The following is a 112,660-nucleotide window of genomic DNA, read 5'->3' as shown; positions in this document are numbered from 1 at the left end:
TAGTCGGCAAGTGCGAATGTGATTGCGCCATGAACTGTATTGTGGGTATTCAACATATGCTCCTTTACGTCTATCTCTGCTGTTGCAGTACCTTCCCCAAGCTCCACCAGTTCGATGCCGAGGAATTGTGCGTAAGGCTCTGCTTTCATCGTTTCGAAAATTTCGTTATAAAACTGCTTATGTACCTCGCGATCATCGATATGCTTTTTCATGTACATCCCCCTCCTATATTTGTTACTACTAATCATATAGAAAGATAGAGTGTATTGAAAAGAATAATAACTTGGAGAACCAGTCACAATGCTTGTCTGTATTCATTTTCCTCTAGTAAAATATAAAAATAGGACATCTTGGAAAAGGAGGGGAGATCTGTGAAAGAAACCCTTGAGAACATCAGCTTTTTTATCATCGGTCTTTTTATCTTGACACTTGGGATCAGTGCCACCATCGTTTCGGGATTGGGAGCTTCTCCATTAGATGCATTGAATGTGGGATTAACTCATCATTTCGGTTTGACGGTAGGAAGCTGGGAAGTTATCGGAGGAATCATCCTCGTATTCCTCAATGCTATGATCCAGAAAGCGAAACCGTCTTATTTTGCGATTGTCACGGCCATGATAACAGGAATCTTCATCGATTTTTGGTTATTTACGCTTTGGAGTGTTTGGGAGCCAAGCGGATTTATGCTGAAAGCTATCGTTCTTGGATCAGGTCTCTTGATGCTTGGATTAGGAATCTCAATCTATCTGCATTCGAACTTAGCTTTAATTCCTGTTGACGGTACGATGATCGCCCTTCATAAACGTTATGGTTTCCGTTTGGCAGTAGCTAAAACAATTGCAGGATCATTCATTCTTATGCTTGCATTGATCGCAGGTGGACCAGTCGGTATTGGAACATTGATTGTCGTTGCAAGTGTGGGGCCAGTCATCGGATTCTTCCACAAATACATTAATTCGTTAAAACGGAAAATCGATGGTCGGCTGTATAAATGTCCTTCCAACTGAATCGTTAATACTTTCTTAAGATTTTCGTTAGTGTTTTCTAAGGATTGTTTTCTATGATGGAATCAATCCTATAGGAAGAGGTGGAAGTATATGAAGAAAATCATTGTCGGTGTTGTGATTGCAGGAATCTTAGGAATCGCCTGGTGGTTGGGCTCGCCTCTGTTTTTGGACAAAGAAGTCAATGAGGCTGCACCGACTTCTGGAAAAGAATCAATGGAAGATAATGACATGCACACTGAAGAAACGAACGAAAACATGGACGACAAAGAGATGGATGAAAAGTCTTCAGGAAACATGGGCGGTGATGAAGATAAGGAAATGATGGACAAGATGATGATGTACAGCGGTTCCTTTGAAGATGCGGATGATAAGCATATGGCAAGCGGAATGGTGAAAACTGCAGATGCAGAGGACGGCTTATATTTACGATTCGAAGACTTCGAAGTCACGAACGGACCAGATTTATACGTATATCTAACAAAAGAAGGACAAAACACAAAAGAGGGAATCGAGCTTGGGAATTTGAAAGGGAATAAAGGAAATCAAAACTATAAGGTCCCTGAAGGTACGGATTTAAGTATGTATAACAAGGTCGTCATCTGGTGCAAGTCATTCGATGAAGATTTCGGATACGCTATGTTGATGGGGAAATAAACGGGATCAAGAATAGGAGCAGTACCCATGGCAAAAATTCTGGTCGTTGACGATGAGAAAAATATTTTGGACGTATCGAAGCGCTATTTGGAACGTGACGGTTACACAGTCCTCACAGCGGAAGATGGAATTGAAGCGCTGAGGAAGTGGCGTACTGAACAACCAGACCTCATCGTCCTTGATTTAATGATGCCTGAAAAAGATGGCTGGAAGGTCTGTGAAGAAATCCGTATGGATGATGACGTTCCCATCATCATGCTGACGGCACGTGGAGAGGAAATGGACCGCATTCTTGGCTTGACAATCGGGGCGGACGATTATATGACGAAACCTTTCAGCCCAAAAGAGCTCGTACTACGAATCAAATCGATTTTCCATCGGATGAAAATTGGAGAAAATCGCAGCCAATCGGATAACCCCAAGAGCCTGATGTATGGAAGCTTGCAGATTGAACCGTCAAAACGACTGGTATTGGTAAATGGAGAGGAAATTAACCTCACCGTAAAAGAGTTTGAGCTGCTCTGGATGCTTTCAAGCCATCCAAACCAGGTATTTTCTAGAACCCAGATATTGAATAAAATTTGGGAAATCGATTTCTACGGGGATACCACAACCGTAACCGTCCATATCCGACGAATCCGTGAAAAAATAGAACCGAAACCTTCTGAACCCACATACATCAAAACCGTATGGGGAATTGGATACAAATTTGAAGGGACCGAAAAGCAATGAAGCTGCGTACACAACTGTTACTAGTGAGCAGCATCAGTATTGGAATAATCCTTTTGTTTCTGATCTTCAGTTATATGAGGATGTTCCTGTCGAATGAAACGGTATATATTTTAACGGCGGTGACAGTGGTATCTGGAATCATTTCGCTTATTGCGCATTCAATTCTCACTCGTCCGATTCAAACCTCCCTTTTGAAAATCACTGCTAAGACAAAGGAAATAGCAAAAGGGAATTTCAAAGGGGAAGTGCCTGTCACCGGTCCATATGAATTCCAACAGCTAGCGTCCAATATCAATACGATGAATGAGCAGCTAGAAGAAAGTTTTACGAGGTTGAAGCAAGCAGAAGCATCGAGACGAGAACTCGTGGCTAATATTTCACACGATTTACGAACACCGCTAGCCTCCATCCAATCGTTTGTCGAGGCTTTGCAAGATGGGGTAGTAGATGAGACAGATACGTATGAACGTTATTTGGAAACGATCAAGCTTGAAACAAACCGGATCAGTTATTTGATAAATGATCTGTTCCAATTGTCCGAGCTCGATTCTGGTTCCGAAATGTTCGAGCCTGAACCATACCATATCGACAGTTTGATCGTGGAAACCCTCCAACACCTCGGTATCCAATTGGAAGAAAAGCAGATTGAAGTAGAGGTATCACTGTCAGAAAAACTGCCAGCTGTTGCTGTCATGCCTAAAAAAATTAAGCGTGTTTTCGTCAATCTCCTTCAAAATGCCATCCGTTTTTCGAAAAACCAGAGCAAAATTGCGATCCAGACAAGCTGTCAAAACGATAGTTATCTAATGATAAAAATATCTGATGAAGGTCAAGGGGTTGCCAAAGAAAATCAATACCACATTTTCGATCGGTTCTTCCGAGTTGAAAAATCAAGAAACCCTTTACACGGGGGCGCAGGATTGGGTCTTTCAATCGCGATGTCGATCGTGAAAATGCATGGCGGTGAAATCGGGGTCGAAAGTGAAATCAATCATGGAAGCACGTTCTGGTTCACACTCCCGGTTTATGAAACTGACCAAGAATAGGGGTGGAGTCCATTGTGGAAGAAGTTGAAGAAGCTACACACTTACAATGGCTGGATCATAGTTTTTTTGATGGTAAGCGGTATTTTATTGTTCCTTCCTTCAATGAGGGGATTTCTAGCACCAGTCCGTGTCATTCTTAAACAAGTCCATATCGGTGTCGGCATTGCCTCGATGGTGGTGTTAATCCTCTATTTTCCTTATTTGAAAAAGCATTTTATTAGTCGAAAGCAGACTGGGAAAAGGTTGAACCTGATTACGATATTGACGTTCATTATCATCTGGTCGGTCACTGGATTGGCACTTACCTTTGAAAAATCGATTTCAGAAACCACAGCGGAATTTTCGTTATTCATCCATGATTTGTTTACTTGGATCGGTCTCCCAGTAATACTCTATCATTCGCTTACAAGGCTTCGTTGGGTCCAGAAGCAGCGAGACCCTATCGTACAATTGGATAATGAGGACGGGAAACCGAAAATCCCTCTTTCTAGAAGAGGGTTCATTCAAATGGTTGCAGGGACAGCTTTTGTCGTGTTCATCGGGCCTTCCTTTTTCAAATGGTTGAAGCAAGTGATGGATGATGGGGGGCAGTCGTTGAAAAATGTCATTTCCAACGATAAGAATCAGATGATACCTCCACCAACCCCCTTTACCTGCTTCCAATCCTCCTAAAGGTGGAGGTTATGAAGGAAGATTCCGGGTTTATACCGTCACTGAGATTCCGAAGTATAATAATGATAATTGGTCATTTACAATTGATGGTTTGGTCGATGAACCGGTCGAGTACAAATGGAAAGACTTTGTTAAAATGAAGCGGAAAGTACAGGTCAGCGATTTCCATTGTGTCACTGGATGGTCAGTTCGGAAGGTCACATACGAAGGAATACCGTTGAAAGATCTTTTAAAAAAGGCGGTAGTCAGGAAAGAAGCGAAATATGTAAAGTTCTACTCAGGGGATGGGGTATACACAGATGCACTTACGTTGGATCAGTCCCAAATGGATGATGTCATGGTAGCTATGCTGATGGACGGGGAACTGATCCCATCTGATTATGGTGGTCCAGTTCGCCTGATAGTTCCGAGAATGTATGCTTATAAAGCGGTTAAATGGCTTGTGCGGGTCGAGTTGACCGATAGTCCGCATTTGGGCTACTGGCAGGTCCGTGGTTATGACACTGACGCATGGGTAAGGAAGTAGATTGAATAAGGGTCATTTGAAAGAGTATCACAAAAGTCTAAACAATACACTTTGCGGGCACAGAAGACATTATTTGTAATGGAATACAATCGGATTCGTTTTTATTTTGTCATTCATTCAGATTTCTCACCTAATTTATTGGTTAACATATTCATATTCCTGATCAATTCCTCCAACTCCATTTTAATTTCCCATAGTGCGCTATCATCCGAACTATAATCCGGTACATAGCTCGTATTATTCGAGTTTGAGTTCGCATTTGTACAAGAACCAAGCAATACACAAATCCCAAGAAAAATAATCGCGCTCCTCAATCTTTCTATATCAAACATCATTTATATCTCCTTCCTCGCAACCATATTTTACCATTAAAAGAAGTGTCTGAATAGATATCCTGCTCATAAAAGAAGGAGAAAACACCTCCATCACGAAATTTTAAACAGAACATATTTTCGTTAGAAGGAGGAGCATTTGATGAAATACTTGGATGAAAAATCGTTTGATCGCGCAAAAAAATATCTACTAGATAATGGCCGGGAACTTGAAAAAGCGTTATACCGATATCACTTCGAGAACGGATCGAAAGAAGACGTTTTGAAGGCACTCAAAGGCTATCAAAATGTTGACGGTGGTTTCGGAAACCGGATGGAACCCGATTTTCGATTGGAGATTTCGTCGCCGATGTCGACATCGATAGCCTTTCAAATTTTCAAAGAGTTAGAGGTTCCTGGCGACCATCCTATGGTCAAGGATGCAATGAACTATCTTCTTGAAAACTACGATCAGGAAAAAGGGCGCTGGCATGCGGTACCGCCGGAAGTCAACGATGTACCTCATGCACCGTGGTGGCATTATGATCATGAAAATGAGCGGGTCATGGTGGAAGAGGCATGGGGAAATCCGAATGCAGAACTTACAGGCTATCTATTACGCTATAAAGACTGCTCACCGGAGGAAATACGAGAAAATCTGAAATCACGATCCCTCACGTATTTTATGGAGCTCGATACACTTAGAAGTATGCACGAAACCTTTTGCTACCTAAGGCTTGCTGATGAATTGAGTGCAACCGATCGAGATATGATCATTGAAAAAGTAAGAGAACATATTCCTGAATTAGTCGATCTGAAACGTGAACAATGGTCGAATTACGGTATGCAGCCAGTCCAGTTAGCCGCACGTCCTGATTCACCTTTTTATAAGGATATGAAGGAAGAGGTCGAGGACAATCTTGACTATATCATCGAGCAACAGCAATCTGACGGTACATGGCATCCGAATTGGGAATGGGGACAGTACGAACAGGATTGGTCAAAAGCCAAGGATGAATGGACAGGGATCTTGACCTATGAAAAACTAAAACTCCTAAGAGATTACGGAAGGGTTGAAAAACAAACAGTCCAATCATGACGTTTTCCAAGAGGCTGACTCATAAGTGTCTGAGTCTCTCCGAACTTAACAACACTTTGGGAAAAAGCGTGTTTTTGATAACAAAATGTTGTGTTGGAGGTGTCTGAAACTTGTCTTTTGGGTCAGCCCCTTATACATACGTTTATATGCACCTTAGATTATTAATAATCAAATGGAGGTGTAAGGAATGGATATCTTAGTGATTGGCGGGACGAAGTTTGTTGGAAGGCATATCGTTGAAGCGGCACTGAATAAGGGCAACAATGTGACACTTTTCAACCGGGGTACGAATCGGGAGGTCTTTCCTGAGCTTGAATGGATCCAGGGGGACAGGATGAAGGATAGTCACTTGATCAGTGGCAGGAAATGGGATGCAGTCATCGACACATGCGGCTATCATCCAGAAACGGTGCGAAAATCGGTACAAGCAGTTGTTGATAATACTGAAATCTATACTTTCATCTCGACCGCCTCCGTCTATAAGAATTTCATCAATGAAGATCATGTGGATGAAGAAGCAGCGGTTTTGACATTATCAGCCGAAAAAGTAAAAACAATCAGCGAAATGGATGAGGTAACCGGTGAAACATATGGTCCTTTGAAGTACCACTGTGAACAGGTCGTGTATGAAGAAATGGAAGGACGCGGTCTTGTCATCCGGCCTGGACTGATCGTAGGTCCATATGATCCTACTGACCGATTCACATACTGGACGATGAGATTGGCCGAAAATCGTGAAATTCTCGCACCAGGACGACCTGACCGGAAGATTCAATTCATTGATGTCCGGGACCTTGCGGAATGGACGATCTACATGGTTGAACAGCAGATCGTCGGAACGTATAACGCGGCCGGGCCGGACGTGAAACTGATGATGGAAACTTTTCTTGAAAAAGGCAGACTCCTTTTCAATAACAAAGCGGACATCACCTGGGTATCTGAATCCTTCTTGAAACGCTGTAATGTGGCTCCGTGGGTAGAAATGCCTTTATGGATTCCTGAAACATATCCGATAGCCGAACACCTTCCAGCTCCAAACGGGGATATCGGACTCAACAATTTTAAAGCGATAAAAGAGGGGTTGACCTTCAGACCATTTGAGCAAACGATCAAAGACACACACGATTGGTTCATGGAGGAAAACAGAACGCTGTCAGATGCATGTCTCGATGATTCCAAGGAAAAGACAATCTTGAAAAAATGGATGCAAGCTGCAAGTGTGTGAGAATGATTTTTAATATAAGGCTTTGTTAAACTTCCTAAAAAGAAAGAGGACAGCTTAAGAGTAAGCTGTCCTTTTTGATTTCCTATTCAATTTCTCCATCAACAAATAATTCATAAGGATGAATAGATAGAATATCAAGTATTTTATATAGGATAGGTGCAAGCTCCAGTTATCATGATGGACGATTCCAATCTGTAAAGCAACCCATTCACAAAAAACGATTATAAGTGGCCAACCGACCAGGTATCCAATTTGCATCCACCATATTTTTGCCTTTGGGAAGAATGTTAGGAAAACCAGAGCTGAAATTGGATAAAAGCTAATTCGGATAAGAAAATCAGACCAGTGCACCTCTGGTTTGATGTAATGAAAAAATTTATATTTCCCTTTTAAGATCGCATCCATAACAAGTGCCCAATATAACGTGAATAACACGGTGCCATAAACGTCGATTTTGGTCAGAGAATTTTTGAAAATCCTTTTTGGACTTTCAATAAAATGTCTAATAAAAAAGAAATTCACAAGAAGTACACCGTATAGGATAGGGTATATTGGAACGGAATAAATCGTTTCCCAGCCAGTATAATTGAACATCTGGCTATGGTATGATGCAAACCATTCATAAGCGATTGCAAAAATTGACCAGCCGACTATGTAAATCACTTTTTTTGAAAGTGGTTTTTTAAATGGAAAAAGATTGAGAAATATGATATAGATCGCTGGATAGGTAACGAAAGCAACGAGAAAATCAATGTAATGGACCCCTGGCTTGAAATAGGCATATAATTCATATCTGCCACCAAGTACAGAATCTGCCAATAAAGCAAAGTATAAAGCGAACCAAGAACCTACATACATTTCAATTTTCAACATCCTCTTCGGGATCAGAAATGCTGCAACAGTAAAAATCAAACACGTCAAAAGTAATAAGATCATAATGACTCCATGACTCCATGACTCCAACTTATAGAATTTTACCATTAGTATTATCCAAAAGAATCAGAGATTTAACAATAAGATTGAAAATAGTACAAAGTGGTTATAAAGACCCTATTTAATAAGGCGCATTTGAACACTCATATATTATATTGAAATATGTTAATAAATGGTAATATTGTTAGGGAAAGAGTGTTGTATATGCTGATATTTATATTGTATTTTATCATCTATATCGTTGCCGCATGGAAATGGGGGGATTGGAAGAATTGGAGAGTCTATTATCCCACTATACTTTTCTTTATTGTTGGTGATTTGTTGTATCAGTTTCTATTCCATGACTATTCAAAGTGGGAATATGAATCATTCCATATGGAAAACGCGATGGATTTTACACACACCCATATATCTTTATTCGTTATGGTAATTAAATATCCAGCAACGATCTTGATTTATCTGGGGAATTTCCCAGAAAAGAAAATTAATATTTTCTTCTACATATTGTTGTGGGTATTGATTTATTGCATCAATGAAATGATCACTTTATGGGTAGATGGAATTTCGTTTCATAATAGTTGGCATTATGGATGGTCGATCCTCTTCAACTTCATCATGTTCATCATCCTTTACATTCATCATAGGAACCCCCTTACTGCATGGGGGATATCAATTCTGTTCATCATCATTCTATGGAATCTTCACGAGGTACCGACCGACATATTGAAATGAGAATAGACGTAATAAACTAAGTCATTTTTTTGGGATTTTCACCTTGATTTTGGTAAAATTGTTCAGAACCACACTTCGAGGTGACAGCTATGAACAATGTTTCTAATTACATACAATCACGATTTCCCTTTTTTTATGGATGGATTATTGTTTTCATAGGCGGCATGGGATTGTTCTTCTCCGGACCCGGTCAGACATATGGAGTTTCTGTCTTTATTGATTCATATATAGAAGAATTTGAGTGGAGCCGTTCACTTGTATCGGGTATATATTCTGGGGCTACTCTGTTATCAGGGGCATTACTCTTCCTGATGGGACGCGCTGTCGATCGTTTTGGTCAGCGGCGAATGTCTTTGGTGATTGGAATTATGCTTGCGGTAGCTTGTTTTTGGAACAGCTTCGTGCTGACGCCGGTCATGTTATTTATCGGATTCTTCCTTTTACGATTCTTCGGACAAGGATCGATGACATTGGTCCCGAACACCCTTGTACCCCAATGGTTTATTGAAAAACGAGGAAGGGCACTCAGTTTCATGGCGATCGGTGGATTCCTCAGCTCAGCTTTATTTCCACCAATAAATGCTTGGTTGATTGAAACGTTCAGCTGGGAGGTTGCTTTCCGGATATTGGGGGGAGCGATCCTTCTGATTTTCGTACCGCTTGTCTTCGTATTCATGAAAAATAGACCTGAGGATATAGGATTGAAGCCGGATAATGCTGTAAGAAAAGTAAGGGATGATGGAACAGAAATCGAAGAAGAAAATCCGAATGATGTGTCATGGACACTGAATGAAGCAATGAAGACTCGGCAATTCTGGCTGATCTTGTTCTGTGTCAGTATACCTGCACTGGTTAATACGGGTATTACGTTTCACCTCGTATCTATTTTTACAGAAGGTGGATTGGGCAGAGGAACGGCCGCTTTCATTCTGAGTCTTATGGCGATCATCGGATTTCCGATTACGATGGTTTCTGGATTCATACTAGAAAGAGTGAAGGTGAATGTTGTACTATCACTCAGCTTTCTGGGACAGTTAGCGTTTGTTGCAATGCTTTTATTTACTGAATCCTATTGGATGGCGATTTTATTCGGTGTAATGTGGGGGATTGTAAACGGATTGGAAAGGATTACGCTTTCAATCATTTGGCCGGATTACTTCGGTCGTAAGCATTTGGGAAGTATTAAAGGATTGGCGATGACGACGATGGTGATCGGATCTGCATTCGGTCCACTTCCGTACGGCTTTGCTTATGACTTATTCGGCGGATATACGGAAATCTTGCTCCTGACAATGATCTTTCCGATTCTAGGTTTTATTTTTGCACTTATTTCACCAAAGCCTGTAAAAATTTAAATACATGTAAAAAGAGGATGCTCCTATTTGGAGTCATCCTCTTTTGCATTTAAAGAAAGTATAAAATACTTTCTTCAATATAAGTACAGCTAAGGCTCAGCCTGCGCCAAAGGCTTGGCTATGCCAAGCTTTCTTTAGTTGCGTTTATCAGGACCGTCTCTCTGCCATCAATATGCTCTTATCCTCTTGCTCCCACATCTTTGTGTATGGGCTGAACAGATTTTCCAGTTTATCGACGAGACCGAGGGTCAGGAAGCCATTTCCGACAGCTTTTTTCGAATAATCAAGTGGGGTTGTCCGTTTGACAAGCTGTGCGTACAGTTCCGGCTCAGTCAACTCACGGCCAAATTCCTTAGTTGTAAGGTTGCTCAATAAGGCTAACGCTCCGGACACATGCGGTGTCGACATCGATGTTCCTGATAACCTCGCATATCTATTATCTGGAAATGTCGATAAAATATTGATACCTGGTGCAACCAGGTCAATTTCATCATTCGTGTTCGTAAATCGTGCAATGTTGCGTTGGAAGTCTACCGCTCCTACCTGAATGACTTCATTATAAGCACCCGGATAAGAATATTCGTCAGTATCCTCCTGGTTGTCACCTTCATTACCGGCAGCACAAACGACGCATATCTGGTTGTCGACAGCATCTTTGATTGCCTGGTGTAATTCATCCGTACCTTGTGGACCACCAAGTGACATGGATATGGCTTTCACTTTTCCCCCATCAGGTCCTGTCCAATCAGTCGCATAGCGAATAGCATCCACAATCCACTCCATTCTGCCGCTGCCTTGTTTCGTCAACACTTTTAAAATGAGCAGGCTGCATTCAGGAGCGACACCTGCAATGCTATTATCTTTCCCAATCGCAGCAATGGTGCCAGCAACATGAGTACCGTGTCCATTGTTGTCCAGAAAATTGTCTGGATCACTATTGTAATCTGTCGTGAAGTTGCGGCCGTCAATCACCCGTCCTTCCAAGTCAGGATGGTTGGTCTGGCATCCCGTATCAATAATCGCGACAACATTCCCTTTCCCTTTGTCAGCTCTCTCCCATAATTCGGGTGCTTCAATCATTTCTACACCTTGAGGAATATTCGTCAAATCTTCGATGATTTCTTCTACTTGATAAGGAATCAATCGGACATCAGTCATTTTTCATCCTCCTTTTTAAATAATCATCGAACGCGGGAATAGTATTCTGAATAATCAAAATATAAAGGAAAAACTATAAAATTTCAATAGTGTGAAATACCTGATTATCTGTAAAAAACAAGTTACCGGACTACACAAAACAAGTAAATCGGATGCTCCAGACAAATTCTAATAGTTTCAATTGCCATGAATAATCTACTACTCTTCCAAATATGGTAAAATGTGTAGATGTTGAATTTTTTAGGGGGATTTCAATATGAGGGAAAGGTATTTTTGGATTGCAATCATACTTGCTGTCATTATTTGGACAGGTAATTATACATATCTGCAATCAAAGCAACTGGATGAACCTATTTTTATTAAACACTATTATGAAGTGTCGGTAGAGGATCGAATGCCTTTGGAATTCTATTATCTTACGAATAAAGGTGATCATGGTACGGTAAATAGCATCAGTATAAATGGTATCCATCTTTATACATCACATGATGGGTTCATGTTCAATCAGGAAGGACCTCTAAATAAAGAAGAATATATTCATCATCATTTGCGTTCTTTTAAAGTGGACATGTACGAAGAACAACTTCCAGTCAAAAAAGGAAGCGGAAACCAGTGGACGTTCAGTGAAATTATTCCTTCTTTCAGTGCTCGTGCTGATTTAAATCATGCTGTTGATATCGGGCAAGTTAAGATAAGTGGAGAACCTAACCGTGAGCAACCATTTAAATTTCAAATGAGTGGAAGCAGCAGTGAACATCGCAGTAATTTTGAACTGTCAGCTCAAGAAGGACTACTTATTGAAAAGGTGGAAATCCCTTTACAGGAGGACTATCCGGGTTTACTAGAAGTGAAAATCAATGCTCCGCAAATCGAGCCAGCCCCGGTGAAAAAAGATCTCGATGACAATTATGGGGATTTGAACAGACCGTGGAATAATGTTATAGGCACGGCATTACCCGATATCGAATTTCCAATCAAAATTGCGAAAGGTGATTTGGTCAGTTTTTATGCACAAATTAATGACGATAACACAATGTATTTGAGGTTCAACATCTGGATCAAAGGAAAGTCGTTAGATGGAGAAGCATTTGAGCTTTCACTTCCTATTTGGGATGAACCATATTTAAATCAGGCCGATATTAATGACATCATCACCAACCACCAGGGAGGGAAAGTACGATGAAAGAATCATTCACAAAAATATTTACAGGATTCCTGCTCGTATTTCTCGAAATCCACATCGTCGCTTTCGACATCCTTCCCGATCCATTGGGCTACTTTCTCATTTACCTGGGACTTGAACGGATATCGTCTGAATATAAGGTCGGAAACCTTTCGCGGATTTTTGCGATGATCTTGTTTGCGTTATCGCTGCCAACCGTTTTCATCCAACAGACGAATAACGAGATCACCGGATTGACAGCGAATGACGGGTGGCCGATATACATGAGTGCACTCGGAATAGGGAAATTGATTCTAGTCTTTTATGTGTTCCAGGTCATGCTACAACTGGCACGACACTATGGGGATGAGGCAATTTTTAAAAGGACGCAATTGACATTCAAAGTCTATATCATTGCAATGTTGATCGTGACTAGTGTAGAGCCTTTTCTTATGAATTTAGGCACGAATATCGGGATAGGGATTGGCATTCTTCTGATTGTGGTCAGCTTGATCATGGAAATCGTTTTTCTGGTGTTGCTTCATAAGTTCCGTAAGATAGAACCCGAGGGTCTGGATAGCGAGTCACAGCAAATCGATTTGCAGGTTTGAACGTCGAAGCAAGCATTAGGAAGCTTTCTATGAATTCTTATCGCAGAGACGAAAATGATTTCATTCTTATGTTGACATCCTTGTTCTAGTGAGGAGGCTTACAGGTTGTCCGTAGAAAGTGAGTAAAATAACCCTTGGAAAAATTATGTGCTGATACGCTAAAAAAGTGCCAATCCTTAAATGGGGGCACTTTTCTCACTTCATCACTATTTGACTACTTCACATACTTTACGTCTTTTTCGTGAACAAGGTATGTTCTGAAGTCTCCCTTTATTTCAAGATAACCTGAATCATATCTCCATATCACTAAATACGTCTTGCCCCGATAAACTACTTTATTACCTCTGTCCACAGGTTGATTCCTCCTTCAAAGTGAACGAATCAACTCATTACCGGAATTTCCGTGCTTATGAGCCTCATATCTTTTTTCAACATCATTTGGTTTGCTAGCAGTAAAGATTGGAATGCGTTATTATGATCATTCAGATGTTCATAACAAATCGCTTTTTCAGATAGAACAAGAGCAGACCAAGATTCATTCTTCTGTAATTGGAAAATCGACTCTGATTTTTTGATTTCATTCAATGCTTGTTTATAGTTTCCACGTTTCATCAGTACTTTGGCAAGAACATAGTGGCATTGGCCATGTAAGTGGGATCTCGGTTCGACTAATGCTAATCCGCATTTTGCATAATACTCGGCCTGCTTGATATCCTCGATATGAAGATAGGAGAGGGCAAGCTCGTAGTAATTATTGACGGTGATATACGGAATGTCTGCTTTCAATGCTGCATCCAAACACTCGTGCAGTTCCTTTAATGAGTCTTGTATATCGTTGTGTTTTCGCAAAATGATCCCTAGATTGATTTTGGAACCTAAATACCTTTCTGGATGTGTATTGACATCAAGGTATTCAATCGCCCCTCTTGTCGATACGATTCCTTCAGCGAATTTGTTCATATACAATTCTGCGAGCCCTTTCAGCATATAGAAATGGCCGTTTGAATATGTAACTTCGTTTGCTTCCATGATTCCGATTGCGCGATTGATGACATCAAGTCCTTTTTGGAACTCTTCAACACGGCAATAACAAAGTGCGAGGTTGTAGAGAAGTTTGATTTGAAGAAGGTTGTCTACTTTGGTGTGATAAGATTCGATGAGTACAGCAGCATTGAGTGCAGCTGCAATTCCATCTTTATAATGTCCAAGCTTCCGGTTCGATAGAGTCTTATAATAATAGACTTCTACAATCTCATTTGCATCCGTAGAAGATAAATAGTAAAGGGACTCAGTGAAGTGAACCAGGGCCTTTTCATCTTCATCCAGCTTCTCATATATTTGACCGAGCAGTTTGTGTGCCAGCCATTTTTCTGGAAAGGAAACGTGTTCAATCTTGATCAGTTCTTTCAGACGATTCTCCGCTTCCTTGAATTTTTTAACTTTAAAAAGGGTTGTACAGATATTGAGTGATTTCTTGATATCTTCTGAGGTGGCTGAAGTAATGGATGTGTCTTTGATTTCCCCTAGTAAATCACCAACGGAAACACCTAGTTTGTGGGATAAGTATTCAATCGTCCGGAGGGAGGGGGTGGTCAGATCTCGTTCAATGAGGCTTAACATGGCGCGGCTCAATTGATCCCCAGCTAAATCTCCCTGGGTAAGTCCCAAATCTTTTCTTAACCTTTTAATCCTAAGTCCTACACTACTTTCCAAATATATCGCCTCCCACTATCATTTTACCACAATGTAAATTTATTGAAAGAATTTTTAAATAATTAAATATATTATTCAAAAAAGAATTGACAATTAAAAATATTAAAATTATGATAAAAATGTAAAAATATTCAATTAATGGAGGTCTTTTATGACGAAATGGTTTCAAAATGTAATGTGTTTAGCAAGTACAGTAGTATTTGCGCTATGTGTTCTTGTAGTTGGAGGACAAGATTATGATGATGGCGGAAAAGGTAATCTTCCTAGGGTAGAGTATCCATCAATAGCTGAGTCCGATCCGGTATGGCCAGATGGACCTGTTCCCGAAGGTGAGGATCCGATATGGCCTGACAGTCCAGTACTTGTAGATGCAGATCCCGTTTGGCCTGATTCCCCTGTTATGCCTCTTTAAAGACCACAAAAAACACCCCTTGTAAGGATGTTCTTTGCTTCAGCCTTGAAACGGTTTTTAAACACTTGACTCTTTAGAAACGGGTTCAAGAATCGTTGTTGAGCTGGATTTTTGTTTCCAGAGCCATTTGCCAAGGATTCCCCCGATAATGCCCGTTCCACCGACGGCAAATCCGATTGCTTGGATGACAGCCGAGGGACCGAGCGTTTGAACGAGAATTCCGCCAGTAATCGGTGCGATGATCACAACCGCACTGAACAAGGAGTTCGTAATCCCGAAGACCCGCCCGATCATTTCTTTAGGAGATTCTTTTTGTAAAGCAAAGTTGAATGCGACCATCCAAATGCCATTTCCTAAACCGACAAGCAGTCCGAAAAGGGCGGGAATGAATAACGACATTCCTTCTGCAATGAAACCTACACCCGCAAACCCGAAACCGATCAAGCTCATCCCACCGCCGATCGCCCAACCATACTGGAGATCTTTGAAACGGTTCATCCAGGTGATTGTAAGGATTGACCCTATTCCGGTCATACTCATCAGCATACCGAACACAACTGGATCTTCCATATTGACGGAACGAAGGAGGACTGGAAATTGAAAGTCGACAAGCTGAATCCCCATCATGCCGATCAAGGAGAATAAAATGGAATTGAAAATCACCCGTTGCTTCAATACAAACGCCCATCCTTCTTTCCAGGATTCTTTGAAACTAGGCTTTGCTTCGTCTTCATTTTCAGATGTCGCATCATTTTCTTTGATGTTACGCATGGTCAGGAGAATGAGTCCAGATATGATGCTGCTGAATGCATTGATCAAGATACAAATTTTCGGGGATATGAGAGCGAGAATAACAGCCCCTAACAATGGCCCAACGATTTTCCCAGAATTATTGACGATCTGATTGTAGGAGGTCGCTTTCAAGAGCTGATCCTCATGGACGACGTGCCTTGTCAACGCCTGTGCTGCAGGGGAACTGATCAGACCCATCGTAGACCTTAAAAACAAGAGAGGAAGAATCCAATAGATGTGATCGGCCAAAACGAGGAGTCCTGTCAGAATCGCACTGATGAAATCAGAAGCCATCATCAAGTTGACTTTCCTGTACCTGTCAGCGAGAACACCGGCGAACGATCCAAAAAGGATCCCTGGTAAAGCAAAACATACTGGGATGAGCCCGATCAATACAGGATCTGTGTTCCATCCATAAGCCACCAGGACTGAAATAGCGAGAATATCGAACCAGTCACCGTAGATCGATATGGATGAAGCAAGAAACAATTTAACATACGTTTTATTTTTAAAAAGGGATAATGAGTTCGTCTGTTCCATTGGAAAAATCCTCCCGTCACTAATCTGTTTCAATCATAATGTAAAGGGCCAGGATGCTTAACGAGCGTCAGGATGAACTTTAATCAGTCTGAAGTCGGAGTTTGATTTAATGAAAAGAAAAGGATAAAGGTGGAGTTGACTCGAATCTAATGAACGGGTCAACTTCATTTTTTGTTTAGGCTGTTTACAAAGGATAATTGCTATTGCAAATTTAACCGTTGAAATATTCCTGTTGTAACCAATTCCAACAATACTTACAATGAAGTAACTTTAATCATGATGTATTAGTCGCATTTATCGAATGAATTTTCATGAAGACTTGAGGTTATTGTCACAATTATCCATTATGACTACCTTATACCAGTTTAGAAGGTCGAACACTCTTGAAACAACTAGATGGCAGCTTGATGAAAAAAAGTCACATCGGAGTTGAACCCTATGGCAAGTCAAGTTGTAAGTTTAAGAGTGAAGATTAGAAGTAAACTGGAAACCATCCATCGATTCTGGGAAGAATTAATTAAGCAACATCCTGTTATTTTAAGAGTCTATGCTATTTTCGCCTGGCTTTCACTGAGCGTTTTCATCTTAAGCCTGATTTTTATGGAAGACTCTCGTAGGATGTTCGTCCAGTTTCTCTGGTCCTTTTATGTCATATTGCAATTTTGGTTATTATGCAGAAGTAAAACTCTCACATGGAAAAAGTACACGTACTTCTTTTTAGCCGGAGCATGGTTGATGACGCCGATCAATACCATCATCGTCAGTTCCTTTACCACAGTGTTAGGAGGTAGAGAAGCTGATGTTTGGAGTATGGCGATCTTGACGCCTATTGTAGAAGAGATCGTAAAGCTCATCCCGTTAGGTGCATATCTCTATTTCTCCCGACGCGCGTCATCATTAAGTTTAAGTGATTTTGCGCTTATAGGAGCTGCGACCGGTGCAGGTTTTCAATTTTTGGAGGAAACATTTCGCAGATTTGTTACCGGTGATCATTATGGAGTGACCTTGTTACAGGGAAAAGTCCTTCATTGGGAGTTTTTTACCCTTTTCCCTGGGTATTTTGAGGAGGGGTTCCTGCCTGACAAAATGGCAGCTGGACATTCCGTGCTGACTGCAATGGTTGCACTGGGTATCGGATTAGCCATAAGATACAGGGAGCGATTCAAGCAGTTCACTTATATTTTTCCGGCAATCCTTTTGGTTTGGGCAATCTTTGATCATGCAATCTGGAATTCGTTCTATACCGCTCCTGAATGGCTTACTGTAATCCATGATTTATTAGGTAGCGGATATGCGGCCAAACCATTGTTCTTGATCATACTTGTGATCTCCATCTTTTTAGATTATAAGTCTCTGAATCGTGTCAGTGGAAAACTTCCCATGTTGAATGGAGAACATGTGATCAATCCCTTTTCTGAAATGTGGAACCTGGTAATTTCTATTTCAACTGATCGTAAACGTTTTGGTTATTTTCTAATGTTTTATCGAGAGCGTAGAGAACTTGGTTTTACGTTACTGTATGGAAATTCTGAAGCAGAAAGTCTGGTACCTAGAATACAAAAGAACATCCAGCAATATTATAAGGCTTTGGCCGTGATTGCAGTGACACTTTTTGCAGCACTATTTTTAAAGGAATGGATTGATTCTTACTATACACCCCAAGCCTGTATCGCTTGTCTATTCGACCAGCTGCAAAATTGGTGGGATCGTTTATCCGGCTTGGAGAAAGCGATCATCATAGGAGGAGCATTCGCTTTGACCTTCCCGCTATTAGGTTTTTGGGCATCGGTTGGTGCGGTTACGACAGGGATCGGTGTGGCTGCTGGTGGCCACGGTATAGCGGATATCATCCGGAACCCGAAGAAGTTGCTTACACCTGAAACTGCACTGGCGGTTGGGGTGGCTGCTATATTAAGCCGAATACCTTTTGCAAATGCTTTGAAAAAGCTTGGAGATCCCATTGCTTCAAAGTTGAAAAAATATTGGGATGATCTAATTGGTAAAAAAGGAAAGGATCCTGATCCTCCGGAAAAGCCGGTAGTTCCTAAACCGACAGTAGGGGATTTCACTAACGTAAAAAATATAGAAGATTTTCGTGCAAGATTACCTGATGACGCTAAACAGCTGCCATGGAAAGAAGTTCCGGGTGGTGCTGCAGAAGGCGAAAAGTATAGATGGACCGATCAGAGCGGTAATGTTTGGAATGTCAGAGCCCATGGACCTGATCCGTCAGCACCGGTTGGATCAAATGCTAAAGATAACTGGATTTATCGGATAGAAGTGAAGGCACCATCAGGTAAATGGACGATGGATTCACATGGTAATTTTCATAAAAAGAATGTCTTTAATCCAAATAGTCCACATTATAGCGAAAGTATAGCTAATGATTCGCATATTCCATTCACAGACTGAAAAAATTGTAAAGGATGTTCACAATGGATGTAAGAGAAATTGAACAGATTTTAAAAGGAAAAGACGAACAAGAAAAGATTGAAACGATATCCCACCTGTCTGACGTTTTCGAGTCATATAACAAAAGCATAGAAAACTTCGAGGAGCTGATCGAGGTTTTATTGAACTATGCGCTTGAGGAGCAAAACCTTGAGGTCAAAGAGGAAATGTTCGATGCTTTGGCAAATGCCGTAACCTATCAAAATGTTGAGAGGATGAATTGGGATTCTCTAGAACAACATTTACCTCAGTTACCTTTACCTTGCTTGATCTCAGCAATCAATATTTTAGGTATGACGCATGATCAAAAATACCTGCCGACGATCAAAACGTACACAGAACATGAGAATAGTGCAGTAAAAGGAGAGGCATATCTTGCACTGGAGGAGATGGAACATAACAGAAGGTGAATAATATCAATATGAAAAACAAGGCAAGAAAGGAATGTGTCAGATGACACCCTGGTTCCTTGAATCAATATCCAGGAAAAAATATGCAATTAATACCTTGTTATACGATGCATATCGTTATATGATGTAATTAGTAAATTTTGGAGGTTTACCAATGGATAAGGAATTGATGAAGGGAAGTATCGATATCCTGTTACTATCGTTACTGGTAAACAAGGATTGCTACGGGTATGAAATGACAAAAGAACTGCGGTTGAAAAGCGGTGAAACCTACAACATGAACGAAGGGACCTTATATCCAGCCTTGAAACGTTTAGAGATAAAAGGGTTCATCCACTCGTATTGGAGCCAGAAGCATGAAGGAAATCGCCGAAAATATTACACCCTGACTGATGAAGGACGCAAAGAATTGGAAAAGAAGTTGAGTAATTGGAAGAAAATCAACTTTTTAATCCAGAAATGTTCGGAGGGATACTCATGAACCGAATCGATGCATATGTCGGTGGAATCGTTGACAGGTTGCCGATCACCGCGATTGAAAAAGAAGATTTCAGACAAGAACTCATCGAGCATCTTGAAGCGCATATAGTAGAACTGATGAGCGAAGGGTGGGGGGAGCAAGAAGCTGTAACCCACGCGATCAAATCTTTCGGCGATAAAGAACAACTACATAAAGAAATGCAAAAGGCTCTTTTCCCATATCTTAAATTCGTGCGATGGATTTGGAGTGCTTTTCTGTTGACGGGTTCTTTGGTCTTCATCGGATACACCGTCATGGAATTTTTCTTTCCGGAGTATGACAATGGGGTTTATTTTGAATTGGGCAGTTTCGTCACCATGTTGATGCTGACTGGATTTATCTGCGGCATGATTGAATTCTTTTATGAACTGACCTTATCGGAATACAAGTTAAGGTTGTTGTATAACCCATGGCTGATTTTTGTCGTTCCAGCCATAATTTACGGGGCCATTTTAACCTATACCATCAACCGCAACTTTGAACAATTTTACTTGTCTAAATCAGACGTCATTACAATTGCAGACATGTATATCATTCCTGTCTCTGTTTTCATCTATATTTTTGTACGGCAAATCTTCACATGGCTGTTCATTCCTATGAAAAAAGCATCCATGTGGTGATTAGATCTAGTGGCCAAATTTCAAATAAAGTAGAAAAACAGCGCAAGGGTGTCAGAACATGAATTGTTGCTACTACATTAATTATTACAAAACGGTAAAAGGACTGCCATCAACGGACAGTCCTCATTTCTTTTCATACAGTACATAGCGTGGCGTTTCAGATTCTTCATACTCTATGAATATTTCATCTGTCGTTGGATTCTGGTAAACGCGCCCCCCATCCAAACTCCCATATTCATCGCCTTCCACTGTAAACCCAGTAGGCAAGAATTTGGGCTTAGGGCGTGAAGCTTCCGTTTGGATGAAAAAGTCTGTACTTACATATGTATCGTAATGAAACGTGATCCGTTCAGGGATCTCCGTATCGGATGACAGAAAGATTTCGTCCACATAGTGGAAGAGACCGAAAAGACAGAACACGAAAACAATCAAAAAAGTGATTTTACGAATCACCCAATCCCCCCTAAAAAATTTCCATATTTTTACCATACAAAAATCAACAAATTATTTCAATCATATTTGTACTTTCTTTTAAACAGGAGGGCATTGATGGTCCCACCTATGATCAAAGTCAAGGCGGTCAAATAAAGCCAAATCATGAGGATGATGATGGTTTTCACGTTTCCGTAAATGATCGAATATTGACTATATCGGACATATACCGAAAAGCCCAACGAAATGAGCTGCCAGATGATGGTCGAGAAAATGGCTCCGGGCAATACTTCGATAAACTTCAGTCTTGCTTTTGGAACAAAGTGATAAAGAACATAAAAGAAACCAAATAAAACAAAGCTCCCGACAATCCATTTCAATGGGTTCCAAAAACTGATGATGAATGAAAACAACCAGGCGTCTTCATCGATATAACTTAGTACGAGACGTTCAGCTACAGGAACGAGGACAGAGATGACGACCACACTGATAAAAGCGATCGTCAGTAATAATCCTTCCAACAACTGTATAACGAAAGAGCGTTTGGTCCTTTGTGGATAACTTTCGTTCAAAATCCGAGAAAAAGATTGGATCGCTATGGATGACAACCAAATCGATGAGAGGAATCCTATGGTAAGCAAGTTCTGTTCCTGATTGGCGAAAATCCCATCCAGTGTATGCCTTAGAAAATGAATCGTCTTCTCAGGGGCATAGGGCTCTACAATATCCAGTACGGAACCAGTATCAAGCGGCAGGTGTCCGACTAAAGTGATGACGACAATGAGAAATGGAAAGAGGGACAATAAAAAATAATACGACATTTGCGCTGCAAGGTCGTACATTTTCCGATCTAAGAATTCTCTGTATAGTGATTTTAAAAGCCATTTCATCGTTTTCATCCAGGATCCCTCATTTTCATCACTACAATTGGTATAACCAACCTGCTGAATTTCATTCGATGAAAGAGGATTTAGGCATCGGACAGCTAAGTATAGAGGTATAGGATCATTTGGATAATGGGGAGGATGAATATGAACGAAGAACAGATTTTCGAGCAATTCAGAATGTGGAGAAGTTGGACAGTCGGATCAGTGGAGGGGTTAACAGAAGAATTGATTGATCATATCCCCGAACATCACCGAAACAATATCCGCTGGAATATCGGGCATATATTGGCTGGTTGGGACCACACCGTATCCCAGACACTTGATATAGAGAGAATGCTGCCGCAACAGTACCATGTGATGTTTCCGCGTGAAAGCAGTCCAGTTGATTGGAATGAACAACCGCCATCTTATGAGGAGTTGCTAAAGCGATTGAAAGAACAGCCTGATCAAATGATTGAGGTGTGCAGAGGTAAACTGGATCAGCCGTTAAAGGGTGAGTTCTTTCATATGAAAACATTAGGAGAAATGTTTCTTTTCCATATGAATCATGAAGCGCTGCATATGTCGACGATCAACATCATCAAACGGGCGGCAAAACACCAACTCGTGAAGTGAAAAGGAAAGAGGCTGGGACAAATGAACTTGTTCAATAAAAAACCCGAACAATTTGTCCGGGTTTTTTATTGAGCAATACATGAAGGGTTCCGCTTCGTCAACATTCTTCGCTTTCCGCGGGCACGGCCTCAGCCTCCTCAGAAAGCAAAGACCGCTTTCTTGCGGGGTCTTCGACTCGTGCTGTTCCCGCAGGAGTCTACGGATGTCGCCTACGCTTTTCGTCTTTCATTTTATCCAGTATATATTTTATTGTTCGTCTTTTCTGTTAGCAGTTATAGTTTTGTCCCAGCCTCTGATTGGTTTTATAAAGGAAATGGAGATTAATCTGTTCACTTCAAGATGAGCTAGAAATTTTAACTGGTCGTTCGATATCAAGTGCTGTTGCGATGTGTTCTCCGATCGGAAAACACGCTGTAGCCGCAGGGGACGGAGCATTGCAGACGTGTGTACTCCGTTTACTATGAACAAGAAAGAAATCGTCGACGAGTGATCCGTCTGATTTCAATGCCTGAGCACGGATTCCTGCAGGTGCAGACACGAGATCGTCAGCTTCAATCGAAGGGATCAGACGTTGTAAACTACGCACGAATGCTCCTTTGTTGAAAGATCGGACCATCTCCTCGAGACCTTCCTTCCAATAGCTTGAGGCAAGTTTCCAGAACCCAGGATACATCAATGTCTCGGACAAATCCTTCAATGAGATATCCCGTTTCCTGTAACCCTCCCTTTTAAAACCAAGTACGGCATTCGGTCCAGCTTCAACACCGCCACCGATCATACGTGTGAAATGCACGCCCAAGAATGGAAAATCAGGATTCGGAACCGGATAGATCAAATTCCGAACGAGATATTCTTTTTCAGGCTTCAGTTCAAAATACTCGCCACGGAACGGAACGATCTTCAAGTCAGGGTTCTGACCGCTGCGTTTTGCGATTCGATCGCTTTGTAAGCCACAGCAATTCACTAAATGCTTAGCCCGGAAGGTACGAGAACCTGTTTCCACAATGACCGCATCCCCGCTTTCCTTTATCTGTCTCGCTTCTGTCCCGAGAAGAAGGTCTGCTCCCCGATTTTCCAATACTGTCACGATTGCCGCACAAATTCCCACATAATCAATGATGCCAGCTTGAGGTACTTTGATTGCTTTGATGCCGTTCACATATGGTTCTTCCTCTTTCAATTCTGCTTGATCTAATAGACTGAGGTCCAAGCCGTTTTGCAAGCCTCGTTCGTATAGATTCTGCATGGCAGTCAATTCGTTTTCATCCGTTGCAACAATCACTTTTCCGCATTGTTCATAGGAGATCCCATACTCATCACAGAATGCTTTGAGTTTGCGCCCGCCTTCTTTTGCAAAGCGTGCTTTCAGACTACCTGGTTTGTAATAAATGCCGGAGTGGATGACGCCACTGTTATGCCCGGTCTGATGTTTTGCCCAGCTGTCCTCTTTTTCGAGCACAGCAATTTTCAATGTCGGATTCTGTTCGGTCAGGGCATAGGCAGTAGAAAGCCCGACGATTCCACCGCCGATGATCAGGACATCATACATAATCAATCCTCCGTTTCCTTAAACTTTTTTAAAATACCCCCGTTGACGTAACAGCTCACGATGCAAGTCCGGATGTTTTTCGAAGGCTGCTCTACCATGGAGCCAGAATGTGTTATTCAAGACGACGAGATCGCCTACAGGGAGATTCAGCTCCACGACTGCTGTACTGTTTTCCATCGAGTCAGACATCGATTTCAAATACTCCGCTTGCTCTATTGTATCAGGGTAGGCAAACTGATCGATAAACTGGATGCACGGCTTGCCGTTATGTTCGAAAAAGGTATCATTGTACACCGTTTGACTGACATTTTTGCTTGCAGGAGATTTGTATGGAATCTTCGTTGAAGCAATCGGATGATTGGCGTAATAATCAAGTTCATCCCAGTCATCCAAATGCAAGAGACGGGATTCACCGCCGATGGCATTTTCTTCTGCAAACTTCATCATCAATAGCCAGTCGCAAGGTTCGTTAACGAATGTTCCATCGGTATGGAGGGTGAATAGCCGATATGCCTGGCGGAGGTAGGAGTCACTGTTGTCAGTGTCTTTAACGGTAAAACGGGCGTAATACTTTCCAGACATCGCATCGAAATTCACACCGCCGATCAAATGTGTGATTGCTGTCGAGAATTTTACATAATCTTCATCTGAGGAGGTAAGCTTTCCGATTCCAAGGGTGAATCCGCCGAACTCACGGTCATGAAGCACTTCATTGATTACCTTTGAAAAATCTTCTCCAAGCACCTGTTTCAAATCATTCGCGATCACATAGCGCATGTACGGGATATACTCTAGTTTCTGGGAAATCGTATTGCGATGTTTTTCCAAAAAGGCTGTGCCTGCTTCGTCCTTCAATTCGATATGATAAAGACGCTTAGACTGAGGGTGTTGCACTACGCTGAAATTCTCATAAGACTTCACTAATTCGGTTTTAACCATGCTCATTGTAATTCCTCCTTCAATTTTGCGGCGGTCATCGCCAGAAATTTGGGGTCTCAGCATTAAAAAAAGCCAGCAATATCTCCAAGAGGAAGATATCACTGGCTTTATCTACGTCTGGCTTCCGGAAGAGAAGTCCAATAGATTTTACAGTGTCGTATTCATGTTCATATGTCAGTAATGTCACCGAACGGGAAAGGGATGCCTTTCTCCAGGTGATTTATTCAATATCTTACAACCATATCAGGAGAATGTCAACGAATTATTTGATTTATTTAAATTATGAGACTATTTTACGACATGTGGTGTCTGATACTGTTTGTAAGCATCACGTACTGCAGCCAATAGCGCTGGTTTCGCTTTTCCGTAATAGTGGTTTTCGATTTCTTTTTCAATCAGTTGAAGCCCATCACGTAAGCTGAAACCTTTTAACAAATTACCGAGGTAGGATTGCGCATGATCGGTGGCAAGCGTACAATCCGCCCAAACAATCACACCATACGTATGATCGACCTCAATCGTAACCGTTAATGTTTCGTGCAAATCACTGACCGCCATTCCATTGGGCAAGCGGGCATGTCCTGCGAGCATCTTCGTATTTGGCATTTTCTTCTCCTCCTATTGATTCCGTATTCGATCGATTTCATCGACCAACTCTTTTCCAAGTACCGGTTCTAGGTTGGAATAGATGGGATTGAGTCTTTCCATCCAGGCTATACGTTCATTTTTCGTCAACAGATGTATTTGAATCGATTCATCACGCTTCAGCTGACGAATCTGTCTGTCATTGATTTCAATGGCGTGGCGACTGATCCAAGCAGTCGTTTCACTCATCGCTTCCTTCATTTCTTCGTGGATCTCAGGAGGTAATTCATCCAAAAGATCCTTGTTGATGAGGATGATGTTGCTCATGATCGCGTGATTGCTTACAGTGAGGTAGTCTTGTACTTGATAAAGCTTTCTCGTGTATATATTAGACACCGTGTTTTCTTGTCCTTCTATAAAATTCACTTCAAGATCTCGATAAATCCTGTTAAAGTTCACGACGCTTGTACTAGCGCCTAATAAGTTGAATTGTCCTTTGATGATCGGACTATCCATGATCCCGAAATGCATCCTTTTGAAATCGGATGGGTATTTGACGAGCTTCTTATCGGATGTCACCTGTTTATAGCCTCCGAACCAGAAATCCAGCCCCTTCATATGCTCATCCTCAATATCCTTTAATAGGCGGGAACCAATTTTTCCATCATAGGCTTCTTTTACAAGATCATGAGTTGTAAAAACAAATGGGAGGTCGAGTATTTGGAATCTCGGGTATTCTGCGGTGAGCTCTGAGATGGAGGGTACAATCATCTGGACGTTCCCTTCCCGCAACGCACGCAATTGCTCCTCCTCATTGTAAAGGACAGCATTTGGATAGATTTCTACTTCAACTTGATGGTCGGTCCTTTCCTCAAGACGTTTGGCAAAATATCTTGCAGCCTGTCCTTGAGGGGAGTTTTCCGAATAGATATGACTGAACTTGATTGTGATTCGATCCTTCAAACCGTTCTGTTCATCATCAAATTCCTTTGTACCCGCAGACGTGGAAAAATCGAAGCCGACGAAGACGGCTGTCACGATTCCGACTGTGATCAACAATGCAACCCAAATAACGGTCTTCATCAAGCCTCACCTCCGGGCAATCCTTTTCAATAGTGTATCACAATCGCTTTCTCATGGTACAATATTGATAATTTACAAGGGAGGATGAGGACTGATGTCATTACAACGTTTACCAATTCGTTGGAAGATTACAATTCTATCATTCGGCATCGTCTTATTTTCCCTGCTTATCGGTGGAATCATTTTGACTGGTAACATCTATGAGATGAAAGAACGGGATCTTAGTCATCGGTCTCTATTGACTGCAAGGACGGTCGCGAATTTGCCTGAAGTGCAATCTGGGGTCACCGAGTCGAGAGGGTGGATTGAAATCAACCCGATTGTCGAACGGATCCGCACAATCAATAACGCTGACTATATCGTCGTCCTTGATATGAACCGAATCCGTTATTCCCACCCGAACGAAGACAGGCTTGGCACTGTGTCTGCTGGAAAAGATGAAGGACCTGCATTCGCAGAACATAGCTATACATCCAAAGCCGAGGGGGAACTTGGTACGGCTGTAAGGGCGTTCGTGCCAATCATGAATGAACAAAAGGAGCAGATCGGAACTGTAGTCGTCGGTATCATTCAGCCGACTTTATGGGAAGTCCTTGGCGAGCTGAAACATCAGATGGCTGTCATTGCTGTATTAACCTTAGTGTTCGGTATTATCGGTTCATGGCTGTTGGCAAGACATTTGAAACAGGAGACCTTCCAACTCGAACCCTATGAGATTGTGAGACTTTTAAAAGAACGGACAGCAACGTTGCAGGCGATGAACGAAGGGATTATAGCCATTGATAGAGACGGATGCATTACGGTTTTCAATGATAAAGCGAAAAAGATCCTAAACCTGGATGAAGAGGTGGCTGGGGAGCACATTGATGAAATCATTCCAGAATCCAAGCTGAACGAGGTGTTGTCAGATGGAAAGAGTATGTATAGAGAAGAGATCAGGATCAATGAGAAAATTATCATGAGCAGCCGAGTACCGATTCTGGTTGATGGTGAAATTGTCGGTGCGGTAGAAGTGTTCCAGGATCGGACCGAAGTGACCTCAATGGCGGAAGAGCTTACTGGAGTCAAGGCATTTGTCGATGCTCTCCGCGTACAGAACCATGAGCATATGAATCGTCTCCACACCATTGCTGGGCTCATCCAGTTGAATGAAAAAGAAAAAGCTCTCGACTTCTTGTTTGAAAATCAAGAAGAGCAGCAAACACTAACAAGGTTTTTATCGAAGCAGGTAAAGGATGAAAGTATCGCGGGTCTCTTGCTGAGTAAAATCAGCAGGGCTAAAGAGCTCGATATCGAGTTGACGATCTCTCCGGAAAGCCGTTTGAAATCATTTCCTGGACTTTTAGACAGGCACGATTTCGTATTGGTTTTGGGAAATCTGATCGAAAATGCCTTTGACGCTTTCACTGGGTTTGAACGAGATACGAAACTAGTTGAAGTCCATCTTTCGCAAACCGACGATCAACTGTATTTGTCAGTGGAAGACAACGGGAAAGGAATGACGGACGAGGCCCAGGCGAGCATGTTTACGAAAGGGTATACGACAAAAGGCAACAAGGGATCGGGAATCGGCCTTTACCTCGTCAAAAATGTGATTGAAAAGGGCGAAGGTTCTGCCCGGGTGAAAAGTATCCATGGAGAAGGAACGAGCATTGAACTGATATTTCCGATGAAACCAGGAGGAATTGCACATGAACAAGTATCCGGACATTAACGTTTTGTTGATTGAAGATGATCCTATGGTCCAAGAGGTTAACAAGCAATTCATTGAACGCGTCGATGGGTTCAAGGTGATCGCGACTTCAGGTAATGGAAAAGATGGGTTGGAACTCGCAAAATCATTACAGCCCAATTTAATTGTTCTCGATATTTTCATGCCGGAAAAAGATGGCCTTGATTTGATGAAAGAGCTTCGTGCACAGCAGATGAACATCGATGTCCTTGTCATAACGGCTGCCAATGACAAGGATACGATTCGGACGATGTTGCTGAATGGAGCCATCGACTATATCATCAAGCCCTTCAAATTCACGCGTATCAAGAAGGCACTCGAAAACTACCGTTTGATGCACAGTGAATTGTCTGAAGCCGGAAAGATTGGCCAAGAGGATCTTGATCGGCTGATCCAGATTACAGATAATCTTCCAGTTGAAGGTGTGAAATCGGATGAAGAGTTGCCGAAGGGACTCAATCACCAGACTTTGAAGCAAACTTTGCAGTATTTAAGTAAGCAAGAAACTTCTCTCTCAGCGGAAGAAACAGCAGATGGAGTAGGGATTGCAAGAGTCACAGCCCGGCGATATTTGGATTACTTGGGCAAAACGGGGAAAGTCGAACTTGACGTCCAGTACGGTGGGGTCGGGCGCCCAATCAACCGCTACAAGCTAGTGGAAAAAGTGAGGTACTGAACATGGTGGTTACGTTCAATGAACTATATGAAATGATTAAAACGATCTCCACTCGTTTTCCGCAAGTGGAAGAGCAGGTGGACGGATTCGGCCACACATCTTTCAGAGTAAAGGACAAACCTTTCGTCATCTTAGGGGAAGATAAAGAGCATCCTTCCCTTTCAATCAAAACCCTGAAGTCGACACAGGAATTGCTGATCCAACAGCCTGGATACCGTAAATCAGCATATATTGGGCAACATGGATGGACGACCTTCCCCCTCGAGGAAGTGGATTGGGATGAAGTAGCCGACTATATCCTTGAAGCTTATTATCGAACAGCTCCGAAAAAGTTACATGAACAAGTGCAAATCAATCGAAAATGAGTAGGTCTTTCTAGTATCATAGTGTGAAAGTAAAACGAGGCGGTGGATATTTATGAAATTCGGAACAGTAGGAACGAGCTGGATTACAGAGTCGTTCATCGAAGCGGCTGAAAAAAGCGGGAAAATGACGTTGAATGCCGTGTATTCCCGATCACATGAAAATGCCAGGAAAATGGCTGATACCTATCATGCTCCATATGCTTATGATGACCTTGAGGAGATGGCAGCAAATGAAGAAATCGAAGCTGTCTACATTGCATCTCCAAACTCCCATCACTATGAGCATGCCAAGCTCTTTTTGAAGCACAAAAAGCATGTCATCTGTGAAAAACCGATTTTCTCTAATACGACTGAATTGGAAGTTGCCTATCAAATTGCGGAAGAAAACGGTGTGTTTTTGTTCGAGGCAATGAGAAACATCCATTCACCGAACGCGAAAATCCTGAAGCAGCAGGTAGAGGAGGCTGGAACTCTCCGAAGTGCGATGTTCCATTACCTCCAATACTCGTCACGCTATGATCTGTTTTTAAAAGGGGAAAGACCCAACATCTTTTCACCTGAATTTTCTGGTGGAGTACTCGTTGACCTAGGTGTATATCCGATCAGTCTAGCAGTTTATCTATTCGGTGAACCTGATAACGTTTCTTATCATCCGGTCATGTTGGAAAGCGGTGTTGATGGGAGCGGCACACTTGTCATGGATTATGACGGATTCGTGTGTACAATCCTGTGTTCGAAAATTTCACATTCGTTCATTTCATCGGAAATACACGGAGAAGATGTTTCGCTCGTCCTTGATCATGTAGCGCCAGTCAACAAGATTTCGCTGGTTGATCGGAAAACAAAAGAGAGCGAAAGACTAGGAGAATCCCTTCATGATAATGACATGATCTATGAAATAGTGGAATTCACAAGAATCATTGAAACGAATGATTCTGAAGTATACCGGAAATTGGTTGATCTAAGCCGAGGTGTCTTGAGAATTACGGAAAACGCTAGAAAACAGAACAACATCGTGTTCGGAACGGAAAAATGATCAATCCTATGAAGTTGCTCCGCTTCCGGAGTTGTAGGGATGATTTCGGAGTAGTAGAGATAATTCCGGAGTTGTAGAGATAATTTCAAATTTGTAGCGTTTCGGTCCTGAATTGTAGAGATAATTAAATATTCGGTTATGAAAATAAGGTAGAATTTGTGGTCAAGTCTAAAAAATCGGGTTTTAGATTAAAAAAACCATTTTACGTCTAAAAAACCGTACTGTTATATCCTATATTCTTCAAAAAGGATAGAAAAAAGAGAGGCTGGAACGAAACTATAACTGCCAACAGAAAGACGAACAATAAAAAATAATGGATAAAATGAAAGACGAAAAGCGTAGTCAACATCCGTAGACTCCTGCGGGAACAGCACGAGTCGAAGACCCCGCAAGAAAGCGGTCTTTGCTTTCTGAGGAGGCTGAGGCCGTGCCCGCGGAAAGCGAAGGATGTTGACGAAGCGGAACCTTCATATTGCCCCTAAAGGTGACCCGGACAAATTGTTCGGGTTTTCTATTGAACAAAGTTTATTTGTCCCAACCACTTCATTGTAATATTCTTTTTTCGGGTTGTCCTCTTTTTGAAAAGTACTTATATTGTTTTTCCTTAGCATCTTTCAAGTTCATATATTGGATTTCTTTCAGGGTTCTTTTGTGATTTTCTTGTATCATCGAACAGAGTCCACAAAAGTGTATATTGCATGTAGATGAAACGTTTCAACATCTCAGTTTTCATCCAGCAATAAAGTAAACTTCATTCATTATTGGTATATCAGTATTATCTTTATTTTCGAAAAATTGCTACAAAAGTAATGTTTACGCTTACATACAATGAATGTATAATTTTTATCGAAACGTTTCACCGCCATGAAGTTCGAACACAAGTATTTATTTTAAAAGCTTTTTTCTTAAAGATTGTTGCTTCTGGCCAACCACCTTTTGTGCAAGTTGATTGGAGAGCAAGGTGCGAGACTCCTCGAAAATGAAAATCGCATTTTCTTCGTGCGATGTAACGCTGCCGGAGCTTTTCTTGTCCTGCAGGATCAGCGTGCCTACTACCTGAATAATCTCCTCGCAAGGCATGCGACGAGGAAGCTCGCTTCGACAGGACTTTCTTGTAGACGCAGGAGCACAAATGCTTCCTTGAAAAGGAGACTCCTGAGGTCGCAAAGCGACGAGTGGGCTCACCGCACGCCCCGCGGAAAGCGAGCATCCTGGAGCGGAAATCAACGACTTTTAAAGAAAACTTGGCGAGACCAAGCCTTTTGTAGGTCGAGCCTTAGCTGCCCTTATACTGAAGAAAGTATTTAATACTTTCTTTAAGTGCAAGAGCAACAAAGTTTGCGAAAACAGCTATTTTAAAAGGAGAGTGTGTATGAAGAAACTAATGTCAGTCATCGTAACAACCGTGTTATTAACAAGTTTGTGCATTCCATGGGGTTCACAGACGGAAGCATCTCCAGAGGGCACTGAAGTTGCTCGTGATCAGGAGCTGAAGGCAATCGCCAAACAGACCTATCGTTATTTCGAAGACTTCACAGACAAATCGACAGGATTACCTTATGACGCTGTTCGAGTTGATGGAGAGGTGGATACGAAGGAATACACTTCACCTACAAACATCGGAATGTATTATATGAGCACAATTGCGGCAGATGAACTTGGAATCATTCCTGAAGAAGAAGCGGTTGCGAAAATTGAAAAATCACTCCAAACATTGAAGACTCTTGAAAAATGGAACGGCCTTTATTATAACTGGTATTTCACTGAAGATGGATCGCTAATGAAGGATTGGGGCCAATTCATCTCCACAGTGGATAATGGCTGGCTTTCGGCAGGATTAGTCGCAGTCGGACAAGCCTATCCGGATTTAAATGATCAAACAAGCAAGCTTGTAGCAGAAATGGACTACACGCAATTGTACGACCCTGAAGTCGGACAGATGTGGGGCGGTTATGACGTAGCGACTGGAGAAATGACGGCACATCATTATGGAACGTTCTATACCGAACCGCGTGTTGCAAGTTATGTTGCCATCGGTAAAGGAGATGCACCGAAAACACACTGGTGGAAGATGGAACGGACACCGCCAGCAGAATACGATTGGCAATCGCAAACGCCAGAGGGATATACAGAAACCTATGATGGGGTTGAAGTATTTGAAGGACACTACACTTATAATGGTAAAAAATTCGTTCCGAGCTGGGGCGGAAGCATGTTTGAAGGCTTGATGCCGTCACTCGTTTTAAAAGAAAAAGAGCTCGGAAAAAATGCACTCGGTTTGAACAACCAGCGCCACGTTGACCTCCAAATCGAATACGCGAAAGAGCAAGGCTATGACGTCTGGGGGATGTCCCCAGCTGCTACACCAGATGGTTACTCAGAATTTGCTGCAACACCTTTAGGCGTAATGGGTTATGAAAAAGACCACGTCGTCACTCCGCATGCCACCTTCTTAGGATTGGAATATGCGACAGATGAAGCGATGAAAAACATCCATAAGCTAAAGGATATGGACGCGTACAGTAAATATGGATTCCTTGATTCTGTCAACGCTGAAACAGGAGAAGTTACACAAGCGTACCTTGCACTTGACCAGGGGATGATCATGGTTTCAATTGCCAACTTCCTTAAGGATGGGGTAGTCCGTGACTATTTCCACAGTGATGAAATCGGCAAGAAACCAGAAGACTTGTTGAGTAAAGAAGAGTTTTCAATCAAGTAAATAAGGTTGTAAAAATGGGGCTGACACATTTAAGGTCAGCCCCTTCCTCTTTATTATTCGAAAGTTCCTTTGACGATCGCTTTCTGATCCTCCACCATCATTTTCCCTTTCGCAAAGACCATCCCAATCTCAAGAGTTTCTTTATCGAAAAGGACAAGGTCTGCATCAAAACCAGATTGGATTTTTCCTTTACGATGCAATTTAAGGATGTGTGCAGGGTTTGACGTAATCACCTTAAGAGCAGTTTCTAATGGAATGTCTTCTTTTAAGACCGCCTCTTTTACCGCAGCAAACAAACTGGATACATTACCGACTTTAAGGCCTTTTAGCTCTCCATCCGGACTGAAATCAGGTAAACTCCCTTGAGCATCTGAGGTGAAGGTGATCTGCTCGATCGGCACTCCTGCCTCAAGCATGCGTTTCAGACCGTTGCTGCATCTGACTTCACCTTCTTCAAGAAATTGGGGGATCGTGCTGGTCGTAAAATCCACGTAACCGCCTTTTTTGGCATACTCCATACCGGCCTCAAACAGATGTTTGTTCCGATTGATATGAGTAGGGTAAAACTGCTTAATCGGAAGGTCCGTCGTCTCGATCACTTCTTCAATGATTTTCAGGCAATCATGGCTGTCACCGACATGGACGTTGACGAGTCCTGCTTTCCCAGATAAAATGCCGCCGTTTCGAGCTTGAGACGCGATCCGGGCTAACTCTTCAACGGTCGGTTGTGATGAACGATGGTCTGAAATCGCGATTTCACCGGCCCCGATGATTTTATCGACAAGAATGATGTCGTCTTCGATTTTTCCAGTCAATGTTTTGACAGGAACTTGATAGGACCCGGTCTGTACGTAACAGCTGATTCCTTCTTCTTCAAGGGCCTTTGCCTTCGCAACCAGGCTGGCCATCGTGCGCGTCGTCCCATCCGTCCCGATTACCCCGACCAGTGTTGTTATCCCAGATAGGGTTGCATCAGTCAACATGATTTCAGGGGTCCGTGTTTTATAACTTCCTTCACCACCGCCGCCGATAATATGAACGTGGGAATCGATGAATCCAGGGGCTACAATCTTTCCTTCAGCATCGATTACCTTCGTGTTTTGTGAAAAAAAGCCATCCGGTACTTCAATTTGGTCATTAATAAACCCGATTTTTTCATCCACAATCAAGAGATCTTTTTTTCCTAGATAGTCTGGAGCGTAAACTTCCCCGTTCCTGATCAACGTCAACATCATGCTAGCCCCTTTCTATGTAACGATTTACCATTATTATAGCTTATCAAAAACGAACATGCTTTACTCACGGTCAAAACCCATCTTTAATGAGTTTTTTCCTATTGCTGCAAAAAATAAGAAAATATCTACAAAAATGCTTCCAATCCCGCAGTGACCAAAATGACCAAAATGTCCAATATGTTCTAAATATTCAAAAATGTTTGTGAAAACGCTACCATTAGGACAATGATCTTATGGGAGGGAAAACACTTGAAAAGAAAACTCATATTTACATTCATACTAGCCTTATCCATGTTGATAGCGGCATGCAGCAATGGTTCCGGAGGAGACGGCGGATCCGATGGTGGTTCGGGTGATGCTCAATCAATCGTCTTTGGAACTGGTGGTACTTCTGGTGTCTATTATCCGATCGGCGGAGCCTTGAAGCCGATTTTTGAAGAAAGCGATCATGTGGCCAACGTGACAGTCGAATCGACAGGTGCATCGGTAGCAAACATCCAGAATATCCAGGATGGCCTTAATCAGATGTCAATCGTCATGAGTGATGTAGCTTATGATGCGATCAATGGGAAAGGGCAATTCGATGGAAATAAGGTCGAAATCACTGCAATTGCAGGCATGTACCAGAACGTCGTCCAGGTGGTTGCTCTGAAAGGAAGCAACATTGAATCGATTGAGGACCTTAAAGGTAAAAAGGTCGGAGTTGGACAAGTCGGTTCTGGTGTTGAACAAAGTGCGAAGAAAGTGCTTGAATCCGCCGGGTTGACATATGATGACCTTTCCAAAGTGACACATACAGGTTATGCGGACAGCGTTCAGGAGATGAAGAATGGGAGCCTTGATGCAGCTTTCTTCACATCCGGAGTTCCGAACAGCAACATTACTGATCTCATGCAGCAGACAGACGTGAATTTTGTCGAGATAAAAGACGATCTCGCATCCAAACTTATGGAAAAATATCCGTTCTATAAAGAATATACAATACCCGCTGGTGATGAAGCAGCATATGGTCTGGATAAAGAAGTGACAACAGTCGGAATCCAGAACATGATCATCGTTCCACCGGATTTGAGTGAAGACCTCGTTTATGATTTGACAAAGCGTTATTACGAATATCTCGGTACCGATGGAGTTGCGGTTGGTGCTTTGAAGCAACTAGACCGGGATGAAATTGCGAAAGGGTTGATCGTCGACCTTCACCCTGGAGCGAAGAAGTTCTATGAAGAACAGGGTATCACTGAATAGAACGAGGAAGAAGGGCATCACGGAGGTGCCCTTTTTTTACAATGAGGATTCGATCCTTTCTGATGGCGGTGATTATCATCGGAATCGCCTTGTCATGTACGCCCAAGACATACCTGATCCTCAAAACAGATACCGATATCAAAGCAATACTGCCAGCTGCAGCAGAAAACACGTTTACAATCCAATGGCAGCACTCGGTTGAAAAGGAATTGTGGGAAGAATTTTTCAAAGTTAAAGAAGATGCAATATACATTGAGGGAACTCGATTCAAGACCTTCGGTGCTGGAGTTCCCAGCAGCGCAGGCAATGATACGTATATAAAAGATGGGTGGGTGCATATGGTCGGCATTGATCGTAAAATCGGTGACGAACTTCGGGTGCGTACAGGAAAAACGACTGCACATAAGTTCATCGCTGGTGAACAAAGCATCGATATGGCTGAACCAGGTGCATCCTACATCATCGAAACAAGAACCATGCCGGTTGTCCAAGCATGGTCACAAAAACTTTTACTCGTTCTGAGGTGAGATCATGGCAGAAGAAATGAAAGATGTGGTCGAAAAATACGACCGGGAAAGCAACATCAGGACCTCTATCGTAAAACCGGTGTTATGGTTCATTACAATAGCAGCCGCTGCACTTTCCATTTTCCATTTATACACTTCCTATGCAGGTGCACTTGTTGACGTAAAACAACGCAGCATTCATCTTTACACATTGATGACGATCGGTTTCTTGATCTATCCGATCCTTAAAAAGAAAGGAAAAGGAACCGTTCCTATTTTTGATTACATTACGGCTGGACTCTCTATATTTGTCGGAATCTACATGATCATGACAGCAGAACGGATCATCCAGACCGGGGGTCGGATCAATGATACCGATTTTTATGTCGGAGTATTGGCGCTCATCCTTTTGCTGGAGCTGACACGCCGTGTGACTGGATGGGGGCTCGTCATACTAGGCCTTGGATTCCTTGCTTATGGATTCCACGTCAAGCTGTCGATCTATCCAGTGCTGACCAGTCCTGTCGTTTTGAGTGTGTCCAAACAGATCATCGCTCAACTCGTCTATATTACCGAGGGTGTGTTAGGAACGGCAATCGGCGTTTCGGCTTCTTATATCATTCTTTTCATTTTATTCGGCGCTTTCCTTGGAAAGTCTGGAATGGGTCAGCTGTTCAACGATCTCGCCTTAGCTGTAGCAGGCCATACGAAGGGCGGACCGGCGAAAGTGGCTGTGCTTGCGAGCGGATTTCTTGGCTCAATCAATGGCTCAGCGATTGCGAACGTCGTGACGACCGGAACGTTTACAATCCCGCTCATGAAAAAGATCGGGTATAAAAGAGAGTTTGCTGGAGCTGTGGAAGCAGCAGCCAGTGTCGGTGGACAAATCCTTCCGCCGATCATGGGGGCTGCAGCTTTCATCATGGCTGAAAACCTCAACATCCCTTATACGAAGGTCATCCTGGCTGGGATCATCCCGGCGTTGCTCTATTACATCGGGATTCTGTTGCAAGTCCACTTCCGAGCTTCGAAAAGGGGATTGAAAGGGATTCCGAAGGCAGAACTTCCGCGTGTGAAAGAAGTCATGGTTGAACGTGGACATCTCTTGATTCCGATGTTCATTCTCTTGTACCTGCTATTCTCAGGAAAGACACCATTTTTCGCGGCATTCTGGTCGATCATCGCCACCGTCATCATCGCTGGGTCTTCACGGATGCTTGCGGTCATGTCGGCTGTTTCTCTCGGATTGATCTTCGGCCCAGCGTTATCAGGAGGATCGTTGCGTGGCGACTGGTGGGAACTTGTACTCATCATTGCGATTCCTGCGGCGATCAACGTGTGGCGAAAGTTTTTAAAAATCAAAGCGGACGAAGTGGGGATCAAAGATTGTGTTGAAGCACTTGAAAATGGGGCAAGAACGACAATCCCGGTTGCACTCGCATGTGGTGCTGTCGGAATCGTAGTCGGTATTGCTTCTTTAACTGGTGTAGCACTTGAAATCGCGAACAGCATCGTCAGCATTGGGGCAGCAGTTGACAGTCCGCTTATCCAGTTGCTTATCACGCTCGCTTTGACAATGGTCACTTCGATCATCTTAGGAATGGGATTGCCGAGTATCCCGACGTATATCATCACAAGTACGATGGCAGCACCGATCCTATTGCAATTACCGTTATTCCAGGAATTGACCGGAAACACTGCGAATGCTGTATTCGTTGCGCATATGTTCGTGTTCTATTTCGGGATTTTTGCGAATATCACCCCTCCTGTTGCGCTCGCCGCATTTGCTGGTGCTGGCATCAGTGGAGGAAATCCGAACAAGACAGGTGTACAAGCGATGGTACTTGCGATTGCAGGCTTCATCGTACCGTTCATGTTCGTCTTTTCACCGGAAATGTTGATGATAGAAGCCAATATTACCACTGTTCTACTCATTACAGTCACATCGTTACTCGGAGTATTCCTGTTATCAGTCACAGTAGAGGGATACATCAATGAACGTGTACCCGGATGGCTGCGGATCATTACATGTGTCGGAGCATTGCTGTTGATTTATCCTGGGGTGATCACCGATCTGATTGGGATTGGTACCCTGATTCTACTCATCGTAACTGTCTTTTTGAAAAAAACAACTTCGTCTGAAACGCCGCTTTCAGCAAAATAAACAGGAGGTGGAAAAATGCGTTTGGCAACAATCTTGTTAGGGGATAAAGAAAGGGCTGCTGTCCTCGTAGACGATAAGGTGATCGTACTATCAGACATCAACCGTTACTTGAATCTTGATCATCCTGAAACCTTGTTTGAATTGATTCAGCCTGAAGCACTGGCGACATTCGGAAACTGGTGGGGTTCCGTCGATGTAGAGCGGCTGGCTTCTGATCTCGGTCATCCGATTGAGGGTGTGGAGTTTGGAGCACTTTACCGTCACCCGCGAAAGATCTGGGGAATCGGTCTCAACTATGTCGAACACGCTTCAGATCTTCTTGAAAAAGCGCCTTCGTCAGAGCCGGCCAGTTTTATGAAGCCTGATACGACAATTATCGGTCCTCGAGATCCGATTAAAATTCCGAACCAATCTGAGCGGACGACAGCAGAAGCAGAGTTGGGCCTCATCATCGGTAAAACGTGCAAAGATGTATCCGAGGAGGAGGCGGATTCCTATATCGCCGGCTATACAACCATCATCGATATGACAGCGGAAGATATTTTACAGGTCAACCCGAGGTACTTGACCCGTTCGAAAAGCTTCGATACGTTTTTCAGCTTCGGACCTGAGTTCGTTACCACTGATGAAATTGAGGATCTGTCTGAGTTGGAAGTATCGACGGTGATCAACGGGGAACCCCATCGGAAAAACAAAGTGCACAACATGACGTTCAACCCGCATCATCTTGTCAGTTTCCCATTCGAAAGTGATGACCCTTCTCCCGGGAGATATCATTTTAACCGGAACACCTGGAGCAGTCGTAATCCAGGATGGAGATATCGTTGAATGCCATATCGATGGTTTCCGCCCACTCATCAATCCAGTCAAAGACTTAAAGGGAAGAAAGGAAGAAAGCGAAAATGGATCTACAATTGAAGGGTAAAAGTGTGATCGTAACCGCCGGAAGCAAGGGACTAGGGAAAGCAACGGCGATGGAATATGCTAGAGAAGGGGCGCATGTCCTCATCGCAAGCCGCAATGAAGAACAGCTTCAACTGGCGAAGAAAGAAATTTTCCAGGAGACACGCAATGAAAACGTCGATTATACCATTTGTGACATCACGGATTATGAGCAGATCAAAAATCTAGTCAACACTGCTGTTGAAAAGAATGGGACTGTGGATGTGCTGATCAACAACGCCGGAGGCCCACCGGCAGGACGTTTTGAAGACATGAGGGATGAAGATTGGCAGAAATCGTTCGAGCTCAACCTGTTGAGTTTCATCCGGCTGATCCGTGAAGTGCTTCCGCACATGCAAAAGCAGCATAGCGGACGCATCATCAATTTTGCTTCATCATCAATTAAACAGCCGCTTGATAACTTGATTCTATCGAACACGTTCCGGGCGGGAATCGTCGGCCTTGCGAAGAGTCTTTCACAGGAGCTTGCTGAGCATCAGATCCTCATCAATACGGTGGGACCTGGACGAATCGGTACGGATCGGGTCGCTGAACTTGATGAAATCCGGGCGGGACAGCTTGGGATTCCATACGAAGAGCATGTGGAGAATACGGAAAAGAAAATCCCGCTTCAACGCTATGGGACACCGGAAGAATTTGCGAGAATGGTCGTCTTTCTTGGATCAGGAGCAAACACCTACGTTACAGGACAATCTTTCCTCGTCGACGGCGGCATGGTCAAAGCTTTATAAAAGGATAGAGTGGAGGACAATTTTAATAATTGTCTTCCTTTTTTGTACTTAAAGAAAACAAAAAAATTCAGGATAAGCGCAAATGTTATCTACAAAAATGAAAAGTTACCTACAAAAACAAAAAAGAGCAACCTGCTTAAGGTCACTCAAACAGTCTTCGCTGCCAGCAGATATTCTTTCACGATTTCCGCAAACCGGTCTGCCTCTTCATAATGCGGTGTATGACCACACTCCTCAAAATGAACGATCTTACCGTATTCCGCATCTTGCTTGAAGGCTGCAATATGGTGCGGACATGTTGCGGCATCATGGTCTGCCGTCATCAACATCATCGGCACCTTCACTTCTTTCAACTTCGGTAGAAGAGACTCAAATACTAGACCTTCTTCCATCAACAAAGCCCCATGGCGCTCGGAATTGTCGAAAAAAGTTTCCCACTCATCCTCTGAGTAATACGCATAATAATCAGTCGGACATTCTTTGTACCTGTAGATCTCCATCCGTTTATCACCGAGTTCATCACTTAATTCATGATATCCTAAAGTCAACTCCCGAACGGACACACCACTGTTAATCAGTTCATACGCTTGTTTTTTCAAATCATCCAATCCGTATTTCTCAAAGAGCTTTGCCGTTTTCCGCAACAGCTGTTTCGACGTCAAGCCAAAATCGAATGTCGGACACTCGAAAATCGCTCGATCAATGGATTCCGGATATTGATCACATAAGAAAGGCCAAGAAACCCACCGAAAGAATGCCCCAAAATGGACCAGCGATCGATTCCGAGCTTTTTTCTCAAAGCCTCGCAATCCTCAACCAAATCTTGAAATCCGAATTTCTCATTTTCATTAATCGCTTCAGATCGACCGACGCCTCTTTGGTCAATAGAAACAATATAAAACGAATCTTCCAATCTTTCTTTCTGGTTGAAGGTAAAATCATAACACGTCTCGCCAGGTCCGCCATGCAAATAGAGAAGGGCAGGGTTATCTTCTGAACCATACGTTTCGACATGAAAGTCCTTCCCCCTGACTTTCATCTTTTCTCCTAACATCACAACACCCCAAATATGTAAAATCTCCCAACCTACTTCTCGACAAAAATCTCTGTTCCTCTAATTTTTTCACTATGATTCCTTATATTCAGGACAACAAGGCCGCTCACAAAATAGAGCACTGAGCTCATATAAAAGATGATATTGATGGTCAAGTAGTCTGCGAGATATCCGCCAGCGATGATTGCAAACGCTGAGAAGATCGACGTCCAGAAATGGTAGTTTCCAATCTTTACTCCGCGTTCCGATCCATCAGTGAGCTCCGCAATCATGATTTTCTCTCCGTGTTTTTGGAGTGCGCCGAACATCCCGAGAAAGAGCTGGATGACATATACCTGTCCAATACTGGAGACGTGCGGGAAAAACAAGAGCACGGTGGCCATCCCCCAGGCGTTCACGAGTAAAAACAACCGATGATCGATCCGGGAGGACAATTTGCCGATGACAGGATGAAGAAGAGCGGAGCTTAACCCGAAAAGCCCGTAGGAGAGTCCAAATTGGGCAAAGCTCGATCCTACATTTTTAATGAACAGGATATAGAACGGGAAAATCAGACTGCTCGCAAAAAACACGCTGCTTTGTGAAATGACCAATCCTTTTAATTTTGCTTTATTCATTGTTCATACTCCTCGTAGAAAAAGTTAGTGAACCGTTCATCTGGATCGTACTGTTTTTTCTTCTCAAAAAATTCTTCTGTCCGTGGGTACGCACGCAGCATTTGTTCTTTCGTCGGATAAGGCATGTAAGGCAAATAATAGCTTCCCCCGTGCTCCAACGTCACATCGATCATCTTCTGCACGATTGCTTTCGTTTCCATCTGTCCTTCCTTAGACAATCCCTGGTTGATCAGCAGGACGAGCGCGAACATCTCCTCATCAGAATAAGACAATACCGGTCCTTCATCATGGTTCACGTACCGTACTGTAATGTTCAAAAGGTTGAGCTCTTCCTCTGACAAAACGCTTCGCAAATCACCGGTGTAAGCTGCAAATGCATCGACTGGGACGAAATATTCCTGAAGAACGTCGTTGTCGTTTTCAGCCTCATATTCAAGAAACTTCGATTCGCTACGCATCACGTTGTTTCGTGAAATCAAATCACCATTGGTTTGTAAAAAATAATTCTTCTGTAATTTCCAGAACGTGTTTTTCGCCCAATCGAAATCGCGTGCCATTCCTAAAGCAAATTTGGAAACAGCCGTCAAACGTTCATCTTTCAATTCATTATGATCTAGCAAGGACGCCCCGCCAGATGCACGTTCATAGTTTGTTACGTACATCTCGGTCAAATAGGAATCCGGAGCTCGAAAAAGCCAAAGGTTGGGGTACGCTAGATATGTTTGGCGGTGGCGTAATTTCAGGTGCAATTAAACATAATCATATCGATCAAGCAACCGAGTACATTCATCAAGCCCAAACCCGAATGCGACACTTTCAAAAGGAACTAGCCGATATCAACGACGAAGTTGACATCCATATCGATATTCCAGGTCTATTGAAATTCGCAGATTTCTTCTTCGATGGTCTTATCGCTGACTGGATGGTACAAGGACGAATCGATGACTCCTTGCAACAGACGAAGACCCAGTACCGCAAAATATCCAGTCTGGTATCCGATCTGAAGGAACAAGCTGGACAAAAACGTCGTGAGCTAGAAAGGATTAAAGGAGAGAGAAAGAACCTTATTGAAAGTGTATAAGATTCGGGGCTGGTCCAAAACGAAGTGTCATAAACCTACCTCTCAAAATGTTGGGAACGAGGGCGGGACACAGACAGTCGGGTCAGCCTTATTGTTCTTGAGGAGGATGAAGATTATTAAACAAACGATCTCGTGTATACTCATTCTATTCCTTGTTGCCTGCAGTTCATCAGGTATGATACGTAGCACGGAGCTTGAAGATGCAATTGAAGCTAAAATGGCTGAGGATGCAACGACAGAAATCAACCTAAAAGCATTTACTGACTTCAATTGGGAAAAAGCATACATATTCTATCCGTATAGTTCTGACAACATGATTGAGGAGCAAGTGGGCTTTTCCCTTGATAATGCAAGGAATATCAGTCATCGAGACGATATTAATTTACTCGTGATTGTCACGAAGGATCAAACAGTGTATTATGCGGAAATTTCCCGTCAAAATGGTGACCTGTTAAACGATGAAAAGGACGGGTATACACCTATAAACGCAACAATCAAGATTCAACGAAATGAGGGAGGCTGAACGAATGACTGATATAGAACTTATCCTGGATGCAAAGGCAACCTTGGGTGAAGGACCGTCATGGGACCATGAAAAACAAGTATTATACTGGGTCGATATTTTAGAAAAGCAAATTTTCATTTATGACCCTGAGTCTGATCACAACCGTACAATCCAACTGGATCATATGCCTGGAACGGTGGTGCCGCGTGAAGATGGTGGTCTCGCCGCCGCACTTGATAACGGATTTCATTTTATCGATCTTGATACGGAAAAAACCCGACTCATTCAAGATCCAGAAGAGGATATTCCGACTAACCGTTTCAATGATGGAAAATGTGATCCCGCGGGCAGGTTCTGGGCTGGCACAATTGATGAAAGCCGGGACAAGAATGCTGCCCTATATTGTTTGGATACTGACATGAATGTCAACAAGAAAATCGACCATGTCACCAATTCAAATGGCCTTATCTGGTCATTTGATCATAACTACTTTTACTACATTGATACACCAACTCAGAAAGTCGTCCGCTATGAATATGATTTGAAAACAGGAGATATCAAGAATTCAATGGATATCATTGTAGTACCGGATGATCAGGGCAAACCTGATGGCATGACGATCGACGCAGACGGAATGCTTTGGATAGCGCATTGGGGAGGAGCGAAAGTGTCGAGATGGAACCCGATGACTGGTGAGCAGATACAAGAAGTTACCGTTCCTGCACTCAATGTGACCTCATGTGCATTTGGTGGAAAAGATTTGAACGACCTCTATATCACGACAGCCAGGAAGGGAATGACTGAAGAACAACTTTCAGCTTTTCCAATGGCGGGAGGATTATTTAAAGTCACCTTGGAGGATGTAAAAGGAATCCCCTCTCCAAAGTTCAGGGGTTAACCAAAACGTAAGGATAAAAAGGAATTCCGGACACGATCCCGAAAGTACTCTAGTAAAACAATGAAAGGAGAGCCATTCTTATGGCCGCGATTAGAAGGGCAAAGCCTGAAGAAGCTCAGCTTTTAAGTGATCTTGCTTTACTTTCAAAAGCCCAGTGGGACTATTCGGAAGAGTTCATTCTAACCTGTCGCGATGCACTTACGTTAAGTGAAAAATATATCGAAAAGAACGAAGTATATGTGCTTGAGGACAACAGGAAGGTCCTGGGATTCTTTGCATTTGTCATCAAAAATGGACAGGCTGCCCTGGATTTCATGTATCTTAATCCTGGATTCATAGGTGAAGGTTATGGGAAGCAGCTTTGGTCTCATGTCGTCCACCGAGCTAACGAATTGGACATCAGTAGCTTCACGATTGACAGCGATCCTCATGCAATGGGATTCTACGAAAAAATGGGTGCCGTCAAAATTGGAGAAACACCTTCAACCGTATTTGCGGACAGGAAGCTTCCATTGATGAAGTATGAAGTTTCTTAACACAAAGGTTACAAACATTACAAATCATGAGTACTTTAGTAAATGACTTGCTTATTTATGAACAAACTGCTATTATTAAAAACAGTTATTTTTGTTCGATCATTGGATAGTTAAAAGTGTAACACTTTACGTCTAGTTCTGAGCAAGAATATGAAAAACATTGTGCAATGAGCACTAGGAGGCAACAAACATGGAACATGGTAAAGTAAAATGGTTTAACGCAGAAAAAGGTTTTGGATTCATCGAGCGTGAAGGTGCAGACGACGTATTCGTTCACTTTTCAGCTATCCAAGCAGACGGATTCAAATCTTTAGACGAAGGTCAAGAAGTTACTTTTGAAGTTGAAGAAGGCCAACGTGGACCTCAAGCTTCAAACGTACAAAAAGTCTAAATAAAAAGTTGAACTCAAAACAGATCCTTAACAGGGTCTGTTTTTTTGTATTTTTAAGGATGAATTCACTTAGGAATCGCAAGCCTCTTCATCCGGACCATCCGTTAACGGACACAGGAGACCTTATTTGACTAAAACCATGGGATTTTAACAAACCTAACGGACACCAGGGACCTTATTTCGCAAATATCATGGTAAATCAGCTGTTTTGTTCCTAAATAACGGCTGTGGTGTCCGTTAAAATTTAGAAACACTGATTTTGTTCACAATTAACGGCTCTCATGTCCGTTAACTAAAAACATGGTTCGTCTGGTTCTCAATTCCCCCAGAAGTGTCGCTACTTTCGCTTGAACCCACTATTTTTTCAAAAGTTATGATCATTCATATATCTTAAACACAAATAAAAGGGGCTGACACAATTGTGCCAACCCGATATGTTCAGGAAAAATTAAATGGTGAATTCATTATAGCATAGATAAAAACTGCAGGTCAGAAAAAAATGTTGAAATTCCTGTTAACTTGTCGAACAAGGTAAAAGGGAACACTCAAAAACTTTAATGCTTTATGGTATAATGGAACTGAAGGGGAGTGACCGTTTGAAACATTCAAACAACCTGTTCAAAACTGGAGAAGTTGTCAAAATCCAAAAGACTGGCGAATCCGTGACCATAAGAAAATGGCAATATGTGAAAAACATGAAGAGATTCTCCTATATTGTTGAGGAACATCCAAGCACTTTTTATTTTGAAGAAGAATTCGAAAAAGTAAAAAGCAGTTGTAAATAATCCGCCGGCAGTCACTCTGATTGCCGGTATTTTTTCATTTAAGCAAATTTCGCTTCAATCAAACTCAGCCAAAAATCAACATCATTATTTAATAAAGCTTCATTTAAAAAAAGGATAAGTGCAAACATGGCTCAGCCTTTGCTAAGGATCGCCTTTTCCACGTTTTCTTTAGCAAGCACTTTATTATTAATTGATTGAATTTTCAATTATCATAAAAGGATAATATGATAGGGGGAATACTGGATGAAAACTGTCAATTTTAATCTTCCGACGAAAATCCAGGCTGGTAATGGCGTCTTTTCTGAAACAGGGGCATACCTGCAAGGTACAGTGAAAGGAAAAAGGATCTTCATTGTTACCGATCCTGGTATCGAACAAGTCGGTTTTGTAGCGAAGCTGGAACAAATTTTAAAAATAGAAGGTTTTGAAACCAAGGTCTTCAACCAGGTGAAACCGAACCCGAAAGATGCGGATTGTATCGTTGGCGGAAAAGCGGCACTGGATTTCCGTGCTGATGCAATTTTAGCTATAGGCGGTGGTTCTGTCATCGATTCAGCCAAAGCGATTGCGATTATTAGTAGCCATGGTGGCAGCCCGCAGGATTATGCGGGACGTGATAACGTTCCAGATGGGGTAGCTCCGCTTATCGTCATCCCAACTACTGCTGGAACAGGAGCAGAAGTGACGCGTTCTTCTGTCATAACCGATACGAATCGTAAAATAAAATTCACCATCAAGGCTGTGCAGATCGCACCAATACTGGCGATTGTCGATCCAGAACTTACATATAAGCTCCCGCCACATTTGACAGCTTCGACTGGAATGGATGCTCTCGTTCATGCGATTGAGGCCTATACATGCAAGCTTTCGAATCCGATTGCCGATGGACTTGCCTTGCAAGCAATGAAGCATATCTATCCTTATTTGCGACGAGCTGTGAAAAATGGGGAGGACCAAGAAGCACGGTACAACATGATGATTGGGTCTACAGTTGCAGGCATGGCGTTTTCACATGCGGATGTGGCCTCCGTCCATTGTATGGCTGAAGCAATCGGCGGATTATACGATACGCCGCATGGGGTCGCGAATTCGATGTTCCTCCCTTATATTGTTGAATATAATGCAGAGGCGGAAATCGAGAAACATGCAACGATTGCAAGAACAATCGGTATTGCAAAAGATTCTGATCCGGATCAAGCAGCGGCAAATCTATTGGTGAAGGAAATGAAGAAACTGGCCGAAGATATTTCCATTCCTCCCTTCATGTCACTATCTGAAGTGAAAGAAGAAGATTTCGATTACTTAGCTGAATCAGCATACAACAATGGATCGACCCCGAGCAATGCAAGGGAAATCAACAAAGAAAATTACTTGCAGCTTTTCCAAAAAGCCTATTTGGACAATTAATACGAAAGGGCGTCATCCGACAAGAGATGACGTTCTTTTTATTTCAAAAGGAAAGGAAAATCCTTTCAGAAATCGAATAATTCAAAGGGGCGACGATTTTTTCGAAAAAATTACCATAGTTATGCCGAAATGCTTTCACTCTCTCCGAATTACTATAAGGAGACGAAAAAGCAGAGATTACATCCTGCCTCTTATCATATTTTTCAAATCGTCGATTACGTGTAACTTTTTTAATATCAAAGGGGAGGTTTTTGACTATGGATGGACAAGCTACATCGATAATAAAAATAAAGCGGGGAAGTGAAATCCCATACAGTGACTTGAAAGGCGGACCTAAGCTTACGAAAGGTCATTTTGAGATGAGTTATGAAGGCGATCTTCAAGGTGAAGGTATTTTGGAAGAATTGAAATGTTATTTTACTGAAACATCCGCCACAGTTTATGGACTAGAGCGTTTCACAGGAAGTATCGGGAATCGGATCGGCAGCTTTGTATTAGAACATGATGGTACCTTTGAAGATGGTGTCCTGACTTCTACCCAGAAAGTGATTCCGCAATCAGGAACTGGCGACCTTAAAGGGATCGATGGTGTCATCAATGTTGAATCAACTGAATCGGATGCATTTTCAGTCACCTTCAACTACTCATTTGATGAAGAAATGGCCGTTTTCTTAAGGGAAAAAGAAGAAGAGGAAGATAAATATATCGAAGAAGAAATCAATGTGGCTGATAAATGGATTGATCTATGCAATGAGCAAGATGTCGATGCCCTGTTGGAAATGACTTCTCCGACAATCGAAATATCAGGGCCAAGAGGATCTGGTTATGGAAAAGTACTGTTGGTGGAATGGTTGGAGCGAACAGGTCTGAATCTTGAAACATTATCGATCTATGGAAGAAAAGGTTCTTTAGTTTATGAACAACTTGCGACATGGAAAGGGCAAGAAGGACGAAGTGCCGGTGAGGCGAATGTTGCTTCAGTCATTAAAGTGAAAGATGGTAAAGTAGTATACATTTCCCGCTTTGATGACCTTGAAAAAGCCATGAAAGCATCAGGTCTGCAAGAAACAGATAAAGTTTTATAGGCCTTATATTTTAATAAAAGGACGTGACAAAGTGACTTTGATGAATTCCAAAACGTTATCCATATCGATCGATTGCAGTGTCAATAAAGCTTATGACTTCATTTCGAACCCTGAAAATTTGCCGCAGTGGTCTTTTTTCGAATCTGTGAAAAGAGTGAATGACCAGTGGATTGCTGAGACGAGTGATGGACCGATGAATATCAGGTTTGTCGATCGTAATGAATTCGGTATCGTTGATCACTTTGTTACGCCCTCCCCAGACGAATCGATCAATGTACCGATGCGGATCATACCGAACGGAACAGGGTGTGAAGTGATATTCACCGCCTTCCAGCAACCAATGATGTCGGAGGGGCAATTCAATCAGGATCTCGATCAAGTCCAACAAGATCTTGAGACACTAAAACAATTGCTGGAACAGATGACATAAAGGATGGTGTGTTTTGTCTAGAAAAAAATCAAATTACAGCAGTGGAATAGTGATTGGAACAGTCATAGGTGTCGTAATCGGTGTAATGTTCGATAATATTGCGATTGGTATCGGAATCGGTATAGCGCTTGGACTTGCATTTGAAGCAGCTCAAAAAAAGAAATGACCCACAATTAGAAAAACGGCAGCCAGCTGACTGCCGTTTCATGCTTTGCCAAGTTTTCTTTATTACTTTTTCGGCTGAATGATCTCGTCAATGATCCCGTACTCCTTCGATTCTTCAGCACTTAAGAAATAGTCTCGGTCCGTATCGATCGCGACTTTTTCAACTGGTTGACCGGTACGTTCAGCAATGATGCGATTCATATGTTCGCGTAACTTCAAAATCCTTTTAGCGGAAATTTCGATATCGGTCGCTTGGCCACGCGCACCTCCAAGCGGTTGATGAAGCATGATTTCGCTGTTTGGTAGCGCATACCTTTTTCCTTTCGTCCCTGCTAATAAGAGCATTGCGCCGAATGAAGCTGCCATGCCGGTACAGATCGTGCTGATGTCGGGTTTGATATATTGCATTGTATCAAAGATTGCAAACCCCGCTGAAGTGGAGCCGCCGGGACTGTTGATGTAAAGCGAAATATCTTTATCCGAATCATCAGCCGCAAGAAACAACAATTGCGCGACGATGCTGTTCGCCATATGATCATTGATTTCATCACTTACCATGATGATCCTGTCTTTTAGTAATCGTGAGTATATATCGTAGGAACGCTCTCCGTGGTTGGATTGTTCAATAACATAAGGAATGGTGGTCATTCTTTTTTTCCTCCTTCGTCTACAGCTTAAGCTGCCATCGAGAGGGAGCTTGAAGGAGAGGTGAAGTTCATAAGCTTCGACTTCGGTTGTGTCTGTGCAGGGAAGAGTACCGGTATGATATGGATCAGCACAGTAGGATCCTCAGACCGAATTGCTTCGGTAAGTATGGTTCTCAACATTTCTGCCTCACCATCGATATCAAATTTTTGAACAGTATTCAGGTCCTCTTCCGCAACCAGCTTTGCGAGTCTTTTCCTAGCTCGACTTAAAGCCGCTTTGACTGCTGTTTCCGTCATTCCGAATATTTCAGCGATCTCAGTGATTTGATAACGGAAGGCGTCTTTTAAAGCAAATATGACCGCTTGCTTTGATGTAAGATTCGACATCAAATGCTCTATAAGGTCTGTCGTTTCTTCCTTGTTGTTCTCTTCATCGGTGTCTTCAGGTGTGAAACCAATCACTTCACGATTCCTTTTCCGCAGTTGGTCCATCCACAAATTGTGGGCTATCTTTTTCAATAATGCTGCATTCAGTTCAATTTTCCGCTTACCATAATGGTGTAGTGCTTTGAACAGCGTTTCCTGGGCAAGATCCTCGCCATCCCACTTGTTTTGGGAAAGGAAATGACAATAGCGGTTCAGTTTCGAATATAGTTCTTGTAGCTCTTCTGGTTGCACATCTTCACTTTGTACATGAATGCCAGGCCTGGCGTACATTTTCCTCACTCCTTCAGCTCCTCTCTACACTTTTAACGATTCAAGAAGGAAAAAAGATACGGGTGTATAAATATATTTAATACAATTGTATCCTTTACAATGATGTTCCAGCTTATCTTTTCGAGGGAGAGAAATCAGTTGATCGAACGAAAACATAAATTATCCGTTGAAATCTTTTTACACCTGATAATGGGGGTACTGATCACGTATTTGCTCATCAGCACCATGCCTACTATGCTCCCTGTATATAAATGGAGTCTTTTTAGTATATTGCTGGCACTTGTGTTGTTTGATGCTTTGATTGTTTCATTAAAAAGATGGCAGTTGTTGAAGATTACAAAGGTTGCTTTGATTTCTTTGAGTTCTTTTGTATTCATTTTACTGCTTATTTACTATTTGACAAAATTTGCAGCGTTGACGGATGCTCATGGAATCGAAAATGTGTTGAGGGCGAATGAATCGTCTGCTAAACTCATTTTCTTCTTGATCTGCATGGTGCAACCGATCATTCTCCCCATTCCGGAAGCGGTTACCATAGGTGCCGGAAGTGCTGTTTTCGGTCCGTTTTCAGCTGCAATTCTAGGTTTCCTTGGTACGATCATTGGACTCATCACGATGTTCTACATCGTACGATATGGAGGACAAAAGCTTATTTCTAAATTGGTAAAAGAAAAACATCTGGACAAGTACAGGGAATATGTCGGAAAAAATGAAACTGCAATATTAGTCCTCCTTTTCATTATTCCCATCCTGCCTGATGAGATTATCTGTGTCGGGGCTGGAATCGGAGCGGTCACCTTCAAAAAGTTCTTTATCATCGCTTCCATCGCCAAGTTCTTCACTTCCTCACTCCTAGCTTATTCTGTTCATTTAGCACAGTTGCTACCCCTGACAGGTCCGCAATTGGTTTTCACATGCTCAGTCCTTCTAGGAACGCTATACTTAACTTCTCTGGTCGTTAAAAAGTTCCTAAAAAAAGCAAAAACGTTGGAAAGTTGATGAAAACTGATATTTCTTCGGTGAAAATGAAGGGAATATAAGGGAATTATTGAACTAAATAGTGATGAAAAGATAAAGGAGTTAACGTATGGGGAATTTGACTGGTGTAACCTTTCAAGTCAGAGTAAAGGATTTTGAAAAAGGTATGGAATGGTATGGCGTATTATTCAACCGCAAACCAGACTTCATTCCACATGAAGGTTTTGCTGAATGGGAGTTGCTTCAGGATACTTGGATTCAATTGGCTGAAGGCACTCCTGCAATCGGAAATGGACCAATACGGATTGGTGTAACGGATATAAAAGCAGAAAGAAAACGACTCATGGAAGAATTAGGTATTGAACTCGAAGAAGTCAATACCCGGGAAGGTGTCCCAGCAGCCTGGTTGACATTCGAGGATCCAGACGGAAATCTGATCGGGTTGTTTGAAGATCTAAGTGCAACTGGAAAGGAGTTTTGAAAAATGAATGAAAAACTATTACGCGTCGGTACCACCTATATTCCTGTAAGTAATGTAGCGAGAGCAGCAGAATGGTACGAACTCAAGCTTGGAGCAGAGACGAATTATCAGGATCAAAACAAGGCGATCATGAATCTAGCAAACCAGAGCTTCTTCTTAGTGAAATCAGACACAGATCAGTCTGCGAATTTTAAAGATGCAGAGGGGGATGAACGCTTTTCACTGACATTTGAAGTGAACGGGCTGCATGCGCTGGAATGGCTTCATCAAGAGTTCCTGAAACAAGATGTGAGAGTGGGAGAAATCGAAGACCGAGGCCACTCCGGGAACAACTTCGTCTTCTATGACCTGGACGGAAACAAATTCGACGTTTGGAGTGAGTTGAGCCCAGAATTCAAGGAGAAGTATCAGATTACATAGAAAAGTGGGTGGGTCATTGTGTATCTTGTAATGCAATGGTCCTCAATACCAAATAAGGTTCCTGTCCATTTTAATTTTGCAGGGGAGCCGGATAATTGGGGGCATAAAGGACTGATATGGCTCCTGCTTTTTATAGGTATCAGTATGTGGATTGGTTTGACGTTTTTAGAGAAATATCCACATGTGTATAACTATATCACTCTGACCGAAGAGAATATTGAAAAACAATACAAGAATGCCAGTATGATGATCAACGTCATCAAAAATGAATTGTTGATCTTGTTCGTTCTCCTTACATGGCGGACTGTTCAGGTTGCAAAAGGTAGCCATGAAAACCTCCCAGGGTGGGATTTACCTGTCATCCTGGGCATTCTGTTTATAACATTGGCATTCTTCATCAACCGATCGTTTCGTTTATAAAGGGGATATCAACAATGGACGTCGTTTCAACAAAAGAATTGAACAAAGAGAAAATAAGCAGCTTTTTCATAGAACATTGGGGAAGCACACAAATGGTGCTTTCCACAGGCACCTATCATTGTGAGCAACTCGATGGATTTGCGATCATTGAGGATGATGGGGCACTTACGGGATAATTACATATATCATCGAAAAAAACGAATGTGAAATCATATCATTGGATAGTCTCAAAGAAAAGCAAGGAATTGGAAGTAGGATATTACATAAGCTGGAGAACTATGCAAAAGAAAAAGATTGCAACCGCGTCAAACTCATCACGACGAATGATAACATTCATGCATTAGGATTTTATCAGAAGCGGGGATACCAGCTCACAGACATTTTTCTGAATGCAGTTGTTGAATGCAGAAAAATCAAACCAGAAATACCGTTGTTTGCTGACAATGGGATTCCAATCAAGGATGAAATCTTGTTGACTAAACCCATAATAACAACCTATCAAGGAAGGACAACGAAATGATGAAAGTTGCTAAAGAGTATACATTGTCAGAGCGATTTGAGGTTGCGTTCAATCGAATCCATGAGTCTCTGAAGAAAATGATCAAGATCAATACGGACAAATTCTCTGCCCTTGTACGACACGGAAGTAAGCATAAAGTGATTTCTACATTCCATGAAGAACTCTATCAATATAGCAAGTTACGAAATGCTTTGGTACACGATAAAACAAAACTAGGATTCTACGTTGCTGAACCGCATCCGGAAGTTGTCGCACGAATTGAAAAAATTGCTGAGATTCTTCAAAACCCAATTATGCACTTACAATCGCAACAAAAAATGTCATCTGTTTTGACTATGAAGACAGCATTGAATTTCTGGTCCATCAGATGCGTGACTACTCCTACGCTCAATATCCCATCTATCAAAACAAAGAGTGCATCGGTCTTTTATCAGCCAGCGCACTTGTAAACTGGATGGCAGACCACGTCGTAAACAGCATTGTCGATCTCTCAAACTATCAGATCAAAGACATCCTTGAATATGAAAAGGATCATCCAGTCGCTTTTGCACGGAAATCAATCAACATTTTTGAAATAGAAGATTTGTATGAAAGCTACCATCAAAACGGAGATGACCTTGAAGCCGTGATCATAACAGAAAAAGGTGAAAAGGATGAAACCCCGCTTGGTGTCGTGACAGCCTGGGATCTTATCGAAATCGATTATAAGGCAGAGTGATAGACTAGGAGACAATAATTTGGAAAAAGGGATAGAAGCAGTAGTGACCGTTTTATGAAGATGAACAAGATAGGGGGAATCGGTTAAGTATGGCAATAATATTTGTAACAGGCTTATCAGGTGTTGGTACTTCTAGTGCATTAGAGCAATTAGAAAAGGAAGGATACAATGTAGTCGATACGGATTATGGATACATAAAAGTAATAAAAAACGGGGAAATTGAAGAAAAGGTTTAGGATGAAGAAAAAATAAGGCAATTGTTAGAGAAGTATAATCAAGCGCATTTATTTATTTCAGGCTGTTATTCAAATTAAGGGAAATTTTATAAACATTTTAAAAATGTAGTTTTGCTCAAGGCTGAGTTAAACGTAATGCTAGATAGAATAGATAAAAGAACTTCCAATAATTATGGGAAGAGCCCGGAAGAAAGGGCAGAGGTAATAGATAGTTACGAAAACGTATTACCATTATTAGAAAAAAGTTCTGATATTATCATTGACACAACAACTGATGGAGTTGACGAAGTGTGTAGACGATTGAAAGAATTATTATAGAATATTTTTTTTATTTCAGGAGCTTTAGTTACTCCATATAGGGGCCGATTGCTTAACAGAGTGGTCGCTTCTATCAACAACCTACAAGATGCTTATAAATATAAGTTTATATTTCTATGAAATAAAATTACATGATATGGTTCCCTTTTCATGCAACCATACGATTGCTTTTATTGACAAGTAACTCAATGGTTGCTTATACTGGATATATGAATTGGGACAAAGACACTATATTCAAAGCACTTGGCGACTCGACTCGGCGGCTTATATTAGATGAACTATCCGAACGCAACGAGCTGACGTTGTATGAACTTACGGCACGTCTCATTATGAAGCACGACCTTACCATTTCACGACAGGCGATCGCTAAACATCTTTCTACATTAGAAGATGCAGGGCTCGTAAAATCAATACGAAAGGGGAAATATCGAGTACTAATGTTTAACAACGAACCACTTAAAAACTTACTGAAAGGATGGGTAGAGTAATTTTATAATACCGGAACAGGACTTTCTGACGATGAGGAATTTTGCGCCCACCAGATTGTTCGCACAGCACCATCCGTCACAATTAACAAGGGAGGAAAAAGCAGTATGAAAATCGTTGTTACCAGTATATTCGTACAAGATCAAGACAAGGCACTTGAGTTTTATTCGGAAAAGTTGGGGTTTATAAAAAAGGAGGACGTTCCTGCCGGAGAATTTAGGTGGATAACCCTTGTTTCTCCCGAGGAGCAGGACGGGACCGAGCTTTTACTCGAACCGAATGACCATCCTGCCGCTAAAGAGTATCAAAAGAAGATAGTTGCCGATGGTATCCCAGCCACAATGTTTGGCGTTGCAGATGTTCGCAAAGAGTACGAACGTTTATTGGAAAAAGGCGTGAAGTTTACTATGGAGCCGACAGTAATGGGCGGAGTAACAATAGCTGTCTTTGACGATACATGTGGCAACCTTATTCAAATCGTGCAGAAGTAATTTCACGAGGGGTTAATTGAATACCCCCACGTGAAGAACGGGTGTACTCCTATTGAGTATGCCTTTTTTTACTCAATAGAATGAAAGAAGGCTTCAGCCTATTCCTTATTTTAGATTTATTTTTAGTGGGTTCAGCTTTACTGGTTTGTCGTTCAGACTCAAAGTAGGGAACGGAACGAGTAGTGAGTATTCCCGAATATCGGTATTCTCACCAATATTGAAGGATGATTGGTAACGCATATCGTCTTTATTAAGGACTTTGGTATTATTGCTACGAATTTCATACTTTAACATTTTTTCGATGTCGAGTTTACCGTCCTTGTTCTTTTGGACCCGTTCTGTTGGAATCAGTTGAACAAATTCAGCAAAATTCAATAGGAGATCATTACGGATCTGGTCTTTTTCAAGATTATCGATCTTGAAATCTATTGTTACTTCACCATTTTCTTGTTTGAAATTTTCTACAGTAATTTGATAATCAAATCGATTGCTCTTTATTTTTATCGGCGCATTCGTATCTAATGTCTGGTGGACCTCCTGGTCATAAAGTTCAGTTTCAGCATAGACCATCAGAGAATCAGCATTTTCGTCTATCTTATTAGGAAATAACTCACGTACTGTTTTATGGACGAACCCGTCTTTTTCTTCTACATGAAGTATATCAGCATGGAACTTACCTAATCTTTTTTCATTATTATCAAACACTGTCACATTCAAGTTGTCCTCTTTTTCAGGAACCGTATAGGAATACTCGATCGTGGTAGTGGCTTCACCTTTTATAATCGAGTCAATCTTAAGTTGGAAGGTCCCATCCTTTGAAGCGGTGTTTTTATTGACTTGAATTTCTTCACTAGGAATACGCTCTACCGGAACGTCAAATTTCCATTTGCCATCTACATCTGCCAAGTGGGTAAATGTTAGCGGAAGTGTAAAATCATCAGCAATACGTTCATTAGGGTTGTAGAACTCAATCGATCCGACAAAGTGATCGCCTTCCTTTTGAAGTCCCGAGCTGCCTGATCCCCATTGGTTGTGATCTTTCCCATCAAATGTTTCGTAAGCAAGGCCGCCAACAGGCCGGTTTCCTTCGTCCATATGTACAGTGGTCAATTGGTCACCATGCGCCTCGAACGTTACTCCGATGATGTTGCCATCATAGTAAGCGCTGGTAATGGTTACATCAACACCATTATCGGACGCTTTCTGATTAAGCTCTGTGACGAGATTACTAGTGAACAATTGATTTCCGACTGAAGGGGCATGTTCATAAACAGCACTTAAGAAGGGAACCTTAGCGAGAACTTCAGTCACCGGTGCAAAAAGAAATCCTGATGCAAGTACAAGTGAAGCAGCGGTACTAGATAAAATTGCACTGGCTTTGATGGATTTTTTACGTTTGTGAAGCTGTTTTTCCTTTTTCCCATCACCGATTCCTTTAGAAATTGCAGCATAAACCTCGTTTTTTGGTACATCTATTTTCTTTGTCTCTTTTTCAAACCAATCCTTGTTCATAATTGGGAGCTCCTTTCAAAGCCTTATTCAGATCGGATTTTGCGCGATGAAGATACGTTTTGATCGTGCCTTCCGGGCGGTCCATGATTTTCGCGATATCCTGGATAGACCGATCCTGATAATAAAATAGGATGATGACAGATTGATAGTCTTCCTTTAGTCCTGAAATTGCCTTGACCAGGTCGATATGATCTTCAACATTGGATGTACTTCGATTGGCTATAGCCTCAAAAAACGCATCCCCGGTCAGAAGGATCCTCTTTTTTTTATTTAAAAATTCGTAAGCGGTATTCATAAGGATTTTGGTGAGCCAGGTGCTGAAATACTCCGGATTCTTGAGTTGGTCGATTGCAACGTACGCTTTGCAAACTGTTTCCTGAAGGAGATCGAGTGCATCCTCCTTGTTTCGGACATAAAGGAAAGCTGTCCGATAGAGTTTGTCGCTTTCTTGCTGGATCAGCGACTCAAAGGCTTGTTCATCGCCCTTTATCGCTTTTTTTACGAGTTGGATATGTAGCATGTGCTGCCTCCTTTCACTACATTAGAGAGGGTAGGGGTGAAATAAGTTTCAAAAAGTTTATGATTATGTACGTTGTTTTGTTATTAAAGCATAAGAAAACGGCTGCCTGGGACAGCCGTTATATTCAATATTCAAAACTGAAGGATCGCTTTCAAAACCTCTGTTTCTTTAATTAAATGGGTGATGCAATTATTAAGCATGAACCGCTGGCAATGTTTTCCCTGTTTCGAGATAACTTTTCAAATTGCTCAATATTGCTGGCCAGCCGTTATTATATCCTCTGAAAGTATCTCTTTCTTCGGTATAGTCTACTTCAAGTAGGTTTTCATGGATCAAAGTCAGCTTGACAGTGTCATCCATCGGTGTCAGCTCGAAGGTAACGATTGTTGGTTGACTTCGTTCATTCGGATCTTCTGGATGGATCCACGTGAATGACAGTATTTTATGTAATTCATATTTTATGACCTTCCCATAGATATCAAGCTCATCATTTTCACGGAGATATTTAACTTCGGCTCCTTCTTCCCAATCCGATTGGACTTCACGCCCGAAGAAATACTTTTTCGTGAATTCACCTGAGGTTAGTGCTTCCCATAGCTTTTCAGGTGTTGTTGCAATATATGTAGCATAGACAAATGTGTGGTTACTCACTTTCATCATCCTCCAATTCGTTTTTAAATACTTGCAGGGCTTCGATACGATGACGATCAAACTTTCCAATCCATCGTTCATAGATCTGAGAAATTGGTTCTGTATTCAAATAGTGGAGCTTGGACCGTCCTTTCCAGACCACGACAATAAGATTGGCATCTTCTAAAATGCTTAGATGCCGGGTGACAGCCTGGCGGGACATATCCAGATACCCGCACAATTCACTTAGGGTCTGGCCGTTTGTTCTGTATAACTGGTCTAGTAACCTTCGTCTGCTTGAATCGGCAAGCGCCTTGAAAACCTTTTCCATGTATTCATTATATGCAACAATTTAATTGCATGTCAATTATGTATGACTTATCACTCGTTCAAAACGTCCTAGTCCTCATTTTCAAGGCATGACGAATGTTGTGTTTTATCGTAATAAAAAGGAGATCGAAATATGAAAAAGAATGTAAAAAAAGATAGAAAATGTTTGGGAGGGATTCGATGTTAAAAAGGAACAAGTTTATTATGGTATTCAGCTCGCTCGTATTGTCAGTTGGATTACTCAGTCCGGTCCATGGAGATGCACAAACCAAAGGCTCAGGAACTCCAGAAACCCAAAATTATGCTATATCAGGGTTCATAAGTCATGAAGAATTAAGTGAAAGGTTAGGGCAGATTGAGAATAGCAGTGATGGTCGAGTGGATGTCGAAGTTGCTGGCTATTCCAATCAGGAACGTGAAATTTATACTGCAACGGTGGGAACAGGCGATAAAGTATTATTACTTCAAAGTGAAATTCATGGAAACGAAAAAACAGGCACTGCAGCATTGTTGAATATCCTTCAATATCTTGGTTCAAATAACTCCCCAGAAGCAAAGGAAATCAGGGAGGAAGTTACTATAGTAGCGATGCCGATGGTCAATCCAGATGCTACAGAACTGAATCGAAGAGGAAACGATTTATCGTGGAATGAGGTTGTTGAAGATTTCCCTCAATTGAGTGGTGTAGAACCATCGTGGAATTATTACACCTATCAAAACGAATATTGGGACTATGCCTCTAATCCAGGGTTTGATGTCAATCGTGATTTTAACCCTGATCTTGACTATACCCCTCAAGCAGAGGATTTTCCGGGGAATTCATCTATGCCAGGGTGGTACATTACACCTGAAGCACAATCTGTAAGGGACGTATATAAAAGTTTAATCGAGGATTTTGGAAAAGTAGATGTGTTTGTCGACCTCCATCACCAAGGAGTCTACACGATTGAAGGAAGCGGAGAACCAGTAACCCTTTCCATTTCAGGCGAATTCATCCCTGATCCTAATAGTTCGGAAGGTGAGAAATATAGTGAATATGCAGATCAATATGATGGAGAGTTTTCAAAACAATTGAATGTTGCTGCTTATGATGCTCTTCAACAAATGGGAAATTCGCCTTTCGGAAATATTTCACTTTATCCTCAAGGACTTGATCTTCCTGGAACTGCACTCGGCTCTTTTGCCTTGAATGGCAGTGGGGCTGTGCTTTTTGAAGTGACGGGTCAGACCCAAAGCTTTGGCCAGAAAAAGAGAGGACAGCTAGTGAATGCCGTTGAAACAGGCCTTTTTGGAATCATTAATGGTGTAGCTTCTGGTGATGTCTACGAAATCAATGCTGATGAATATGATGACATTCCTCTGACGGACCGTGATCAAAACTATGGATTTTAAATGAGGCTGACCTATAAGTGTCTGACTCTCCGAACTTAATAACATTTTGAGAGAAATTGTGTTTATGATACAAAATGTTATGTTGGAGGTGTCAGACACTCTTCTTTTGTTTTGGATCAGCCTGTTTATCATAGTTCAGATCAGTTGTCACCGCCGCCCAGTCCACCGCCGCTGCCACTGGAGTAACGGTTGTCCCCCATGACGTAGTTCGAACTTTCACCCGATTTTGCATTAGGATTCATTGAATGCTGTGATGTATTTTTATTTTTCTTCCGTCTCCAATCAATGATACCCGCAAAGGCAAGCAAAGCACCAAGAAAACCGAAAAACCAACCCATGAGATCGCCCCTTCCTGCACAGTCATATATTTATTTAAACCCAAATAAATATATGTTGCAGTTTATCTACTATTATATTAACATTAAATTCCATTATTGTCGTAGCCTACTGGGGTAAAGGAGGTCGTACGAGTGAAAAGAATTGCGATTGTCGGCTGTGGTGGTGCCGGAAAATCGACGTTATCCAGAAAGATCGGGGAAATCCTTACGATCGAAGTCATCCATTTGGATCGCTTGAATTGGCAGCCAGGCTGGGTTGAAACACCGAGGGAAGAGCTGAAGAAAAAGCAGGAACAACTTGTGAAAAAGGATCGCTGGATTTTTGACGGAAATTACGGGGCGACGATGGATGTACGGCTACAGGCCGCAGACACGATTGTGTTTCTGGATATGCCTCGGCTGACATGCATTTATCGGGTCATAAAAAGAAGAATCATAAACCACAAGAAAACGAGAGTGGATATGGGTGAGGGGTGCCCCGAGAAACTTGACCTGGAATTCTTGAGGTATGTTTGGAACTTCACCAAGTCACGACGGCCACAATTGTTAAAAAGGCTTGAGAAATTTGAACGTGAGAAACAAGTGATCATCCTCAGGACGAAAAAGGACGTAGAATTGTTCCTCGAATTAGTCCATCAACAGAAGATGATGCAGGACGAAATCTGTACGAGTTCAAGTAAACAATAAATCTACTTCAACAGCTTGGTTAAAATGATTCGCTCCAATGTTTTCCACGGAAGGATCGTCTTTAAAAATAGATTCATTTTCACACCTTTACCAATGGGATATCGGAGTTTCGGTGTTTTCTTTTGGGTTGAGAGACGAGAAACTAGCTCAGCGACTTCCAGCGGATTTCCCTGTGAGTCCTTATCGCGGTTGATGTTCTCCATGATCGCTTCTAAATACGGATGATAGGGAGACCTCGGATCAAGTGGTATGTCATCGAGTGCAGACCAAATATTCGTTTTATAGGAGCCTGGTTCAATGAGCACGACATCGATGCCGTGGGGCTTCAGTTCAAGACGGAGACTTTCGCTGAATCCTTCAAGAGCATGCTTTGATGCTGCATATGGAGATAAGCCCGGAAAACCGAATCTTCCACTGATGCTGCTGATATTGATGATACGTCCGCTCTGGTTTTTCCGCATGTATGGCAGTACCGTTTGTGTGACCTCGATCAAACCGAAGACGTTCGTTTCAAACTGGAATCGATAGTCCTCTATGGACAGTTCTTCACAAAACCCGCCTGCTGCAAAACCTGCATTATTCACCAGTACATCGATACGCTCAAACGTTGAAAGGGAATCCTCCAACCGGCGAATGGATTCAGCAGATGTGACATCAAGTTGATAGGGATGAATCAAATCCGCCACTTGATATTCCGCTGCCAATTCTAAAAGAGGTTCAACTTTCTCTAAATTTCTCATTGTACTAATGACCTCGAATCCAGCCCTTGCCAGTTCGATTGCAAACAGCATGCCGAATCCGCTCGAGGTCCCTGTGACGATAGCGCGTTTTCGTTTCATGATCGATCTCCTATCTGAGTCTTATGTATGAGTGGGATACATCTTCAATATAGACTTCTCGTTGGAGGAATCCAACTCCTTTCCTACAAATTGTTATTCTGATGTAATTTTTTTAAAATCGCTGTGTCATATTCAACTGGTAATATTGGACAGGTACGAAACTTGACATAAGGGAGATGTAAGGTTGAAAAAATTAACAGCAGGGTTAGCATTGGCAGGAGTTGTGGCATTCAATCCAATCGTCGGACATGCAGCACTTGGAGACCAGACATTGAAACCTACAATGGAGCATTCAGACGTACAAGAACTTCAAGAAATCTTAGATGAAAAAGGGTACTTTGATTACAACAAAACAACGGAGTATTACGGCGATTACACGACAGAAGCTGTGAAGGAGTTCCAGAACGCCAAGGGACTTGCGGCCGATGGGATCACTGGAAAAGAGACTTACAAAGCGCTGGGGATTTTCAGTAAAGAAGCGATTGTCGATACAGCGAAAAAATATGAGGGTACACCTTACGAGTGGGGCGGTGAATCACCAGATGGATTCGACTGCAGCGGTTATCTTCAATACATTTTTGACGAGGGTGTAGGGGTCGAGCTTGACCGTACCGTCGCTCAAATGTATGAGGATGGAAAAGAAGTCAGCTCTCCAGCCATCGGAGATATTGTGTTTTTTGATCTGGAAGGCGATGGACCAAGCCATGCAGGCGTCTACATCGGAAAAGAGAAATTCATGCATGCTTCATCATCGGAAGGCGTAACAGAAAGTGACCTCGACAGCTCTTATTGGAAGGACCGTTACATAGGAGTTAAGCGATATCGGTAAGTTTGAGAGATGATCCTCAATGGGTCATCTTTTTGTTTGGCTCTTTTCTAAAAGATTGTTGTTTTTGAGTCATTTTAAAAAACTCACCTTGTGCAAGTTGATTGGAGAGCAAGGTGCGAGACTCCTGCGGGATCAGCGGGACAGGTGAGACCATTCAATGTCGCAAGGCGACGAGTGGGCTCACCGCACGCCCCGCGGAAAGCGAGCATCCTGGAGCGGAAATCAATGACTTTCAAGAGCAACAAAGTTTGCGAAAACAGCCTTTTGTTTTGAAAATAATTCTTCCTATCATACCTCGATTTCTTTTTTGGCGCTTTTCCAATGGTTTTTTAGGCCAAACGTCCATACCCCACCCCTTTTCAACGAATACGTCTTTACAATAATACAAAATATTCAGACAAAACAACGTCTGGACAATTTTCGCCATCATATTCGTGGCACACATTAGGGGAGGGATTTGTATGAATGTTCCAGAGGGACAACTTGAAAACAAACATGCACAGACGAACAAGAGAGGTCTTTTTAACAAATTCCTCGATTGGGTTGAGAGGTCCGGGAATAAGCTTCCGGATGTCTTGACGTTGTTTGCCATTTTCACCGGAATGATTCTACTGGCATCATTTATTGCCGGAAAACTGGGATGGAGTGCTGAAAATCCAGCTGATGGCAAGACGGTTACGGCAGTGAATCTATTGGACGGTCAAGGGATCGTCCGGATTCTCACCGAGATGGTCAACAACTTCATGGCTTTTCCACCATTAGGTTTGGTGCTTGTCGTCATGCTCGGGGTAGGGTTGGCTGAATCGACCGGACTCGTTTCTGCCTTCATGCGGAAAGTTGTCCTTGCATCACCGAAGGTTTTGATTTTACCGATCATCGTATTCATCGGGATTTTCGGAAATGCTGCAGCAGATGCAGCATTGATTGTACTTCCGCCAATTGCAGCACTCGTTTTCATGACGATGGGCCGTCATCCGATTGCCGGACTTGCTCTCGGTTACGCGTCAGTAGCGGGTGGTTTCAGTGCCAACTTGATCTTAAGTATGCTTGATGTGCTGCTTGCTGGATTTACAGAGTCAAGCGCCCAGATTGTTGATAAAAATTATGAGGCGAATCCAGCCATGAACTATTACTTCTTGATCGCGTCGACGTTTGTGCTCGTTCCTGTAGCAGTTTTCGTCTGCTCGAAAATCGTTGAACCACGACTTGGGGAATATACACTCAATGCGAAAGTCGAGACGAAATCGAAGCTTACCGATCATGAACGGAGAGGTCTCGTTTGGGCTGGGGTATCGATAACGTTGTTCATCGCACTCTTATGTTATTTGACGATTCCCGAAAATGCCTTGCTACGGAATGCCGAGACAGAATCTTTAGTTGAAGATTCGCCGTTCATGAACGGGATTGTTCCCATCATGTTGTTCTTCTTTTTCCTGCCAGCACTATTCTATGGAATTGGAGCAAAGGAGATCAAGTCGGATAAAGATGTCGCAGAGCACTTGACGAAAGCGATGGCAGGCATGGGTTACTACATCGTATTGGCATTTATCGCCGCCCAGATGATCACCTACTTCAACTGGAGCAACCTCGGAACGATCATCGCCATCAAAGGTGCCGATCTGCTTCAGAGCACGGGTATGACAGGACTGCCGTTATTGGTCGCCTTCATTTTGTTCTGTGCACTCGTGAATCTATTGATTGCCAGTTCATCGGCCAAGTGGGCATTGCTCGGTCCGGTTTTCGTACCGATGTTCATGTATCTCGACTACAGCCCGGCCTTCACCCAGATGGGTTATCGGATTGGAGATTCAATCACGAACGCCGTGACTCCAATGCTTCCGTATTTTGCGATCTTGCTGACGTTTGCTAAGAAATATGACCCTAAGATGGGTGTCGGGACATTGATTTCGGTGCTTTTACCATATACAATCGGATTTGCAATCTTCTGGACAATCTTGTTCGCCATTTGGTACATGCTAGGCTTGCCGCTCGGACCAGGCGAATATATCCATTTGAATAAATGAGCGTAAATAAAGCACCAGTTCCCAGTTGGAGGCTGGTGCTTTTCATCAGCAGTAAAAACTTGGATGTGGTGGTAGTTTTGATAATTTCATGAACTACAACAATTATCGATCGATTTCGACTATAATGGATGAATATGCAGAAATAGAAGGGGACTAGGGCTATTGCTAGAATTTAAACTTTTCAAGAAGGCGGGAGCAGAGCATGTGGTTTTGATCCACGGCATCGGCGGGAACTCCAATATCTTCTATAAGCAGCTTAAGGATTATCGGAAACGTTATAACGTGGTTGCGATCCACTTACCTGGACACGGGAATTCACCTGATGTCCATGAATATGAAGCAGAATTATCATTCGATCTCATTACGGATGAAATCTTTAAAGTAATGGACCATCTACATATTAAAAAGGCGCATTTTGTAGGGGTATCCTTAGGGGCGATCATCATCCATCACCTTATGAAAAAGTACCCGAAACGGATGAGCAGTGCCGTTTTAGCTGGAGCGATCACACGTTTCAACTTCATGTCGAAGCTATTGATTACAACAGGGGAAATCGTAAAAAGGTTCATTCCCCATATGTGGCTTTATGCGCTATTTGCAAAAATACTCATGCCCCATAAGAACCATACACAATCGCGCTCGATTTTCATCAATGAGGCGAAAAAGATGACCCGGAAAAATCTGCTGGCGTACTTTGCATTGAACGATAAAGTTGGCCACTCGTATCAGTTCGTTCAACAGATCGCAAAGGATGTACCGAAGCTATATATTTCTGGAGAGGAAGATTACTTTTTCATCAACTTTTTACGTAAAGATATCGCTGGCGATCGGAATGCCTCGTTATCCATCATCGATCATTGCGGGCATGTGTGCAATATAGAAAAACCGAAAGAATTCAACAGGCTGTCTTTGGATTTTCTCGATAAAAACATGGACAAGGCAGCCTCGATGTAAGTGAATCAACATAGGAGTGAGATTGATTGAACATATTTTTAACTGGTTCGACCGGCTTTTTAGGGGGAAAACTGATTCGGAACTTGATTGAAGGCACGGATCATCATCTTTATCTACTATTTCGAAATATAAAGAGAGCTGAAAAGGTAATAGCAGGCTTTACGAAGGAACAAAGGAAAAGGATCCACCTTATACAAGGAGACATCACCGCACCTGAATGTGGGTTGGATTCGAAGGATACGGTGCCTTTGACGGGTAAAATCGATGTCGTCTATCATCTTGCTGCTCTCGTCAAGTTCGAAGAGGAGTTAAGGGATGACTTGTTTAAAATCAATTATGAAGGCACGAAGAACATACTTGATCTGGCTGCCAAATTGGGAGCGAGGAAGTTCTTTTATGTAAGTACTGCTTATACAGTAGGGAAAAGAACGCTCGGAATTGAAGCGCTTTACGATCAGAACGAGGAATACAACAATCCGTATGAAGAAAGTAAAGTCCAGTCTGAGCATCTTGTAAACTCTTACGGTGATCGGTTGGATGTGTCGATTTTCAGGCCAGCGATCATCGTTGGTGACTCGAAGACAGGTGAAGCGGACTCTGCTTTCACACTTTATGGTTTCATGCGTGCGCTTGAAATTTTTAAAAGAAGAACCATCCGAGCAGGACGCAGCCATCAACTTTACAGACTGGTAGGTGCGATGGAAGGTACGTCGAACTTCGTCCCGGTGGATTATGTAGCGGATCTTTTGGGGCACGCACTTGAGACGGCGGAGCCTGGTAAAGTCTATAACATCACCAATCCGAATCCACCGACGAATGCTGCGATTTTGACCTGGATTCAGCAGGCACTAGAAATTAATAATCTATCGATCGTAGACATTGATGAGGAGCATGATCTTAGTGAAGAAGAATTGCGTCTTAATGGGATGATCGAAGTATTTGCAGCATACTTGAAGAGTTCAATTACCTTTGAAGATGAAAATACACAAAAATTGATTGCAGGTTCTCATATCAAACACTTGAATCTTTCAGATGAGGCGATCAAGATGATCATCAATGCCTACTTCGAAACAAAAGCTGTACCTGCTTGATAGCATGCCCAGAGGTGGCGCCAGCATCAAAATTGATGCGGCCCGCCTCTTTTTTTATGGGGTAACTTTGGACAGGAGAAGGTGGGAGAAGCGCCATCCTGTCCGAACTTGGGATAACTTCGGACAGTAGAGTGTGGAAAACGCGAGCCCCTGTCCGAACATGGGGTAACTTTGGACAGGAGAAGGTGGGAGAAGCGCCATCCTGTCCGAACTTGGGATAACTTCGGACAGTAGAGTGTGGAAAACGTCGAGCCCCTGTCCGAACATGAGTTAACTTCGTACAGGAGAAGGGTGGAAAAAGCGTCACCCTGTCCGAACACGGGATAACTTCAGACAGTAGAAGGTGGAAAAAGTGCAACTCTGTCCGAACCAACTGATAGCAAAACAAAAAAAGCCCCTTGTTGGTCAGACAAGGGGAGGGGGAGGTCATAATACTATACGATGCTTTAAGTAAAGCATTTTCTCTATCTTTGAACTGCTTTGATACATATGTACCCAGACCATTAACCAGCAAAACCAAGTAAATTCTTCCATATATCAAAGGTACTAGTTGGATTTAAATCCTTGGTTGAATTGGTTATGATTACGGGATTTGAGATAATGGGTCCTACCGAATCCCTTATTGGTGGGATAGGACCCGGAATTGGTTAGTGGAATACCATTTTACTAGTTCCGGGTATTTTAATGGATTCTTATCGCTTTTCCTTGTAAAAAGATGGTTATTCTTTATTGTTTGATAGTTTCAATGTAAAATAAAAAGTGACAGAAAATTACGATAAACGAAGGGGGATGAAATGGGGACTGATTTACAGCTTCAAAAAAAGGAAACATATGCGAATCTATTCGTGTCGTTCATTTCGATTCTTGGTGTAGTTGCTATCGGATTTTCCGTCTATATGGCTGACCTGCCAGGAAATCTTATGGTCTTACTGCTTTTCGTGCTGTTCCTCTTTTTAACAGAATTCTTTCCAATGGCTGTTTGGAAAGGGCACAGCTCACTAAGCTTTCCACTCATCTTCACATTTTTTCTCGTGTATGGCTTGCCAACAGTCGTAATCACCTATGCACTAATCGTAATGACAGTGAATTTCGTCCAAAAACGTCCTCTGAGGATTTTGTTTTTCAACCCTTCCCAGTTGGTATTGAGCTTCATAGGAGCGATTTATATATCCCGTTTCATACATGGAACATTCATCTCGGACGAACCATTCATACCCTTTGCATTGCTTTCCATGGTGATGATCACCGTTCTCTATTTTGTAATCAACAATATTCTAGTCGATCTCGTTTTGCTCATCAGACCACAAGTATATCCTTTACGACTATGGATGAAGAAGTTCAAATCAGAGTCGGTCAGTGCAATCATCTCGATCAGTTATATCGGTGTCATGCTTTATCTCGGAAATCAAAACCGGGGTAGTGTAGTCGATGTCTATTCCTATTTCTTCTTTTTCTCACCTCTGATCGGTCTTGCTCTGCTAAGCTCATTTATCGCACGGATCCAATCGGAACGGAATCGCTTGAATGCACTGTTCAACATTTCGACTGAACTGAATCGCTTGCTGCCATCCAAGGAATGGGTGGAATCCATCAGGACAAGCTTGAATGAGTTTGTGGAAGCGGATGCGAGCATTTTGTGGGTAAAAGAAGATGGAGAATGGAAAGTCCGGTTTCAACACGGACAAGTAGCCAAAGGGAAAATAGATTGTACCGAGGAAGTTCGCCATTTTGATGGCGTTAAAGAACCAATGGTTTTTCAAAATCGAAAAAAAGATCCTGGGCTGACTCCCGTTTGTTTTGATCATGCTATAAAAGCAATGGTCTATGCACCGATTGTCCTTGATGGTAATTTGCTCGGTATGCTGGCTGTTGGAAGGACCCGAAACAATAGCTTCCGCAAAGAGGATGTCCAATCGATCGCGACTCTGGCAAACCAGCTTGCAGTTGTCATAAAAACAAGGATGCTGATCATGGAACAAGAAAAGCGGACGGTCTTGGAGGAGCGGAATCGGATAGCACGCGAAATCCATGATGGGGTCGCACAGTCCCTTGCAGGAGCTGTCATGAAGCTCGAAACGGCTGATCGGAAATTCTTACAAAAACCACCTGAATCCCACCATCTTGTCAAAGATAGTCTCACCAAGCTTAGGCATAGTCTCAAAGAAATCCGGCAATCGATCTACGCGCTGAGACCCTATGAAACTGAAAGGGTCGGATTGACGCAAGCGGTTTTAAAACGAATCGATGTCATCAAACAGGAGACTGGGCTTGACATCACCTATGAAGAAAGAGGGAACCCGATTTATCTTAGTCCAATGGTGGAAAAAATCATGTTCGATATTTTCCAGGAGAGTCTCCAGAACATCATCAAGCATGCAGAGGCTACAAAAGTCAATGTACTGCTCAGTTATCAAAAGGAACACGTACTCCTTAAAGTGACAGACAATGGAGTCGGTTTTTCATTGCTCGACGCGATGGTGAAGGCGAAGAACGACCCGCATTTCGGGATCCTGAGCATGAACCAGCAGGCGGATAAAATTGAAGCTGTCTTGCAGATTGATAGTAAAGAAGGAAAAGGTACAGAAATCAATTTAACGATCCCGAAGCTCGGGTTCGAAGGAGGAATGGAAGATGATCAACGTCATGCTAGTGGATGATCACGCCGTTTTACGGGATGGCTTGAAAAATATTTTCGAAATGGAAGATGACATCCAGGTCGCCGGGGAAGCGGTCAACGGAAACGAAGCCGTTGAAGTGCTCAAAGATATGAAACCGGATGTCGTATTGCTCGACATCAATCTTCCTGATAAAAACGGTGTAGAACTGACTGCAATTTTTAAAAGAGATTATCCCAACATCAAAGTTTTGATTCTAACGATGCACAGCATGGACGAATATTTCATGGCCGCGATCCGTGAAGGGGCTGATGGCTACCTGTTGAAGGACGCACCTTCTGTCCAAGTCGTCGAGGCGATCCGGACTGTAGCGAAGGGCGAATCCATCATCGATCCATCTTTGACGAAAAAACTCCTCGGCTATTACAACCAGAAGAATGAGACAACAGATAAATCGGAGCTGACAGATCGGGAAAAAGAAGTGTTGATGTGTCTTGTTGATGGTCTAAGCAACAAGGAGATCGGAGAGAGGTTGTTCATCAGCGACAAGACTGTGAAAATCCATGTCAGCAAGATTTTCAAAAAAATCAACGTGAAGAGCAGGTCCCAGGCCATCATCTACGCTGTCCAAAACCAACTCGTTCCATTACCTTGAGCGGAGGCTTCTCTTTTTAGTGAAAGAGAAGCTTTTTTATTGATTTGGTATTATGTTGTTGTGGTGAAATAGGTGTCTATTAGTGTAAAAGTGTACTATTCCGCCGGATTATGCTCTAAACCGGCCGGATTACCATCCGTTTTGGCCGGAATCGTAGTGAAAGCGGCCGGATTAATTATGAGACACGGAGATTTCTGTTAAACTCGTTGGTAAGGAGTGAAGATTTTGAAAAGAATCCGTATGATTTCACTCGGTTTGATCATTATTACTGGATGTAGCGGACCAGGAGATAAGACTGAGGTAGAGGTCGGCGATCCGAATGCACCGCCTCCTGAGGACGGAATGAAAGGAGAAGACTAGGTCCATGAAAAAACTCTTTATAGTAAGACATTGCAAAGCTGAGGGACAGCCGCCTGAAGCCCCGTTGACAGAGAAAGGACGCAACCAGGCGGAGGAACTCGCGGAATTCTTCTCAACGATCCCGATTGACCGGATCATTTCCAGTCCATTCACACGAGCGCAACAATCAATCGAACCAACGGCAAAAGTTTTGAAGATGGCAGTGGATACAGATGACCGTCTATCTGAGCGAATTTTAAGCACGGAAAATTATGATGATTGGCTTGAAAAATTACGCCATTCTTTTGTTGATTTGTCGATGAAATTGCCTGGAGGGGAATCAAGTCAGGAGGTGATGGACCGGGCAGAAACTTTGATCTTAGAGCTGAAAGAGCGAACAGAACAAAATATCATCCTCGTCACGCACGGCAATCTGATGACCTTGCTGCTGAAGTATTTCGATGATACATACGGTTTTGAAGAATGGAAACAGCTCAGCAACCCGGACGTATACCGAGTTTCATTTGAGGAAAATGATCACAAGTTGGAGCGGCTATGGGATAAGTAAAAAAAAAGGAGGGAGGCGTGAATTCGCCTCCTTTCCCTATTGTTTTTGTTTGTTAACTCATGCTGGAATGCGATCCAGACGAAAACACGCAGGGAGGAACCTGTGTGGAGGCTTATGAATCGTCCGAAAAAGCGGGGGATCTATCAGTGCTTAAAAGGAAAAAAGCGGCCCGAAGAAATCTAACCTTCGGAAGCCGATTTTTCCAACACATTTAGTACGGGCTTGTTGCTGTAAATGTGAATGGTACATTTGCCCCGGAGTAGAGGCCGACGTAAACGTATTTGGTTCCACCTGGAATCACGCCGGATTCGTTGGCGCCAGCAGTTGCAACGCCGCCGATCAATTCGAAGTTTCCATTGTAGAAATAGACGTCGTAATCATAATCACTTTCACTTGAGCCTTCCAGAAAGAAATTGTGGATCCCGTCACTAAATTCTTCAGGCAGGCTAACAACATATCCATCTACTCCCTGAGATGCAGGCTCAGGGTTTTGCGTGGTTACGAATTCATTTTCGGTAACAGCTAGTGTCGCAGGAACCCCTGCAAGGCTGCCGATTCCAGTCCCTGCATTACCCGCTTGGACCGTTCCTTCAGCTACAAATGGTTCCGTAGGTTCCTCCACGATCGGCTCGATTTTCGCTTTACCTTCAGAGAAGGCTTGAAGCTCTGCGACTTGGACATACCCTTTTGAATTGTCTTGCGCACTGTGTGCTACAAACTTCAGGTATTTCGCCTGAATTGGTTCTTCCAGATCGAATGCGCGGTAATGCAAGTCTGCGATAGTCGGTCTCGGTTTTTGAACATCGAATGCATCCCGGACTACGGTCGTCCAGTTTTCACCATCGACAGAAGCCTGTACGCTGAAATTTTTCAAGGTTGCGAATCGGTTTGCTGAAACATCCTTCGCCGCACTCACCTGTATATGGGAGACATCGACTGCTTTATCTCCAGCCAAATCAACGACAAACTCTGAACCTTTGAATCCATTTTCCTGTGTATCTGATGCGTAAACACTCGCTTCTGTATCATCGATTGCGAGTTTGACAGGATTGCTGTCGGATTCTCCAGACACACTGTCGATCGCCGCACCATTGAAGGAGGATGCAACGTTCGGCGATAATTCGAACGCTAATCGATTTTTCTCGCCTGGCTTGATTTCGACATCACGAATTGTACGTGAACCGAACCCTTTCGCCTGGATGGTGATGTCATAGGTTCCTCCTACCATATACGTGGCAAAACCAGCTTTTTCATTTGTAATGGAGACAGGGGTTGTGCGTGCCTCGAACTCCCCAATCATGATGCGAGCATCCGAGATTGGTTGATTCGTAGATGCATTGATCACTTTACCGACAAGCTGCCCGTTACGCTCGCCATCCGGGTGATTGAATGCAGGAACTGGATCTGTATCATCTCCGCCCTTTGATTGAGCGTCAGCACCTAGCCCTCGTTGTGCGAAAGCAGTCCACAATGCATCATAATGCTCGCCATCATAACGCTCGAAATCTGCGGCAATGATCGCTGTCCGCATATCCTTCATCGACGGATCCGGTACAGAGATCGGCATCGCGTCAATGACCAGGTGTTCTGCAACGGATTCACCCTTTTCTTTGCCGTATCGTTCAATCAATTCTTCTCTCATATGCCATAAGATCGCTGCCCAAATGTCCCCGTCAGAGTGGACCTCAGGACCGACAATGTCATACCCGACATCTCCGTAATTGTAAGGAGCTTCGTCAAGGGAATAGCTGCGGATCCCACGCTCCTCGTTGCCAGTCACATAAGCGCCGACGACAGGTTTCTCCTGCAAGCCATTTTTAACAAGGTAGTGCATGCCGTACCAGTCGCCCCAGCCTTCGCCCATGGAACCGGATTGGTGGCTGCCGAGCGCTTCACCACCAGCTACGAGACGATTCGACAACGCATGGGAGTATTCGTGATAGATGATCCCTGCATCAAAGTCCCCATCTGCATATTCTCCTTCAAAAGCACCGGCGATCGGTTCCCATAGGAACATTCCGCTCCATGCAGGAATTCCATCCGGCAATGTCAGCATGTAGGCATTGTCCCGACCTGTGTAAGTCGGTGCACCACCGGACACAGCTCCAGCCTGGACGAGTCCGAGGATCGCATCTCCATCGATACCGCCTTTTCCAAAGTTCGAATATTGCATGTTACCTGCCTCTTCAACCCATCCTAGATTGTAAAAATAATCATGGAACAGGTTATGATGGTAAAACAAGTTGGTCGCTGCACTGTTGAGGTCATCAGCGTAAGATGGAGGAACGGTCTGGCCATCGGTTTCCTGCCATGAATTTTTAAAAGTAAAACTGAATTCGCCAGTCGGTGCTACCGGTCGTACTGCCTGGTCGGCAGGAACCAGGAAGTTACTCCAGTTTGCAAATGAATTCGCGTTGTTTCCAAATGTCGTCACACCGAGATCTGTTCCCGGAAGGAGCCAGCCTTGCGGAGAGGCATCCGGATCTCCTTTGAACGATTTGACAACTTGGTTGCCACCCTGGGCTGCTCCTGGATAATTTTCAAAAATCAATCCCTCTGGTTCTAGCAAATAGTCGACAAGGGAACGTTTATAAAGCTGTTCACCTGTTTCCGCATCAATAACAAGCTCGTACCCTTCATTCAGCTCTTCAATGAAAAGGACACGGTAAGCTGGGCGGACGCCATCAGCCGTAACAAATGTAGCTTTTTTAACCCGTTGTTTTGCAGGAAGGACGTCACCGCCATCGAAAACGTCCCAGCCGTGTTCCGTTCCAAGAGATTCAGGTTTGTACTCTAAGTCTCCTGTTTCAAGTTCGACCGCTTTATTCAACGCCTCGGCTGAAGAAAGGACGAAGTCTCCAGCAATCGATTTCGATCGGCTCGCATTGCCTGTAACCGATAAAATTTTACCATCTTTATTGACAGCGATAATGATCCGTCCGCCGTAAACCGATTCGATTCCATCAAACGTCTGCTGGAATGTCACCGGGTGGAGTCCTGTGTCTTTCATCGTATAGTCACGGATCACATTCAGCGTATCAATATCTCCTGCAGATAGACCGAAAAGGGACGCATTCTCTTTCAACCAGTTACGTGCTACGGTTTCTGCATCCTCGTTCGAACCCTCCGTTAGATAGCCCTTTTCTTTTATGATTGTAGAGGGAGTCCCGAAGAGGCTGTTCCATTCAATCTTCGTTCCAGCCCCAGCATTGTTGATGAGTGTATCTGCCGTACCAAGCTGGACTTCTGTCGGTAAAACCTGATCCGCAGCATCACGGACATCTTCCACAATGGAATGTTGTTTTTCATCTATCGAGCCAGTGGATTGTGCTGCATTTCCACCGCTTGTCACAAGGAGCTGTCCTGCGAGCAATGTTAGACTTAACGCAGTTAGAAGACTTCGCTTTTTCAAAATGAATCCTCCCCTGAAAATTGTATTTACAGCATTTTTCTCCAGTAAATCACTGTCTCCTTTACATATACCTGCAAATACTGACAACAGCCTATCAGGTTTATTTGAAGGACCTACAGGAGTGTACTACTAATGGAATAGGAGAGTTTGTTCACAATTGTATTTTTCCGTTTCAATGTCTAAAATGGAATCATCTAAAAAAGGGGTGGAACGCATGGCGATCAATCAGAAAATCCTTCCTGCAATCCGTAATATGAAGGATTTTGAGAAATTATTGGAAAGCAATTATCAATATCTTGTGCTGTTGGATAGTCACATCGGCCAATTGAAGAGTCTCTCTCAGACAGCTAAGCGCCATGGGAAGAAATTGCTTGTCCATGTCGACCTGATCCAGGGTTTGAAAAATGACGACCATGCCGCTGAATTCCTTGCACAGGAATTCAAAGTGGATGGGCTTATTTCAACGAGAGCGAGTGTCATTATGACGGCGAAGAAAAAAGGGCTGCTCGCGATCCAAAGGCTGTTTCTCCTCGACTCAAGTGCCTTGAAAAAAAGCTATTCATTGCTTGAAAAAACGAAGCCGGACTATATTGAAGTCCTTCCGGGCATCATGCCGCCAATCATTTCTGAGGTTCATGAAAATACAGGAATCCCCATTTTTGCAGGTGGTTTGATCAGGACGATCGATGATGTAGAAAGGGCCCTGGATGCTGGTGCGACAGCGGTTACGACCTCGAGGACGGAGCTATGGAAACTTTTTGTAATGTAAATGTAATGGAAACTGAGATTGACAGCGTTTTCAGCATCATGTAACCTAGTGGACAAGTTAATAGTCATGTGACGGAGAATAGGAGATCCACACGTATCACCCATTTCATGAATGGGAAGATTCGTGTGGATTTTTTCTTTTGACTTAAAGAAAGTATTAATACTTTCTTCAGTATAAGTGCAAATATTGTCTTCGCTAACGCTAGGTTTTGCCAGGTTTTCTTTACCCTGAACTAGAAAAACAGGTATTTATATGCAGCACTTTTGTTATTGTCAAAATTTCTCTGTTCGTGACGAACACATAGTTAGATCATTTTGCGCAAATGATCCACCTGAACGAAGCAATTTTCTGAAAAGGTTTTCATCACAACCACAGGAGGAATAGTTTGAAAAGATTTTCATTACAACCACAGGAGGAATGGTTATGTCGACGTTCATGGCAGAGATCATAGGAACGATGATTTTGATTATTTTAGGAGGGGGCGTAGTAGGCGGTGTCGTATTAAAGAAGACAAAGGCACAGGATTCAGGCTGGATCGTCATTACAATGGGATGGGGGCTTGCGGTGGCAGTTGCCGTCTACGCAGTGGGTGGAATCAGCGGGGCACATATCAATCCTGCTGTTACACTCGGTCTTGCATCAATCGGGGAGTTCCCATGGGCTCAAGTACCGAAATACATCACAGCTCAGATGATTGGAGCTTTCCTTGGAGCGGTCATTGTTTACTTCCATTACCTGCCGCATTGGAGAGAAACGGAAGAACCAGAATTGAAACGGGCTGTCTTTTCAACAGACCCTGCAATCAGACATTCTTTTTCGAATCTATTAAGTGAGGTCATCGGGACTTTTGTCCTTTTGCTCGGATTGCTAGCGATCGGGGCGAATGAATTCACTGAAGGCCTGAATCCGTTGATTGTTGGATTTTTGATCGTCGCTATCGGAATGTCTCTTGGCGGTACGACGGGTTATGCAATTAATCCAGCTCGTGACTTAGGACCGAGAATCGCACATTTTGTATTACCGATTGTCGGGAAAGGGTCATCAGACTGGGGGTATGCATGGATTCCAGTCGTCGGTCCGATCTTAGGCGGGGTATTCGGCGCCCTGTTTTATAAAAAAATGTTCCTGGGTATCGATTCGCCAGCCTTCTGGATCGTAGGCGCCATGATTTTACTCGTGTTATCAGCTGCTTACATGACAAGTGAAAAAGAAATACCAGTGAAAGAGAAAGCATCTCCAGCAAGACTTAAAGAAACCATTCAATAAGGGGAGGAAGATGACATGGAAAAATACATTCTATCACTAGACCAGGGAACGACAAGTACACGTGCCATTCTTTTCAACAAGGAAGGCGAAATCGTCCATACTTCTCAAAAAGAATTCACGCAGCACTTTCCAAAGTCCGGCTGGGTGGAACATAATGCCAACGAAATCTGGGGATCGGTCCTCGCCGTCATCGCACAAGTTTTATCCGAAACTGATACGAAGCCTGAACAGATTGCCGGCATCGGTATCACGAACCAACGGGAAACGACTGTCGTTTGGGATAAAAACACAGAGAAGCCGGTCTATAACGCAATCGTCTGGCAATCCCGTCAGACAGCTGGCATTTGTGATGAACTGAAATCAAAAGGCTACAATGAGACATTCAGAAAAAAGACTGGCCTCTTGATCGACGCCTATTTTTCAGGGACTAAGGTGAAGTGGATCCTTGATAACGTTGAAGGTGTACGTGAAAAAGCGGAAGCCGGCGACTTGATGTTCGGGACGATCGATTCATGGTTGATCTGGAAAATGACAGGCGGTAAAGCGCATGTGACGGATTATTCCAATGCATCGCGAACCTTGATGTTTAACATCCACGAGCTGAAATGGGATGACGAATTGCTCGACATTCTTGAAGTGCCGAGGTCGATGCTTCCAGAGGTCAAGCCATCGTCTGAAATTTACGGTCATACGGTGGAACATCATTTCTTCGGTCAATCAATCCCGATCGCTGGTGTCGCAGGTGACCAGCAAGCGGCGTTGTTCGGGCAAGCGTGCTACGAAGAAGGAATGGCCAAGAACACTTACGGGACAGGCTGTTTCATGCTGATGAATACTGGGGAAAAAGCTGTCACATCTGATCACGGGCTGTTGACGACGATCGCCTGGGGAATCGATGGAAAGGTCGAATATGCCCTTGAAGGAAGCATTTTCGTTGCCGGATCAGCAGTCCAATGGCTCCGTGATGGGTTGAGGATGTTCAAGGACGCTGCTGACAGTGAAAAATATGCTGAGCGCGTGGAATCAACGGATGGTGTCTATGTCGTTCCTGCCTTCGTCGGACTTGGCACACCGTATTGGGACAGCGATGTAAGAGGCGCCGTCTTCGGTATCACTCGAGGGACGTCTAAAGAGCATTTTGTTAGAGCGACGCTTGAATCCCTGGCGTATCAGACAAAGGATGTACTAACCGCGATGGAAGCTGATTCTGGTATTTCATTGAAAGCGTTACGCGTAGACGGAGGCGCTGTGAAGAACAATTTCCTCTCCCAATTCCAGAGTGACGTATTGGGTGTACCTGTTGAACGTCCCGTCGTGAACGAAACGACAGCTCTCGGAGCGGCATATCTTGCAGGGCTTGCCGTCGGGTATTGGAAGGATCGTTCTGAGATCGCGAAGCAATGGAAAGTGGATCACACCTTCACGAATAAAATGGGTGAAGAAGAACGCGACTCGCTTTATGAAGGCTGGAAAAAAGCAGTCCACGCAACTATGGCATTCAAGTGAAAATTATGATACGATGAAACCAAGTTAATATTCTGGTCGGAGAAATGGAGAGACCGCAACACCCTATAAGCCAAACGATGGTACTTAAAGGGGAGTTGTGGTCTCTTTTTGTTTCAGTTAAAGCAAATACTTTCTTCAGTATAAGGGTAACTATGGCTCAAGTCTGCGCCTTCGGCTGGACTTCGTTAAGTTTTCTTTAAATAAAAACCAGAAAACGTCAATACCTATAGTAAAGATGGAAACTCGAAAGATAAAGCGTTCTGAGGATTGTGGAATTCACTCCCTTTCCACGAGCGATCTGCAAGCCACCCTCTATCCTGGTGGTACCCAAGTTGACCAAACCGCTAACGGACACAGGAGGCCTTATTTGGCCAATTTAAGGGAAAATTACAAACTTAACGGACACCAGGGACCTTATTTCGTAAATACCATAGAAAATCAGCTGCTTTGTTCACAAATAACGGCTGTGGTGTCCGTTAAATTTCAGAAACACCGATTTTACCTTTAAATAACAGCGCTTGTGTCCGTTAACTGAAAACATGGCTATGGGGTTTTGCCTGACTCGCTTTTCTCAAAGGAGTGGCGTGAAGTACGCTTTAATCAAACTTAGCCTTAAATCAACATCATTATTTAACAAACCTATAAATGATAATCAAATAAGCATAACAGACCCAACTAAAAAGGAGTGCAGAGGATGAAACCTTCATTTTCAAGCAGAGACAGAATAGAGAAATTAGAAGCCATGGAACAAGAAGAATATGATGTGTTCGTTGTCGGAGGAGGTATTACAGGTGCCGGTGTAGCACTGGACGCTGCAACACGCGGCATAAAAACAGCCCTTGTCGACATGCAGGATTTTGCCGCGGGAACGTCCAGCCGCTCAACAAAATTGGTGCACGGTGGGCTTCGGTATCTAAAGCAATTTGAAATCAAGATGGTTGCTGAAGTCGGTAAAGAACGTGCAATCGTCTATGAGAACGGACCCCATGTCACGACACCGGAATGGATGCTGCTGCCGATTTATAAAGGCGGGACGTTCGGAAAATTCAGCACCTCGATCGGCCTGCGGGTTTATGATTTTTTAGCAGGGGTGAAACGAAGCGAACGAAGGAAAATGCTGAGTGCTGCTGAAACGCTTGAGAAAGAACCGACTTTGAAAAAGGAAAGCTTAAAGGGAGGCGGCTATTACGTCGAATACCGTACCGACGATGCCCGCCTTACGATCGAAGTTCTCAAGAAAGCAGTTGAACATGGCGTCAACGCAGCCAATTATGTAAAAGTGGAAGATTTCATCTATGAAGACGGGCGTGTTATGGGGGTTGTCTTGAAGGATCAACTTGGTGGCGGAACGTACAAGGTCCGTACGAAAAAAATCATCAATGCAGCTGGTCCTTGGGTGGATACATTGAGAGATCGCGACAAGTCGAAGGAAGGGAAGACGTTGCATTTGACGAAAGGAATCCATCTCGTCTTTGACCAGGAGCGCTTTCCTTTGCAGCAGGCGATCTATTTCGATACACCTGATGGGCGGATGGTTTTCGCGATTCCGAGAGATGGGAAGACGTATGTAGGAACGACCGATACAACGTACGACGAAGACATCGCAAAACCAAGAATGACAAATGAAGACCGCGAGTACGTGTTAGGCGCGATCGACTTCATGTTCCCTGACTTAAAAATAACAGCCGAGGATGTGGAGTCAAGCTGGGCAGGATTGCGACCGCTAATCCATGAGGAAGGAAAAGACCCGTCAGAGATTTCACGTAAAGATGAAATCTTCATTTCGAATTCCGGCTTGATCACGATTGCAGGCGGGAAATTGACAGGATACCGTAAAATGGCTGACAGCATCGTGAACCTCGTCGCAGAACAATTGAGCGAAGAGGGAGTTGGCACATATCCTGGATGCAAAACGAAGCACTTGCCGATCTCAGGTGGTGATGTCGGCGGTTCAGCTGGATTTGAGACTTTTAAAAAGGAGAAGGTCGAACAAGGAGTAAAGCTGGGACTGAAGGAAAAACTGGCAGAAATTCTCGTCCAACGCTATGGCTCGAACATTGGTCCTATTTATGAAATCTACAAAGGGTTAGAAGATGGAGATGGAATGCCGAAGTATTTACGGGCTGTTTTGCAATACAGCATAGATGATGAAATGGTGACAAAACCGATCGATTTCTTCATCCGCCGGACCGGAGCACTCTTTTTCGATATCGAATGGGTTTTCAAGTGGAAAACGCCAGTCATCGAATCAATGGCAGCACAATTAGGCTGGACAGATGATGAGAAACAGATTTATGAGGTCGAGCTTGAAGAACATCTGACCCACTCCACAACACCGATGGACATGGAGGAACCAGAAAAAGCGATTTGATTGTTGTGCTGGAGCGGGGAATTTTTTGGAAGGATGCAAGCTTTAAGCGTAGTAAGATCGTACCGAATTGCTCAAGCTGATCTCGAAATTGCTCAAGATAGCATCAAAATTGCTCAAGTTGACCGCGAAACATGCTCAAACCACTTCCAATACCCACAAAAACCACCCAAATAATGAAAAAGCTGGCCGAGATGGCCAGCTTCCTTATTGAAAAACTATTGTCTGTACTGATTTGGTTGCATGTTTTGAGCAGGTGCATAGCTTTGCAGCATTTGTGCCATATCTTGTTGTGCAAGCTGAGGAACTTGATAGTATTGATGTTTGTTCTGATACAGGTAGATTTCATACGCCATTTCAATAAAATTCGGCACGCTGTCCGCAATCACTCTTCTTAATACAGGGTTCGTCATTTCTAGAGCTGTCATTGCTAATAAAGAAGAAGTAGACTTCGCCAGGCCGAGCATGTATCCTGACAGGCTTTCATCATTCACTTGATTTGCTGAAGTGAATGGCTTTTTCGGTAGGCTGGGACTCAGGCCATACACCGTGTCGTTGTTTTGCTGCATTTTATAAACACGAGTAGAGTGAGTTGGTTTTTGACCGGTCGAAAAGGCTTCAACGATAGTATTGTACAGGTCGGTGATGAAACTATGCTGACGATATAAAATAGTCCGCAGCTCTTGATCCTTTACGAATTGATCATAAATAAGATACTGATCCAACATACCGATAATGGAAGAAAGAACTTCATGGCTATCGAACATCTCATGTCCGCCATGATTCATACTCGGTGCCATCCGATTTTGCTGTTGAGCAGGATTCTGTTGCATTCCCGATTGAGGCTGGGTTTGATTTTGCGGCATATTCCCAGTAGGCGGTGCGAATGGTTTAACATTCTGCTGCATAGTCGTGTTTCCTTGCTGTTGCTGGAAACCATTTGGATTCATTTGATTTTGCACAATCTATTCCTCCCGAAAGTGTAGTTTACGTAGTTAGTGTTTCAACTGTACCCTCAAAACATGTATTCAAAAGTCTTCTTTATTTACGAAATTCTCAGACTTTGGTAAGATAAAAAATATTATAGTGATACATATAATCAATCCTTTTTACACATCACTATGCTTGGTATATAAAACAAACTTCTCTCATTGGAAAGGGTGATTGTTTTGAGTTTGATTTTACAAGAAGGAAAGGAAATTACAGAATTCCTTGAGAAACATAAAGAAGAAGTTGAGGAAAACTTACTCACGGAAGCCGATAAAGTAAGAGATAAGATTGAAGAGATCCAGATGATCGGGAACATCAATCTTGTAGAAAATGCACATAGACTCATCGGATATGTCGTCAATCAAGAAACTGCAGACTTAATTGCTTTTGCGGAACAAGAAGGAATCGTCTGGGCAAAATATTCGATGACCTTGACGTTTAAATTGGACTGGGTCCATGCAATCCGCAGAACATTGTGGAGTTTCCTCTATCAATACGACAAATCACTCAATAAATCCGATTGTCGAGAAGAATTCTATTCAACGGAAAGAACAGTCAATGAACATATCGACCTTTTCCTGAACAATTTCTTTATCAGTTATTCCACGTTCAAAGATAAATTGCTTGAAAGAGAAAAGAAATTAGTGGAAAATTTATCTGTCCAAATTATTCCGATCAACACATCCACTGCCATTTTTCCATTGATTGGCGCCATTGATGATTCCCGTTCGGAAACGATAGAAGATAAAGTTTTGGAAGAAGTAAGCCGAGGGCGAATCGAGACCTTGATCATCGATCTTTCTGGGGTTGCACAGATGGAAGCAGATGTGACGCACCATCTTTTAAAAGTCATAGATGGCATTTCATTGATGGGATGTAAAGCGATCATTACAGGTATGCGCGCTGATATTGCCAGCAAGATGGTGAAAGAAGGACTCTCGTTCAGAGATAAAGCAGAAGTGAGAGGTAACCTGCAACAAGCGATCAGTGCAAACCTGGTTAGTGAGAACGGATCCGTTTAAGAAAACCAGGCAAAGCCAAGGCTTAGTTATTCATATATTGATGTAATGAAAGGAAGCTTACCAAAAAGCCTCATTAAAAAGTGCTTTTGAGTAAGCTTCTTTTGCTGTTATTGTATCCCCTTTAATTTCTCAGGCGAAATTCCAAGGAACAATAAGCATATTTTGTCGTAACCACATTGTTTATTCGATTGAAGTAATTCTGTCACAACATATATATTATCTGTCATTTTAATCTTTCTCACTTCCTGGTGGAAGAGATCCATTACAGATTCACTTGCAAAATTCGGATAACTCTCAGTTGCATCTTCATCAGTCAATAAGCATGCTAAATAGGAGTAACGGAATTGCAATTGTCTTGTCAAATCGGTTAAATGAACCATCCTATTGTATACATCGGGCATCTCTATTTTGATCTGTTCAATTCTAGTCTTGATATTTTGCAAGTCTTGAAGGCTTGATAAAGAGATCATACCTCTAGCCCCTCACTTTCTATCGACTCGATGTCCTCATCCCAAGGTTTTTTTACAGAGATGGATGCAGCTAACTCTTTACTTTTCTTTCTTCTGATCATTCGGACTTCAGCACGATCAGCTCCAGTCTCAAATAATGTCTTCTCCTCTTCCGTCTCGGGAATGACGCCTGGAACTTCCATCGGTTGTTTGTTTTCATCCAAAGCGACGAATGTTAAGAAAGCTGTCGCTGCTATACGGCGATCACCAGTCAACATGTCCTCGGCAATTACCTTACAAAAAATCTCCATAGATGTCTTTCCAGTAAAAGAAACATAAGATTCAATACATACCGAATCACTTTGGTGGATTGGTGCCAAGAAATCAATTGAATCAATTGAAGCTGTAACACATTCTTTAGCTCTGGAATGGCGGCGAGCGGAAATTGTCGCGACTCCATCCAATTTCTTCATCAATACCCCGCCAAATAGCGTATTGTAGTTATTCAAATCACAAGTCATTACTTGATCTGTATTTATGATACGGCTATGCCGCGCCTTTTTCATTTCCATATCCAATCACCTTTCTGAATTTTATATCAATACAGGAATTCCTGTTTTTGTTAAATAAAATCCTTACAGAAGTGATTGTAAGCCCCAATATGTAAGAAGTAAAATTGATTATTTCCATAGATGATATAGATATTGGCTATGAAAATGCTTACAGGTATAACTGGAACCAATGAAAAAATCCACTCTTAAATGAAGTGGATTCTTGATCTTTCAAGTGTTCAATTTTTCTATGGTAAAGTCCAACCATTCTCTTGCAGCAAAAGAAAGGTACGCTTTTTTTCGCCAAATGATGGCGAGCTCCCAGCTTATACTTGGGTCAATCACATCAACGATGGCTACATCACTGTGCACATCTTTACAAATGCTTTCAGGCATAAACGCAATCCCTAACTTGGAAGCAACCATCTTTCCGATAAAATCCCACTGGGAACTTTCAGAAATAATAGATGGTTTGAATCCAGCAACAGCACAAGAGGATATGATCCGATTGTGAAGGGCAAAGTCTTCAGTGAAAAGAATGAAGTTTTCATCCTTCAATTTGGTGAGTTCGATCTCATCCTTTTCTGAAAAAGGATGATCAGGTGGAAGGACAAGCTTCAGTTTCTCCCGTTCAAAAGAATAGAATTCAAATAGGTTCTCATTCACTGGAAGAACGACAACCCCAAGATCAAGATCCCCATTATCGATATCTTCTTCAATCCTTTTTGATCCTTTTTCAACCAATTGGATCGAAATTTCTGGGTATCGTTCCTGGAAGCGGCCGATGATATTTGGAAAATGTAGAGACCCGATCATAGGAGGAAGCCCAATACGGATATGCCCTTTTTTTAATTCTTGCAAGTTATCCAATTGATATTGCAGATCTTTGAAAGCTTTATCAATTACGAGAGCCTGATCATAAATGACTTTTCCAGCATCGGTCAATTCTACCTTCTTGCTTTTTCGATCGAAAAGATGGACACCGAGTTCGTTTTCCAGGTTTTTCAGCATTTTACTTATGGTCGGTTGCGTAACATACATATGTGAAGCTGCTTTGCTGAAACTACGCAAACGGGCCACTTCAATGAAATATTGTAAATGTTTTATATCCATTATGGTTTCACCTGCTTATAGCTATCACCTTAAATCTAAAACTTATTCCTCGTGTATGTAAAGGAAGTTGCCCTTCAATAAATCGATTTCATTGCTTTTCATCCCCCGCGGTGATACCTTCGAATCAGAGGATATTTACATATGTTAGGGGGAAGGGGCATGAACGCAAAAGCATTTTTAATGGCACTTACAACAGTCGTCATTTGGGGTTCGACGTTCGCCGCGATTCGTGCAAGTCTACATGGTGGCTATGCGGCCGGGCATCTTGTGTTCACACGTTATTTTATTGCATCAATGATCTTTATTATTCTGGCCCTTTTACCGGGATTTCGGATCCGTGTCCCAGATAAAAAGGATCTGGTGAAAATAATGCTGCTCGGATTCGTAGGCATCACCCTTTACAATATTGGTGTAACATTTGGGGAACTGACCGTATCTGCAGGAACCGCTGGAATGCTGATCGGATCGACACCTGTATTCACCGCATTGATAGCTGTCCTTGTTTTAAAAGAACGTCCTGGAGCAGCTGGATGGATTGGATTAAGCATCGGCTTTATCGGCATCGTTTTAATTACTTTAGGTACTTCCGGATCCTCCTTCAGTATTTCGCAGGGTGCTTTATTGGTGTTGATGGCAGCGATCGCGACATCTATTTTTTTTGTTTTTCAAAAGTCACTTCACTACCAATATACACCGCTTGAATTGACTGCTTATTTTACATGGGCAGGGACCTTGCCGTTAGTCATTTTCACACCAGGTCTTTTCGGATCGATTCAACAGGCTACGCTCGAAGCAAACTTATCAGCGCTTTATACAGGAATCTTTCCAGCAGCTATTGCGTATATCACATGGGCGACTGCACTTTCATTAGGACGCGCAAGCACTGTGACGAGTATGCTCTATGTTGAGCCGGTGATCGCGATTTTCGTTGCATGGCTCTGGCTGAACGAATGGCCGAGCACGCTTTCCCTGATCGGTGGTATCGTTGCAATTTCTGGTGTTGTCGTCGTAAATGGTTTAGGGAAGAAACATAGGAACATATCCAAAAAAGCAGCTTGATGTGGCTTATCCAAAAGTGTCAGAGTCTCTCGGAACATAACAACAATTTGAGTGAAATCGTGGTCTTGAAACAAAATGTTCTGTTAGAGGTGGCTGACACTTTTCTCCCTTTTTTAAGTTGAACTTGTTATAATTAAACTAATCATTAAAAAGGTGGTGGAGATCATGTCAGAAGAAAAATTGGACAAACTGCTCAGCGTCATGCTAGATATGAAAGAAGATTTATCAGGTCTAGGTAAAGAAGTTAATGGTTTAAAGATGGATTTTGATGATTTCAGAAAAGAAACGAACGAGAAGTTGGACAAGATCGTAAGCGGCATTGATCTTTTAGCTTCTAAAACATGGAATAATGAAAAAGACATCAACAGACTCAAAACGTTAATGGGTATCAAATAATCCTTTACCCCCCTCAATAAATCCCCCTTAAAAACAACTTCAAGACCCGTCAAAATTCTCAACATAGTAACAATGAATCATATAACTGAATCTTGTTTTGTGATGCTTCCAATAGGGTACGTGACTTATGTGTAATCATTATTACATAATAAACGTCCTAAGGAGGAATGGCGAGATGAGTGAGGAAAATAAAAAACAGCGACAGCTTGAACAGGATCGTGTTGATGATAAGGACAAGAAAATGACGACCAATCAAGGTGTCAAAGTTTCTGAGGATGAATTTTCACTGAAAGCAGGTGAACGTGGTCCTACTTTGATGGAGGACTTCCATTTCCGCGAAAAGATGACACACTTTGATCATGAGCGGATCCCGGAACGAATTGTCCATGCTCGCGGATTTGCTGCACACGGAGAATTTCAGGTCTATGAATCGATGAAAGAATATACGAAAGCAGGTTTCTTGCAGGACCCATCCAAGAAAACGCCTGTATTCGTACGTTTTTCAACGGTTGCTGGATCCAAGGGTTCAGCTGAGACTGTACGTGATGCGCGTGGTTTTGCCACGAAATTTTATACAGATGAAGGGAACTTCGATCTAGTAGGGAACAATATCCCGGTTTTCTTCATTCAGGACGCAATGAAATTCCCTGATCTCGTACATGCTCTTAAACCAGAGCCCCACAATGAAATGCCGCAAGCAGCGTCTGCCCATGACACGTTTTGGGATTTTGTCGCGAATAACCAGGAATCTGCTCATATGGTGATGTGGGCGATGTCCGGCCGTGCAATTCCACGAAGTTTCCGTATGATGGAAGGGTTCGGTGTCCATACATTCAGATTCGTAAACGATAAAGGTGAAGCACATTTCATCAAGCTCCACTGGAAACCTGTGCTCGGAACGCATGCACTCGTATGGGATGAAGCACAAAAAATATCAGGTAAGGATGCAGACTTCCACCGAGCGGACCTGTATGAATCGATCGATAATGGGGACTACCCTGAATACGAATTGGGTGTCCAAATCATAAAAGAAGAAGATGAGTTCAAGTTCGATTTCGACGTCCTGGATCCGACGAAAATCTGGCCGGAAGAAGATGTACCAGTGAAGTTGATTGGTAAAATGACCTTGAACCGTAATGTGGATAATGTATTTGCAGAAACGGAGCAGGTGGCTTTCCATCCCGGACACGTCGTTCCAGGAATTGATTTTTCGAACGATCCGTTACTGCAAGGACGTTTATTCTCATATACCGATACACAGTTGATCCGTTTAGGCGGACCCAATTTCCACGAACTTCCGATCAATAAACCTGTCTGTCCATTCCATAACAACCAGCGTGATGGATACGGACGCCATACGATCAACAAGGGACAAGTGAGCTATCATAAAAATTCCCTCGCTCAAAACACGCCGGAGCCAGCGAGTGAAGAAGAAGGCGGTTTCAAACATTACCAGGAAAAAGTCGAAGGGCACAAAATCCGCGCTAGAAGTGACAGCTTCAAGGACCACTTCTCACAAGCAACCTTGTTCTGGAACAGTATGAGCCAGCACGAAAAAGAGGATATCAAGCAAGCCTTCAGTTTTGAATTAGGAAAATTAGAAAGTAAATCGGTCCAGCAGCAAGTAATCGATATGTTCGCAAATGTCAGTATGGAACTTGCCACTGAGGTAGCGGAAGCAATTGGTGCAGAAAAACCTCAAGGAGAGGATTCCTCTGTCACAAAATCATCTCCTGCACTAAGCATGGATAATACCGTGAAAAAGCCTGATACACGTAAAATCGCTGTCATTATTGCTGATGACTTTCACGGTAAAGAAGTAACTTCTATACTAGATGGATTGAAGGATAACGGCGCGCAGCCTGAAATTGTCAGTGAAAAGCTAGGTGCCGTGAAAGGGACGGATGGTTCGAGGCTTGAAGTCGACCACACATTCCTGACGGCTGATTCAGTCTTGTTCGATGCGGTTTACGCAGTAGGTGGAAAAAATGAGAGCAAGAAATTCTATAATGATGCAGCCTACTTCATTAACGAGGCATTCATGCATTTCAAGCCGATCGGTGCGACCCATGAAGGAACGAAGTGGCTTAAGAAAATGGAGTATGACAAGAGTCCAGGTGTCGTAATCGGTAAAGACATCAACGAATTTACAAATGAATTCCTTGGAGCGATTGCTGAACACCGCCACTGGGATCGCGAATTAGTATAAATGATTCAATAGGAAACTGCCACAGCCGTGGCGGTTTTTTCCTTTTGAAGTGAGTGTGTAAGGTGGAATTTCAGAGCAAATCCGAGATATATCGGTGCAAAGTCGAGATATAACGAAACCTAAAAATATCGGAGCAATTTCCGAATTTATCGGTGATTTAGGGAAAGAAAGGTTGATTTTTTCGCAGGAATACGAACAATTGTTCTTGTGTTATTCAAGCTAAGGCATTATAATGTGATTAGTGGTAAAAAATTGATAATTACAGGAGAGTGATTGCGTTGAAACATCTTACACCTTATTTTACGTTCGACGGGGATGGAAAAGCAGCACTGGATTTCTATACGGATGTTTTTGGAGGAGAAGTAGTTGAATCGATGACGTTCGGAGATGCTGAGTTCGAGACTCCGCCAGAAGCGGATGATCGTATTATGCATGCTTACTTCAAAAAAGGAGATATGGCCTTCATGGTGTCTGATACTTTCCCAGGACAAAGTGTTCCAAAAGAAAGCAACGTATCAGTAGTCATCGAACCTGAAAATGAAGATGAACTTCAACGTCTATATGATCGTTTAATGGAAAATGGAACAATTTTGATGGAATTGCAGGATACATTCTGGGGAGCAAGATACGCACTCGTCAAGGACGCTTACGGAATTACTTGGAACCTGAACTATCAGAAATAATGTGCGTTACATAATTAGCCGATACCTTAAAAGGTGTTGGCTATTTTTTTAATAACGATATTCTTTGATAGAAGAGAAATCTGCAACTTATTGGGGAAAAGACGACCAAAAGCTCAACCAATTGGAAGGGGGAGTCCGACGTCTCGTTTGGGACAACCCCATTTGAATTCTACACTTAAAGAAAGTATAAACTACTTTCTTCAGTATAAGTGCACAAGCTGGCAGCTTCGGAAGCAATACACCGCACGAAGGAAAAGCAATTGCTTTTTCGAGGAACTACTGGCTCAGCCCACGCCAAAGGCTTGGCTTTGCCAAGTTTTCTTTAGGTGTGCTACATTCCTCAGGATGTTTGGAGGCAGAGATCCTTCAACCCCAACCCCTCATGTTCAGAAAGATCAACCCAAATGACAGCACCTAAGGGGTGGACATAGGGAAGGGGTGTTTCAAACAGTCGGGGGTTACGGAGCACCCAGGCATGAGTTTTACCATATGGTTCCTTGTTACACTGTTCTTTAGGAACACAGTGGAAATCTTCTGCTTGCTGGTACTCATCTAAGCTGAGTTTCAGGCAGTCAATGAGTTCGACTGTGCCGAAGATCTTTCCTGAACCGCTTTGAATCAATGCGATGGTCCCTCTTATTTTTGTGTTCGATCCTCTGATCTCCCATGTTTTCTTTCCCTCAAAAATGTAATCGATCCAGGGGGACTTGATCAATAACCCTTTCATAGCATGCTCCTCATCTACTTTTGGTATTGGTTCTGACATTCTATCATGATTTTGATGAAAGCTGTGTGAAATCTGTCACTTTAACAGTCTGAGCGGGGCGTTTGGTCTTTGTTTGGTTACTTTTTCGAAGTGATGCACTTCGATTCAACTCTTGTTCAAAGCCTGTCAACGTCATCTTCCCTGCTAAAATGGTCAATGTAAAGGCAAGGACAGGGATGAAGGTAATCCATGGATAACCGGTCCAAATGAATTCCCACCAGAGCCCGAGCAGTCCAGACCACTCATTCGAAAGGGAATATTCCCTGGGCGTTCTGAACATATCTTCTTTTACATCCATACCTCCAACGAAGATTCTCAATATCCCCAGGTGCGCCATGATCAACAATACCTGAATCAGTTCCCTCATATAGATCATGATCAGCTGTGGAATCAAGAAAGGGATCAGATGTTTCTTGAGGATATGTCTTTTGCCAGCACCGAGGACGGTCACGCCTTCCATGAATTCTTTTTTCAAAAAACGATCCGTCTCATTAAGGACAAGTAAGGAATTCGTAGGAATAGCGATCGCGGTAAGCACCAACACAATGATAAGCCCTTGCTCAGTAAAATTTAACGAATACTCCCCTACATATAATTTTTCATAAAATAAAACCCAGATCAGTAAGAAGTATGCAAATAGTGTAGCAGGGAAATAATTTCCCGCATCGACGAACCATGCAAAAAACTTCTTCGTTTTAGAGACAAACATCCCTACGAAAATTCCGATTACAGATGAGATGAATATCCGGAAAAAAGCGGTCACGAAGGCAATGCCTAACGTATATTTCGCACCGATCACCATAATCGTCAGAAGATCCCGTCCAAAATGCTCGGTCCCGAAAGGTGGATGGTCTGTCGGTGAATATGGATGGGGGACAAGCTTTCCATTATCATCATGCAGAAGACCGATGACAGGGATTGCATCATCCTTCAAGACATGATACACGAGACTTGAGACAAATAAACCGATGATGAAAAGTGCTCCTATCAGAAACATTGGATTTCGTAATAACCGTATGATCATTTAAATCATCACCTCTCTTCCCGTGCTGCGTTGTATGACAAGCTTAGAAATCAATAGGATCAGGAAAATCGGTATGTAGAACATGATCAGGCTGAACGCGATGATCTCGATCTGTTTATAGTTCAAGATATATTTCGTCAATCCGTATATGTTGAAGATCCTTTCTAAAATGATCAAATTCGAGAGCATCAACCAGATGATTGCTTTTGAATGGCTTGTTATTCCGATCACGGAATTCCGGAAGATATGTTTTAAGAACAATAGATTCGGGCGAACCCCTTTACTGACTGCAAATTCCGCATACTGTTTCTGGTATTCTTCCATAGTCATGAACAACGACACTTTATAGAAAAATAGAGTCGGAAGAAGCGAAAGCACGATGATCGGAACGAAATAGACTTTTTCAAATGCCCCTGCGATCGGGAATAACAAGATTTCCGTTTTTTTATAAAACCAGATGATGAAGAACTGCACGACAAAAATGACGAAAATATCAGGCAGTGCTTCTAAGAATGAAAGGATCCTTGACAAGACTTGGACCACCCGTTTGGGCAGGAAGGAAGTAAAATAGGTCAGGAATATTCCAGCAAATATAGCAGTTACTAAAGCGGCCATGAATATTTTGATCGAATAAAGGTAGTATTCCCAAAACATAGGAAAGAGGGAATAGTTCTTTTCAAAAGGGCTTGGATAAGGACCTGGGTACTTGATGCGGTAAATATCCTTATAAACGATGATTTCACTTGGGTTCACAAGTAAGATTACAAGTTTCTTAAGGTTTTGGAAATAACTCGTGAAACTGATATCGATTTGATACATTGTCATCCCGAGAAAAGCAGAAATCATGACAATACCGATCACGACAAAAAGAAAACGTACAAGACTATTAGCAATTGATTTCAACAATACAACCACCTACCACAAAGACATTAAAACTCCCTATAGATATAGACGAAGTAAAAGGGGTTTGGTAGAAATTAACTTGTGGTATGTATTATAGATAGATTACCAGGTTATGTAAATCTTTATTGCGGAGGACATGTGGTGAAGAAAAGCTTGTACCTTGTTTTCATGTTGATTTTGACTATTCCCCTATATGGCTGTTCAGAAGAAAAGGTCAAAGGAAATGTACAAGATGCTAAAAATTCAGAAAGCGAAATGGAAGGGGAGACGGAACCCGTTACCTTTAAAGTAGAGGGTAAAGAAATAATATTAAAGATGTCGACGATCCTATCGGACCAAGTTGAAATATTGCTTCCTGAGTCCTTTGATGTAATGGATGAAGAGCAGGCTAAGTTGAAATATCCCGGTGAACGAAGACCGACGCTCATATACACCAATGAGAATGCAACAGTTAACATTGCATTCAATCATACAGAAAATAAAGCAAGCAATGAGCAAATGGAAGACGTGTTAAAGGGTATGGTAGATACGTTTAAGAACATGTATCCTTCTGCAGAATGGCTTAATAAAGAAGTTTATGAGATACATGGAAAAAATGTTGCCAGTATGGAACTTATTACACCTGCGATGGATACGGAAATTTATAATCTTATGTTCATGATGGAATTGGACGGGAAACTTTTGCTTGGGACAGTAAACAGCACCAAAGAACAGATGGAAGACTGGCAGCCAATCGCAAAAGAAATGATGAAATCAATTAATATTGCCGATTGACTGAAAACTTGGAATGCTAAGATTCTATGGATGATGATTGAAAATTGTATTAGTAGATCCATAAAATAATAATGAAACAAAACGCTCCATTCAATCGTAAAGAATTAAAGATGAAAAGGATAGGAGCGGTTCTAATGAAAAACCTTTATGTATTGCTCGCTCTGGCTTTGATCATAGGTCTCGTTAGCGGATGCAGTGATAAAAAGAATGAAGATAAACCCAAAATGACAGAACATTTGACAGGAACGTGGAATGGAACGATAAATGTGCCTGGGCAGCCATTGAATATCATCATAAAATTTGAGCAAAAAGATGAGTTGGCGGGTACGATCAGCATCCCTGTCCAGAATGTAACGGATTTCAGTTTATCGGAAATCAAGCTGAATGACGAGAAAGTCAATTTTAAAATGCCGCTGCATGGACAAGAAATCAAGTTTTACGGAACCATCGATAAGAATAAGATAGATGGAACATTCACACAATCCGGCCAAAGCATTCCTTTTGAACTCAAAAAAGGCGATGTAGCTGCCGGTCAACCAGAAGAGGAGGAAGATTTCCTAACAATCGAAACCTCGGCTGGGATGCTGTATGGATCATTACTCACTCCAGAAACAGAGGATCCATCACCGATCGCACTCATCATCCCTGGCTCAGGACCGACTGACCGGAACGGGAATTCCCAGGCAGGAAGAAACGACAGCTTGAAGCTTTTAGCAGAAGGACTTGCGGAGAATGGAATCGCAAGTCTCCGTTATGACAAACGTGGAGCCGGTAAGAATCAAGAAGCGATCATAAAAGAGGAAGATATCCGGTTTGACCGATTCGTAAAGGACGCAGTAAAATGGATCGAATTGCTTGAACAAGATGAACGGTTTACAGATATCATAATCATCGGACATAGTCAGGGCTCACTTGTCGGTATGATGGCTGCGGAAGATTCGGAAGCCGATGCGTTCATTTCGATTGCTGGAGCCGGTCGTACAATTGATGAAGTTTTGTCAGAACAGTTGGAAACATTGCCTGATGAACTAAATGATGAAAGTGAAAGCATCCTTGAAGAATTGAGACGAGGGAATAGAGTGGAAGAGGTAGATCCTCAGTTGATGAGTATTTTCAAACCGAGTGTCCAGCCCTTCCTCATGTCATGGATGAACTACGATCCTACTGAAGAAATCCGACAGATGAGCATCCCGACACTCGTCATCAACGGAAAGAATGATGTCCAGGTCTCGGTGGCAGATGCTGAAAACCTTGCTGCTGCAAGGCCGGATGCCGAACTGTTGTTGATTGATAAGATGAACCATGTGTTAAAAGAAGCACCCGAGGATCGGGAAGGCAATCTGGCCACCTATTCTGATCCAACCCTGCCCTTAGCTGACGGACTTACAGAAGAAATTACAAATTTTTTAAAAGAAAATAAAATAAAAAAATAAATGATTCAATATTGGCCCTGCAACATAATTTTGCAGGGTTTTGTAGCATGAAAAGGTACATACACATTCTATATCAAAGAATTAGCCTGAAGTATTCGTAATGAATTTAATCCCTCTGATGCGTTGACAATCGACAATGAACGGATTTCCATCACTTTCATCGATCAATGTAACACAACAATCCTTATGATCAAGACAGGTGAAAATATAATTCTGATCCTCGAAGAATTGATCATCCCCTAAAGTGATTTGGATGACATCACCTGTTTTAAGCTTTTTGAATTGATGACACACACAACCTTTGCAATCTCTTTTGTCGCATCCGCAACTCATTGATATTTCCCTCCTTTTTTAACCATTGACCTGCTCATTCTGAGAAATCTTCACTCCAGCGATCCGAGTACAATCAAAAAAGACGAATGAGTCTTCTTGAGGCCTTCTAGTGGTTATACAACACTTTTTTTCATCCAGGCATACGAAAACAAAATCTTCATTCTCAAAAAATTCATCTGTGTTGTCAATTGCAATTTGAATAGTCGTCCCTGTGTCAAGCTTTCGAAACAATTTACAAATACAACTGTTGCACTCATCAAAGTGTTTTTTCTTCATGATTCTCCTCCTTCTCTCTGCCATTTTAATTACTCGACTGCCCCAGGACCGTTTACATTTACGATTTCGAACGCCACAAGTTCATTGCAGTCAAGGACGAATGCATTGTCATCACTAGGGTCGATCAAAGTAACACAACAAGTTTCCTTATCAAAACTGACAAAACGGTATTCTTGGTCCTCTTCAAAAAAATCTTCAAGAAAAGCAAGTCTGATCAACGTTCCTTTTTCCAAATCCCTTAGCAGGTCACAGAGACAGCTTTTGCATTTGTTTTTCTTTTTTGTATGTCGGACTGTTTCCCCTTCATTAAATAGTCCTTTTTTCCTCAATGTGAATCCCTCCTTTAATGTCTCAAAAAGGTATACTGCATCTTATGAAATTAGTCCAAATATGTATAGACGAGCACCTATATGCTCTTTCATACGGGGAAAGCCTATTTTCACAATGGCCTAGACCACGCCGTGACCGTAATCTATTAGATTGCGTAAACTAGTAATGAAATAATAGAAAGGTGTGATTTCAAACTGATGGACTTCTCTCCTCATAGACTCCTCATCCGGTTCCGCGATAAAACCCCGCCTGATCGATGTCTTCACATACATCAACAAGCTAGAGCAAAAGTAACCCGAATCATAAAAGAACTGAACATTGAAATCGTAGAAGTCCCACCAGAACAAATAGAGGATTGTCTTCATTGCTATTTAAGCTGCAGTGAGGTTGAATTCGCCGAAAAAGATGCGCTTGTTAAATCAGATCTTGTTCCAAATGATCCGCTTCTCCCACAGCAATGGGGCCTTCTGAAAGTTGTTGCAACTAGGGCATGGAACATAACACGAGGTTCCATTAAAGCCCCGATTGCCATCCTCGATACGGGTCTTGATATGACTCATCCTGATCTCAAAGATAAAATCATTTTGAACGCTAATTTTTCAGATACGTCAACAGCGCAGGATTTCAATGGTCATGGAACACATGTAGCTGGCATAGCGGCAGCCGTCACGAAAAATGGAAGGGGGGTTGCAGGACTTGCGATCAATCCAACATTGATGAACATAAAAGTACTGGATGACGGTGGGACAGGCTCTTTAAGCAGTGTCGTGCAAGGTATCGTTTATGCTGTAGATAGTGGAGCCAAAGTCATTAACATGAGTCTCGGTACAACGTTCTTCAGTTCAACACTTCACGATGCTGTCAAATATGCGCAAAGGAATGGGGTGCTGTTAGTCGCTGCAGCAGGAAATGATGGGGTCAATCAACATAACTATCCTGCAGCTTTTGCTCAATGTATAAGTGTTGCGGCGGTTAACCGGGAGGACGCGAAAGCTTTCTTTTCTAACTTCGGAGCTTCATGGGTTGATCTCGCAGCTCCAGGGATCGATATGCTGTCGACCATGCCAACCTATCCGAACATTATCGGACCACAAAACTATGGTTACCTCTCTGGGACTTCTCAAGCAACACCTTTAGTTAGCGGATTGGCTGCAGTACTTCTTTCCCTAAATCGAAATGCGAATGTCGTCAGACGGACCATCGAGTCTACAACCGTTCAAATTGCAGGGGTAGGCACCCTGTATGAATATGGACGGATCAATGCCTATAATGCCCTGTTGAAACTACCTTGATAATACGAGACGATTTGATAGATGATGGATTCTGAATTTTTAGCGGACACCACAGCCGTTATCTGTCTCAAAATTCTTTGATTGTGAACAGATTTTCTAAATTAAGGTCTCTGATGTCCGTTAACGATTGTTCAAATCAGCAACAGTGTTCCTTTTTATCAATTCAAAGGGCATCTCTTTATGCTGGTGGCCATCTGCATTCAAGAGAGCATCGAGAAGCTGTTGGCCCATTTTTTCTAGAGGCAGATCAATTGTGGTGAGTTGCAGATATTCAGAAATCGGATGGTTGTCGAAACCGATAACCGATAATTCCTCAGGTGTACGTATGTCCTCTTTGGCACATTGCATTAGAATACCGGCAGCCACCTGATCGCTTGTCACCAGCAAAGCAGTCGGCTTTTCGGCAATGCGCATAAGGTTATGGACGACCTTTTCACCGTCTTCAATCGTATAAGAGTGGTCGAATATCCATTCGTCTCGGACAGGTTCACCAATCTTTTTTAATGTATTGAAGTAGGCAGCTTCCCTCTGTTTGCTGTTCGTCCCTGTCCGTCTGCCGATACAATAACCGATTTTTCGATGCCCATGTCTAACAAGGTGGTCCAATCCTTTTTTAAAAGCATGGTAGTGATTGATGTAGGCGGATTTTACGTTATGATCACGTCCGTCCTCACATACAACGATAGGTCCGTAAGTTTCATATGTTTCAATGATGCTCCAGTCGCACTCTCTTGAGCATATGATGAGACCATCAATTTGCTTCATCCGTAGCATTTCCAACGCTTCGACTTCCCTGTCCAGATCATAATCCGTCTGAAAGAGAATCAATTTGTAGTCTTTTTTCAAAGCCTCTTTTGCAATTCCATCTAAAATTGAGCTGAAGTAAGGATGGTTGATGAAAGGAAGGGCCACCCCGACGAGTTTTGTTACGCCTTTTGTCAGGTGTACCGCGTTGATATTGATGTGATAATTCAACTCTTCAATCGCTTTCATCACAAGGTTCCGTTTTTCCTCACTTACATAAGGATGATCATTCAAAACCCTCGAAACGGTTGTTACGGAAACACCAGCAGCCTTTGCTACATCACGGATATTCGCCACGGATCTTCACCTCATTCTTATAAAGTGGTTGAGTCATATAAAGCTTTTTTCGGAAACTTTGTTGCTCTTGAAAGTCGTTGATTTCCGCTCCAGGATGCTCGCTTTCCGCGGGGCGTGCGGTGAGCCCACGCGTCGCCTTGCGACATTGAATGGTCTCACCTGTCCCGGTGATCCCGCAGGAGTCTCGGGCACCTTGCTCTCCAATCAACTTGTACTTTACAAAAATGACCTAAAAGCAACAATCTTTAAGAAAAGAGCCTATAAAAAACACTTGCTATGAAACGCGTTTCACACATTATAGTCAAACCAATTAAACCATATAAAGGATGTGTAATGCATGTTGAGCGGTTTGATAGTAATGATTCTCTTGTGTTTGATCGAATTGGCAGGGGCTCATTTCGTATTGGGTTCAATAGGTGATGAGACTGAGAAACCGTATGAACGATATGAAGATTTCTTTTATGAAGAATGAGGGGCTTTGATAATGACAGGCGTTTATCTGAAAAAGAAGGACCCACCGAATCTTCCATGGTGGGTCTTATCACGCTTTCATATGCTGAATGGAGGGATGTAACGCCCATCAAGATCTGCAAACTGATATTCTTTAGCTAAATCACCTGCTCGTATGACCTGACCTGTTTTAGCCATAATATCAGGATCGCTTGCAAGTGCTTTAATACCGCGGCCAATATAATGAGGAGTTTCAGTCCGTTGTAAATCTTCTGCTTCCTGCCAATGCTCTTCGTCTGATCCATGGAATTTCAAGACAAGTTCTGTCCTCATGAAACCAGGTGAGACAGCTAGGACAGCGATATTATCTGGTTTCAAGTCAATCGAAAGCCCATACGCCATCCGGGCCAGTGCGTTCTTTGCGAGATCGTAATAGAAGTGTCCTGTGTATTTGCCATTATCCCAAAAAGTAGTGTGAAAGATGACCGCTTGTTCATTTTCACGTAAAAGTGGAACGGCGAAATGATTTGTCGCCAGTTGTGCCCGGACCCCTGCTGTGAACATCGTATCCCAATGTTCCAGTGGCAATTCATAGAAACGTCCGGCCGCAATACCTAAATCATGTGCTCCCCATACGTTATTGACGAGTATGTCCATTTTTCCTTGTTCTTCACGGATTTGGGTGATGACCGCTTCCGTTTCTGTATCCTTCGTATGATCGCAGCGTACAGCGATTCCTTTCCCACCCATTGCTTCGATTTGTTCCACGGTCTCATCAATCGTACCCGGCCAATCATTCGTAGAGTTTTCTTGTATGCTCCGTCCTGTTACATAGACTGTGGCGCCGGCTTTCCCGAGTTCGATCGCAATTCCACGGCCAGCGCCTCTGCTTCCACCAGTTACAAGAGCAACTTTTCCAACTAATGGTTTCATAAAAATCCATCCTTTCAGAGTAGATGCTTTCATTTTACCGTGGAAATCTTGACATCCTTTGTCATATTTCTTTAAATAAAAGTATCAAATTTAGGAAAAGGTGAAGGCGATGAGAGGCGATCGATTGGTTTCTATTGTGCTGTTATTACAATCACATGGACGACTGACAGCTGCTGAACTGGCAGAAAAACTGGAAGTATCTGAGCGGACAATCTATCGGGATTTGGAAGCGTTGAGCGGAACAGGGATCCCTGTTATAGCTGAACGTGGAAGAAATGGGGGATGGTCCTTGCTGGAAAACTATCGGACCACGTTGACTGGACTTAAAGAATCTGAAATCCGTACATTATTTCTTTCACCTTCCACTCAATTGCTTGAGGATCTAGGATTGACTCGAACTTCTGAAGAAGCTAGGAATAAATTGATCGCATCGTTACCATCCGAATATCGCGGGAAAGCGAAAGAGGTATGGAATCGCATTCATATCGACACGAGCACATGGCGAGATCGAAAAGAAAAGATCATGACCTTCGATGTCATGAAAAATGCGATTTGGAATAATTGCAAATTAAAGATCAATTATCAAACAGCCGAAGGAAAAGCGACGGAACGTTTGGTTGAACCATTAGGGTTGGTCGCCAAAGGGAGTCGATGGTACTTGATCGCTTGCAAGGCGGATGGAGAATTTCGGAATTTCCGTGCTTCACGGATCGAATATGCCGAACCTACAGATGAACAATTCGAAAGACCAGCGGATTTTGATCTTGCTACATACTGGAAATCTTCAACGAAAGCATTCATCGAGAAATTGCCGACCTACTCCGTGTGGGTAGAGGCAGCACCTTCAATACTGCCAAGAATGAAATTCACCGGCCGCTTTGTACAAAAGATCGAGGCTGGAAGTGAAACCGGGGAAGGTTGGACACCTATCAAACTTTCTTTTGATACAAAGGAGGAAGCAATAAGCTATATACTAGGGTTTGCGGATCAGATCAAGGTGATAGAGCCGAAGGAATTGAAAACCGAAATCCTTTCCGCAGCTGAAGCGACGGTTCGTTTTTATAAAAAAGCAAACAAAGTGGATGTTGAAAGACTTTGAAAGGATTCTTAACAAAGATATCGAACAAAAGATAAAGGGCTGGATTATTGAATTGAAATTGATAGGAGGATTTGCCATGAAAAAGGATTTTGAAAAGTTATAACGTTTAACACTTCAATCTTTTGCTCGACCTCCACCTCAAGTAATGGATAGAACTGATTTTTTAAAATACAAATTTACTGGAGGTTCGATATGAGAACGGAAAAAGAAATGATGGATTTGATTTTGGGAAAAGCGAAGAAGGATAAGAGAATAAGGGCTGTCGTGTTAAATGGCTCACGTGCAAACCCAAATGTCAGGAAAGATATCTTCCAGGATTATGATATCGTCTATCTCGTAAATGACATCCAGTCTTTTACGAAGGATCATAGCTGGGTGGATTATTTTGGAGAGCGGATCATGTTGCAGATGCCAGAAGATAAGGTGATGCCTCCTGCTGAGAATGACGGGAAATTCGCCTATCTTATGCAGTTTATGGACGGGAACCGCATCGACCTGACATTGATTCCTGTTGATAAGATGGAGGAGCTCGTCAACTGGGACAGTCTCAGCATCAAACTCCTGGATAAAGATGATATCGTCGGGGAGTTACCTCCTTCTGATGACCGAGATTACCATATTAAGAAGCCTACTGAAAAAGAATTCGCGGATACTTGCAATGAATTCTGGTGGATTTGTATGAATATCAGCAAGGGTCTTTGGCGGGAAGAATTATCATATGTGATGTTCATGTATGAACAGATCAATCGGAATGTCCTCATCCGTATGATTGAGTGGACGATCGGAAATGACACAGACTTCAAAATCAGTGCAGGGAAGTTTGGCAAGGATTTTAAAAACTTGTTGGATCAAGAAGATTGGCATACGTTTGTTGCAACCTATTCAGGACCTGATTATGAGGATATTTGGAACGCTCTCTTTGTGAAGTGTGAGCTGTTCCGGAAAAAAGCCATCCATGTTGCTGAACATTTCGGTTACGAATATCCCTATGACGATGATAGGAAGGTTTCCGAGTATCTGAAACGTGTCCAAAAGCTTCCTAAAGATGCAGTGTCACAGGTCTTGTAGGTGGGTGACATGATCAACGTAACACAAGCGGTGCGACAGGATTTAGATGAGATCCTGGTTATCGATAATGAAGTGATTGGAACTACCAGTCGAAGTTCCATGTTCGAAAAAGCAATTCATGAGGGGAGATGTCTGGCAGTCCGATCAGGGCATTCTATGATTAAAGGTGTCTTGATCTATCAAACTGAATTTTTTGATTGCAGCTTCATCTCACTTGTGATTGTCCATCCATCCGAAAGACGGAAGGGATATGCTAGTCGTTTGATAAAGGATTTTGAAAAGATCACTCCCACTGAGAAAATCTTTTCTTCCACGAACAAATCGAACAAAAGAATGCAGTCTGTCTTCTCCTCGCTAGGTTATAAGAAGAGCGGTTATATCGAAAATCTCGATGAAGGAGATCCGGAGATGATTTATTATAAAAAAAGGGCAAGTAATGCTGAGTAAATATGGACGCTATCCTGAAGTGGGATAGCGTTTTTTTCATTCCAGCCAACGTGCTTTTAATATCTCCTCACTTGTCACATTCCTTTGAATCAAGTAAACTAGCTACAACTATTTTTCAGAGCAGGGAGGCGATGAAATGAAATCGATTCTATCAAAGCTGCAAGAGCTTCCATATTTGTTGCTGGTCATCGCGACCTTCTTCTGGGGGACGAACTTTGTCATCAGCCGATTGCTGGTGAATGAAATTCCACCGCTCCAGTTGTCTTTTATCCGATGGTCGATTGCCTTCCTTGTATTTTTTCCTTTCATCATCAAGGATATGAAACAGAATCGAACAATGATCCGCAAGAACTGGAAAGTGCTTTTAGCCATGGCTTTGACGGGAGTCGCCGGGTTCAATACGCTTTTATATATTGCTGTCCAATATACGACTTCGATCAACGCGTCATTGGTCAATTCCCTTGCGCCATTGTTGATGGTATTGCTTTCCGTAATCTTCTTGAAGGAAAAACTTTTTAAAATCCAATATATTGGAGTGATTCTTTCTTTTGTGGGCGTGTTTACCGTCATAACGGACGGACATTTAGAAACACTACTGGCATTAAAGGTCAATCCAGGTGACTTGTTTGTATTTGCTGCTGTCATCCTTTTTTCCATCTACTCGGTACTGATGAAAAAGTTTGGCGTGGATCTACCGAAGAAAACGACGTTCATCGTAACGATTTTCATAGCGGTCATCAGCTTGATCCCATTTGCTCTGTGGGAGAGTTCATACCGGGCTTTCTCGGTGGTCAAACTGCCATTCGAAGCGGTCTTGGCGGCTGTTTATCTAGGGATTTTCCCAAGCATCGTCTCTTTCATCTGCTGGAACGAGGGAGTTATGAAAGTTGGACCGGCAAAAGCCTCGAATTACCTCCATCTGATCGTGTTTTTTACCACAATTTTAGCCGTAGCTTTTGCAGGCGAAAGATTGGTGGTAGCACAGGTCATTGGCGGTTTATTCATCTTAACAGGTGTTATTCTAGCCTCCAATCCACAATTCATTCTTAAAAAAACAACTTCTATTATGGATCGATAAGTTCGGCGTCTTCTTATTTAAGAAGACGTCTTTTTTGCAGGAAAAACAAGAGTTGCAGAGAAATGGAAAGGACCAGGCCAATATAGGGAGGTAAATTTGAAAAAGGGATTTGTTTTTCTATTGTTATGCTCAATCATTGGAATCTTCATTTTCAATGGTTCGACCATCTACCGTTCTTGCGATATTGGATCCCAAACGTATTCAGCAGAGAGCAGCAATTGGAAAGCGGGAATAACTGTTAAAAAAGAAAACAGTAACCAAGTGGAGTTAACCTTGTGTTATAAAGGGTCAAATATGAAAAACGTTAATTTGATCGATTTTGATGTTGATGGCGGGGGGTTCGGTTTTCATCTAGAGGATGGAGATCTGAATAAAGAAGGGTTTCTTAAATTTGAAGCAAATATTCCACTTGAAGATAAAATAAAGTCTCTTGAAGGAACAGTTCATTGGAACGATCATACCGAATCAATGACGTTATTAAAGAAAGAATGACGTAGATTGCTACATATAGGAGTTGGCTGTATGAATTTCACAATCGTGATAGACAAAATGACACCAGATGATTGGGAGCAAGTTCGTAAGATCTATAAAGATGGCATTGATACAGGCCATGCCACTTTTGAAACAGAGGTGCCTTCATTTGAAAAATGGGAACGTACACATATGGAAGAATGCAGGTTTGTAGCCCGCTCAGGAAAAGACATCCTAGGCTGGGCTGCCTTAAGTCCCGTGTCTAGGAGATGTGTCTATAGCGGAGTAGCCGAAGTCAGTGTGTATGTGAGCCAAAAGAATAACGGCAAAGGCATCGGTCGACAACTCCTCGATACACTCGTGAAATGTAGTGAAAATCATGGCATCTGGACGTTACAGGCGGGCGTTTTTCCTGAAAACAAAGCAAGTTTAACCTTGCATAAGAAAGCAGGGTTCCGTGAAGTCGGTCGAAGAGAACGACTCGGCAAGATGGCTGGAAAATGGCGTGATGTCATACTGCTTGAACGAAGAAGTGAAGCAGTAGGAATTGAATAGAAGGTAAGGTAATGCTTTCATGAAAGAGGATAATTCATGGGACACTTAGCATACGAAAAATGGAAAGAAAGTGCTCCATAAAGCTATCATCTCATGAGGTACTTTGCAGAAATCAAAAAGATGTAATTTGAAGAATATAACATGAACTGGCCAAATGATTACAAACCTAGCCGCAACGAATACACACGACTTCAACCAAGAGGAAAACGTATTGGCCGAGGATGCAATCTATTGGTTTACAGATAAATCCTGCATGACTCGGAACGAAATCAAAGCGTATTTCGAGAATGCCTGAAAGACGATCCGGGATGAGGTCTACTGTGCCACGGATGTCAAATGGATCTCTGTCAACCAACAATCGAAAACTGTGTACCTGTATACATTCAGGTGGGAAGGATTCTACAAAGGGGAGTTCGCTTCTGGTTCAGGACGAGCTACAAATGTATTCATGAAGGAAACTGACGGTCAATGGAAACTCAAGCACGAGCATCTGAGTAGTTGATTAATCAAGCTCGAAGATTCCAAAAAGTACATCTCAAATAAAGTGTTTTACTTTTATCTGTGAAGGGGGTGGAATAATAAGCCATCCCTTTTCCTAATTGATTTAGAATTAACTTTACTGACGACTATCAGATAGATTTGATCCATATTGTTATGAATTTCGTCAAAATCTGCTTCTGAACACTCAGATGTTGTTGATGAATATAAGGATGAGCTGTTAATCTTTATTATTTGATACTGGACACTTTCTTATTATGAGTTGTTTGCTGCTCATCATTCATATAAAATTTGCACCTTACACATATAGAAAAAAGGCATACCTTGCACTAGATAGGGGACACTTTGAATGTTATAAACAAATATCAAGGAGTGTCTTAGATTGGACTCAAGAAAAAAGGAATTTAAAGATAGCAGTAAAATTGCAGAGAAGAATTATCAACCATCTGATTATGAGGAAAACTCAAATTTAAGCTCTGGCCTTGCAATAACACATGAACAAACGAGTGATACCATGGTAGAAGGAACGATTGATGGAGAAATCGACCATGACAAGAACGAAAAAATCCCGAGGAAGGGTTATGATTTCAAATAGAATATAAATACCTATGTTAGGGTGGATAATATGCCAGGTAAAATCATGTTAGTTGGTGGACATGAGGATAAACAGGGGAGTAAAGAAATTCTGAATGTATTCGCAGAAATGTGCCATTTTCGGAATATTGGAATTTTAACAACAGCCAGCAGTGTTCCAAAGGACGTTTTTAAAGACTATAAAAAAGCATTCCATGACATAAAGGTCAATGATGTCATTCATTTTGATATCCAAAAAAACACTGACGAAAAGAAATTTATTGAAAAACTGAATGACCTTGATGGATTGTTTTTTTCAGGTGGAGACCAACAAAAATTATGTGATGTTCTATGCGACAGCAGTTTCATAACTGCACTTAAAGAAAAGTGGCACCAAGGTTTGGTATTAGGTGGAACGAGTGCTGGTGCTTCAATATGGGGAAGCAAGATGATTGTGGACGCAGAAGAAGAAAATCATGAGATTAAAGATATAAAGATGATGAATGGATTTGGGTTCATTCCCAACTTGATTATTGACCAGCATTTTTCTCAAAGGGAACGGTTTCGAAGATTGATTTATGAAGTAGGTTCAACAAAAGGTCTCGGTATAGGAATAGATGAGAATACGGCTGCGGTCTACGAAAAGAATCAATTGAAAGCCGTTGGTGAAAACATGGTGACCATCATGGAGGGAAGGAACATCACATATTTTGCTGAAGATAAAACGAATGAAGGCTCTGTTTCTGGGATCGTTCTTCATCTAATAACCGCTAAAAACGTATTTTGTTTAGAAACCGGGAAACTCCAAGTAGTAAAAGAAGAGGACTGAAATATTTTGTTTAGATTTTCAGTCCTCATTTCTTTTTCATTTAGAATTATTGCTTATCCCGATTATTGTTCAAGTCTGGCTTCTGCTCTTCCGAAAACTCAGTCGCATAATTATCCTGGCGAACAGGTTCATTTGCGGGTTGACCTTGATCAGGCAATATTTCATTTTCCATATACCTATGAAAGAAATATTCACCGATGGTAATTCCGATCGCTACGTAAAAAGAAGCCAATCCTAAAGGGATGTTTTCTTCAATATATCCTCCTCCGAGTAGCCAAACACCTAAGTAAGCTAGCCCGAAATCAGCGATGCTCGCGACAGCATTTCCGAATCGTGGTAAAATCCACAGATCACCAATGATATAGGCTGCTAGTGTTAAAAAAGTGCTGATTCCCAGGATATCGTTGAAGGACACACCATAGAATAAGCCTAACACGACCCATAAGACAGCTGTCACCATAACAAATTTGATTAATAAAGCCTTGACATGTTTCATTTTAAACCCTCCTTTTCTAATTAAAGTCCCCAATTCATTTACCAATATGCGGAAATTGTTGAGGTGGAGTATGTATTGATAAAAAAACGACCTACTCTCTCCAGTAGATCGGCTTTTGGTTATGTCTTTATTTCACTTTTTTCCAATAAGCTGACTCTTTGCTGGAACGTAATGGAAGGAACGTTTCTCCACTCTCCAATGAAATCTGTCTTTCATCCTCAGTAGGGGTCTGTTCTTTCTGCCGTCAGTCAAACCATCGAATTCATAGGTTCCATTTTCCGGTGCTTTTTCTCCGGTTTTGTAACGATCAGCCATTTTAATCCACTCCTTTGATTTTTGTATTCAAAGACTATGTAACCAGGACAAACACTTGATAAACATCCTTATGGAAAATTAGTACAAAAGTTCAGATTGAAAATCAACGTTATAAAATGGATAGTAATATTGAAGGTATTTCCTCAGCCCTGAATAACTTTGAAATTTACACCCACAGCTATGAATTGACCTATTCTGAAGGGACTTATTGACAATAAAGGCACGGTTCAAATACGAGCTGTGTCTTTTTTGTCTTCTGAAAAAGGAATTTGTAACATATTATAGAAAATTGTAGAAGTAGAACATACAGCATTAGGGGGGAACATGAAAAAATTAAAAATCATACATACGAATGATCTTCATAGCTATTTTGATCAATTTGCAAAAGCATCCACTTTGATCAAGAAACATTTAGATGAAGAAACTCTTCTTTTAGAGGCCGGGGATTTCGCTGATTTCAGAAGCATCGAACTACGAGGGTCGAGAGGGCTCGCCGCGATTGAACTGCTTGAATACCTGGGTTATGATGCCTTGACGATTGGAAACAATGAAATGTTTGATGGCGCAGAAACACTGGAATTCATGGCACAGAAAAGTTCCTTTCCGTTCATTAGTAACAACCTTTATAAAAAAGATAGAACTCCATTTGAGGGTGTAGTTCCAAGCAAAATTCTGATTAAGAACAATCTTCGAATCCTAATAACCGGGTCTTCTCCAGATATGGGGCATTTCAGTGAAGGACTTGGTGTCCATTTCACCCCTTACAGAGAGGGAATTGCTAGAGAAATCCAAAGTCATCAAGGCAAATATGATTTGTGCGTTGTTCTGAATCATGTCGGAACGGTTGCTGATGAAGATTTAGCAAGAACCATCGACGGCATTGATGTCATCATTTCTTCGCATGACCATCAGCTTTTTTCAGAAGCGAAAATCGTCAATGGAACCATCATCAACAGTGCCGGATGTTATGGCAATCATATCGGAGTGATAGAACTGAATGTCAATGGAGATAAGGTTGAATTAGAGGGGTCCGCAACCATATCAACTGAAAGTTCGAAGAGTGATGCCGGAGTGATCTCGATTTTACAAAAGAATAAAGAAAAAGCGATCGAAGCCCTCAACCGTCCCCTATATCATCTTGAACAACCGTTATGGCATGACGTTATTGAGGAAAATCCGATCACGAACTTGATAGCTGACGGATTGAAAGATATGCTCGGATGTGACCTTGGACTGATCAATGGCGGTATTGTCAATGCGGGGGTGTTCAACTACATATCCGATAAAAAATTAATTGAAATCTGTCCCTCTCCCTTAAACCCAACTTCTTTTGAAATCAAGGGCAAGGAGATAAAAACGGCCATCGAACAATCACTGGATGCCCAAGTTTGTCTATCAGATGGAAAAGGTCCAGGTTTCAGAGGGAAATTCATCGGCCGATTGCATGTTTCAGGTGCGACGGTTGTCCATGATGGGAAAAAAGTAATCGAGATCCTTATCGGGGAAGAACCTATTCAGGTTGATAAATGGTATACGGTTGCGAGCTCTGATTATTTACAGCGGGGCTCTGGCTATGAGTCACTCGCAAACAATCGGAGTGCAAAGTACCGTGCAGAAGAAATCCGTGACGTGATCCGCGAATATGCGAAAGACCCAATGTTCCTTGAAAATGCCAAAACACCAAGGTGGACGGAGCGTACGAAAGTGATTAATTGAATTGAAAGGAGTGATTTAAAATGAAAGCATTGATTTTTGACTTTGATGGAACGTTAGCAAACACGTTGCCTGTCTGTTTTTATGCATTTCAGACCGTTTTCAATCGATATGACGAAAGAGACCTGACGGATGACGAAATAAAAGAAATGTTCGGACCTTCAGAAACCGGGATCATCAGAGAGAACCTCTCCCACGCCGATAAGGATCAAGCCATTGAACTGTTCTATGAAAAATATTCAGATAGTCATAGACGGCTAGTCGATTCGAACGAAGAAATCATTGATTTACTTACATATGTTAAAGATAAAGGGATAAAATTGGGGATTTTTACAGGGAAAGCAAGACGAAGTTTAAAAATTTCCCTTCAAGAGCTTGAAATGGATGGAATGTTCGACGTAATCATCACCGGGGATGATGTTACCAATCCGAAACCACATCCGGAAGGATTACAGAAAGCGTTAACACAATTAGGAGTCGCTGAAAACGAAGCGATGTTCATCGGAGATAGTAATGCAGATATAGAAGCGGGTCTTGCAGCGAATGTTCATACAGTGGCTGTCCAATGGCTTCCAGATTATCAAACAGCTGAATTCGATTCCAAGCCGGATTCCATCTATAAGAGTGTAAATCAATTCATTGAGTCACTTGACCATAGGACTTAAAAATCTTGAATGATCAAAGAGACGATTTGAACATCTTTTAAAAGAATTCAAATGAAAAACATGATCGGCATAGCTTTCTGAGAGTGAGCATAACCTGTAAATAATGATATCTGCTATATAAGTTTGAATATGAAAACGCAATAATTGTCCGTAAATTAAACGAATGTACAAGCTAAATGGTTTCCTCACCATAGACTAATAGAAGATAGTCAAAAAAAAAAAAAGGTGAGGAAATGAAAAGAGACAATTATTTAAAATGGTCAGAAGTGCCTTATGGAGGAGAAAGAAAACCACCTTCTGACCCGGTTGATCCTTTAGCTGGTTCATGGCCAACTTATTTTATAAAACGAAAAGGAAACCACTTTGTAGGACCTGATGAAGTTATTAATTTTGAACTTCGACATCCGAACCATATTGATTGGGATGAAGAATTGAAAGTTGTACAACGAACATTAGCGAATATAACTCCTGAACAAATCCAGATAGCCAAATATTGGGGCGCGGGGGTTGCAACAAAACAATGGACACCGATCATCGATAGATTGATTGACACCTACGGATTGACACCAACTTACGCTGCAAGAGTTTTAGCTGCTGTCCAAGCAGGAATAAACGATACATTTGTTGTGACCTGGTATTTCAAATATCTATGTGACGTTGCCCGGCCGATCCAATACGATCAAACACTAAAACCTGTTCTATGCACACCGCGATTTCCAACTTATGTATCTGGTCATTCTGCAATGTCGGGATGTGCAGAAGTTATTTTGGGCTACTTTTTCCCAGGTGAAGTCCATAGACTCCACGAACTTGCTGAAGAAGACTCGATTTCAAGGCTATACGCAGGGATTCACTTTCCGGTAGACCTTGAACAGGGATTAAAACTTGGAAGACGTATTGGACAAGTTGTGGTTTCGCAATTGAGTCAACAAAAGGATTCAAGTGGTCAACCTGTGGATACCCCGTTTGTAGAAAACCTGTATGCTGATCTGCCTCCGCCACTATATAGACAATCGATCCCATATAATTTCAACGAAAATTGTACATCCAACACCAAATTTTCTACACCTAAAAAGAATACACCATTATTTCATTTTCCCAAAAGAAATAAAAATAATGTAAACAATATATTTAATTGGGATTAATATGCAGTTTACAATCGGCTGTTAGTATTTGAAATAAGAGGAAAGGATAAGAGTATTCATTCCTTCTAAAAAATCATTGAAATAATGAACAGCCGATTAACATACAGCTACGGAAGTGTTAATACATTTTAAAAGAGGAGTTGGTTCAAATGGCAAACATTTTAGTTACAGGAACAGGCAATGTAGCAATGCGCTCAGGTCTTGAATTGGTACGACTCGGACACAAGGTCACATGTCTACAAGAACAAGCAGGTGCAAAGGCGTCGCTTCTTTCCCGAAACCTGAATCTCGAACTGACCACTGACAACAAAAAAGCATATGAAGACTCCTCAATCATTTTCATAGATGTCGATATTCCGATTCTAGCGGATGACCACGTAGATATGTCAGAGGTTGAAGGGATTTTAACCGAAATCACTGAATATGTAAATGATGATTTCATGCTGGTGATCAACAGTGCAGTTCCAGTCGGGACGAACAGATGGATTCAAGACCAGCTTCGTGAAAAATTAAGCAATACATCGATCAAGTTCGATGTTGTTTCGAAGACAGACATGGATGATATCAACGGAAAAATCGTCATTGGAGCACGTTGTGAAAAGTCAGCCGAAACACTGGAGGCACTTTATAAGCCATACTGGCACAAAATCATGCACACAACACCAGAAAACGCAGAATTCTTCAATTATGATCTAGCAGATGCTAATTAAATGATAATAAAAGTGGTCGATCTTTAACAGATCGGCCACTTTTTTTATGAGATGAATTAGGAACATAGTACTAACTTCTAGAATTTCGGCTAAAAATTCTAGGATTCTGCCCTGAATTGAATTTATGGAATAAATCAAAAATTTCTTAGAATTACACAAAACTCGAATTTAGTTGGCTACATCTTCCCGAGTGCTTTCTTAGTGGCTGGACCTACAACGCCATCGACTTTCAACTTTTTCGTTTTCTGAAACTTACGAACGGCAGCATCGGTGTTTTTACCGAATATCCCATCGATTCCTTTTGTGCTGTACCCTAATTCAGTGAGTCTTTGCTGCACATTTTTCACTTCAGCACCGCGACTTCCTTTTTTCAAATTGGTCGTGGAAACGGCAACGACAGCACCACTCTTTACGTTAAAACCATTCGCTGAAGCAAGGGCAGTAAACGATTTTCCAGACGTCGTGATGATGACTGGTGTGTTCACCGGCACTTTGCTGAAAAGCCATTGCACCTCGTCGTTGTACATTCGAATACATCCAGCACTTACATACTGGCCAATCGATCGAGCGTTATTGTTGCCGTGGATTGCATAGGTGGTCCCCCATGTACCTCTAGCATTCAAGCCGAGCCACCTGTTTCCGAGCGGATTCCGCGGATCACCCCCAGATATTTTTCCTGTGTAATAGGGGCGGTTCACGATTTTGTTGACGATCTTGAATCGGCCCTCAGGTGTATAAGTGGGCTGTTTACCAGTCGCCACCTTGAACACTTTCATCAGCTTATTGTTTTCAAAATAAGCGAGCTGGTTATTTGACTTATTAATGATGATGAATGATCCAGTTGAAGCTGACGCAGGTTGTTGCATAAAGAAAAACATGAAACAAACCACTAACAGACCAACAATAACTTTCTTCAAACCTATCTTCACATCTCTCCGCCCATTTCTCTAAAGAATTTCAAAGCCTCTTAGTCTATGCTGGACGTAATACGCTATATTACATTCTTTGTAAAAATTTTTAATAGAGAATTCATGAATATTTTTACAATCGAACCATATAAATAAAAGATGCTTACTCTTTATGAAATAAATATTTCATGTTAGTATAAATTTTGAAATTAATATAACTAAAATGGAGGTCCTACTGTTGGCACAAATACGATCGAATACGAAGCAATCTGCCGAGTCATTCGAGAAAGCGAAAAAGGTAATTCCGGGAGGTGTCACGGCGAACATCAAGCATATCGCGCCACATCCGATTTTCATGGATAAGGGGAATGGTAGCAAACTGTATGATGTTGATGGGAACGAATACATCGATTATCTGCTCTGTTACGGCGCATTGATTCTTGGACACGGTCATTCGAAGGTAATCGAAGCGGCTATGAATCAAATGAAGGATGCTGGCACAACCATCTTCGGTACGCCTCATAGGTTAGAGACGACCATGGTTGAAAAATTAATTTCACTTTATCCAGGAATCGAAATGGCCCGCTTTACGAATTCCGGGTTGGAAGCGACGTTGCTTGCGATCAGGATGGCGATGGCTTACACCGGAAAACCGAAGCTAGCCAAATTTGAAGGGCACTATCATGGCGGATACGATCAGGTTTTATTAAGCGTGAACCCTGAAGAAAAGCGTGCAGGGAATCGTGAACAACCCAATGCCGTGCCTGAATCACGTGGAATTCCAGACTACTATTTAGAAAATACAATCATTCTTCCATTCAACGACCTTGATGCGACAGAAAAGATTTTACGAGATCGAGCACATGAAATTTCCTCGATCATCATGGAACCCGTGCAGGGTGGTTTCATTCCGGCTGACCAGGACTTCATAGATGGTCTTCGGAAGCTGACCGAAGAACTCGGCATCCTGCTTATTTTTGATGAAGTGAAAACGGGATTCAGGTTAGCACTTGGCGGTGCTCAGGAAATCTACGGGATAAAGCCTGATCTCACGGCACTCGGTAAAGTTCTGGGTGGTGGATTTCCTGTTGGCGCAATCGGAGGTAAGAAAGAGATCATGGAAATTAGTGCACCGGATGGCGGAAGAGACATCCTGACGGCTGGTGCGGAAAATGCGAATAAACAAGATGCGCTGTTCCATAGCGGCACCTACAACGGGCACCCGACCGTACTGGCATCAGGTCTTGCGACAATCGAAGTGTTGGAACAGGAAGGAATCATGGACGAAGTTTTTGCAAATACGAAATTGCTAAGAAATGAGCTTGAAAAGTTGTATGAACGATACGGCATCCCGATGCAGACTGTTGGGGTGGGGACTATTTTCAACATCATCCTCGCTGAAGGCAGCATCAGGAACTACCGCGATATGAATAAGGCTGATACCGCTTTGCGGAAAGAATTGGACTATGAATTGCTTGAACACGGGGTATACACGAAACCGCTCAACCGCTACTCCATGTCGGTCGCGCACACGGAGGAAGACATAGCGCGGACGATTGGTGCGCACGAAAAAGCGATTAAGACTGTCCTGCAAAAGCGTTAAACTGTCCAGAGTGTGTAATCTGAAGCAGAATACGTTAAGCTGAAGATAAAGAATTTTTGTTGAAAGAGGTTCGTTATGGATATTAATGTGTACAAGGTCATCTCTGAAAAAATGCCATCAATGAGCAAATCACAATTGAAGATCGCCCAATACATTTTGAAAAACCCGAATCAGATTCCATTTTTGAATGTAGGGAAATTGGCGAAAGAGGCCAATGTCAGTGA

General features: G+C 42.3%; 126 protein-coding genes and 3 pseudogenes (2 of these 129 only partly in view). 87 read left to right on the top strand and 42 right to left on the bottom strand.

What is annotated here, in order from left to right; translation table 11 throughout:
• A protein-coding gene (locus tag ACTWQL_RS15310; RefSeq protein ID WP_443143300.1) for a PaaI family thioesterase crosses the window boundary here: on the bottom strand, positions 1-218 show its beginning. The gene continues 250 nt to the left of window position 1, outside the view; 218 of the gene's 468 nt are visible here — the first part of the coding sequence; its start codon is at positions 216-218; its stop codon lies beyond the left edge, outside the window.
• 153 nt (positions 219-371) lie between these two features.
• Here ACTWQL_RS15310 and ACTWQL_RS15305 point away from each other — a divergent pair, with 153 nt between their 5' ends.
• From ACTWQL_RS15305 to ACTWQL_RS15280, 6 genes are all read left to right on the top strand, one after another.
• Positions 372-1,007 (top strand): YczE/YyaS/YitT family protein, encoded by a 636-nt coding sequence (locus ACTWQL_RS15305; protein WP_443143299.1) that lies wholly within the window; start codon positions 372-374, stop codon positions 1,005-1,007.
• Positions 1,008-1,097: 90 nt separating this feature from the next.
• Complete coding sequence (locus ACTWQL_RS15300; RefSeq protein WP_443143298.1) at positions 1,098-1,661, top strand: DM13 domain-containing protein; 564 nt, start codon at positions 1,098-1,100, stop codon at positions 1,659-1,661.
• 27 nt (positions 1,662-1,688) lie between these two features.
• Complete coding sequence (locus ACTWQL_RS15295; RefSeq protein WP_443143297.1) at positions 1,689-2,393, top strand: response regulator transcription factor; 705 nt, start codon at positions 1,689-1,691, stop codon at positions 2,391-2,393.
• Positions 2,390-3,439 (top strand): sensor histidine kinase, encoded by a 1,050-nt coding sequence (locus ACTWQL_RS15290; RefSeq protein WP_443143296.1) that lies wholly within the window; start codon positions 2,390-2,392, stop codon positions 3,437-3,439. The genes ACTWQL_RS15295 and ACTWQL_RS15290 overlap by 4 nt, the downstream gene beginning before the upstream one ends.
• A gap of 12 nt (positions 3,440-3,451) precedes the next feature.
• Positions 3,452-4,111 carry a hypothetical protein gene (locus tag ACTWQL_RS15285; protein ID WP_443143295.1) on the top strand — a complete coding sequence of 220 codons (660 nt, stop codon included), beginning with the start codon at positions 3,452-3,454 and terminating at the stop codon, positions 4,109-4,111.
• 91 nt (positions 4,112-4,202) lie between these two features.
• The gene (locus tag ACTWQL_RS15280) at positions 4,203-4,637 is read left to right on the top strand and encodes a molybdopterin-dependent oxidoreductase (RefSeq protein WP_443143294.1); all 435 of its coding nucleotides are present in this window, start codon (positions 4,203-4,205) and stop codon (positions 4,635-4,637) included.
• A gap of 113 nt (positions 4,638-4,750) precedes the next feature.
• Here the strand turns inward: ACTWQL_RS15280 and ACTWQL_RS15275 are convergent, their stop codons facing one another.
• Positions 4,751-4,969, bottom strand: coding sequence for a hypothetical protein (locus tag ACTWQL_RS15275; protein WP_443143293.1), 219 nt, complete (start codon positions 4,967-4,969; stop codon positions 4,751-4,753).
• Between the two features lie 142 nt (positions 4,970-5,111).
• On the opposite strand from ACTWQL_RS15275, the gene ACTWQL_RS15270 reads away from it, so the two are divergent.
• A complete protein-coding gene (locus ACTWQL_RS15270; protein WP_443143292.1) occupies positions 5,112-6,047 on the top strand; it encodes a hypothetical protein in 936 nt (311 codons plus the stop codon).
• Between the two features lie 187 nt (positions 6,048-6,234).
• Positions 6,235-7,272 carry an NAD-dependent epimerase/dehydratase family protein gene (locus tag ACTWQL_RS15265; protein WP_443143291.1) on the top strand — a complete coding sequence of 346 codons (1,038 nt, stop codon included), beginning with the start codon at positions 6,235-6,237 and terminating at the stop codon, positions 7,270-7,272.
• A 54-nt stretch (positions 7,273-7,326) separates the two neighbouring features.
• Here the strand turns inward: ACTWQL_RS15265 and ACTWQL_RS15260 are convergent, their stop codons facing one another.
• Positions 7,327-8,208, bottom strand: coding sequence for a CBO0543 family protein (locus ACTWQL_RS15260; RefSeq protein ID WP_443143290.1), 882 nt, complete (start codon positions 8,206-8,208; stop codon positions 7,327-7,329).
• Between the two features lie 201 nt (positions 8,209-8,409).
• On the opposite strand from ACTWQL_RS15260, the gene ACTWQL_RS15255 reads away from it, so the two are divergent.
• Both ACTWQL_RS15255 and ACTWQL_RS15250 read left to right on the top strand, forming a co-directional pair.
• Positions 8,410-8,937, top strand: a complete 528-nt coding sequence (locus ACTWQL_RS15255) for a CBO0543 family protein (protein WP_443143289.1) — start codon at positions 8,410-8,412, stop codon at positions 8,935-8,937.
• An 89-nt stretch (positions 8,938-9,026) separates the two neighbouring features.
• Positions 9,027-10,292, top strand: coding sequence for an MFS transporter (locus ACTWQL_RS15250; RefSeq protein ID WP_443143288.1), 1,266 nt, complete (start codon positions 9,027-9,029; stop codon positions 10,290-10,292).
• A 147-nt stretch (positions 10,293-10,439) separates the two neighbouring features.
• Here the strand turns inward: ACTWQL_RS15250 and ACTWQL_RS15245 are convergent, their stop codons facing one another.
• Positions 10,440-11,450: a S8 family peptidase gene (locus tag ACTWQL_RS15245; protein WP_443143287.1), complete on the bottom strand. Its 1,011-nt coding sequence runs from the start codon at positions 11,448-11,450 to the stop codon at positions 10,440-10,442.
• A gap of 256 nt (positions 11,451-11,706) precedes the next feature.
• Between ACTWQL_RS15245 and ACTWQL_RS15240 the strand changes: the two genes are divergently transcribed.
• A complete protein-coding gene (locus ACTWQL_RS15240) occupies positions 11,707-12,633 on the top strand; it encodes a hypothetical protein (protein WP_443143286.1) in 927 nt (308 codons plus the stop codon).
• A complete protein-coding gene (locus tag ACTWQL_RS15235; RefSeq protein ID WP_443143285.1) occupies positions 12,630-13,223 on the top strand; it encodes a hypothetical protein in 594 nt (197 codons plus the stop codon). Before ACTWQL_RS15240 ends, ACTWQL_RS15235 begins: the two co-directional genes overlap by 4 nt.
• A 381-nt stretch (positions 13,224-13,604) precedes the next feature.
• Here the strand turns inward: ACTWQL_RS15235 and ACTWQL_RS15230 are convergent, their stop codons facing one another.
• Complete coding sequence (locus tag ACTWQL_RS15230; RefSeq protein ID WP_443143284.1) at positions 13,605-14,936, bottom strand: helix-turn-helix domain-containing protein; 1,332 nt, start codon at positions 14,934-14,936, stop codon at positions 13,605-13,607.
• A 151-nt stretch (positions 14,937-15,087) separates the two neighbouring features.
• Here ACTWQL_RS15230 and ACTWQL_RS15225 point away from each other — a divergent pair, with 151 nt between their 5' ends.
• The gene (locus tag ACTWQL_RS15225) at positions 15,088-15,348 is read left to right on the top strand and encodes a hypothetical protein (RefSeq protein ID WP_443143283.1); all 261 of its coding nucleotides are present in this window, start codon (positions 15,088-15,090) and stop codon (positions 15,346-15,348) included.
• Between the two features lie 57 nt (positions 15,349-15,405).
• On the opposite strand, the gene ACTWQL_RS15220 is transcribed toward ACTWQL_RS15225, so the two are convergent.
• Positions 15,406-16,680 carry an MFS transporter gene (locus ACTWQL_RS15220; protein WP_443143282.1) on the bottom strand — a complete coding sequence of 425 codons (1,275 nt, stop codon included), beginning with the start codon at positions 16,678-16,680 and terminating at the stop codon, positions 15,406-15,408.
• 438 nt (positions 16,681-17,118) lie between these two features.
• Here ACTWQL_RS15220 and ACTWQL_RS15215 point away from each other — a divergent pair, with 438 nt between their 5' ends.
• The 4 genes from ACTWQL_RS15215 (at position 17,119) to ACTWQL_RS15200 (ending at position 20,681) form a co-directional block, all read left to right on the top strand.
• The gene (locus ACTWQL_RS15215) at positions 17,119-19,092 is read left to right on the top strand and encodes a polymorphic toxin type 30 domain-containing protein (protein WP_443143281.1); all 1,974 of its coding nucleotides are present in this window, start codon (positions 17,119-17,121) and stop codon (positions 19,090-19,092) included.
• A 23-nt stretch (positions 19,093-19,115) separates the two neighbouring features.
• Positions 19,116-19,541 (top strand): hypothetical protein, encoded by a 426-nt coding sequence (locus ACTWQL_RS15210; RefSeq protein WP_443143280.1) that lies wholly within the window; start codon positions 19,116-19,118, stop codon positions 19,539-19,541.
• A 154-nt stretch (positions 19,542-19,695) separates the two neighbouring features.
• Positions 19,696-20,022 carry a PadR family transcriptional regulator gene (locus ACTWQL_RS15205; RefSeq protein WP_443143279.1) on the top strand — a complete coding sequence of 109 codons (327 nt, stop codon included), beginning with the start codon at positions 19,696-19,698 and terminating at the stop codon, positions 20,020-20,022.
• Positions 20,019-20,681: a permease prefix domain 1-containing protein gene (locus ACTWQL_RS15200; protein ID WP_443143278.1), complete on the top strand. Its 663-nt coding sequence runs from the start codon at positions 20,019-20,021 to the stop codon at positions 20,679-20,681. The genes ACTWQL_RS15205 and ACTWQL_RS15200 overlap by 4 nt, the downstream gene beginning before the upstream one ends.
• Before the next feature lie 123 nt (positions 20,682-20,804).
• On the opposite strand, the gene ACTWQL_RS15195 is transcribed toward ACTWQL_RS15200, so the two are convergent.
• Both ACTWQL_RS15195 and ACTWQL_RS15190 read right to left on the bottom strand, forming a co-directional pair.
• On the bottom strand, positions 20,805-21,134 hold the full coding sequence (locus tag ACTWQL_RS15195) for a hypothetical protein (RefSeq protein WP_443143277.1): 330 nt from the start codon (positions 21,132-21,134) through the stop codon (positions 20,805-20,807).
• A 56-nt stretch (positions 21,135-21,190) separates the two neighbouring features.
• Entirely contained in the window at positions 21,191-22,012 is an 822-nt protein-coding gene (locus ACTWQL_RS15190) for a YihY/virulence factor BrkB family protein (RefSeq protein ID WP_443143276.1), read from the bottom strand.
• Positions 22,013-22,144: 132 nt separating this feature from the next.
• Between ACTWQL_RS15190 and ACTWQL_RS15185 the strand changes: the two genes are divergently transcribed.
• On the top strand, positions 22,145-22,615 hold the full coding sequence (locus ACTWQL_RS15185) for a DinB family protein (RefSeq protein ID WP_443143275.1): 471 nt from the start codon (positions 22,145-22,147) through the stop codon (positions 22,613-22,615).
• Between the two features lie 334 nt (positions 22,616-22,949).
• Here ACTWQL_RS15185 and lhgO read toward each other — a convergent pair whose 3' ends face one another.
• The 4 genes from lhgO to ACTWQL_RS15165 form a co-directional block, all read right to left on the bottom strand.
• Complete coding sequence (lhgO, locus tag ACTWQL_RS15180; protein WP_443143274.1) at positions 22,950-24,164, bottom strand: L-2-hydroxyglutarate oxidase; 1,215 nt, start codon at positions 24,162-24,164, stop codon at positions 22,950-22,952.
• A gap of 18 nt (positions 24,165-24,182) precedes the next feature.
• Positions 24,183-25,109, bottom strand: coding sequence for a glutarate dioxygenase GlaH (gene glaH, locus ACTWQL_RS15175; RefSeq protein ID WP_443143273.1), 927 nt, complete (start codon positions 25,107-25,109; stop codon positions 24,183-24,185).
• Positions 25,110-25,391: 282 nt separating this feature from the next.
• Complete coding sequence (locus ACTWQL_RS15170) at positions 25,392-25,709, bottom strand: DUF3870 domain-containing protein (RefSeq protein ID WP_261129894.1); 318 nt, start codon at positions 25,707-25,709, stop codon at positions 25,392-25,394.
• A gap of 12 nt (positions 25,710-25,721) precedes the next feature.
• On the bottom strand, positions 25,722-26,771 hold the full coding sequence (locus ACTWQL_RS15165) for a DctP family TRAP transporter solute-binding subunit (RefSeq protein WP_443143272.1): 1,050 nt from the start codon (positions 26,769-26,771) through the stop codon (positions 25,722-25,724).
• A gap of 94 nt (positions 26,772-26,865) precedes the next feature.
• Here ACTWQL_RS15165 and ACTWQL_RS15160 point away from each other — a divergent pair, with 94 nt between their 5' ends.
• From ACTWQL_RS15160 to ACTWQL_RS15145, 4 genes are read left to right on the top strand one after another with little or no spacing between them, the layout of a single operon-like run.
• Complete coding sequence (locus ACTWQL_RS15160) at positions 26,866-28,485, top strand: ATP-binding protein (protein WP_443143271.1); 1,620 nt, start codon at positions 26,866-26,868, stop codon at positions 28,483-28,485.
• Positions 28,463-29,179, top strand: coding sequence for a response regulator (locus ACTWQL_RS15155; RefSeq protein ID WP_443143270.1), 717 nt, complete (start codon positions 28,463-28,465; stop codon positions 29,177-29,179). Before ACTWQL_RS15160 ends, ACTWQL_RS15155 begins: the two co-directional genes overlap by 23 nt.
• A gap of 2 nt (positions 29,180-29,181) precedes the next feature.
• Positions 29,182-29,544: an MmcQ/YjbR family DNA-binding protein gene (locus ACTWQL_RS15150; protein ID WP_443143269.1), complete on the top strand. Its 363-nt coding sequence runs from the start codon at positions 29,182-29,184 to the stop codon at positions 29,542-29,544.
• A gap of 52 nt (positions 29,545-29,596) precedes the next feature.
• Positions 29,597-30,580 carry a Gfo/Idh/MocA family protein gene (locus tag ACTWQL_RS15145; protein ID WP_443143268.1) on the top strand — a complete coding sequence of 328 codons (984 nt, stop codon included), beginning with the start codon at positions 29,597-29,599 and terminating at the stop codon, positions 30,578-30,580.
• Between the two features lie 885 nt (positions 30,581-31,465).
• Here the strand turns inward: ACTWQL_RS15145 and ACTWQL_RS15140 are convergent.
• A complete protein-coding gene (locus ACTWQL_RS15140) occupies positions 31,466-31,660 on the bottom strand; it encodes a hypothetical protein (RefSeq protein WP_443143267.1) in 195 nt (64 codons plus the stop codon).
• Between the two features lie 292 nt (positions 31,661-31,952).
• Between ACTWQL_RS15140 and ACTWQL_RS15135 the strand changes: the two genes are divergently transcribed.
• Positions 31,953-33,302, top strand: a complete 1,350-nt coding sequence (locus tag ACTWQL_RS15135; RefSeq protein ID WP_443143266.1) for a glucoamylase family protein — start codon at positions 31,953-31,955, stop codon at positions 33,300-33,302.
• 53 nt (positions 33,303-33,355) lie between these two features.
• On the opposite strand, the gene iadA is transcribed toward ACTWQL_RS15135, so the two are convergent.
• Positions 33,356-34,534: a beta-aspartyl-peptidase gene (iadA, locus tag ACTWQL_RS15130; RefSeq protein WP_443143265.1), complete on the bottom strand. Its 1,179-nt coding sequence runs from the start codon at positions 34,532-34,534 to the stop codon at positions 33,356-33,358.
• 252 nt (positions 34,535-34,786) lie between these two features.
• Here iadA and ACTWQL_RS15125 point away from each other — a divergent pair, with 252 nt between their 5' ends.
• From ACTWQL_RS15125 to ACTWQL_RS15100, 6 genes are all read left to right on the top strand, one after another.
• Complete coding sequence (locus ACTWQL_RS15125) at positions 34,787-35,782, top strand: TAXI family TRAP transporter solute-binding subunit (RefSeq protein WP_443143264.1); 996 nt, start codon at positions 34,787-34,789, stop codon at positions 35,780-35,782.
• A gap of 62 nt (positions 35,783-35,844) precedes the next feature.
• Positions 35,845-36,309 carry a DUF1850 domain-containing protein gene (locus ACTWQL_RS15120; protein ID WP_443143263.1) on the top strand — a complete coding sequence of 155 codons (465 nt, stop codon included), beginning with the start codon at positions 35,845-35,847 and terminating at the stop codon, positions 36,307-36,309.
• A gap of 4 nt (positions 36,310-36,313) precedes the next feature.
• The gene (locus tag ACTWQL_RS15115) at positions 36,314-38,452 is read left to right on the top strand and encodes a TRAP transporter permease (RefSeq protein WP_443143262.1); all 2,139 of its coding nucleotides are present in this window, start codon (positions 36,314-36,316) and stop codon (positions 38,450-38,452) included.
• 15 nt (positions 38,453-38,467) lie between these two features.
• Entirely contained in the window at positions 38,468-39,280 is an 813-nt protein-coding gene (locus ACTWQL_RS15110) for a fumarylacetoacetate hydrolase family protein (protein ID WP_443143261.1), read from the top strand.
• The gene (locus ACTWQL_RS15105) at positions 39,204-39,377 is read left to right on the top strand and encodes a fumarylacetoacetate hydrolase family protein (RefSeq protein ID WP_443143260.1); all 174 of its coding nucleotides are present in this window, start codon (positions 39,204-39,206) and stop codon (positions 39,375-39,377) included. The genes ACTWQL_RS15110 and ACTWQL_RS15105 overlap by 77 nt, the downstream gene beginning before the upstream one ends.
• Positions 39,355-40,146 carry an SDR family oxidoreductase gene (locus ACTWQL_RS15100; RefSeq protein WP_443143259.1) on the top strand — a complete coding sequence of 264 codons (792 nt, stop codon included), beginning with the start codon at positions 39,355-39,357 and terminating at the stop codon, positions 40,144-40,146. Before ACTWQL_RS15105 ends, ACTWQL_RS15100 begins: the two co-directional genes overlap by 23 nt.
• Positions 40,147-40,292: 146 nt before the next feature.
• On the opposite strand, the pseudogene ACTWQL_RS15095 reads toward ACTWQL_RS15100, so the two are convergent.
• The 3 genes and pseudogenes from ACTWQL_RS15095 to ACTWQL_RS15085 form a co-directional block, all read right to left on the bottom strand.
• Positions 40,293-41,185 (bottom strand): annotated as a pseudogene (locus ACTWQL_RS15095) (alpha/beta fold hydrolase).
• 47 nt (positions 41,186-41,232) lie between these two features.
• A complete protein-coding gene (locus tag ACTWQL_RS15090) occupies positions 41,233-41,817 on the bottom strand; it encodes an MFS transporter (RefSeq protein ID WP_443143258.1) in 585 nt (194 codons plus the stop codon).
• Positions 41,814-42,479, bottom strand: a complete 666-nt coding sequence (locus ACTWQL_RS15085; RefSeq protein WP_443143257.1) for a D-arabinono-1,4-lactone oxidase — start codon at positions 42,477-42,479, stop codon at positions 41,814-41,816. The genes ACTWQL_RS15090 and ACTWQL_RS15085 overlap by 4 nt, the downstream gene beginning before the upstream one ends.
• On the opposite strand from ACTWQL_RS15085, the gene ACTWQL_RS15080 reads away from it, so the two are divergent.
• The 10 genes from ACTWQL_RS15080 to ACTWQL_RS15035 all read left to right on the top strand — a co-directional run bounded on the left by ACTWQL_RS15080 (position 42,467) and on the right by ACTWQL_RS15035 (position 49,101).
• Entirely contained in the window at positions 42,467-42,898 is a 432-nt protein-coding gene (locus ACTWQL_RS15080) for a hypothetical protein (protein ID WP_443143256.1), read from the top strand. The genes ACTWQL_RS15085 and ACTWQL_RS15080 overlap by 13 nt on opposite strands.
• A 175-nt stretch (positions 42,899-43,073) precedes the next feature.
• Positions 43,074-43,421: a hypothetical protein gene (locus tag ACTWQL_RS15075; RefSeq protein ID WP_443143255.1), complete on the top strand. Its 348-nt coding sequence runs from the start codon at positions 43,074-43,076 to the stop codon at positions 43,419-43,421.
• Positions 43,422-43,425: 4 nt separating this feature from the next.
• On the top strand, positions 43,426-44,301 hold the full coding sequence (locus tag ACTWQL_RS15070; protein ID WP_443143254.1) for an SMP-30/gluconolactonase/LRE family protein: 876 nt from the start codon (positions 43,426-43,428) through the stop codon (positions 44,299-44,301).
• An 80-nt stretch (positions 44,302-44,381) separates the two neighbouring features.
• Entirely contained in the window at positions 44,382-44,837 is a 456-nt protein-coding gene (locus tag ACTWQL_RS15065; RefSeq protein WP_443143253.1) for a GNAT family N-acetyltransferase, read from the top strand.
• Between the two features lie 190 nt (positions 44,838-45,027).
• Positions 45,028-45,228 (top strand): cold-shock protein, encoded by a 201-nt coding sequence (locus ACTWQL_RS15060; protein ID WP_261129870.1) that lies wholly within the window; start codon positions 45,028-45,030, stop codon positions 45,226-45,228.
• A gap of 572 nt (positions 45,229-45,800) precedes the next feature.
• Positions 45,801-46,013, top strand: coding sequence for a hypothetical protein (locus tag ACTWQL_RS15055; protein WP_443143252.1), 213 nt, complete (start codon positions 45,801-45,803; stop codon positions 46,011-46,013).
• 243 nt (positions 46,014-46,256) lie between these two features.
• Positions 46,257-47,420 (top strand): iron-containing alcohol dehydrogenase, encoded by a 1,164-nt coding sequence (locus ACTWQL_RS15050; RefSeq protein WP_443143251.1) that lies wholly within the window; start codon positions 46,257-46,259, stop codon positions 47,418-47,420.
• 257 nt (positions 47,421-47,677) lie between these two features.
• A complete protein-coding gene (locus tag ACTWQL_RS15045; RefSeq protein WP_443143250.1) occupies positions 47,678-48,505 on the top strand; it encodes a DUF3224 domain-containing protein in 828 nt (275 codons plus the stop codon).
• 31 nt (positions 48,506-48,536) lie between these two features.
• On the top strand, positions 48,537-48,935 hold the full coding sequence (locus ACTWQL_RS15040) for a hypothetical protein (RefSeq protein ID WP_443143249.1): 399 nt from the start codon (positions 48,537-48,539) through the stop codon (positions 48,933-48,935).
• A 13-nt stretch (positions 48,936-48,948) separates the two neighbouring features.
• Positions 48,949-49,101, top strand: a complete 153-nt coding sequence (locus ACTWQL_RS15035) for a hypothetical protein (RefSeq protein ID WP_443143248.1) — start codon at positions 48,949-48,951, stop codon at positions 49,099-49,101.
• Between the two features lie 62 nt (positions 49,102-49,163).
• Here the strand turns inward: ACTWQL_RS15035 and clpP are convergent, their stop codons facing one another.
• Both clpP and ACTWQL_RS15025 read right to left on the bottom strand, forming a co-directional pair.
• The gene (clpP, locus tag ACTWQL_RS15030) at positions 49,164-49,748 is read right to left on the bottom strand and encodes an ATP-dependent Clp endopeptidase proteolytic subunit ClpP (protein WP_443143247.1); all 585 of its coding nucleotides are present in this window, start codon (positions 49,746-49,748) and stop codon (positions 49,164-49,166) included.
• Between the two features lie 26 nt (positions 49,749-49,774).
• Positions 49,775-50,464, bottom strand: coding sequence for a sigma-70 family RNA polymerase sigma factor (locus tag ACTWQL_RS15025; protein ID WP_443143246.1), 690 nt, complete (start codon positions 50,462-50,464; stop codon positions 49,775-49,777).
• 138 nt (positions 50,465-50,602) lie between these two features.
• Between ACTWQL_RS15025 and ACTWQL_RS15020 the strand changes: the two genes are divergently transcribed.
• The 10 genes and pseudogenes from ACTWQL_RS15020 (at position 50,603) to ACTWQL_RS14975 (ending at position 55,532) form a co-directional block, all read left to right on the top strand.
• Entirely contained in the window at positions 50,603-51,463 is an 861-nt protein-coding gene (locus ACTWQL_RS15020; protein ID WP_443143245.1) for a TVP38/TMEM64 family protein, read from the top strand.
• Between the two features lie 88 nt (positions 51,464-51,551).
• Positions 51,552-51,923, top strand: coding sequence for a VOC family protein (locus ACTWQL_RS15015; RefSeq protein WP_443143244.1), 372 nt, complete (start codon positions 51,552-51,554; stop codon positions 51,921-51,923).
• Positions 51,924-51,926: 3 nt separating this feature from the next.
• Positions 51,927-52,343 (top strand): VOC family protein, encoded by a 417-nt coding sequence (locus ACTWQL_RS15010; RefSeq protein WP_443143243.1) that lies wholly within the window; start codon positions 51,927-51,929, stop codon positions 52,341-52,343.
• A gap of 18 nt (positions 52,344-52,361) precedes the next feature.
• Positions 52,362-52,763 carry a DUF1648 domain-containing protein gene (locus ACTWQL_RS15005; protein ID WP_443143242.1) on the top strand — a complete coding sequence of 134 codons (402 nt, stop codon included), beginning with the start codon at positions 52,362-52,364 and terminating at the stop codon, positions 52,761-52,763.
• Between the two features lie 14 nt (positions 52,764-52,777).
• Positions 52,778-53,283: pseudogene (locus ACTWQL_RS15000) on the top strand (GNAT family N-acetyltransferase).
• On the top strand, positions 53,280-53,732 hold the full coding sequence (locus tag ACTWQL_RS14995; RefSeq protein ID WP_443143241.1) for a hypothetical protein: 453 nt from the start codon (positions 53,280-53,282) through the stop codon (positions 53,730-53,732). The pseudogene ACTWQL_RS15000 and the gene ACTWQL_RS14995 overlap by 4 nt, the downstream one beginning before the upstream one ends.
• Positions 53,630-54,001 (top strand): hypothetical protein, encoded by a 372-nt coding sequence (locus ACTWQL_RS14990; RefSeq protein ID WP_443143312.1) that lies wholly within the window; start codon positions 53,630-53,632, stop codon positions 53,999-54,001. The genes ACTWQL_RS14995 and ACTWQL_RS14990 overlap by 103 nt, the downstream gene beginning before the upstream one ends.
• An 89-nt stretch (positions 54,002-54,090) precedes the next feature.
• A complete protein-coding gene (locus ACTWQL_RS14985; RefSeq protein ID WP_443143240.1) occupies positions 54,091-54,237 on the top strand; it encodes a hypothetical protein in 147 nt (48 codons plus the stop codon).
• Between the two features lie 527 nt (positions 54,238-54,764).
• Positions 54,765-55,043: an ArsR/SmtB family transcription factor gene (locus ACTWQL_RS14980; RefSeq protein WP_443143239.1), complete on the top strand. Its 279-nt coding sequence runs from the start codon at positions 54,765-54,767 to the stop codon at positions 55,041-55,043.
• A 105-nt stretch (positions 55,044-55,148) separates the two neighbouring features.
• A complete protein-coding gene (locus ACTWQL_RS14975; protein ID WP_443143238.1) occupies positions 55,149-55,532 on the top strand; it encodes a VOC family protein in 384 nt (127 codons plus the stop codon).
• A gap of 105 nt (positions 55,533-55,637) precedes the next feature.
• On the opposite strand, the gene ACTWQL_RS14970 is transcribed toward ACTWQL_RS14975, so the two are convergent.
• The 4 genes from ACTWQL_RS14970 to ACTWQL_RS14955 form a co-directional block, all read right to left on the bottom strand.
• Positions 55,638-57,044, bottom strand: coding sequence for a DUF4179 domain-containing protein (locus ACTWQL_RS14970; protein WP_443143237.1), 1,407 nt, complete (start codon positions 57,042-57,044; stop codon positions 55,638-55,640).
• Positions 57,025-57,564 (bottom strand): sigma-70 family RNA polymerase sigma factor, encoded by a 540-nt coding sequence (locus ACTWQL_RS14965; protein ID WP_443143236.1) that lies wholly within the window; start codon positions 57,562-57,564, stop codon positions 57,025-57,027. Before ACTWQL_RS14965 ends, ACTWQL_RS14970 begins: the two co-directional genes overlap by 20 nt.
• 192 nt (positions 57,565-57,756) lie before the next feature.
• Complete coding sequence (locus tag ACTWQL_RS14960) at positions 57,757-58,215, bottom strand: SRPBCC family protein (RefSeq protein ID WP_443143235.1); 459 nt, start codon at positions 58,213-58,215, stop codon at positions 57,757-57,759.
• Positions 58,208-58,525: an ArsR/SmtB family transcription factor gene (locus ACTWQL_RS14955; RefSeq protein ID WP_443143234.1), complete on the bottom strand. Its 318-nt coding sequence runs from the start codon at positions 58,523-58,525 to the stop codon at positions 58,208-58,210. Before ACTWQL_RS14955 ends, ACTWQL_RS14960 begins: the two co-directional genes overlap by 8 nt.
• A gap of 179 nt (positions 58,526-58,704) precedes the next feature.
• On the opposite strand from ACTWQL_RS14955, the gene ACTWQL_RS14950 reads away from it, so the two are divergent.
• Complete coding sequence (locus ACTWQL_RS14950) at positions 58,705-59,916, top strand: M14 family zinc carboxypeptidase (protein WP_443143233.1); 1,212 nt, start codon at positions 58,705-58,707, stop codon at positions 59,914-59,916.
• Positions 59,917-60,056: 140 nt separating this feature from the next.
• On the opposite strand, the gene ACTWQL_RS14945 is transcribed toward ACTWQL_RS14950, so the two are convergent.
• Positions 60,057-60,254: a hypothetical protein gene (locus ACTWQL_RS14945; RefSeq protein ID WP_443143232.1), complete on the bottom strand. Its 198-nt coding sequence runs from the start codon at positions 60,252-60,254 to the stop codon at positions 60,057-60,059.
• 132 nt (positions 60,255-60,386) lie between these two features.
• On the opposite strand from ACTWQL_RS14945, the gene ACTWQL_RS14940 reads away from it, so the two are divergent.
• Complete coding sequence (locus ACTWQL_RS14940; RefSeq protein WP_443143231.1) at positions 60,387-60,941, top strand: DNA topology modulation protein; 555 nt, start codon at positions 60,387-60,389, stop codon at positions 60,939-60,941.
• 2 nt (positions 60,942-60,943) lie between these two features.
• On the opposite strand, the gene ACTWQL_RS14935 is transcribed toward ACTWQL_RS14940, so the two are convergent.
• Positions 60,944-61,780: an oxidoreductase gene (locus tag ACTWQL_RS14935; protein WP_443143230.1), complete on the bottom strand. Its 837-nt coding sequence runs from the start codon at positions 61,778-61,780 to the stop codon at positions 60,944-60,946.
• A 184-nt stretch (positions 61,781-61,964) separates the two neighbouring features.
• Here ACTWQL_RS14935 and ACTWQL_RS14930 point away from each other — a divergent pair, with 184 nt between their 5' ends.
• Positions 61,965-62,609: a C40 family peptidase gene (locus ACTWQL_RS14930; RefSeq protein ID WP_443143229.1), complete on the top strand. Its 645-nt coding sequence runs from the start codon at positions 61,965-61,967 to the stop codon at positions 62,607-62,609.
• A 16-nt stretch (positions 62,610-62,625) separates the two neighbouring features.
• Here ACTWQL_RS14930 and ACTWQL_RS14925 read toward each other — a convergent pair whose 3' ends face one another.
• Positions 62,626-62,763, bottom strand: coding sequence for a hypothetical protein (locus ACTWQL_RS14925; RefSeq protein WP_443143228.1), 138 nt, complete (start codon positions 62,761-62,763; stop codon positions 62,626-62,628).
• A gap of 307 nt (positions 62,764-63,070) precedes the next feature.
• Between ACTWQL_RS14925 and ACTWQL_RS14920 the strand changes: the two genes are divergently transcribed.
• From ACTWQL_RS14920 to ACTWQL_RS14890, 7 genes are all read left to right on the top strand, one after another.
• On the top strand, positions 63,071-64,633 hold the full coding sequence (locus tag ACTWQL_RS14920) for an AbgT family transporter (RefSeq protein ID WP_443143227.1): 1,563 nt from the start codon (positions 63,071-63,073) through the stop codon (positions 64,631-64,633).
• 162 nt (positions 64,634-64,795) lie between these two features.
• Positions 64,796-65,587 (top strand): alpha/beta fold hydrolase, encoded by a 792-nt coding sequence (locus ACTWQL_RS14915; protein WP_443143226.1) that lies wholly within the window; start codon positions 64,796-64,798, stop codon positions 65,585-65,587.
• A 26-nt stretch (positions 65,588-65,613) separates the two neighbouring features.
• Positions 65,614-66,678, top strand: coding sequence for an SDR family oxidoreductase (locus ACTWQL_RS14910; protein WP_443143225.1), 1,065 nt, complete (start codon positions 65,614-65,616; stop codon positions 66,676-66,678).
• Positions 66,679-67,472: 794 nt separating this feature from the next.
• Positions 67,473-69,335 carry a histidine kinase gene (locus tag ACTWQL_RS14905; RefSeq protein WP_443143224.1) on the top strand — a complete coding sequence of 621 codons (1,863 nt, stop codon included), beginning with the start codon at positions 67,473-67,475 and terminating at the stop codon, positions 69,333-69,335.
• The gene (locus ACTWQL_RS14900; protein WP_443143223.1) at positions 69,310-69,948 is read left to right on the top strand and encodes a response regulator; all 639 of its coding nucleotides are present in this window, start codon (positions 69,310-69,312) and stop codon (positions 69,946-69,948) included. The genes ACTWQL_RS14905 and ACTWQL_RS14900 overlap by 26 nt, the downstream gene beginning before the upstream one ends.
• Before the next feature lie 225 nt (positions 69,949-70,173).
• Positions 70,174-70,308 carry a hypothetical protein gene (locus tag ACTWQL_RS14895; protein WP_443143222.1) on the top strand — a complete coding sequence of 45 codons (135 nt, stop codon included), beginning with the start codon at positions 70,174-70,176 and terminating at the stop codon, positions 70,306-70,308.
• A gap of 4 nt (positions 70,309-70,312) precedes the next feature.
• A complete protein-coding gene (locus ACTWQL_RS14890) occupies positions 70,313-70,855 on the top strand; it encodes a histidine phosphatase family protein (protein WP_443143221.1) in 543 nt (180 codons plus the stop codon).
• Between the two features lie 211 nt (positions 70,856-71,066).
• Here ACTWQL_RS14890 and ACTWQL_RS14885 read toward each other — a convergent pair whose 3' ends face one another.
• Entirely contained in the window at positions 71,067-74,267 is a 3,201-nt protein-coding gene (locus tag ACTWQL_RS14885) for a M36 family metallopeptidase (RefSeq protein WP_443143220.1), read from the bottom strand.
• A gap of 214 nt (positions 74,268-74,481) precedes the next feature.
• Between ACTWQL_RS14885 and ACTWQL_RS14880 the strand changes: the two genes are divergently transcribed.
• The 4 genes from ACTWQL_RS14880 (at position 74,482) to ACTWQL_RS14865 (ending at position 80,179) form a co-directional block, all read left to right on the top strand.
• Complete coding sequence (locus tag ACTWQL_RS14880; protein WP_443143219.1) at positions 74,482-75,036, top strand: glycerol-3-phosphate responsive antiterminator; 555 nt, start codon at positions 74,482-74,484, stop codon at positions 75,034-75,036.
• Between the two features lie 423 nt (positions 75,037-75,459).
• Positions 75,460-76,302 carry an MIP/aquaporin family protein gene (locus ACTWQL_RS14875; RefSeq protein WP_443143218.1) on the top strand — a complete coding sequence of 281 codons (843 nt, stop codon included), beginning with the start codon at positions 75,460-75,462 and terminating at the stop codon, positions 76,300-76,302.
• A gap of 15 nt (positions 76,303-76,317) precedes the next feature.
• Entirely contained in the window at positions 76,318-77,808 is a 1,491-nt protein-coding gene (gene glpK, locus ACTWQL_RS14870; protein WP_443143217.1) for a glycerol kinase GlpK, read from the top strand.
• A 694-nt stretch (positions 77,809-78,502) separates the two neighbouring features.
• Entirely contained in the window at positions 78,503-80,179 is a 1,677-nt protein-coding gene (locus tag ACTWQL_RS14865) for an FAD-dependent oxidoreductase (RefSeq protein WP_443143216.1), read from the top strand.
• Positions 80,180-80,394: 215 nt separating this feature from the next.
• Here ACTWQL_RS14865 and ACTWQL_RS14860 read toward each other — a convergent pair whose 3' ends face one another.
• Positions 80,395-81,042, bottom strand: coding sequence for a spore coat protein (locus ACTWQL_RS14860; RefSeq protein WP_443143311.1), 648 nt, complete (start codon positions 81,040-81,042; stop codon positions 80,395-80,397).
• A 303-nt stretch (positions 81,043-81,345) separates the two neighbouring features.
• Between ACTWQL_RS14860 and ACTWQL_RS14855 the strand changes: the two genes are divergently transcribed.
• A complete protein-coding gene (locus ACTWQL_RS14855; protein ID WP_443143215.1) occupies positions 81,346-82,188 on the top strand; it encodes an STAS domain-containing protein in 843 nt (280 codons plus the stop codon).
• Positions 82,189-82,295: 107 nt separating this feature from the next.
• Here ACTWQL_RS14855 and ACTWQL_RS14850 read toward each other — a convergent pair whose 3' ends face one another.
• From ACTWQL_RS14850 to cidR, 3 genes are all read right to left on the bottom strand, one after another.
• Positions 82,296-82,658 carry a hypothetical protein gene (locus ACTWQL_RS14850; RefSeq protein ID WP_443143214.1) on the bottom strand — a complete coding sequence of 121 codons (363 nt, stop codon included), beginning with the start codon at positions 82,656-82,658 and terminating at the stop codon, positions 82,296-82,298.
• A complete protein-coding gene (locus ACTWQL_RS14845; RefSeq protein WP_443143213.1) occupies positions 82,655-83,209 on the bottom strand; it encodes an acyl-CoA thioesterase in 555 nt (184 codons plus the stop codon). The genes ACTWQL_RS14850 and ACTWQL_RS14845 overlap by 4 nt, the downstream gene beginning before the upstream one ends.
• Positions 83,210-83,419: 210 nt before the next feature.
• A complete protein-coding gene (cidR, locus tag ACTWQL_RS14840; RefSeq protein WP_443143212.1) occupies positions 83,420-84,301 on the bottom strand; it encodes a cidABC operon transcriptional activator CidR in 882 nt (293 codons plus the stop codon).
• 159 nt (positions 84,302-84,460) lie between these two features.
• Here cidR and ACTWQL_RS14835 point away from each other — a divergent pair, with 159 nt between their 5' ends.
• The 4 genes from ACTWQL_RS14835 to ACTWQL_RS14820 all read left to right on the top strand — a co-directional run bounded on the left by ACTWQL_RS14835 (position 84,461) and on the right by ACTWQL_RS14820 (position 88,648).
• Entirely contained in the window at positions 84,461-85,360 is a 900-nt protein-coding gene (locus tag ACTWQL_RS14835; RefSeq protein ID WP_443143211.1) for a DMT family transporter, read from the top strand.
• Between the two features lie 165 nt (positions 85,361-85,525).
• A complete protein-coding gene (locus ACTWQL_RS14830; RefSeq protein WP_443143210.1) occupies positions 85,526-85,756 on the top strand; it encodes a hypothetical protein in 231 nt (76 codons plus the stop codon).
• Between the two features lie 175 nt (positions 85,757-85,931).
• A complete protein-coding gene (locus tag ACTWQL_RS14825; RefSeq protein WP_443143209.1) occupies positions 85,932-87,965 on the top strand; it encodes a catalase in 2,034 nt (677 codons plus the stop codon).
• 269 nt (positions 87,966-88,234) lie between these two features.
• Positions 88,235-88,648: a VOC family protein gene (locus tag ACTWQL_RS14820; RefSeq protein ID WP_443143208.1), complete on the top strand. Its 414-nt coding sequence runs from the start codon at positions 88,235-88,237 to the stop codon at positions 88,646-88,648.
• 340 nt (positions 88,649-88,988) lie between these two features.
• Here the strand turns inward: ACTWQL_RS14820 and ACTWQL_RS14815 are convergent, their stop codons facing one another.
• Genes ACTWQL_RS14815 through ACTWQL_RS14805 form a run of 3 tightly spaced genes read right to left on the bottom strand, consistent with a single transcriptional unit; the run spans position 88,989 to position 91,341 of the window.
• Positions 88,989-89,414: an ASCH domain-containing protein gene (locus tag ACTWQL_RS14815; RefSeq protein WP_443143207.1), complete on the bottom strand. Its 426-nt coding sequence runs from the start codon at positions 89,412-89,414 to the stop codon at positions 88,989-88,991.
• 4 nt (positions 89,415-89,418) lie between these two features.
• The gene (locus ACTWQL_RS14810) at positions 89,419-90,438 is read right to left on the bottom strand and encodes an ABC transporter permease (protein WP_443143206.1); all 1,020 of its coding nucleotides are present in this window, start codon (positions 90,436-90,438) and stop codon (positions 89,419-89,421) included.
• Positions 90,439-91,341 carry an ABC transporter permease subunit gene (locus tag ACTWQL_RS14805; RefSeq protein ID WP_443143205.1) on the bottom strand — a complete coding sequence of 301 codons (903 nt, stop codon included), beginning with the start codon at positions 91,339-91,341 and terminating at the stop codon, positions 90,439-90,441.
• Between the two features lie 141 nt (positions 91,342-91,482).
• Here ACTWQL_RS14805 and ACTWQL_RS14800 point away from each other — a divergent pair, with 141 nt between their 5' ends.
• A complete protein-coding gene (locus tag ACTWQL_RS14800) occupies positions 91,483-92,115 on the top strand; it encodes a hypothetical protein (RefSeq protein WP_443143204.1) in 633 nt (210 codons plus the stop codon).
• Between the two features lie 134 nt (positions 92,116-92,249).
• Positions 92,250-93,548, top strand: a complete 1,299-nt coding sequence (locus ACTWQL_RS14795; RefSeq protein WP_443143203.1) for an alpha/beta hydrolase — start codon at positions 92,250-92,252, stop codon at positions 93,546-93,548.
• 81 nt (positions 93,549-93,629) lie between these two features.
• Here the strand turns inward: ACTWQL_RS14795 and ACTWQL_RS14790 are convergent, their stop codons facing one another.
• From ACTWQL_RS14790 to ACTWQL_RS14780, 3 genes are read right to left on the bottom strand one after another with little or no spacing between them, the layout of a single operon-like run.
• A complete protein-coding gene (locus tag ACTWQL_RS14790; RefSeq protein WP_443143202.1) occupies positions 93,630-93,881 on the bottom strand; it encodes a hypothetical protein in 252 nt (83 codons plus the stop codon).
• An 18-nt stretch (positions 93,882-93,899) separates the two neighbouring features.
• Positions 93,900-94,157, bottom strand: a complete 258-nt coding sequence (locus ACTWQL_RS14785; RefSeq protein ID WP_443143201.1) for a hypothetical protein — start codon at positions 94,155-94,157, stop codon at positions 93,900-93,902.
• A gap of 29 nt (positions 94,158-94,186) precedes the next feature.
• The gene (locus tag ACTWQL_RS14780) at positions 94,187-94,486 is read right to left on the bottom strand and encodes a hypothetical protein (RefSeq protein ID WP_443143200.1); all 300 of its coding nucleotides are present in this window, start codon (positions 94,484-94,486) and stop codon (positions 94,187-94,189) included.
• A 198-nt stretch (positions 94,487-94,684) separates the two neighbouring features.
• Here ACTWQL_RS14780 and ACTWQL_RS14775 point away from each other — a divergent pair, with 198 nt between their 5' ends.
• A complete protein-coding gene (locus tag ACTWQL_RS14775) occupies positions 94,685-95,779 on the top strand; it encodes a S8 family peptidase (RefSeq protein ID WP_443143199.1) in 1,095 nt (364 codons plus the stop codon).
• A gap of 120 nt (positions 95,780-95,899) precedes the next feature.
• Here the strand turns inward: ACTWQL_RS14775 and ACTWQL_RS14770 are convergent, their stop codons facing one another.
• A complete protein-coding gene (locus ACTWQL_RS14770; protein ID WP_443143198.1) occupies positions 95,900-96,880 on the bottom strand; it encodes a LacI family DNA-binding transcriptional regulator in 981 nt (326 codons plus the stop codon).
• A gap of 337 nt (positions 96,881-97,217) precedes the next feature.
• On the opposite strand from ACTWQL_RS14770, the gene ACTWQL_RS14765 reads away from it, so the two are divergent.
• Complete coding sequence (locus tag ACTWQL_RS14765; protein WP_443143197.1) at positions 97,218-97,352, top strand: hypothetical protein; 135 nt, start codon at positions 97,218-97,220, stop codon at positions 97,350-97,352.
• Between the two features lie 77 nt (positions 97,353-97,429).
• On the opposite strand, the gene ACTWQL_RS14760 is transcribed toward ACTWQL_RS14765, so the two are convergent.
• Positions 97,430-98,263, bottom strand: coding sequence for an SDR family oxidoreductase (locus ACTWQL_RS14760; RefSeq protein WP_443143196.1), 834 nt, complete (start codon positions 98,261-98,263; stop codon positions 97,430-97,432).
• A 109-nt stretch (positions 98,264-98,372) separates the two neighbouring features.
• Between ACTWQL_RS14760 and ACTWQL_RS14755 the strand changes: the two genes are divergently transcribed.
• From ACTWQL_RS14755 to ACTWQL_RS14715, 9 genes and pseudogenes are all read left to right on the top strand, one after another.
• A complete protein-coding gene (locus ACTWQL_RS14755) occupies positions 98,373-99,362 on the top strand; it encodes a helix-turn-helix transcriptional regulator (RefSeq protein ID WP_443143195.1) in 990 nt (329 codons plus the stop codon).
• Between the two features lie 192 nt (positions 99,363-99,554).
• Positions 99,555-100,430: an aminoglycoside 6-adenylyltransferase gene (locus ACTWQL_RS14750; protein WP_443143194.1), complete on the top strand. Its 876-nt coding sequence runs from the start codon at positions 99,555-99,557 to the stop codon at positions 100,428-100,430.
• 9 nt (positions 100,431-100,439) lie between these two features.
• Entirely contained in the window at positions 100,440-100,877 is a 438-nt protein-coding gene (locus ACTWQL_RS14745) for a GNAT family N-acetyltransferase (RefSeq protein WP_443143193.1), read from the top strand.
• Positions 100,878-101,013: 136 nt separating this feature from the next.
• Positions 101,014-101,955, top strand: a complete 942-nt coding sequence (locus ACTWQL_RS14740; protein WP_443143192.1) for a DMT family transporter — start codon at positions 101,014-101,016, stop codon at positions 101,953-101,955.
• Positions 101,956-102,051: 96 nt separating this feature from the next.
• On the top strand, positions 102,052-102,447 hold the full coding sequence (locus tag ACTWQL_RS14735; protein ID WP_443143191.1) for a hypothetical protein: 396 nt from the start codon (positions 102,052-102,054) through the stop codon (positions 102,445-102,447).
• 30 nt (positions 102,448-102,477) lie between these two features.
• A complete protein-coding gene (locus ACTWQL_RS14730; protein ID WP_443143190.1) occupies positions 102,478-102,981 on the top strand; it encodes a GNAT family N-acetyltransferase in 504 nt (167 codons plus the stop codon).
• Positions 102,982-103,135: 154 nt separating this feature from the next.
• Positions 103,136-103,483: pseudogene (locus ACTWQL_RS14725) on the top strand (YybH family protein).
• Between the two features lie 378 nt (positions 103,484-103,861).
• Positions 103,862-104,074: a YozQ family protein gene (locus tag ACTWQL_RS14720; RefSeq protein WP_443143189.1), complete on the top strand. Its 213-nt coding sequence runs from the start codon at positions 103,862-103,864 to the stop codon at positions 104,072-104,074.
• Between the two features lie 30 nt (positions 104,075-104,104).
• Complete coding sequence (locus ACTWQL_RS14715; protein WP_443143188.1) at positions 104,105-104,881, top strand: cyanophycinase; 777 nt, start codon at positions 104,105-104,107, stop codon at positions 104,879-104,881.
• Positions 104,882-104,927: 46 nt separating this feature from the next.
• Here ACTWQL_RS14715 and ACTWQL_RS14710 read toward each other — a convergent pair whose 3' ends face one another.
• Both ACTWQL_RS14710 and ACTWQL_RS14705 read right to left on the bottom strand, forming a co-directional pair.
• Positions 104,928-105,377 carry a YndM family protein gene (locus ACTWQL_RS14710; protein WP_443143187.1) on the bottom strand — a complete coding sequence of 150 codons (450 nt, stop codon included), beginning with the start codon at positions 105,375-105,377 and terminating at the stop codon, positions 104,928-104,930.
• 127 nt (positions 105,378-105,504) lie between these two features.
• The gene (locus ACTWQL_RS14705) at positions 105,505-105,576 is read right to left on the bottom strand and encodes a hypothetical protein (protein ID WP_443143310.1); all 72 of its coding nucleotides are present in this window, start codon (positions 105,574-105,576) and stop codon (positions 105,505-105,507) included.
• Positions 105,577-106,016: 440 nt separating this feature from the next.
• Here ACTWQL_RS14705 and ACTWQL_RS14700 point away from each other — a divergent pair, with 440 nt between their 5' ends.
• The 4 genes from ACTWQL_RS14700 (at position 106,017) to ACTWQL_RS14685 (ending at position 109,925) form a co-directional block, all read left to right on the top strand.
• Positions 106,017-107,408 carry a bifunctional metallophosphatase/5'-nucleotidase gene (locus ACTWQL_RS14700; RefSeq protein ID WP_443143186.1) on the top strand — a complete coding sequence of 464 codons (1,392 nt, stop codon included), beginning with the start codon at positions 106,017-106,019 and terminating at the stop codon, positions 107,406-107,408.
• Positions 107,409-107,428: 20 nt separating this feature from the next.
• Positions 107,429-108,070 carry an HAD family hydrolase gene (locus ACTWQL_RS14695; RefSeq protein ID WP_443143185.1) on the top strand — a complete coding sequence of 214 codons (642 nt, stop codon included), beginning with the start codon at positions 107,429-107,431 and terminating at the stop codon, positions 108,068-108,070.
• Positions 108,071-108,303: 233 nt separating this feature from the next.
• Positions 108,304-109,215, top strand: coding sequence for a vanadium-dependent haloperoxidase (locus tag ACTWQL_RS14690; RefSeq protein ID WP_443143184.1), 912 nt, complete (start codon positions 108,304-108,306; stop codon positions 109,213-109,215).
• A gap of 149 nt (positions 109,216-109,364) precedes the next feature.
• Positions 109,365-109,925 carry a hypothetical protein gene (locus ACTWQL_RS14685; protein WP_443143183.1) on the top strand — a complete coding sequence of 187 codons (561 nt, stop codon included), beginning with the start codon at positions 109,365-109,367 and terminating at the stop codon, positions 109,923-109,925.
• 176 nt (positions 109,926-110,101) lie between these two features.
• Here ACTWQL_RS14685 and ACTWQL_RS14680 read toward each other — a convergent pair whose 3' ends face one another.
• Complete coding sequence (locus ACTWQL_RS14680; RefSeq protein WP_443143182.1) at positions 110,102-110,791, bottom strand: L,D-transpeptidase family protein; 690 nt, start codon at positions 110,789-110,791, stop codon at positions 110,102-110,104.
• A 265-nt stretch (positions 110,792-111,056) separates the two neighbouring features.
• Between ACTWQL_RS14680 and ACTWQL_RS14675 the strand changes: the two genes are divergently transcribed.
• Positions 111,057-112,436 (top strand): aspartate aminotransferase family protein, encoded by a 1,380-nt coding sequence (locus ACTWQL_RS14675; protein ID WP_443143181.1) that lies wholly within the window; start codon positions 111,057-111,059, stop codon positions 112,434-112,436.
• Between the two features lie 75 nt (positions 112,437-112,511).
• Positions 112,512-112,660 carry the start of a MurR/RpiR family transcriptional regulator gene (locus ACTWQL_RS14670; protein ID WP_443143180.1) on the top strand. Its footprint extends 700 nt past the window's final position, so the window shows 149 of its 849 coding nt (coding positions 1-149); the start codon lies at positions 112,512-112,514; its stop codon lies off the right edge, out of view.

Origin of the sequence: Pseudalkalibacillus sp. R45, assembly GCF_052246725.1 — a bacterium.
Lineage (GTDB): Bacteria > Bacillota > Bacilli > Bacillales > Fictibacillaceae > Pseudalkalibacillus.
Note: the sequence above shows the minus strand (reverse complement) of the source record. Positions and strands in the feature narration are given on the sequence as shown.

What these genes read in the sequence shown, in the direction of transcription:
- ACTWQL_RS15300 (WP_443143298.1), top strand. Translation starts at nt 1,098, where the DNA reads ATGAAGAAAATCATTGTCGGTGTTGTGATTGCAGGAATCTTAGGAATC.
- ACTWQL_RS15295 (WP_443143297.1), top strand. Translation starts at nt 1,689, where the DNA reads ATGGCAAAAATTCTGGTCGTTGACGATGAGAAAAATATTTTGGACGTA.
- ACTWQL_RS15290 (WP_443143296.1), top strand. Translation starts at nt 2,390, where the DNA reads ATGAAGCTGCGTACACAACTGTTACTAGTGAGCAGCATCAGTATTGGA.
- ACTWQL_RS15275 (WP_443143293.1), bottom strand. Translation starts at nt 4,969, where the DNA reads ATGTTTGATATAGAAAGATTGAGGAGCGCGATTATTTTTCTTGGGATT.
- ACTWQL_RS15270 (WP_443143292.1), top strand. Translation starts at nt 5,112, where the DNA reads ATGAAATACTTGGATGAAAAATCGTTTGATCGCGCAAAAAAATATCTA.
- ACTWQL_RS15265 (WP_443143291.1), top strand. Translation starts at nt 6,235, where the DNA reads ATGGATATCTTAGTGATTGGCGGGACGAAGTTTGTTGGAAGGCATATC.
- ACTWQL_RS15260 (WP_443143290.1), bottom strand. Translation starts at nt 8,208, where the DNA reads ATGATCTTATTACTTTTGACGTGTTTGATTTTTACTGTTGCAGCATTT.
- ACTWQL_RS15255 (WP_443143289.1), top strand. Translation starts at nt 8,410, where the DNA reads ATGCTGATATTTATATTGTATTTTATCATCTATATCGTTGCCGCATGG.
- ACTWQL_RS15250 (WP_443143288.1), top strand. Translation starts at nt 9,027, where the DNA reads ATGAACAATGTTTCTAATTACATACAATCACGATTTCCCTTTTTTTAT.
- ACTWQL_RS15245 (WP_443143287.1), bottom strand. Translation starts at nt 11,450, where the DNA reads ATGACTGATGTCCGATTGATTCCTTATCAAGTAGAAGAAATCATCGAA.
- ACTWQL_RS15240 (WP_443143286.1), top strand. Translation starts at nt 11,707, where the DNA reads ATGAGGGAAAGGTATTTTTGGATTGCAATCATACTTGCTGTCATTATT.
- ACTWQL_RS15235 (WP_443143285.1), top strand. Translation starts at nt 12,630, where the DNA reads ATGAAAGAATCATTCACAAAAATATTTACAGGATTCCTGCTCGTATTT.
- ACTWQL_RS15225 (WP_443143283.1), top strand. Translation starts at nt 15,088, where the DNA reads ATGACGAAATGGTTTCAAAATGTAATGTGTTTAGCAAGTACAGTAGTA.
- ACTWQL_RS15220 (WP_443143282.1), bottom strand. Translation starts at nt 16,680, where the DNA reads ATGGAACAGACGAACTCATTATCCCTTTTTAAAAATAAAACGTATGTT.
- ACTWQL_RS15215 (WP_443143281.1), top strand. Translation starts at nt 17,119, where the DNA reads ATGGCAAGTCAAGTTGTAAGTTTAAGAGTGAAGATTAGAAGTAAACTG.
- ACTWQL_RS15210 (WP_443143280.1), top strand. Translation starts at nt 19,116, where the DNA reads ATGGATGTAAGAGAAATTGAACAGATTTTAAAAGGAAAAGACGAACAA.
- ACTWQL_RS15205 (WP_443143279.1), top strand. Translation starts at nt 19,696, where the DNA reads ATGGATAAGGAATTGATGAAGGGAAGTATCGATATCCTGTTACTATCG.
- ACTWQL_RS15200 (WP_443143278.1), top strand. Translation starts at nt 20,019, where the DNA reads ATGAACCGAATCGATGCATATGTCGGTGGAATCGTTGACAGGTTGCCG.
- ACTWQL_RS15190 (WP_443143276.1), bottom strand. Translation starts at nt 22,012, where the DNA reads ATGAAAACGATGAAATGGCTTTTAAAATCACTATACAGAGAATTCTTA.
- ACTWQL_RS15185 (WP_443143275.1), top strand. Translation starts at nt 22,145, where the DNA reads ATGAACGAAGAACAGATTTTCGAGCAATTCAGAATGTGGAGAAGTTGG.
- lhgO (WP_443143274.1), bottom strand. Translation starts at nt 24,164, where the DNA reads ATGTATGATGTCCTGATCATCGGCGGTGGAATCGTCGGGCTTTCTACT.
- glaH (WP_443143273.1), bottom strand. Translation starts at nt 25,109, where the DNA reads ATGAGCATGGTTAAAACCGAATTAGTGAAGTCTTATGAGAATTTCAGC.
- ACTWQL_RS15170 (WP_261129894.1), bottom strand. Translation starts at nt 25,709, where the DNA reads ATGCCAAATACGAAGATGCTCGCAGGACATGCCCGCTTGCCCAATGGA.
- ACTWQL_RS15165 (WP_443143272.1), bottom strand. Translation starts at nt 26,771, where the DNA reads ATGAAGACCGTTATTTGGGTTGCATTGTTGATCACAGTCGGAATCGTG.
- ACTWQL_RS15160 (WP_443143271.1), top strand. Translation starts at nt 26,866, where the DNA reads ATGTCATTACAACGTTTACCAATTCGTTGGAAGATTACAATTCTATCA.
- ACTWQL_RS15155 (WP_443143270.1), top strand. Translation starts at nt 28,463, where the DNA reads ATGAACAAGTATCCGGACATTAACGTTTTGTTGATTGAAGATGATCCT.
- ACTWQL_RS15150 (WP_443143269.1), top strand. Translation starts at nt 29,182, where the DNA reads ATGGTGGTTACGTTCAATGAACTATATGAAATGATTAAAACGATCTCC.
- ACTWQL_RS15145 (WP_443143268.1), top strand. Translation starts at nt 29,597, where the DNA reads ATGAAATTCGGAACAGTAGGAACGAGCTGGATTACAGAGTCGTTCATC.
- ACTWQL_RS15140 (WP_443143267.1), bottom strand. Translation starts at nt 31,660, where the DNA reads ATGCCTTGCGAGGAGATTATTCAGGTAGTAGGCACGCTGATCCTGCAG.
- ACTWQL_RS15135 (WP_443143266.1), top strand. Translation starts at nt 31,953, where the DNA reads ATGAAGAAACTAATGTCAGTCATCGTAACAACCGTGTTATTAACAAGT.
- iadA (WP_443143265.1), bottom strand. Translation starts at nt 34,534, where the DNA reads ATGTTGACGTTGATCAGGAACGGGGAAGTTTACGCTCCAGACTATCTA.
- ACTWQL_RS15120 (WP_443143263.1), top strand. Translation starts at nt 35,845, where the DNA reads ATGGCGGTGATTATCATCGGAATCGCCTTGTCATGTACGCCCAAGACA.
- ACTWQL_RS15115 (WP_443143262.1), top strand. Translation starts at nt 36,314, where the DNA reads ATGGCAGAAGAAATGAAAGATGTGGTCGAAAAATACGACCGGGAAAGC.
- ACTWQL_RS15110 (WP_443143261.1), top strand. Translation starts at nt 38,468, where the DNA reads ATGCGTTTGGCAACAATCTTGTTAGGGGATAAAGAAAGGGCTGCTGTC.
- ACTWQL_RS15105 (WP_443143260.1), top strand. Translation starts at nt 39,204, where the DNA reads ATGACCCTTCTCCCGGGAGATATCATTTTAACCGGAACACCTGGAGCA.
- ACTWQL_RS15100 (WP_443143259.1), top strand. Translation starts at nt 39,355, where the DNA reads ATGGATCTACAATTGAAGGGTAAAAGTGTGATCGTAACCGCCGGAAGC.
- ACTWQL_RS15090 (WP_443143258.1), bottom strand. Translation starts at nt 41,817, where the DNA reads ATGAATAAAGCAAAATTAAAAGGATTGGTCATTTCACAAAGCAGCGTG.
- ACTWQL_RS15085 (WP_443143257.1), bottom strand. Translation starts at nt 42,479, where the DNA reads ATGTACGTAACAAACTATGAACGTGCATCTGGCGGGGCGTCCTTGCTA.
- ACTWQL_RS15075 (WP_443143255.1), top strand. Translation starts at nt 43,074, where the DNA reads ATGATACGTAGCACGGAGCTTGAAGATGCAATTGAAGCTAAAATGGCT.
- ACTWQL_RS15070 (WP_443143254.1), top strand. Translation starts at nt 43,426, where the DNA reads ATGACTGATATAGAACTTATCCTGGATGCAAAGGCAACCTTGGGTGAA.
- ACTWQL_RS15065 (WP_443143253.1), top strand. Translation starts at nt 44,382, where the DNA reads ATGGCCGCGATTAGAAGGGCAAAGCCTGAAGAAGCTCAGCTTTTAAGT.
- ACTWQL_RS15060 (WP_261129870.1), top strand. Translation starts at nt 45,028, where the DNA reads ATGGAACATGGTAAAGTAAAATGGTTTAACGCAGAAAAAGGTTTTGGA.
- ACTWQL_RS15055 (WP_443143252.1), top strand. Translation starts at nt 45,801, where the DNA reads ATGGAACTGAAGGGGAGTGACCGTTTGAAACATTCAAACAACCTGTTC.
- ACTWQL_RS15050 (WP_443143251.1), top strand. Translation starts at nt 46,257, where the DNA reads ATGAAAACTGTCAATTTTAATCTTCCGACGAAAATCCAGGCTGGTAAT.
- ACTWQL_RS15045 (WP_443143250.1), top strand. Translation starts at nt 47,678, where the DNA reads ATGGATGGACAAGCTACATCGATAATAAAAATAAAGCGGGGAAGTGAA.
- clpP (WP_443143247.1), bottom strand. Translation starts at nt 49,748, where the DNA reads ATGACCACCATTCCTTATGTTATTGAACAATCCAACCACGGAGAGCGT.
- ACTWQL_RS15025 (WP_443143246.1), bottom strand. Translation starts at nt 50,464, where the DNA reads ATGTACGCCAGGCCTGGCATTCATGTACAAAGTGAAGATGTGCAACCA.
- ACTWQL_RS15015 (WP_443143244.1), top strand. Translation starts at nt 51,552, where the DNA reads ATGGGGAATTTGACTGGTGTAACCTTTCAAGTCAGAGTAAAGGATTTT.
- ACTWQL_RS15010 (WP_443143243.1), top strand. Translation starts at nt 51,927, where the DNA reads ATGAATGAAAAACTATTACGCGTCGGTACCACCTATATTCCTGTAAGT.
- ACTWQL_RS14995 (WP_443143241.1), top strand. Translation starts at nt 53,280, where the DNA reads ATGATGAAAGTTGCTAAAGAGTATACATTGTCAGAGCGATTTGAGGTT.
- ACTWQL_RS14985 (WP_443143240.1), top strand. Translation starts at nt 54,091, where the DNA reads ATGGCAATAATATTTGTAACAGGCTTATCAGGTGTTGGTACTTCTAGT.
- ACTWQL_RS14980 (WP_443143239.1), top strand. Translation starts at nt 54,765, where the DNA reads ATGAATTGGGACAAAGACACTATATTCAAAGCACTTGGCGACTCGACT.
- ACTWQL_RS14975 (WP_443143238.1), top strand. Translation starts at nt 55,149, where the DNA reads ATGAAAATCGTTGTTACCAGTATATTCGTACAAGATCAAGACAAGGCA.
- ACTWQL_RS14970 (WP_443143237.1), bottom strand. Translation starts at nt 57,044, where the DNA reads ATGAACAAGGATTGGTTTGAAAAAGAGACAAAGAAAATAGATGTACCA.
- ACTWQL_RS14965 (WP_443143236.1), bottom strand. Translation starts at nt 57,564, where the DNA reads ATGCTACATATCCAACTCGTAAAAAAAGCGATAAAGGGCGATGAACAA.
- ACTWQL_RS14955 (WP_443143234.1), bottom strand. Translation starts at nt 58,525, where the DNA reads ATGGAAAAGGTTTTCAAGGCGCTTGCCGATTCAAGCAGACGAAGGTTA.
- ACTWQL_RS14950 (WP_443143233.1), top strand. Translation starts at nt 58,705, where the DNA reads ATGTTAAAAAGGAACAAGTTTATTATGGTATTCAGCTCGCTCGTATTG.
- ACTWQL_RS14945 (WP_443143232.1), bottom strand. Translation starts at nt 60,254, where the DNA reads ATGGGTTGGTTTTTCGGTTTTCTTGGTGCTTTGCTTGCCTTTGCGGGT.
- ACTWQL_RS14935 (WP_443143230.1), bottom strand. Translation starts at nt 61,780, where the DNA reads ATGAAACGAAAACGCGCTATCGTCACAGGGACCTCGAGCGGATTCGGC.
- ACTWQL_RS14925 (WP_443143228.1), bottom strand. Translation starts at nt 62,763, where the DNA reads ATGGTCTCACCTGTCCCGCTGATCCCGCAGGAGTCTCGCACCTTGCTC.
- ACTWQL_RS14920 (WP_443143227.1), top strand. Translation starts at nt 63,071, where the DNA reads ATGAATGTTCCAGAGGGACAACTTGAAAACAAACATGCACAGACGAAC.
- ACTWQL_RS14905 (WP_443143224.1), top strand. Translation starts at nt 67,473, where the DNA reads ATGGGGACTGATTTACAGCTTCAAAAAAAGGAAACATATGCGAATCTA.
- ACTWQL_RS14900 (WP_443143223.1), top strand. Translation starts at nt 69,310, where the DNA reads ATGATCAACGTCATGCTAGTGGATGATCACGCCGTTTTACGGGATGGC.
- ACTWQL_RS14890 (WP_443143221.1), top strand. Translation starts at nt 70,313, where the DNA reads ATGAAAAAACTCTTTATAGTAAGACATTGCAAAGCTGAGGGACAGCCG.
- ACTWQL_RS14880 (WP_443143219.1), top strand. Translation starts at nt 74,482, where the DNA reads ATGGCGATCAATCAGAAAATCCTTCCTGCAATCCGTAATATGAAGGAT.
- ACTWQL_RS14875 (WP_443143218.1), top strand. Translation starts at nt 75,460, where the DNA reads ATGTCGACGTTCATGGCAGAGATCATAGGAACGATGATTTTGATTATT.
- glpK (WP_443143217.1), top strand. Translation starts at nt 76,318, where the DNA reads ATGGAAAAATACATTCTATCACTAGACCAGGGAACGACAAGTACACGT.
- ACTWQL_RS14865 (WP_443143216.1), top strand. Translation starts at nt 78,503, where the DNA reads ATGAAACCTTCATTTTCAAGCAGAGACAGAATAGAGAAATTAGAAGCC.
- ACTWQL_RS14860 (WP_443143311.1), bottom strand. Translation starts at nt 81,042, where the DNA reads ATGCCGCAAAATCAAACCCAGCCTCAATCGGGAATGCAACAGAATCCT.
- ACTWQL_RS14850 (WP_443143214.1), bottom strand. Translation starts at nt 82,658, where the DNA reads ATGATCTCTTTATCAAGCCTTCAAGACTTGCAAAATATCAAGACTAGA.
- ACTWQL_RS14845 (WP_443143213.1), bottom strand. Translation starts at nt 83,209, where the DNA reads ATGGAAATGAAAAAGGCGCGGCATAGCCGTATCATAAATACAGATCAA.
- cidR (WP_443143212.1), bottom strand. Translation starts at nt 84,301, where the DNA reads ATGGATATAAAACATTTACAATATTTCATTGAAGTGGCCCGTTTGCGT.
- ACTWQL_RS14835 (WP_443143211.1), top strand. Translation starts at nt 84,461, where the DNA reads ATGAACGCAAAAGCATTTTTAATGGCACTTACAACAGTCGTCATTTGG.
- ACTWQL_RS14830 (WP_443143210.1), top strand. Translation starts at nt 85,526, where the DNA reads ATGTCAGAAGAAAAATTGGACAAACTGCTCAGCGTCATGCTAGATATG.
- ACTWQL_RS14825 (WP_443143209.1), top strand. Translation starts at nt 85,932, where the DNA reads ATGAGTGAGGAAAATAAAAAACAGCGACAGCTTGAACAGGATCGTGTT.
- ACTWQL_RS14815 (WP_443143207.1), bottom strand. Translation starts at nt 89,414, where the DNA reads ATGTCAGAACCAATACCAAAAGTAGATGAGGAGCATGCTATGAAAGGG.
- ACTWQL_RS14810 (WP_443143206.1), bottom strand. Translation starts at nt 90,438, where the DNA reads ATGATCATACGGTTATTACGAAATCCAATGTTTCTGATAGGAGCACTT.
- ACTWQL_RS14795 (WP_443143203.1), top strand. Translation starts at nt 92,250, where the DNA reads ATGAAAAACCTTTATGTATTGCTCGCTCTGGCTTTGATCATAGGTCTC.
- ACTWQL_RS14790 (WP_443143202.1), bottom strand. Translation starts at nt 93,881, where the DNA reads ATGAGTTGCGGATGCGACAAAAGAGATTGCAAAGGTTGTGTGTGTCAT.
- ACTWQL_RS14785 (WP_443143201.1), bottom strand. Translation starts at nt 94,157, where the DNA reads ATGAAGAAAAAACACTTTGATGAGTGCAACAGTTGTATTTGTAAATTG.
- ACTWQL_RS14775 (WP_443143199.1), top strand. Translation starts at nt 94,685, where the DNA reads ATGGACTTCTCTCCTCATAGACTCCTCATCCGGTTCCGCGATAAAACC.
- ACTWQL_RS14765 (WP_443143197.1), top strand. Translation starts at nt 97,218, where the DNA reads ATGTTGAGCGGTTTGATAGTAATGATTCTCTTGTGTTTGATCGAATTG.
- ACTWQL_RS14760 (WP_443143196.1), bottom strand. Translation starts at nt 98,263, where the DNA reads ATGAAACCATTAGTTGGAAAAGTTGCTCTTGTAACTGGTGGAAGCAGA.
- ACTWQL_RS14755 (WP_443143195.1), top strand. Translation starts at nt 98,373, where the DNA reads ATGAGAGGCGATCGATTGGTTTCTATTGTGCTGTTATTACAATCACAT.
- ACTWQL_RS14750 (WP_443143194.1), top strand. Translation starts at nt 99,555, where the DNA reads ATGAGAACGGAAAAAGAAATGATGGATTTGATTTTGGGAAAAGCGAAG.
- ACTWQL_RS14745 (WP_443143193.1), top strand. Translation starts at nt 100,440, where the DNA reads ATGATCAACGTAACACAAGCGGTGCGACAGGATTTAGATGAGATCCTG.
- ACTWQL_RS14740 (WP_443143192.1), top strand. Translation starts at nt 101,014, where the DNA reads ATGAAATCGATTCTATCAAAGCTGCAAGAGCTTCCATATTTGTTGCTG.
- ACTWQL_RS14730 (WP_443143190.1), top strand. Translation starts at nt 102,478, where the DNA reads ATGAATTTCACAATCGTGATAGACAAAATGACACCAGATGATTGGGAG.
- ACTWQL_RS14715 (WP_443143188.1), top strand. Translation starts at nt 104,105, where the DNA reads ATGCCAGGTAAAATCATGTTAGTTGGTGGACATGAGGATAAACAGGGG.
- ACTWQL_RS14710 (WP_443143187.1), bottom strand. Translation starts at nt 105,377, where the DNA reads ATGAAACATGTCAAGGCTTTATTAATCAAATTTGTTATGGTGACAGCT.
- ACTWQL_RS14700 (WP_443143186.1), top strand. Translation starts at nt 106,017, where the DNA reads ATGAAAAAATTAAAAATCATACATACGAATGATCTTCATAGCTATTTT.
- ACTWQL_RS14695 (WP_443143185.1), top strand. Translation starts at nt 107,429, where the DNA reads ATGAAAGCATTGATTTTTGACTTTGATGGAACGTTAGCAAACACGTTG.
- ACTWQL_RS14690 (WP_443143184.1), top strand. Translation starts at nt 108,304, where the DNA reads ATGAAAAGAGACAATTATTTAAAATGGTCAGAAGTGCCTTATGGAGGA.
- ACTWQL_RS14685 (WP_443143183.1), top strand. Translation starts at nt 109,365, where the DNA reads ATGGCAAACATTTTAGTTACAGGAACAGGCAATGTAGCAATGCGCTCA.
- ACTWQL_RS14680 (WP_443143182.1), bottom strand. Translation starts at nt 110,791, where the DNA reads ATGCAACAACCTGCGTCAGCTTCAACTGGATCATTCATCATCATTAAT.
- ACTWQL_RS14675 (WP_443143181.1), top strand. Translation starts at nt 111,057, where the DNA reads ATGGAGGTCCTACTGTTGGCACAAATACGATCGAATACGAAGCAATCT.